At 61.2% G+C, this 111,490-nt stretch carries 114 protein-coding genes and 1 pseudogene (2 of these 115 cut by a window edge); 64 read left to right on the top strand and 51 right to left on the bottom strand.

Features of this window, described 5'->3' with window-relative positions; all coding sequences use genetic code 11:
- Nucleotides 1-266: the 5' end (the start) of a helix-turn-helix domain-containing protein gene (locus J3O30_RS13265; protein WP_207580786.1), read on the bottom strand. The gene continues 526 nt to the left of window position 1, outside the view; only the first 266 of its 792 coding nucleotides appear in the window; it begins with the start codon at nt 264-266; the stop codon falls past the left edge of the window.
- Nucleotides 267-471: 205 nt separating this feature from the next.
- On the opposite strand from J3O30_RS13265, the gene gndA reads away from it, so the two are divergent.
- From gndA to J3O30_RS13245, 4 genes are all read left to right on the top strand, one after another.
- A complete protein-coding gene (gndA, locus tag J3O30_RS13260; protein ID WP_207580785.1) occupies nt 472-1,923 on the top strand; it encodes an NADP-dependent phosphogluconate dehydrogenase in 1,452 nt (483 codons plus the stop codon).
- 219 nt (nt 1,924-2,142) lie between these two features.
- Entirely contained in the window at nt 2,143-2,637 is a 495-nt protein-coding gene (locus tag J3O30_RS13255; RefSeq protein WP_207584323.1) for an N-acetyltransferase, read from the top strand.
- 52 nt (nt 2,638-2,689) lie between these two features.
- Nucleotides 2,690-3,181 carry a GNAT family N-acetyltransferase gene (locus J3O30_RS13250; protein ID WP_207580784.1) on the top strand — a complete coding sequence of 164 codons (492 nt, stop codon included), beginning with the start codon at nt 2,690-2,692 and terminating at the stop codon, nt 3,179-3,181.
- A gap of 96 nt (nt 3,182-3,277) precedes the next feature.
- Nucleotides 3,278-3,895 (top strand): class I SAM-dependent methyltransferase, encoded by a 618-nt coding sequence (locus J3O30_RS13245; protein WP_207580783.1) that lies wholly within the window; start codon nt 3,278-3,280, stop codon nt 3,893-3,895.
- A 36-nt stretch (nt 3,896-3,931) separates the two neighbouring features.
- Here J3O30_RS13245 and J3O30_RS13240 read toward each other — a convergent pair whose 3' ends face one another.
- The 3 genes from J3O30_RS13240 to J3O30_RS13230 form a co-directional block, all read right to left on the bottom strand.
- Nucleotides 3,932-5,008 (bottom strand): D-alanine--D-alanine ligase family protein, encoded by a 1,077-nt coding sequence (locus J3O30_RS13240; protein ID WP_207580782.1) that lies wholly within the window; start codon nt 5,006-5,008, stop codon nt 3,932-3,934.
- 33 nt (nt 5,009-5,041) lie between these two features.
- A complete protein-coding gene (locus J3O30_RS13235) occupies nt 5,042-5,656 on the bottom strand; it encodes a C39 family peptidase (RefSeq protein ID WP_207580781.1) in 615 nt (204 codons plus the stop codon).
- Nucleotides 5,657-5,852: 196 nt separating this feature from the next.
- On the bottom strand, nt 5,853-6,896 hold the full coding sequence (locus J3O30_RS13230; protein WP_207580780.1) for a LacI family transcriptional regulator: 1,044 nt from the start codon (nt 6,894-6,896) through the stop codon (nt 5,853-5,855).
- A gap of 453 nt (nt 6,897-7,349) precedes the next feature.
- Here J3O30_RS13230 and J3O30_RS13225 point away from each other — a divergent pair, with 453 nt between their 5' ends.
- The 4 genes from J3O30_RS13225 (at nt 7,350) to J3O30_RS13210 (ending at nt 11,716) form a co-directional block, all read left to right on the top strand.
- Complete coding sequence (locus J3O30_RS13225) at nt 7,350-8,585, top strand: ABC transporter substrate-binding protein (RefSeq protein WP_207580779.1); 1,236 nt, start codon at nt 7,350-7,352, stop codon at nt 8,583-8,585.
- 177 nt (nt 8,586-8,762) lie between these two features.
- Nucleotides 8,763-9,668 carry a sugar ABC transporter permease gene (locus tag J3O30_RS13220; RefSeq protein ID WP_007629571.1) on the top strand — a complete coding sequence of 302 codons (906 nt, stop codon included), beginning with the start codon at nt 8,763-8,765 and terminating at the stop codon, nt 9,666-9,668.
- Nucleotides 9,661-10,605 (top strand): carbohydrate ABC transporter permease, encoded by a 945-nt coding sequence (locus J3O30_RS13215; RefSeq protein WP_207580778.1) that lies wholly within the window; start codon nt 9,661-9,663, stop codon nt 10,603-10,605. Before J3O30_RS13220 ends, J3O30_RS13215 begins: the two co-directional genes overlap by 8 nt.
- A 4-nt stretch (nt 10,606-10,609) precedes the next feature.
- Nucleotides 10,610-11,716 (top strand): ABC transporter ATP-binding protein, encoded by a 1,107-nt coding sequence (locus J3O30_RS13210; protein WP_207580777.1) that lies wholly within the window; start codon nt 10,610-10,612, stop codon nt 11,714-11,716.
- 83 nt (nt 11,717-11,799) lie between these two features.
- Here the strand turns inward: J3O30_RS13210 and J3O30_RS13205 are convergent, their stop codons facing one another.
- Nucleotides 11,800-11,952, bottom strand: coding sequence for a hypothetical protein (locus tag J3O30_RS13205; RefSeq protein ID WP_207580776.1), 153 nt, complete (start codon nt 11,950-11,952; stop codon nt 11,800-11,802).
- A gap of 69 nt (nt 11,953-12,021) precedes the next feature.
- On the opposite strand from J3O30_RS13205, the gene J3O30_RS13200 reads away from it, so the two are divergent.
- The 8 genes from J3O30_RS13200 to J3O30_RS13165 all read left to right on the top strand — a co-directional run bounded on the left by J3O30_RS13200 (nt 12,022) and on the right by J3O30_RS13165 (nt 22,562).
- A complete protein-coding gene (locus J3O30_RS13200; RefSeq protein WP_207580775.1) occupies nt 12,022-14,481 on the top strand; it encodes a glycoside hydrolase family 2 protein in 2,460 nt (819 codons plus the stop codon).
- 38 nt (nt 14,482-14,519) lie between these two features.
- Entirely contained in the window at nt 14,520-15,281 is a 762-nt protein-coding gene (locus J3O30_RS13195) for a sugar phosphate isomerase/epimerase (protein ID WP_207580774.1), read from the top strand.
- A gap of 8 nt (nt 15,282-15,289) precedes the next feature.
- The gene (locus J3O30_RS13190; RefSeq protein WP_207580773.1) at nt 15,290-16,423 is read left to right on the top strand and encodes a Gfo/Idh/MocA family oxidoreductase; all 1,134 of its coding nucleotides are present in this window, start codon (nt 15,290-15,292) and stop codon (nt 16,421-16,423) included.
- Between the two features lie 202 nt (nt 16,424-16,625).
- Nucleotides 16,626-17,657 carry an L-glyceraldehyde 3-phosphate reductase gene (gene mgrA / locus J3O30_RS13185; protein ID WP_207580772.1) on the top strand — a complete coding sequence of 344 codons (1,032 nt, stop codon included), beginning with the start codon at nt 16,626-16,628 and terminating at the stop codon, nt 17,655-17,657.
- Nucleotides 17,658-17,912: 255 nt separating this feature from the next.
- A complete protein-coding gene (locus J3O30_RS13180; protein ID WP_207580771.1) occupies nt 17,913-19,526 on the top strand; it encodes a glycoside hydrolase family 43 protein in 1,614 nt (537 codons plus the stop codon).
- 503 nt (nt 19,527-20,029) lie between these two features.
- Nucleotides 20,030-20,956 (top strand): ABC transporter ATP-binding protein, encoded by a 927-nt coding sequence (locus tag J3O30_RS13175; protein ID WP_207580770.1) that lies wholly within the window; start codon nt 20,030-20,032, stop codon nt 20,954-20,956.
- Nucleotides 20,953-21,714 (top strand): ABC transporter permease, encoded by a 762-nt coding sequence (locus J3O30_RS13170; RefSeq protein ID WP_207580769.1) that lies wholly within the window; start codon nt 20,953-20,955, stop codon nt 21,712-21,714. The genes J3O30_RS13175 and J3O30_RS13170 overlap by 4 nt, the downstream gene beginning before the upstream one ends.
- Before the next feature lie 110 nt (nt 21,715-21,824).
- Nucleotides 21,825-22,562 carry an SDR family oxidoreductase gene (locus J3O30_RS13165; RefSeq protein WP_207580768.1) on the top strand — a complete coding sequence of 246 codons (738 nt, stop codon included), beginning with the start codon at nt 21,825-21,827 and terminating at the stop codon, nt 22,560-22,562.
- Here J3O30_RS13165 and J3O30_RS13160 read toward each other — a convergent pair.
- Nucleotides 22,525-23,448 (bottom strand): LysR family transcriptional regulator, encoded by a 924-nt coding sequence (locus J3O30_RS13160; RefSeq protein WP_207580767.1) that lies wholly within the window; start codon nt 23,446-23,448, stop codon nt 22,525-22,527. The genes J3O30_RS13165 and J3O30_RS13160 overlap by 38 nt on opposite strands.
- A 140-nt stretch (nt 23,449-23,588) precedes the next feature.
- On the opposite strand from J3O30_RS13160, the gene J3O30_RS13155 reads away from it, so the two are divergent.
- Nucleotides 23,589-24,011 (top strand): hypothetical protein, encoded by a 423-nt coding sequence (locus J3O30_RS13155; protein WP_207580766.1) that lies wholly within the window; start codon nt 23,589-23,591, stop codon nt 24,009-24,011.
- Between the two features lie 24 nt (nt 24,012-24,035).
- Here the strand turns inward: J3O30_RS13155 and J3O30_RS13150 are convergent, their stop codons facing one another.
- The 4 genes from J3O30_RS13150 to J3O30_RS13135 form a co-directional block, all read right to left on the bottom strand.
- On the bottom strand, nt 24,036-24,473 hold the full coding sequence (locus J3O30_RS13150; protein ID WP_207580765.1) for an EamA family transporter: 438 nt from the start codon (nt 24,471-24,473) through the stop codon (nt 24,036-24,038).
- Nucleotides 24,474-24,662: 189 nt separating this feature from the next.
- Nucleotides 24,663-25,364: a TIGR02281 family clan AA aspartic protease gene (locus J3O30_RS13145; protein WP_207580764.1), complete on the bottom strand. Its 702-nt coding sequence runs from the start codon at nt 25,362-25,364 to the stop codon at nt 24,663-24,665.
- Nucleotides 25,361-25,579 (bottom strand): DUF1289 domain-containing protein, encoded by a 219-nt coding sequence (locus J3O30_RS13140; RefSeq protein WP_207580763.1) that lies wholly within the window; start codon nt 25,577-25,579, stop codon nt 25,361-25,363. The genes J3O30_RS13145 and J3O30_RS13140 overlap by 4 nt, the downstream gene beginning before the upstream one ends.
- Before the next feature lie 18 nt (nt 25,580-25,597).
- On the bottom strand, nt 25,598-26,380 hold the full coding sequence (locus J3O30_RS13135) for an adenosylcobinamide-GDP ribazoletransferase (protein WP_207580762.1): 783 nt from the start codon (nt 26,378-26,380) through the stop codon (nt 25,598-25,600).
- Nucleotides 26,381-26,536: 156 nt separating this feature from the next.
- Between J3O30_RS13135 and cobT the strand changes: the two genes are divergently transcribed.
- Both cobT and J3O30_RS13125 read left to right on the top strand, forming a co-directional pair.
- Nucleotides 26,537-27,553, top strand: coding sequence for a nicotinate-nucleotide--dimethylbenzimidazole phosphoribosyltransferase (cobT, locus tag J3O30_RS13130; RefSeq protein ID WP_164011876.1), 1,017 nt, complete (start codon nt 26,537-26,539; stop codon nt 27,551-27,553).
- Nucleotides 27,554-27,778: 225 nt separating this feature from the next.
- Nucleotides 27,779-28,168 (top strand): diacylglycerol kinase, encoded by a 390-nt coding sequence (locus J3O30_RS13125; RefSeq protein ID WP_207580761.1) that lies wholly within the window; start codon nt 27,779-27,781, stop codon nt 28,166-28,168.
- 50 nt (nt 28,169-28,218) lie between these two features.
- Here J3O30_RS13125 and J3O30_RS13120 read toward each other — a convergent pair whose 3' ends face one another.
- Nucleotides 28,219-29,754: a HAMP domain-containing sensor histidine kinase gene (locus J3O30_RS13120; protein ID WP_207580760.1), complete on the bottom strand. Its 1,536-nt coding sequence runs from the start codon at nt 29,752-29,754 to the stop codon at nt 28,219-28,221.
- A 106-nt stretch (nt 29,755-29,860) separates the two neighbouring features.
- Here J3O30_RS13120 and J3O30_RS13115 point away from each other — a divergent pair, with 106 nt between their 5' ends.
- The 5 genes from J3O30_RS13115 (at nt 29,861) to J3O30_RS13095 (ending at nt 34,753) form a co-directional block, all read left to right on the top strand.
- Nucleotides 29,861-30,418, top strand: coding sequence for a thermonuclease family protein (locus J3O30_RS13115; RefSeq protein ID WP_207580759.1), 558 nt, complete (start codon nt 29,861-29,863; stop codon nt 30,416-30,418).
- Between the two features lie 4 nt (nt 30,419-30,422).
- Complete coding sequence (locus tag J3O30_RS13110) at nt 30,423-31,055, top strand: uracil-DNA glycosylase family protein (RefSeq protein ID WP_207580758.1); 633 nt, start codon at nt 30,423-30,425, stop codon at nt 31,053-31,055.
- Nucleotides 31,056-31,124: 69 nt separating this feature from the next.
- Complete coding sequence (locus J3O30_RS13105; protein ID WP_007629545.1) at nt 31,125-31,613, top strand: Lrp/AsnC family transcriptional regulator; 489 nt, start codon at nt 31,125-31,127, stop codon at nt 31,611-31,613.
- Nucleotides 31,614-32,385: 772 nt separating this feature from the next.
- Nucleotides 32,386-33,408 carry a porin gene (locus J3O30_RS13100; protein WP_207580757.1) on the top strand — a complete coding sequence of 341 codons (1,023 nt, stop codon included), beginning with the start codon at nt 32,386-32,388 and terminating at the stop codon, nt 33,406-33,408.
- A gap of 448 nt (nt 33,409-33,856) precedes the next feature.
- Nucleotides 33,857-34,753 carry a LysR substrate-binding domain-containing protein gene (locus J3O30_RS13095; protein WP_207580756.1) on the top strand — a complete coding sequence of 299 codons (897 nt, stop codon included), beginning with the start codon at nt 33,857-33,859 and terminating at the stop codon, nt 34,751-34,753.
- Nucleotides 34,754-34,804: 51 nt separating this feature from the next.
- On the opposite strand, the gene J3O30_RS13090 is transcribed toward J3O30_RS13095, so the two are convergent.
- Both J3O30_RS13090 and J3O30_RS13085 read right to left on the bottom strand, forming a co-directional pair.
- A complete protein-coding gene (locus J3O30_RS13090; protein WP_207580755.1) occupies nt 34,805-35,488 on the bottom strand; it encodes a DNA alkylation repair protein in 684 nt (227 codons plus the stop codon).
- A gap of 76 nt (nt 35,489-35,564) precedes the next feature.
- Nucleotides 35,565-36,464 carry an NAD(P)-dependent oxidoreductase gene (locus J3O30_RS13085; protein ID WP_207580754.1) on the bottom strand — a complete coding sequence of 300 codons (900 nt, stop codon included), beginning with the start codon at nt 36,462-36,464 and terminating at the stop codon, nt 35,565-35,567.
- Between the two features lie 163 nt (nt 36,465-36,627).
- Between J3O30_RS13085 and J3O30_RS13080 the strand changes: the two genes are divergently transcribed.
- From J3O30_RS13080 to J3O30_RS13050, 7 genes are all read left to right on the top strand, one after another.
- On the top strand, nt 36,628-36,999 hold the full coding sequence (locus J3O30_RS13080; RefSeq protein ID WP_207580753.1) for a hypothetical protein: 372 nt from the start codon (nt 36,628-36,630) through the stop codon (nt 36,997-36,999).
- Between the two features lie 351 nt (nt 37,000-37,350).
- On the top strand, nt 37,351-38,526 hold the full coding sequence (gene ssuD, locus J3O30_RS13075; RefSeq protein ID WP_207580752.1) for an FMNH2-dependent alkanesulfonate monooxygenase: 1,176 nt from the start codon (nt 37,351-37,353) through the stop codon (nt 38,524-38,526).
- 366 nt (nt 38,527-38,892) lie between these two features.
- Nucleotides 38,893-39,216, top strand: a complete 324-nt coding sequence (locus tag J3O30_RS13070; RefSeq protein WP_207580751.1) for a metalloregulator ArsR/SmtB family transcription factor — start codon at nt 38,893-38,895, stop codon at nt 39,214-39,216.
- Complete coding sequence (locus tag J3O30_RS13065; RefSeq protein WP_207580750.1) at nt 39,213-39,623, top strand: SRPBCC domain-containing protein; 411 nt, start codon at nt 39,213-39,215, stop codon at nt 39,621-39,623. Before J3O30_RS13070 ends, J3O30_RS13065 begins: the two co-directional genes overlap by 4 nt.
- Before the next feature lie 43 nt (nt 39,624-39,666).
- Nucleotides 39,667-39,873 (top strand): hypothetical protein, encoded by a 207-nt coding sequence (locus J3O30_RS13060; RefSeq protein WP_207580749.1) that lies wholly within the window; start codon nt 39,667-39,669, stop codon nt 39,871-39,873.
- A gap of 11 nt (nt 39,874-39,884) precedes the next feature.
- Nucleotides 39,885-40,355 (top strand): DUF1801 domain-containing protein, encoded by a 471-nt coding sequence (locus J3O30_RS13055; protein ID WP_207580748.1) that lies wholly within the window; start codon nt 39,885-39,887, stop codon nt 40,353-40,355.
- A gap of 34 nt (nt 40,356-40,389) precedes the next feature.
- Nucleotides 40,390-40,845: a DUF1801 domain-containing protein gene (locus J3O30_RS13050; RefSeq protein ID WP_207580747.1), complete on the top strand. Its 456-nt coding sequence runs from the start codon at nt 40,390-40,392 to the stop codon at nt 40,843-40,845.
- Nucleotides 40,846-40,955: 110 nt separating this feature from the next.
- On the opposite strand, the gene J3O30_RS13045 is transcribed toward J3O30_RS13050, so the two are convergent.
- The 4 genes from J3O30_RS13045 to J3O30_RS13030 all read right to left on the bottom strand — a co-directional run bounded on the left by J3O30_RS13045 (nt 40,956) and on the right by J3O30_RS13030 (nt 43,373).
- Nucleotides 40,956-41,432 (bottom strand): SRPBCC family protein, encoded by a 477-nt coding sequence (locus J3O30_RS13045; RefSeq protein ID WP_207580746.1) that lies wholly within the window; start codon nt 41,430-41,432, stop codon nt 40,956-40,958.
- Entirely contained in the window at nt 41,429-41,770 is a 342-nt protein-coding gene (locus J3O30_RS13040; protein ID WP_007629523.1) for a metalloregulator ArsR/SmtB family transcription factor, read from the bottom strand. The genes J3O30_RS13045 and J3O30_RS13040 overlap by 4 nt, the downstream gene beginning before the upstream one ends.
- Nucleotides 41,767-42,453 carry a glutathione S-transferase family protein gene (locus J3O30_RS13035; RefSeq protein ID WP_207580745.1) on the bottom strand — a complete coding sequence of 229 codons (687 nt, stop codon included), beginning with the start codon at nt 42,451-42,453 and terminating at the stop codon, nt 41,767-41,769. The genes J3O30_RS13040 and J3O30_RS13035 overlap by 4 nt, the downstream gene beginning before the upstream one ends.
- Nucleotides 42,454-42,554: 101 nt before the next feature.
- Nucleotides 42,555-43,373, bottom strand: a complete 819-nt coding sequence (locus J3O30_RS13030) for a methyltransferase domain-containing protein (RefSeq protein WP_207580744.1) — start codon at nt 43,371-43,373, stop codon at nt 42,555-42,557.
- Between the two features lie 114 nt (nt 43,374-43,487).
- Between J3O30_RS13030 and J3O30_RS13025 the strand changes: the two genes are divergently transcribed.
- Nucleotides 43,488-44,213 (top strand): DUF2270 domain-containing protein, encoded by a 726-nt coding sequence (locus tag J3O30_RS13025; RefSeq protein WP_207580743.1) that lies wholly within the window; start codon nt 43,488-43,490, stop codon nt 44,211-44,213.
- Nucleotides 44,214-44,231: 18 nt separating this feature from the next.
- On the opposite strand, the gene J3O30_RS13020 is transcribed toward J3O30_RS13025, so the two are convergent.
- From J3O30_RS13020 to J3O30_RS13005, 4 genes are all read right to left on the bottom strand, one after another.
- Entirely contained in the window at nt 44,232-44,498 is a 267-nt protein-coding gene (locus J3O30_RS13020; protein WP_164015171.1) for an usg protein, read from the bottom strand.
- A 219-nt stretch (nt 44,499-44,717) separates the two neighbouring features.
- A complete protein-coding gene (locus J3O30_RS13015; RefSeq protein WP_207580742.1) occupies nt 44,718-45,548 on the bottom strand; it encodes an ABC transporter permease in 831 nt (276 codons plus the stop codon).
- Nucleotides 45,545-46,351 carry an ABC transporter permease gene (locus J3O30_RS13010; protein WP_207580741.1) on the bottom strand — a complete coding sequence of 269 codons (807 nt, stop codon included), beginning with the start codon at nt 46,349-46,351 and terminating at the stop codon, nt 45,545-45,547. The genes J3O30_RS13015 and J3O30_RS13010 overlap by 4 nt, the downstream gene beginning before the upstream one ends.
- A 113-nt stretch (nt 46,352-46,464) precedes the next feature.
- Complete coding sequence (locus J3O30_RS13005; RefSeq protein ID WP_207580740.1) at nt 46,465-47,238, bottom strand: transporter substrate-binding domain-containing protein; 774 nt, start codon at nt 47,236-47,238, stop codon at nt 46,465-46,467.
- Nucleotides 47,239-47,567: 329 nt separating this feature from the next.
- Here J3O30_RS13005 and J3O30_RS13000 point away from each other — a divergent pair, with 329 nt between their 5' ends.
- Nucleotides 47,568-49,784, top strand: a complete 2,217-nt coding sequence (locus J3O30_RS13000; protein WP_207580739.1) for an OmpA family protein — start codon at nt 47,568-47,570, stop codon at nt 49,782-49,784.
- A 101-nt stretch (nt 49,785-49,885) separates the two neighbouring features.
- Here J3O30_RS13000 and J3O30_RS12995 read toward each other — a convergent pair whose 3' ends face one another.
- Together J3O30_RS12995 and J3O30_RS12990 are read right to left on the bottom strand one after the other, a co-directional pair.
- Nucleotides 49,886-50,644 carry an alpha/beta hydrolase gene (locus J3O30_RS12995; RefSeq protein ID WP_207580738.1) on the bottom strand — a complete coding sequence of 253 codons (759 nt, stop codon included), beginning with the start codon at nt 50,642-50,644 and terminating at the stop codon, nt 49,886-49,888.
- A 35-nt stretch (nt 50,645-50,679) separates the two neighbouring features.
- Nucleotides 50,680-52,452, bottom strand: coding sequence for a cytochrome c biogenesis protein DipZ (locus tag J3O30_RS12990; protein ID WP_207580737.1), 1,773 nt, complete (start codon nt 52,450-52,452; stop codon nt 50,680-50,682).
- Between the two features lie 342 nt (nt 52,453-52,794).
- Between J3O30_RS12990 and J3O30_RS12985 the strand changes: the two genes are divergently transcribed.
- The 6 genes and pseudogenes from J3O30_RS12985 to maiA all read left to right on the top strand — a co-directional run bounded on the left by J3O30_RS12985 (nt 52,795) and on the right by maiA (nt 57,504).
- Nucleotides 52,795-53,838 carry an alpha/beta hydrolase gene (locus J3O30_RS12985; protein ID WP_207580736.1) on the top strand — a complete coding sequence of 348 codons (1,044 nt, stop codon included), beginning with the start codon at nt 52,795-52,797 and terminating at the stop codon, nt 53,836-53,838.
- 115 nt (nt 53,839-53,953) lie between these two features.
- Nucleotides 53,954-54,694, top strand: coding sequence for a response regulator (locus tag J3O30_RS12980; RefSeq protein ID WP_207580735.1), 741 nt, complete (start codon nt 53,954-53,956; stop codon nt 54,692-54,694).
- Nucleotides 54,691-56,012 (top strand): annotated as a pseudogene (locus J3O30_RS12975) (HAMP domain-containing sensor histidine kinase). Before J3O30_RS12980 ends, J3O30_RS12975 begins: the two are co-directional and overlap by 4 nt.
- A gap of 191 nt (nt 56,013-56,203) precedes the next feature.
- Nucleotides 56,204-56,620 carry an organic hydroperoxide resistance protein gene (locus J3O30_RS12970; RefSeq protein WP_207580734.1) on the top strand — a complete coding sequence of 139 codons (417 nt, stop codon included), beginning with the start codon at nt 56,204-56,206 and terminating at the stop codon, nt 56,618-56,620.
- Nucleotides 56,621-56,719: 99 nt separating this feature from the next.
- Entirely contained in the window at nt 56,720-56,872 is a 153-nt protein-coding gene (locus J3O30_RS12965; RefSeq protein WP_207580733.1) for a hypothetical protein, read from the top strand.
- On the top strand, nt 56,869-57,504 hold the full coding sequence (maiA, locus tag J3O30_RS12960) for a maleylacetoacetate isomerase (RefSeq protein ID WP_207580732.1): 636 nt from the start codon (nt 56,869-56,871) through the stop codon (nt 57,502-57,504). Before J3O30_RS12965 ends, maiA begins: the two co-directional genes overlap by 4 nt.
- Nucleotides 57,505-57,711: 207 nt before the next feature.
- Here maiA and J3O30_RS12955 read toward each other — a convergent pair whose 3' ends face one another.
- Both J3O30_RS12955 and J3O30_RS12950 read right to left on the bottom strand, forming a co-directional pair.
- A complete protein-coding gene (locus J3O30_RS12955) occupies nt 57,712-58,701 on the bottom strand; it encodes an aldo/keto reductase (protein WP_207580731.1) in 990 nt (329 codons plus the stop codon).
- A 14-nt stretch (nt 58,702-58,715) separates the two neighbouring features.
- Nucleotides 58,716-59,111, bottom strand: a complete 396-nt coding sequence (locus J3O30_RS12950; RefSeq protein ID WP_207580730.1) for a cupin domain-containing protein — start codon at nt 59,109-59,111, stop codon at nt 58,716-58,718.
- A 139-nt stretch (nt 59,112-59,250) separates the two neighbouring features.
- Between J3O30_RS12950 and J3O30_RS12945 the strand changes: the two genes are divergently transcribed.
- The 3 genes from J3O30_RS12945 (at nt 59,251) to J3O30_RS12935 (ending at nt 63,951) form a co-directional block, all read left to right on the top strand.
- A complete protein-coding gene (locus J3O30_RS12945) occupies nt 59,251-60,144 on the top strand; it encodes a LysR family transcriptional regulator (protein WP_207580729.1) in 894 nt (297 codons plus the stop codon).
- Nucleotides 60,145-60,305: 161 nt separating this feature from the next.
- Nucleotides 60,306-61,817 carry an ATPase domain-containing protein gene (locus tag J3O30_RS12940; RefSeq protein ID WP_207580728.1) on the top strand — a complete coding sequence of 504 codons (1,512 nt, stop codon included), beginning with the start codon at nt 60,306-60,308 and terminating at the stop codon, nt 61,815-61,817.
- On the top strand, nt 61,810-63,951 hold the full coding sequence (locus J3O30_RS12935; protein WP_281438264.1) for an ATP-binding protein: 2,142 nt from the start codon (nt 61,810-61,812) through the stop codon (nt 63,949-63,951). The genes J3O30_RS12940 and J3O30_RS12935 overlap by 8 nt, the downstream gene beginning before the upstream one ends.
- Here J3O30_RS12935 and mobB read toward each other — a convergent pair.
- From mobB to J3O30_RS12920, 3 genes are read right to left on the bottom strand one after another with little or no spacing between them, the layout of a single operon-like run.
- The gene (gene mobB / locus J3O30_RS12930; protein ID WP_207580727.1) at nt 63,886-64,404 is read right to left on the bottom strand and encodes a molybdopterin-guanine dinucleotide biosynthesis protein B; all 519 of its coding nucleotides are present in this window, start codon (nt 64,402-64,404) and stop codon (nt 63,886-63,888) included. The genes J3O30_RS12935 and mobB overlap by 66 nt on opposite strands.
- On the bottom strand, nt 64,401-65,030 hold the full coding sequence (gene mobA, locus J3O30_RS12925) for a molybdenum cofactor guanylyltransferase MobA (protein ID WP_207580726.1): 630 nt from the start codon (nt 65,028-65,030) through the stop codon (nt 64,401-64,403). The genes mobB and mobA overlap by 4 nt, the downstream gene beginning before the upstream one ends.
- A 21-nt stretch (nt 65,031-65,051) precedes the next feature.
- Nucleotides 65,052-65,960 carry a DMT family transporter gene (locus J3O30_RS12920; protein ID WP_207580725.1) on the bottom strand — a complete coding sequence of 303 codons (909 nt, stop codon included), beginning with the start codon at nt 65,958-65,960 and terminating at the stop codon, nt 65,052-65,054.
- A gap of 337 nt (nt 65,961-66,297) precedes the next feature.
- Between J3O30_RS12920 and J3O30_RS12915 the strand changes: the two genes are divergently transcribed.
- Nucleotides 66,298-67,065, top strand: a complete 768-nt coding sequence (locus J3O30_RS12915) for an SDR family oxidoreductase (protein WP_207580724.1) — start codon at nt 66,298-66,300, stop codon at nt 67,063-67,065.
- A gap of 330 nt (nt 67,066-67,395) precedes the next feature.
- Here J3O30_RS12915 and J3O30_RS12910 read toward each other — a convergent pair whose 3' ends face one another.
- The 6 genes from J3O30_RS12910 to J3O30_RS12885 all read right to left on the bottom strand — a co-directional run bounded on the left by J3O30_RS12910 (nt 67,396) and on the right by J3O30_RS12885 (nt 72,818).
- The gene (locus J3O30_RS12910) at nt 67,396-68,178 is read right to left on the bottom strand and encodes a glucose 1-dehydrogenase (RefSeq protein ID WP_207580723.1); all 783 of its coding nucleotides are present in this window, start codon (nt 68,176-68,178) and stop codon (nt 67,396-67,398) included.
- 74 nt (nt 68,179-68,252) lie between these two features.
- Nucleotides 68,253-68,447: a hypothetical protein gene (locus J3O30_RS12905; protein ID WP_246762668.1), complete on the bottom strand. Its 195-nt coding sequence runs from the start codon at nt 68,445-68,447 to the stop codon at nt 68,253-68,255.
- 24 nt (nt 68,448-68,471) lie between these two features.
- Nucleotides 68,472-69,260: an SDR family oxidoreductase gene (locus J3O30_RS12900; protein ID WP_207580722.1), complete on the bottom strand. Its 789-nt coding sequence runs from the start codon at nt 69,258-69,260 to the stop codon at nt 68,472-68,474.
- 22 nt (nt 69,261-69,282) lie between these two features.
- A complete protein-coding gene (locus J3O30_RS12895; RefSeq protein ID WP_207580721.1) occupies nt 69,283-70,761 on the bottom strand; it encodes a sugar ABC transporter ATP-binding protein in 1,479 nt (492 codons plus the stop codon).
- 28 nt (nt 70,762-70,789) lie between these two features.
- Complete coding sequence (locus J3O30_RS12890) at nt 70,790-71,719, bottom strand: sugar ABC transporter substrate-binding protein (protein ID WP_207580720.1); 930 nt, start codon at nt 71,717-71,719, stop codon at nt 70,790-70,792.
- Nucleotides 71,720-71,837: 118 nt separating this feature from the next.
- On the bottom strand, nt 71,838-72,818 hold the full coding sequence (locus J3O30_RS12885) for an ABC transporter permease (protein ID WP_207580719.1): 981 nt from the start codon (nt 72,816-72,818) through the stop codon (nt 71,838-71,840).
- Nucleotides 72,819-73,023: 205 nt separating this feature from the next.
- Between J3O30_RS12885 and J3O30_RS12880 the strand changes: the two genes are divergently transcribed.
- From J3O30_RS12880 to J3O30_RS12865, 4 genes are all read left to right on the top strand, one after another.
- The gene (locus tag J3O30_RS12880) at nt 73,024-73,836 is read left to right on the top strand and encodes a transketolase (protein WP_207580718.1); all 813 of its coding nucleotides are present in this window, start codon (nt 73,024-73,026) and stop codon (nt 73,834-73,836) included.
- Entirely contained in the window at nt 73,833-74,789 is a 957-nt protein-coding gene (locus J3O30_RS12875; protein WP_207580717.1) for a transketolase family protein, read from the top strand. Before J3O30_RS12880 ends, J3O30_RS12875 begins: the two co-directional genes overlap by 4 nt.
- A 67-nt stretch (nt 74,790-74,856) precedes the next feature.
- Nucleotides 74,857-76,323, top strand: coding sequence for an FGGY-family carbohydrate kinase (locus J3O30_RS12870; RefSeq protein ID WP_207580716.1), 1,467 nt, complete (start codon nt 74,857-74,859; stop codon nt 76,321-76,323).
- 21 nt (nt 76,324-76,344) lie between these two features.
- Nucleotides 76,345-77,295, top strand: a complete 951-nt coding sequence (locus tag J3O30_RS12865) for a sugar-binding transcriptional regulator (RefSeq protein ID WP_207580715.1) — start codon at nt 76,345-76,347, stop codon at nt 77,293-77,295.
- Nucleotides 77,296-77,317: 22 nt separating this feature from the next.
- Here J3O30_RS12865 and J3O30_RS12860 read toward each other — a convergent pair whose 3' ends face one another.
- From J3O30_RS12860 to J3O30_RS12850, 3 genes are read right to left on the bottom strand one after another with little or no spacing between them, the layout of a single operon-like run.
- A complete protein-coding gene (locus J3O30_RS12860; RefSeq protein ID WP_207580714.1) occupies nt 77,318-78,070 on the bottom strand; it encodes an ABC transporter ATP-binding protein in 753 nt (250 codons plus the stop codon).
- Entirely contained in the window at nt 78,064-79,134 is a 1,071-nt protein-coding gene (locus J3O30_RS12855) for an iron ABC transporter permease (RefSeq protein WP_207580713.1), read from the bottom strand. The genes J3O30_RS12860 and J3O30_RS12855 overlap by 7 nt, the downstream gene beginning before the upstream one ends.
- A 6-nt stretch (nt 79,135-79,140) precedes the next feature.
- Entirely contained in the window at nt 79,141-80,277 is a 1,137-nt protein-coding gene (locus tag J3O30_RS12850) for an ABC transporter substrate-binding protein (RefSeq protein WP_207580712.1), read from the bottom strand.
- Between the two features lie 124 nt (nt 80,278-80,401).
- Here J3O30_RS12850 and J3O30_RS12845 point away from each other — a divergent pair, with 124 nt between their 5' ends.
- Complete coding sequence (locus tag J3O30_RS12845) at nt 80,402-81,178, top strand: class I SAM-dependent methyltransferase (RefSeq protein WP_207580711.1); 777 nt, start codon at nt 80,402-80,404, stop codon at nt 81,176-81,178.
- A 48-nt stretch (nt 81,179-81,226) separates the two neighbouring features.
- Here the strand turns inward: J3O30_RS12845 and J3O30_RS12840 are convergent, their stop codons facing one another.
- Both J3O30_RS12840 and moaA read right to left on the bottom strand, forming a co-directional pair.
- Entirely contained in the window at nt 81,227-82,162 is a 936-nt protein-coding gene (locus J3O30_RS12840; RefSeq protein WP_207584240.1) for an IS110 family transposase, read from the bottom strand.
- Between the two features lie 432 nt (nt 82,163-82,594).
- The gene (moaA, locus tag J3O30_RS12835; RefSeq protein ID WP_207580710.1) at nt 82,595-83,641 is read right to left on the bottom strand and encodes a GTP 3',8-cyclase MoaA; all 1,047 of its coding nucleotides are present in this window, start codon (nt 83,639-83,641) and stop codon (nt 82,595-82,597) included.
- A 183-nt stretch (nt 83,642-83,824) separates the two neighbouring features.
- Between moaA and J3O30_RS12830 the strand changes: the two genes are divergently transcribed.
- Nucleotides 83,825-84,199, top strand: coding sequence for a DUF971 domain-containing protein (locus J3O30_RS12830; protein WP_207580709.1), 375 nt, complete (start codon nt 83,825-83,827; stop codon nt 84,197-84,199).
- Between the two features lie 23 nt (nt 84,200-84,222).
- A complete protein-coding gene (locus tag J3O30_RS12825; protein WP_207580708.1) occupies nt 84,223-85,413 on the top strand; it encodes a low temperature requirement protein A in 1,191 nt (396 codons plus the stop codon).
- 3 nt (nt 85,414-85,416) lie between these two features.
- On the opposite strand, the gene J3O30_RS12820 is transcribed toward J3O30_RS12825, so the two are convergent.
- On the bottom strand, nt 85,417-85,884 hold the full coding sequence (locus tag J3O30_RS12820; RefSeq protein WP_207580707.1) for a MarR family transcriptional regulator: 468 nt from the start codon (nt 85,882-85,884) through the stop codon (nt 85,417-85,419).
- Between the two features lie 47 nt (nt 85,885-85,931).
- Between J3O30_RS12820 and J3O30_RS12815 the strand changes: the two genes are divergently transcribed.
- Nucleotides 85,932-86,912 carry an alpha/beta fold hydrolase gene (locus J3O30_RS12815; RefSeq protein WP_207580706.1) on the top strand — a complete coding sequence of 327 codons (981 nt, stop codon included), beginning with the start codon at nt 85,932-85,934 and terminating at the stop codon, nt 86,910-86,912.
- A 36-nt stretch (nt 86,913-86,948) separates the two neighbouring features.
- Nucleotides 86,949-87,560, top strand: a complete 612-nt coding sequence (locus J3O30_RS12810; RefSeq protein ID WP_207580705.1) for a pyridoxamine 5'-phosphate oxidase family protein — start codon at nt 86,949-86,951, stop codon at nt 87,558-87,560.
- Between the two features lie 50 nt (nt 87,561-87,610).
- Here the strand turns inward: J3O30_RS12810 and J3O30_RS12805 are convergent, their stop codons facing one another.
- On the bottom strand, nt 87,611-88,678 hold the full coding sequence (locus tag J3O30_RS12805) for a GGDEF domain-containing protein (protein WP_207580704.1): 1,068 nt from the start codon (nt 88,676-88,678) through the stop codon (nt 87,611-87,613).
- A gap of 393 nt (nt 88,679-89,071) precedes the next feature.
- Complete coding sequence (locus tag J3O30_RS12800) at nt 89,072-90,679, bottom strand: fumarate hydratase (protein ID WP_207580703.1); 1,608 nt, start codon at nt 90,677-90,679, stop codon at nt 89,072-89,074.
- Nucleotides 90,680-90,862: 183 nt separating this feature from the next.
- On the opposite strand from J3O30_RS12800, the gene J3O30_RS12795 reads away from it, so the two are divergent.
- Nucleotides 90,863-91,690, top strand: a complete 828-nt coding sequence (locus tag J3O30_RS12795; protein WP_207584320.1) for an Ig-like domain-containing protein — start codon at nt 90,863-90,865, stop codon at nt 91,688-91,690.
- A 60-nt stretch (nt 91,691-91,750) separates the two neighbouring features.
- Here the strand turns inward: J3O30_RS12795 and fumC are convergent, their stop codons facing one another.
- Nucleotides 91,751-93,142 carry a class II fumarate hydratase gene (fumC, locus tag J3O30_RS12790; RefSeq protein ID WP_207580702.1) on the bottom strand — a complete coding sequence of 464 codons (1,392 nt, stop codon included), beginning with the start codon at nt 93,140-93,142 and terminating at the stop codon, nt 91,751-91,753.
- 91 nt (nt 93,143-93,233) lie between these two features.
- On the opposite strand from fumC, the gene J3O30_RS12785 reads away from it, so the two are divergent.
- Both J3O30_RS12785 and J3O30_RS12780 read left to right on the top strand, forming a co-directional pair.
- The gene (locus J3O30_RS12785; protein ID WP_207584404.1) at nt 93,234-93,470 is read left to right on the top strand and encodes a hypothetical protein; all 237 of its coding nucleotides are present in this window, start codon (nt 93,234-93,236) and stop codon (nt 93,468-93,470) included.
- A 94-nt stretch (nt 93,471-93,564) separates the two neighbouring features.
- Nucleotides 93,565-95,475 carry a murein L,D-transpeptidase gene (locus tag J3O30_RS12780; RefSeq protein ID WP_207580701.1) on the top strand — a complete coding sequence of 637 codons (1,911 nt, stop codon included), beginning with the start codon at nt 93,565-93,567 and terminating at the stop codon, nt 95,473-95,475.
- 168 nt (nt 95,476-95,643) lie between these two features.
- Here J3O30_RS12780 and J3O30_RS12775 read toward each other — a convergent pair whose 3' ends face one another.
- Entirely contained in the window at nt 95,644-96,354 is a 711-nt protein-coding gene (locus J3O30_RS12775) for an HAD family hydrolase (RefSeq protein WP_207580700.1), read from the bottom strand.
- Between the two features lie 295 nt (nt 96,355-96,649).
- Here J3O30_RS12775 and rpiA point away from each other — a divergent pair, with 295 nt between their 5' ends.
- The 3 genes from rpiA to J3O30_RS12760 all read left to right on the top strand — a co-directional run bounded on the left by rpiA (nt 96,650) and on the right by J3O30_RS12760 (nt 98,320).
- A complete protein-coding gene (gene rpiA, locus J3O30_RS12770) occupies nt 96,650-97,348 on the top strand; it encodes a ribose-5-phosphate isomerase RpiA (protein WP_164015129.1) in 699 nt (232 codons plus the stop codon).
- 15 nt (nt 97,349-97,363) lie between these two features.
- Nucleotides 97,364-97,939 carry a DUF2059 domain-containing protein gene (locus J3O30_RS12765; RefSeq protein ID WP_207580699.1) on the top strand — a complete coding sequence of 192 codons (576 nt, stop codon included), beginning with the start codon at nt 97,364-97,366 and terminating at the stop codon, nt 97,937-97,939.
- Nucleotides 97,940-98,002: 63 nt separating this feature from the next.
- Nucleotides 98,003-98,320, top strand: coding sequence for an acylphosphatase (locus J3O30_RS12760; RefSeq protein ID WP_207580698.1), 318 nt, complete (start codon nt 98,003-98,005; stop codon nt 98,318-98,320).
- A 99-nt stretch (nt 98,321-98,419) separates the two neighbouring features.
- Here the strand turns inward: J3O30_RS12760 and J3O30_RS12755 are convergent, their stop codons facing one another.
- Entirely contained in the window at nt 98,420-98,632 is a 213-nt protein-coding gene (locus J3O30_RS12755; protein WP_246762667.1) for a hypothetical protein, read from the bottom strand.
- Between the two features lie 182 nt (nt 98,633-98,814).
- On the opposite strand from J3O30_RS12755, the gene gor reads away from it, so the two are divergent.
- Entirely contained in the window at nt 98,815-100,200 is a 1,386-nt protein-coding gene (gene gor, locus J3O30_RS12750) for a glutathione-disulfide reductase (RefSeq protein WP_207580696.1), read from the top strand.
- 12 nt (nt 100,201-100,212) lie between these two features.
- Here gor and J3O30_RS12745 read toward each other — a convergent pair whose 3' ends face one another.
- Nucleotides 100,213-101,502 (bottom strand): vWA domain-containing protein, encoded by a 1,290-nt coding sequence (locus J3O30_RS12745; protein WP_207580695.1) that lies wholly within the window; start codon nt 101,500-101,502, stop codon nt 100,213-100,215.
- A 67-nt stretch (nt 101,503-101,569) separates the two neighbouring features.
- Here J3O30_RS12745 and J3O30_RS12740 point away from each other — a divergent pair, with 67 nt between their 5' ends.
- Together J3O30_RS12740 and J3O30_RS12735 are read left to right on the top strand one after the other, a co-directional pair.
- Complete coding sequence (locus J3O30_RS12740) at nt 101,570-101,743, top strand: hypothetical protein (RefSeq protein WP_246762666.1); 174 nt, start codon at nt 101,570-101,572, stop codon at nt 101,741-101,743.
- 14 nt (nt 101,744-101,757) lie between these two features.
- Nucleotides 101,758-103,131, top strand: coding sequence for a 3-deoxy-7-phosphoheptulonate synthase class II (locus J3O30_RS12735; protein ID WP_207580694.1), 1,374 nt, complete (start codon nt 101,758-101,760; stop codon nt 103,129-103,131).
- A 72-nt stretch (nt 103,132-103,203) separates the two neighbouring features.
- Here the strand turns inward: J3O30_RS12735 and J3O30_RS12730 are convergent, their stop codons facing one another.
- Nucleotides 103,204-105,036 (bottom strand): ABC transporter ATP-binding protein, encoded by a 1,833-nt coding sequence (locus tag J3O30_RS12730; protein ID WP_207580693.1) that lies wholly within the window; start codon nt 105,034-105,036, stop codon nt 103,204-103,206.
- Between the two features lie 295 nt (nt 105,037-105,331).
- On the opposite strand from J3O30_RS12730, the gene J3O30_RS12725 reads away from it, so the two are divergent.
- Nucleotides 105,332-105,730 (top strand): GFA family protein, encoded by a 399-nt coding sequence (locus J3O30_RS12725; protein WP_207580692.1) that lies wholly within the window; start codon nt 105,332-105,334, stop codon nt 105,728-105,730.
- Between the two features lie 97 nt (nt 105,731-105,827).
- On the opposite strand, the gene J3O30_RS12720 is transcribed toward J3O30_RS12725, so the two are convergent.
- Nucleotides 105,828-106,358 carry a DUF1003 domain-containing protein gene (locus J3O30_RS12720; protein ID WP_207580691.1) on the bottom strand — a complete coding sequence of 177 codons (531 nt, stop codon included), beginning with the start codon at nt 106,356-106,358 and terminating at the stop codon, nt 105,828-105,830.
- Nucleotides 106,359-106,548: 190 nt separating this feature from the next.
- Here J3O30_RS12720 and J3O30_RS12715 point away from each other — a divergent pair, with 190 nt between their 5' ends.
- Entirely contained in the window at nt 106,549-108,228 is a 1,680-nt protein-coding gene (locus tag J3O30_RS12715) for an NAD+ synthase (protein WP_207580690.1), read from the top strand.
- A 50-nt stretch (nt 108,229-108,278) separates the two neighbouring features.
- Nucleotides 108,279-109,106 (top strand): PD40 domain-containing protein, encoded by an 828-nt coding sequence (locus tag J3O30_RS12710; RefSeq protein WP_207580689.1) that lies wholly within the window; start codon nt 108,279-108,281, stop codon nt 109,104-109,106.
- On the opposite strand, the gene J3O30_RS12705 is transcribed toward J3O30_RS12710, so the two are convergent.
- From J3O30_RS12705 to J3O30_RS12695, 3 genes are all read right to left on the bottom strand, one after another.
- Nucleotides 109,103-110,164, bottom strand: coding sequence for a 3-deoxy-7-phosphoheptulonate synthase (locus J3O30_RS12705; protein WP_207580688.1), 1,062 nt, complete (start codon nt 110,162-110,164; stop codon nt 109,103-109,105). The two genes, J3O30_RS12710 and J3O30_RS12705, sit on opposite strands and share 4 nt — an antisense overlap.
- Nucleotides 110,165-110,507: 343 nt before the next feature.
- Nucleotides 110,508-111,089 (bottom strand): hypothetical protein, encoded by a 582-nt coding sequence (locus tag J3O30_RS12700; RefSeq protein WP_207580687.1) that lies wholly within the window; start codon nt 111,087-111,089, stop codon nt 110,508-110,510.
- Between the two features lie 61 nt (nt 111,090-111,150).
- Nucleotides 111,151-111,490: the final stretch of a HAMP domain-containing methyl-accepting chemotaxis protein gene (locus J3O30_RS12695; protein ID WP_207580686.1), read on the bottom strand. The gene runs 1,568 nt beyond the window's last position; the window shows 340 of its 1,908 coding nt (coding positions 1,569-1,908); the start codon falls outside the window, past its right edge; the stop codon is at nt 111,151-111,153.

Below are 111,490 nucleotides of genomic sequence, written 5' to 3'. Positions count from 1 at the left end.
CGTGCGCCGATGACCGTCGCGCCAGGCCGGAGGACGGGAAAGGCCGCTGTCCTGTCGGGACCGGCGACAACCAGCCGGCCATCGATCCAAAGGAGATCGCAATAACCGTCCGGCACGATCGCCACCATTGCCGGTGGTCCGTCATGGAACGCATGCGACCAGAGCCGGCTGAAATGGCGCCGCAGCGGCGGCGGTGGCGCACATTCGCGGTAGCGGCCGGCGCGGGCCGCGAGCAGAGCCGTATCTTTTCGTTTTTCCGAGACCAACGCGATATCTCCCGAAATGTGGATGATACCATCACATAGGGCATCAAGGGCAGGGCGCGAGAAAACTTGGTTGCCGATGAGCCGGCGCAAGCGGTTGTCGGACAAGCCGGGATATTGCAAGCTTCATTTCATTGGCTTTTGCGAACCGATTAGACCCTTGCGAGACTTGCCGTTTGACCGAGACAGTGCCACAACACCGGTCCAAATGACACATCGGAGGTTTGTCGTGGAAAAGGCAGAAATTGGACTGATCGGTCTTGCGGTCATGGGCTCCAACCTGGCGCTCAACATCGCCGAGAAAGGCAATAAAATTGCGGTCTTCAACCGTACGCCTGAGAAAACCGACGAATTCTACGAAAGCGCCGGCGATCTGAAAAAACAGATCATTCCGTGCAAGACCATCGAAGAGTTCGTCGATGCGATCCGGCCGCCGCGCCCGATCATCATCATGATCAAGGCGGGCGATCCCGTCGACCAACAGATGGAGTTGCTGCGCCCGCATCTGTCCAAGGGCGACATCATGATCGATGCCGGCAACGCCAATTTCCGCGACACCGTCGCCCGCTTCGACCGCTTGAAGAATACCGATCTGACCTTCATCGGCATGGGTGTTTCCGGCGGCGAGGAAGGTGCGCGCCACGGCCCGTCGATCATGGTCGGCGGCACGGAGGAATCCTGGACGCGCGTCGAGAAGGTGCTGACCTCGATCGCCGCCCGCTACAATGACGAGCCCTGTGTCGCCTGGCTCGGCAATGACGGCGCCGGCCATTTCGTCAAGACCATCCATAACGGTATCGAATACGCCGATATGCAGATGATCGCCGAAATCTACGGCATCCTGCGCGACGGCCTCGGCAAGACTGCCTCCGACATCTCCGGCATCTTCGGCGAGTGGAACAAGGGCCGCCTGAACTCCTACCTGATCGAGATTTCCGAGAAGGTGCTTGCCGCCACCGATCCGGTTTCCGGCGGGCCGATGGTCGACATGATCCTCGACAAGGCTGGTCAGAAGGGCACCGGCAAGTGGTCGGCGATCGAGGCGCAGAACATGGGCATTCCGGCGACGGCGATCGAAGCCGCAGTCGCTGCCCGCAGCCTCTCCTCGATGAAGTCGCAGCGCGAAGCCGCCGAAAAGATCTTCGGCAAGCAGGCGGTATCCTTCCCGATCGCTTACGGCCCCGAGCTCAACAAGGATCTGGAGCTGGCGCTGTTTGCCGCCAAGATCGGCGCCTATGCGCAGGGCTTCGCGGTAATGGCGGAAGCGTCGCGCGAGTTCAACTGGTCGCTGCCGATGCCGACGATTGCCAGGATCTGGCGCGCCGGCTGCATCATCCGCTCGCAGTTCCTCGATGAGATCACCTCGGCCTTCACCAAGGCGCCCGACGCAGCAAACCTGATCGTCACGCCGGCCTTCTCCGACATGGTCAAGGAATCGATCCCGGCGCTGCGCCGTGTCGTCACAGCTGCCATTTCGGCAGGCCTGCCGGTGCCGGCGCTGTCCTCGGCACTCACCTATTTCGACGCCTATCGCCAGGGCAGGGGAACCGCCAACCTCATCCAGGCCCAGCGCGATTTCTTCGGCGCCCACGGCTTCGACCGCCTGGATGGCAAGGATTTCCACCACGGCCCCTGGGGCAGCGGTGCCTCGACTTTCTAAGGTTTGCTGAGACGACATCAACGAAGAGCCCGGCCGTCGCGCCGGGCTTTTTCGTGGTTTGAGCCGCTCCGGCGGCGAGCCGTCCGAAAGAGGCCGACGGCGGTGCTGAACCCGGAAGGGCAGGTCTTGGCGCAACTGCCGCTGGACGAACCCGGCTTGCTGGCCTTCGACTTTCCTTGCATAGAATCTGCGAGCGATCAGGATGAGGAATTGACCGAGATGCTTATCCGATATGAAACGCTGGCGGATATCGGTGCGATCCACGATCTGACATCGATTGCCTTTAAGTCGACGCCTTACAGCGACGGCACGGAGGCGGAGATTGTTCGGAGGCTTCGCGCGGCAGGCGATCTGACGATATCGCTGGTTGCTGAAGAAGAAGGCGAGATTCTGGGGCATGTCGCGTTTTCGCCGGTGACAATCGACGGTGGGCATGCGGGATGGTTCGGACTGGGCCCGATATCGGTCAAGCCGGAGAGACAGCGGCAGGGCATCGGCAAGGCGCTGATCGCCAGAGGACTGGAATTGCTGGAGGAGATGGCCGCCAGCGGGTGCGCGCTGATCGGCAATCCCGACATCTATAGCCGCGCCGGATTCAGCAGCGACGGGCAACTACGCTATCTCGATGTCGATAGGCGGCTGGTGCAGTGGATTGTCCTTCGCGGGCCGGCGCCGTGCGGGACGCTTCAATTTTCTGCGGCGTTTGAAGGCTAGCGGCTCCGCTCCAACTTCCAGCAGACGGCGACAACATGTCTAAACGGGCGTGATGATCATCCAGACCGAGCGTCTTAGGCTCCGCATGCCCGACAGGGACGATTTCGCCGCCTATGCGCGGCTGATGGCCTCGCCGCGATCGGTTGGAATGGGCGGGCCGTTTGATCTGCGCGCGGCCTGGGGAATGTTCTGTCACGACGTGGCGCTCTGGCAGCTTTTCGGGCACGGGGCGCTGATGATCGACGTTGCCGAGCCCGGCGAATGCGTCGGGCAGGTCGGGATCAATCATGGGCCGCTCTTTCCGGAAAGGGAACTGGGATGGTTCGTCTATGAGGGCTATGAGGGCAGAGGCTATGCGACCGAAGCGGCCCTGGCGTTACGGGACTGGGCCTTTGCAAGCCTGGGTCTGCCGTCGCTCGTCAGCTATATCGCTCCCGTCAATGCCGCTTCGATTGCCGTTACGGAGCGGCTGGGCGGGCGTCTCGATCTGACGGCACCCCGGACTGATCCCGCGGACCTCGTTTATCGTCATCTCGCGTCCTGAGAAAATGGTCATAGGAACGGCGCTTGGCGGCAGACGTCTCCGTTCTTACATGTTGATCGGTTAGCAAGCGGTGCCGCAAGACAATGGGGATGCCTGATGACGGAGACGAAGCGGGAGCACTGGGACGAGGTCTACCGCACCAAAGCTGCCGACAGCGTCAGCTGGTATCAGCCGACGCCCGAGCCTTCCTTGCGGGCGCTTGACGAGTTGCGGTTGCCGGTTTCGGCCTCGCTGATCGATGTGGGCGGCGGTGCATCGAGCCTTGTCGACCGGCTTGTCGAGCGCGGATGGTCCGATCTCACCGTTCTCGATATCGCCGCGCCGGCGCTCGACCTCGCCAAGGCACGGCTGGGGGACGAGACCGCCCGCGTCGCCTGGGTGATTGATGATGTCACCGCATGGAGACCGGAGCGCCAGTACGACGTGTGGCACGACCGCGCCGTCTTTCACTTCCTCACCGAGCCCGAGCAGCGGCTGGCTTATCGCCACGCGCTCGAAATCGGCACGGCGTCGGGCAGCGCCGTGATCATCGCCACCTTCGCACCGGACGGGCCGGAACGGTGCAGTGGTTTGCCGGTCCAACGTTACGACGCGGCCGCGCTTGCGGGTGAATTCTCGTCTGCCTTCGCGCCTCAGCGCGACTGGCGCGAGGAGCACACGACACCCGGCGGCCGCTGGCAGTCGTTCCAGTGGTGCGTCTTTCGCAGGCGCTGAGCTCTGACTGGCCTATAGCTGGCGTCCGGCGCTGTGTCAGGCAGCCCGACCGGCGCGCGCCAGGCCGTGATCGATGAGCCTCTCGATGATCTCGGCGTAGCCGACGCCGCTTGCCGCCATCGCCTTGGAATACATGCTGATATTGGTAAAGCCGGGGATGGTGTTGATCTCATTGACGAGGAACTGCATGTCGTCCGTCAGGAAAAAGTCGACGCGGGCCATGCCGTCGCAGCCGACCGCCCGGAAGGCCCTTGCGGCCATGTCGCGCATGGCAGCCTCGACATCCTCAGGCAGTTCGGCCGGGACTTTCAGCGCCGCGCCCTTCTCGTCGATATATTTGGCTTCGTAGCTGAAGAAGCCGTGGCTTTCGGCCGGCACGATCTCGCCCGGCCGGGAGACGAAGAGTTCGCCTGCCGCATCCTCCAGCACGCTGAATTCGATCTCGCGGCCGGCAACGAACTCCTCGGCGAGCAGTATCCGATCGTGGCGGAAGGCCTCGGCAAGAGCGCCCGCGAATTCTTGGCTGGCATGAACCTTGGCGACGCCGACCGACGATCCCTGCCGCGCCGGCTTGATGAACAGCGGCAGGCCCAATTCGCCTTCGAGCGCGGCAAGCGATGGAGCCGCGTCCTCCCGGATCGCCACCGCGCGCGCCACCGGCAGACCCGCCGCCTTCAGCAGACGCTTGGCGATGTCCTTGTCTAGCGCTGCGGCCGAGCCGAGGATGCCGCAGCCGGCGAGTGGAACGCGCGCCACCTCCGCCAGACCCTGCACCGATCCGTCTTCGCCATGCAGGCCGTGCAGCACGGGAAACAGGATGTCGATCCCCGGCAATTCATGCGGCGCCCCATGGGCCGGGATTGCCAGCATCCGGCCCTTTCCGCCCGGAACGAGGCAGATTTCGACGCCTGATGACGGTGTCGCTAGTATGCCGCCCTCGAAATTGCTCATCAGCCATTGTCCCTCCCGGGTGATGAAAACGGGGATGGCGTCATATTTTTCGGGCTTGAGCGCGCCCATGACGTTGGTTGCCGAAAGGATGGAAACCTCATGCTCGGCCGAGCGGCCGCCGAAGAGCACGGCGATGCGCAGCCTGTTTGGGGAAGGGGTCATGCAAGCCTCCGAAGCGATCTGGTGTTGAAAAGGTCAGGCGTCGACAGATATGCCGCGATTGGCGAAGAAGCAGTCGAAGAGGGCGAGCGGCAGCGTCACATCGGCCTGGCTCGCCTCGTCATGGCCGGACGGGTTGTGGAAGCGGATCGTCTCGTCGCTTGCTGACGTCACCAGCACCAGATGGCCGCCCTTCGATGGTGGCTGACGCTCCGGCCAGCGGATGCCCGAATGCACCGAGGCGATGAAGAAGCGCCGTTTCGATAGAAGCTCCGGAATGGCCGGTGTCTCGACGCCTGTCATCGTCTCCGCACTCAGCGCGAATCGGTCAGCGGCGAAGCGGACGAAGGGTGCGTAGATCAGCCCCTTGATCGAGGCATCGATCTCGTTGACGACATAACCGCCATAGGCCGTGCAGGCGCGGGCAAGCTCGAGGGTCGGATGGATCTCGCCGCGGGCGGCAAGCATCATCTTCAGGCAGGCCATGCCGCAGACATTGACCGCCCAGCGCGCATATTCCTCGATCGTGCCGGCGCCCGAACGGCGCCAGAGCGGATCACGCAACAGGGCCTGCGATCCCTCAGCAAGCACCGGCAGCGTCATGCCAGGTGTTTCCCATTGGCTGAAATAGGGCACGCCGCTCGGCTGCATTCTGTCGATCTCCCTGACACGCTGGTGAGATGGCGGGCAATCTTGGCTTTTTTCGAGGCGATGCCGCGCTTGCGATGCGCGGTGAAGTCCGTGGGAGAGCTGAGATCATTGCGCGGCTGGAACCGATTTGGACCGCCGAAGATGAGTTTTCCGGCGTCAGCCGGGAAGTCCGACGGGTCGCGCTTCTCAATCCGTGCTATTTCCCGCTTTCCGGCCAGATCGGCTGGCTGATGCTCTGCAGCAGTTCCGGTTCGACGCCGTCGATGCGGGCGATGACGGCTTTGGCCATTTCGCGGCCAGCCTGGCGCACGTCTTCCTGTACAGTGATGATCTCGGGGCGGATCCAGTTCAGGATCGGCACCGATTGCTTCGACACCATGTCGAGATCGCGGCCGAGCGCCTTGCCGGCAGCCTCGATGCCGGCATTGACGGCAATCGCCGCGCTGCCGGCCGAACAGACGATGCCGTCAGGGGCGTTTTCCGAGCGCATCATCACTTCGACGACGTCGCGGATATCGGCAAGCGGCGCATCGCTGTTGATACGCAGCGGCACTTCCTCGGCGCCGTAATCGTGCAGGCCGGTCTGGAAGCCGATGCGGATGTGGGCGTAATAGGTGAGCTTGCTTGGCGGCTGCAACAGGGCGATGCGGCGTCGGCCGCGCTTGACGAGCCGTTCCACCGCCTGGTGGGCGAAGGCTTCGTTGTTGAAATCGTGGAAGGGGTGGGTGAGACCCGCATCGGTGCGCCCATGCGTGGCGAAGGGCATGCCGCGCTCGGTCAGCAGACGCACGCGCGGATCGTCCGGCTCGATGCGCGAGATGATGACGCCGTCGGCCGAACCGGTATCGAGGATGTAGCGCACCGGCAGCATCGGATCCTTGCTGTGGGAATGCGGCGTGACAACGATATGATAGGGTGTGCCGGACAGGACCTCGGAAATGCCGAAGACCATCTGGCTCGAAAAGCCCATGATCTCTTCATCAATGCTGAGGACGAGGGCGATGACGTTGGTCTTGCCAGTGCGCAGGCGCACACCGGCCCTGTTCGGCTGGTAGCCGAGTTGGCGGGCGACCATGCGCACCCGCTCCTTGGTCTCCGCTCCGATGTCAGGCGCATCCTTCAGGGCGCGCGATACCGTCGTCACGCCGAGACCGGTCATGAAGGCGATCGTCTTCAACGTCGGGCGCTCGCGCGCCGTCGGCGTCGATACCGCTTGCCCGAAATTTCCCTTGTTTTCCATCCCTGTAGGCCTGCCTCGCGCGAATTGGTGTCGCTTATAGAGGCTTTTTCAAGCGCCGTAAGCCCGCCGCCTGCCAAAATCGCGCCTCCCTAAGGAATGCAATCTGTAACGATACAGTAGAAATGTCGAGGGCTTTTTCTTGTGTGCTTTGCAGCATTGTACGCATAGGTTGAATCCGTCGCTCAAGCTTTGTTTTTTTGCGCTTGCGAAAGGAATAAGGCGAAAGAAAAACCGATTGGCAAAATTTTCTCTGTGTTTTCATTGTGATAATCTGACTGCTCGATTCCGAGAGCGCATGACAAGATGCCGGCTTTAAGCGAATGACCGTCCGACCAGAAACAGGCACAAGTAGCAATTCCGCCTGTCGTGGAAAAATTTGCAGGCGGACGGTTGCGTGCTGAAATCGATTGATCTAAGTTTTTCCGGCAACGTTTCAGTGAGGGAGGAAAACTCATGAAAATCCGTATTATGGCAGCAATGCTTGCCGCTTCGGTCGCGCTTCCGTTCGGAGCCGCCAACGCCACCGATCTCGAAGTCACGCATTGGTGGACATCAGGTGGCGAATCGGCCGCCGTCGCCGAGCTGGCTAAGGCATTCGACGCCACCGGCAACCACTGGGTCGACGGCGCAATCGCCGGTTCCGGCGGCACTGCCCGTCCGATCATGATCAGCCGCATCACCGGCGGCGACCCGATGGGCGCCACGCAGTTCAACCATGGCCGCCAGGCTGAGGAACTCGTCCAGGCCGGCCTGATGCGCGACCTGACCGACGTGGCGACCGCAGAGCACTGGAAGGACATCATCCGTCCGGCGAGCCTGCTCGATTCCTGCACCATCGACGGCAAGATCTATTGCGCGCCCGTCAACATCCACTCCTGGCAGTGGCTGTGGCTTTCGAATGCCGCCTTCAAGAAGGCCGGCGTCGAGGTTCCGAAGAACTGGGACGAGTTCGTCGCTTCCGCTCCGGCTCTCGAAAAGGCCGGCATCATTCCGCTCGCCGTCGGCGGTCAGCCGTGGCAGGCGACAGGCGCGTTCGACGTGCTGATGGTTGCGGTTGCCGGCAAGGATACCTTCAACAAGGTCTTCAAGGACAAGGATGCGAAAGTTGCTGCCGGTCCTGAAATCGCCAAGGTCTTCAAGGCGGCCGACGATGCGCGGCGCATGGCCAAAGGCAGCAACGTCCAGGACTGGAACCAGGCCACCAACCTCGTCATCACAGGCAAGGCCGGCGGTCAGATCATGGGCGACTGGGCGCAGGGTGAATTCGCGCTCGCCGGTCAGAAGGCCGGTACCGATTATACCTGCCTGCCGGGCCTCGGCGTCAACGAGATCATCTCGACCGGCGGCGACGCCTTCTATTTCCCGCTGCTGAAGGACGCCGAAAAGTCCAAGGCGCAGGCCGTGCTTGCCAAGACCTTGCTCGATCCCAAGACCCAGGTTGCCTTCAACCTGAAGAAGGGTTCGCTGCCGGTTCGCGGCGACGTCGATCTCGCCGCCGCCAACGATTGCATGAAGAAGGGTCTCGAAATCCTGGCCAAGGGCAACGTGATCGAGGGCACCGACCAGTTGCTTTCGGCAGACAGCCAGAAGCAGAAGGAAGACCTCTTCTCCGAATTCTTCGCCAATCCGTCGATGACGCCTGAGGACGCTCAGAAGCGTTTTGCTGGGATCATCGCTTCGGCTGATTGATCGCTAGATTCGCCGCCTTTGCGATCCGGCTTCTCAAGAGCCGGATCGTGTCCCCGGACTGATGTTCGGCTGGCGGCGTCTTTCCGGCATCCCCGGCAAATCCCGGGGGCAGGGATGGGCAGACGGGCCAGGCTTGTTCTGTCACCGGTCGCAGTTGCGATTTGAGGAGAAGTGTTCATGACAGGTCAAGCGCAAGCAGGCCGGCCAATCAAGTTACTGCGCAATCTGAATGCCAAGATTGCGTCCATTCCGATGATCCTGACAGCGCTGGTGATTTTTGTCGGCGGCACGCTCTGGACCGTCTTTTATTCCTTCACGAATTCGAAGCTCCTTCCGCGATTGAGCTTCGTCGGCATTGATCAGTATGAGCGGCTTTGGGCCGCACCGCGCTGGGTAACGGCGATCGAGAATCTGGCTCTCTACGGCGTTCTTTCGCTGATCTTCAGCCTGGTCATCGGTTTCCTGCTTGCTGCGCTGATGGATCAGAAGATCCGTTTCGAAAATACGTTCCGCACCATCTTCCTCTACCCCTTCGCGCTGTCCTTCATCGTGACGGGCCTCGTCTGGCAGTGGATTCTGAATCCCGATTTCGGCATTCAGTCGGTTGTGCGTTCGCTCGGCTGGACGAGCTTCACCTTCAATCCGCTCTATACGCCCGAAATTGTCATCTACGGCATCCTGATCGCGGCGCTATGGCAGGGAACGGGTCTGGTCATGTGCCTGATGCTTGCCGGCTTGCGCGGCATCGACGAGGACATCTGGAAAGCGGCGCGCGTCGACGGCATTCCGATGTGGAAGACCTATCTCTTCATCGTCATTCCGATGATGCGGCCGGTCTTCATCACGACGATCGTCATCATCGCTTCCGGTATCGTCAAGGTCTACGATCTTGTCGTCGCCCAGACATCTGGCGGTCCCGGCATCTCCTCGGAAGTGCCAGCGAAATATGTCTACGACTACATGTTCCAGGCACAGAACCTGGGGCAGGGCTTCGCCGCCTCGACGATGATGCTGGTGACGGTCGCGATCATTATCGTCCCGTGGGCCTATTTGGAATTCGGAGGAGGGCGCAAGCGTGGCTGATACAGGAACTCTCAATACCGTTGCCGCTGGCATCGACGCCGTTGCACCGAGACTCGGCGAAGGTCCGAGCGGCGCTAAGCCGCGCCGGGCGCTGTCGTCGCGCAACATCATGCTCTACGGCACGCTGACTGTTGCGGCACTCTATTATCTGCTGCCGCTCTACGTGATGGTCGTGACTTCGCTGAAGGGCATGCCGGAAATCCGCCTCGGCAACATTTTCTCGCCGCCGATGGAGATCACCTTCGAACCTTGGGTGAAGGCCTGGGCGGAGGCCTGCACCGGGCTCAATTGCGATGGACTGTCGCGCGGGTTCTGGAATTCGGTGCGCATCACGGTGCCGTCGGTCATCATCTCGATCGCCATCGCCTCGGTGAACGGCTATGCATTGGCAAACTGGCGCTTCAAGGGGTCCGAGCTGTTCTTCTCGATCCTCATCGTCGGGGCGTTCATTCCCTATCAGGTGATGATCTATCCGATCGTCATCATCCTTCGCGAAATCGGCCTTTACGGCACGCTGAGCGGCCTCGTCATCGTGCATTCGATCTTCGGCATGCCGATCCTGACGCTGCTGTTTCGCAATTATTTCGTGTCCTTGCCGGAAGAGCTGTTCAAGGCGGCACGCGTCGACGGCGCGGGTTTCTGGCAGATCTTCCTGAAGATCATGGTGCCGATGTCGCTGCCGATCTTCGTCGTCGCTATGATCTTGCAGGTGACCGGTATCTGGAACGACTTCCTGTTCGGTGTGGTCTTCACCCGGCCGGATACCTATCCGATGACCGTGCAGCTCAACAACATCGTCAATTCCGTCCAGGGCGTGAAGGAATACAACGTCAACATGGCCGCGACGATCCTGACGGGTCTCGTGCCGTTGATCGTCTATTTCGTGTCGGGACGGCTTTTCGTCCGTGGCATCGCCGCCGGCGCAGTGAAGGGTTGATCCCATGAACATGAATTCAAGTGTCTCCAACTCAAGTGTCTCCATCAGGGATCTGTCGCTGAATTTCGGCTCGGTCAGCGTCCTCAAGGACCTGAACCTCGACATCAACGACGGCGAATTCCTGGTGCTGCTCGGTTCGTCCGGCTGCGGCAAGTCGACCTTGCTGAACTGCATTGCCGGCCTGCTCGACGCCTCGGAAGGGCAGATCTTCATCAAAGGCAAAAACGTCACCTGGGAAGAGCCGAAGGACCGCGGCATCGGCATGGTCTTCCAGTCCTATGCGCTTTATCCGCAGATGACGGTTGAAAAGAACCTCTCCTTCGGCCTTCGCGTCGCCAAGGTGCCGCAGGCCGAGATCGACAAGCGCGTGGCGCGTGCCTCCGAGATCCTGCAGATTCAGCCGCTCTTGAAGCGCAAGCCGGCCGAGCTTTCCGGCGGCCAGCGCCAGCGCGTGGCGATCGGCCGGGCGCTGGTTCGCGATGTCGACGTCTTCCTGTTCGACGAGCCGCTGTCCAACCTCGACGCCAAGCTGCGCTCGGAATTGCGCGTCGAAATCAAGCGCCTGCACCAGTCGCTGAAGAACACGATGATCTACGTGACGCACGACCAGATCGAGGCGCTGACGCTCGCCGACCGTATCGCCATCATGAAGAGCGGTATCATCCAGCAACTCGACGATCCGACGACGATCTACAACAAACCACGCAATCTCTTCGTCGCCGGCTTCATCGGCTCGCCGTCGATGAACTTCCTGCACGGCGAGTTGGTCAGCACAGGCGACGGCATTGCCTTTTCTGCCAACGGCGTCATTTTCTCGCTCGCTGCCTACGACGCCAGCGAGACGCTGCAACCCGGCCGCAAGGTGGTGCTCGGCGTTCGCCCCGAGCACATCAAGGTCAACGAGAATGCCGGCGGCGAAGAACATGACGCCACTGTCGATATCGAGGAGCCGATGGGCGCGGACAACCTTCTGTGGCTGAAACATGCCGGTCACACGATGTCGGTACGGGTCAACGGCGCGCGCCGCTTCAACGTCGGAGCCAAGGTGAAACTGAACTTCGACATGACGGTCGCCTCGGTCTTCGATGCCGAGAACGAGTTGCGACTTTAGAGATTTTTGCGGGCGGGGCCGGATGGTGTCGCCTGCTTGCTGCAAGGCTGTTTGTATGAATTCGACCGATGCTCAACCCTTCCTCAGGCGGGGGCAAGCTTGGCAAGATGCTTGCTCCGCTCTTCGTCATTCTCGGGCTTGACCCGAGGATCCATGCCGCAACTGCCGATGGATGCCGTGTGGATGCTCGGGTCAAGCCCGAGAATGACGGAGCGCGGGGCGGATGGAAGGGTCATGACGAACGACAATTACCGGACGGCGACCATGCGCGGTCCATTTCAAAAACGTAATTCGGAAACGATATCGTGACGCAACAATCGACCACCTCCAACATCGATCTTTCCGGTTCGTGGCAGCTCGCCTCCGTCGACGGCGAAATTCGCACCGCAATCATGCTGCCGGGCGACGTGCACACAGCGCTCCACCGCGCAAGCCTGATCCCCGACCCCTATTTCGGCCGCAACGAGGAAAAGGTGCAGTGGGTTGCCGAGCGCGAATGGGCGGTCGTGCGCAGCTTCACGCTTCCGGAGGTCGACGGCGACTGGTATCTCGATATCGATTATCTCGACACGGTCGCCAGCGTCTACGTCAATGGCTTTCTGGCGCTGGAAGCCGACAACAGCTTCCGCCGCTACCGGCCCGATGTCTCCAGCATGCTGAAATCAGGCGACAACTCGATCCGCATCGTCTTTGCCTCCAACATCGCCATCGGGGCCGAGCGGCAGAAGAAGCAGCCCTTCTACATTCCCTACAGTACCGGCAATTCACCGATTCCAGACGGCAATATGCTGCGCAAGCCGCAATGCCATTTCGGCTGGGACTGGAATATCGCCATCGCGCCGTTCGGCCTCTACGGCATGATCGCGCTGAAAAAACTCGAGACCGCGCGCATCGAGCATGTGGTCACCCGCCAAACCCATAATTTCGATGGTTCAGTCGATTTGACGGTGACGGCGACGCTGTTTTCCAAGGGGCCAAGCGTTGCCCAGGTCTATTTCGATCTCGACGGCGAGCGGGTGCGGCTCGATGTCGGGGTCCATGGCGAGACCCATGTCAACCATCTCTTTCATATCGACAATCCGCGCCTATGGTGGCCATCGGGCAGCGGCGACCAGGCGCTCTACAGGCTGTCCGTCGAATTGCCGACCGATGAGGTGACGAAGCAGATCGGTCTTCGCACCATCGAGCTGATCACCACGCCGGATGCATCAGGCAGCCGCTTCGCCTTCAAGGTCAACGGCCGCGAAATCTTCTGCCGCGGCGCCAACTGGATTCCGGCAGACGCGCTGTTTTCGCTCTCTTCGCCTGGAAAGACCGAGGACCTGCTGCAATCGGCCAAGGCCGCCAACATGAACATGATCCGCGTCTGGGGTGGTGGCTTCTACGAGCAGGATCATTTCTACGATCTCTGCGACCGGCTGGGCCTGATGGTCTGGCAGGACTTCATGTTCGCCTGCAACCTTTACCCTTCGACCGAAGACTTCCTCGACAATGTGACGATCGAGGTCGGTTACCAGGTGCGGCGGCTCTCCTCGCATCCTTCGATCGTGCTTTGGTGCGGCGACAACGAGCTGGTCGGGGCACTCACCTGGTTCGAAGAGTCCCGCAAGGACCGCGACCGCTATCTCGTCTCCTACGACCGGCTCAACCGCACGATCGAGCAGGCGGTGAAAAAGGCGCTGCCCGGGGCGCTCTGGTGGCCGTCGAGCCCGGCTTCGGGTTATCTCGATTTCGGCGATGCTTGGCATGCGGACGGCTCCGGCGACATGCATTACTGGTCGGTCTGGCACGAGAACAAGTCGTTCGACAATTATCGTTCGGTGCGCCCGCGCTTCTGCTCGGAATTCGGCTTCCAGTCCTATACCTCACTGCCCGTCATCAAGACCTATGCCGAGGAGAAGGACATGAACGTCGCTTCCCCGGTCATGGAGCTGCACCAGAAGAATGCTGGCGGCAACGAGCGCATCGCCGGCACGATGTTCCGCTATTTCCGCTTCCCCAAGGATTTTCCGAACTTCGTCTATCTCTCGCAGATCCAGCAGGGGCTGGCGATCAAGACGGCGGTGGAATACTGGCGGTCGCTCAAACCCCATTGCATGGGTACGATCTACTGGCAGCTGAACGACACCTGGCCGGTCGCCTCGTGGTCGAGCCTCGACTATGGCGGCCGCTGGAAGGCGATGCATTATCTCGTCAAGCGCTTCTTCCAGCCGGTCGCGGTCGCCGCCATTCCTTCCGACGACGGAAAGACGATCCGCTTCTCGCTGGTCAACGACACGCTTGCCGATGTCAACGTCGATCTTTCGATCTCGATCCTGACGATGAAGGGCGAGCGTCGGCATCTCAAGGACGTGCAGGCCATGTGCTCGCCGGATGCGGCAGTGACGGCGGCGAGCGTCGACATCGCCGATATTCCCGAGGGCACGCTGTTGGCCTGGAATTTCACCGCGTCGAACGGCATGGGCGGCGAGGGGCACTATATCCACGGCACCTATAAGGCATTGGAATTGGAGCCTTCGGGCCTGACCGTTACCCACGAATATGTCGAGGAGAGCGGCGCGATCGATATCGATGTCACCGCGAGGGGGCTTGCGCTCTTCGTGATGATCGAGACCGAGACGGACGGCAAATATTCCGACAACGCCTTCGATCTTGCGGCCGGCGAAAGCCGCTGCATCACCTTTACTCCGGCACGGCCGCTCGATCGCGGCGCGCTTCCGGAGTTCCGGTTCTATGACCTGCATTCCTGCCAGTCGGCGGATTGATCTTTGCAAGAATGGGCACGAGGCCCAAGGAGAACATGATGACGAAACTCAGCTACCAGCTTTATAGCGCCCGCAACTTCCAGCCCTATTCGGCGATTTTCGAAAAGCTTGGCAAGGCAGGTTATGCCGAGGTCGAGGGCTTCGGCGGCATCTATGCCGATCTCGACGATGCCGGCCTGAACAGCCTTCGCGCCGATCTCGACAAGAACGGCCTGCTCATGGCGACCGGTCATTTCAGCCCTGATTTCCTGGAGAAGGACGTGCAGAAGTCGCTGAACATTGCCAAGATTCTCGGCATGGATTCGATCTATGCGCCGCATCTGGCCGCCGACCAGCGCCCCTCCGACGCCGCCGGCTGGGTCGCCTTCGGCAAGCGCCTGCATGAGATGAGCAAGCCCTATAAGGATGCCGGCTACGAATTCGGCTGGCACAATCATGACTTCGAATTCTTCAAGCTGCAGGACGGCTCGCGGCCGATCGAGCGCATCTTCGAAGGCGCGCCTGACATTTCCTGGGAAGCCGACATCGCTTGGGTCATCCGCGGCGGCGGCGATCCCTTCGCCTGGGTCGAAAAGCTCGGACCGCGCATCACCGCCGTGCACGTCAAGGACATCGCGCCGGCCGGCGAAGCGACGGATGAGGACGGCTGGGCCGATGTCGGCCACGGCAAGGTCGAGTGGGCGAAGCTGATGGCGGCGCTACGCGCCACCAAGGCCAAACACTTCGTCGTCGAACATGACAACCCTAAAGATATCGACCGCAATATCAGCCGCTCGATTGCATCCTTCCAGACTTATTGAGGCACATCATGACCAGGGAACTTGGCGTCGGCATCATCGGATGCGGCAACATCTCCACCACCTACTTTTCGCTGGCACCGCTCTTCAGAGGGCTGAAGGTGCTGGCCTGCGCCGATATCAACGTCCAGGCGGCCGAGGCGCGCGCCAAGGAATATGGCGTCAAAGCGCAGACGATCGACGCGCTTCTCGCCAATGACGAGATCGACGTCGTCGTCAACCTGACGATCCCGGATGCGCATTTCCGCGTGTCGAAGGCGATCCTCGAGGCCGGAAAACACGTCTATTCCGAAAAGCCGCTGGTGCTTTCGCTCGAAGAGGGCGAGGAGCTTCGCCGCATCGCCAAGGCAAAGAACCTTGCCGTCGGCTGCGCGCCGGACACTTTCCTCGGCGGCGCCCATCAGCTCGCCCGCAAGTTCATCGACGACGGCGGCATCGGCCGGGTGACGTCGGGCGCCTGCTACGTGATGAGCCCCGGCATGGAAATGTGGCATCCGAACCCGGATTTCTTCTTCCTGCCGGGGGGCGGCCCGATCCTCGATCTCGGCCCTTATTACATCGCCAACCTGATCAACCTGATCGGCCCGGTCAAACGTGTCGGCGGCATGACCTCGATGGCGTCGCCGACCCGGACGATCACCAGCCAGCCGCGCAACGGCGAGCTTATCCCGGTCAAGACGCCGACGACGATCCAGGCGCTGCTCGAATTCGTCAACGGCGCCACCGTGACGCTGACGGCGAGCTGGGACGTCTGGTCGCATCGTCATGCCAACATGGAGCTCTACGGCACCGACGGCTCGCTCTACGTGCCGGATCCGAACTTCTTCGGTGGTGTCGTCGAGGCAAGCGGCCGCGACAAGGAGATCAAGCCGCTCGACGCCTGGGAGCATCCGTTCGGCAAGATCAACCAGGAAAGCCCGAACGGATCGCGCGCCAATTACCGCACCGCCGGTCTTGCCGACATGGCGATGGCGCTGATCGAGGGCCGCGACGCGCGCTGCTCACTCGACCGCACCCTGCACGGCGTCGACGTCATGACCTCGATCCTGAAATCGGGCGAGGAAGGCCGTTTCATCGACCTGAGCACGACCTGCACCCAGCCGGCCGCGCTTGGCATCGAAGAGGCGCAGGCGCTGTTGAAGTGATAGGGTGATGCCCGGGGGTCTGCCCGGCACCCGTCCAACTCGTCATCCTCGGCCTTGTGCCGAGGATCTGCAAACAGCGCGGCAGATGTTCGGCACGAGGCCGAGCGTGACGAAAGTACAGGGTGTTCGCCAAAATCGCTTGTGGTGTATGAAGCAGGCACTCGCGGACCATCAAGACCGATATTTTAGCAAGGAGAGTCTCATGAGCTGGCAACCAGCCGCAGACCGTTATTCGAAAATGAAATACAACCGCACGGGCCGCTCCGGCCTGAAGCTGCCGGCCGTCTCGCTCGGCCTCTGGCACAATTTCGGCGGCGACACGTCGCATGACCGCAAGATCGACATGTGCCGCACCGCCTTCGATCTCGGCATTACCCATTTCGACCTCGCCAACAATTACGGTCCGCCTCCCGGCAGCGCCGAGACCGCCTTCGGCGAGATCCTGCGCACCGAATTTTCCGGGCTTCGCGACGAGCTGATCATCTCGTCCAAGGCCGGCTACGACATGTGGCCGGGACCCTATGGCGAGTGGGGCAGCCGAAAATACCTGATCGCCTCCTGCGACCAGAGCCTGAAGCGCATGGGCCTCGACTATGTCGATATTTTCTATTCACACCGTTTCGACCCGGACACGCCGCTCGAAGAAACCTGCGGCGCGCTCGACTATATCGTCCGTTCCGGCCGGGCGCTCTATGTCGGCATCTCCTCCTATAATTCGCAGCGGACGCGCGAAGCCGCCGCGATCCTCAAGGATCTCGGCACGCCGTGTCTGATCCATCAGCCGAGCTATTCGATGCTCAACCGCTGGGTCGAGAACGACCGGCTGCTCGATACGCTCGATGAGGTCGGCATGGGCTCGATCGTGTTCTCGCCGCTTGCCCAGGGCATGCTGACGACGAAATATCTCGGCGGCATTCCCGAAGATAGCCGTGCGGCGCAGAACCATTTTCTCAAGAGGGACTACATCCGTCCTTCGATCATCGACAATATCCGCAAGCTCAACGAGATCGCCGAAAGACGCGGCCAGACCCTGGCGCAGATGGCGATCGCCTGGGTGCTGCGCGGCGGACGCGTGACCTCAGCGCTGATCGGCGCCAGCCGCTCGTCGCAGATCGTCGATTGCGTCAAGGCGCTGGATAATCTTGAATTCGCGGCCGAGGAGCTTGCCGAGATCGACGTCTATGCCCGTGAGGCGGATATCAATCTTTGGGCGAAGTCGGCGGAACGGGAATAGGAAGGTCGAGCCGGAGTTTGCAGGACACTTCTGCCAACTCCCTCATTCCTGTGACCTCAGGGCTTTGCCCGAGGGATGTCACAGAAATCCAGCCGCCGCGCGTCGGCGCGGCGAAGAGAGTTCTTTCAGCCCAAGGACTTGGGCTGGCTGGATCTCTGTAACGAGCACAGAGATGAGGGTGGAGGACGAATTGGTGACATATCCCGGCCCACTTCTGACGTACGTACCACAACAATAACCTCGGAGGAGCCGCCCATGATCCGCAATCCCATCCTGCCGGGGTTCAACCCCGATCCGTCGATCTGCCGCGTCGGCGCGGATTACTACATCGCCACCTCGACATTCGAATGGTATCCCGGCGTGCAGATCCACCATTCGCGCGACCTGGTGAACTGGACGCTGGTGCGCCGGCCGCTGGAGCGCCGATCACAGCTCGACATGCGCGGCAATCCCGACAGCTGCGGCATCTGGGCGCCGTGTCTTTCCTATGCCGACGGGCAGTTCTGGCTGGTCTATACCGATGTCAAGCGTTTCGACGGCAGTTTCAAGGATGCGCCGAACTACATCGTGACGGCGCCCTCGATCGAGGCCGAATGGTCGGATCCCGTCTATGTCAACTCCTCCGGCTTCGATCCCTCGCTGTTCCACGACGATGACGGCCGCAAGTGGTTCCTCAACATGCAATGGAACCACCGCACCGAGAGCTATGGCGGCTCGCCAAAATCGCCGGCCTTCGATGGCATCCTGCTGCAGGAATGGGACCCGGCGACGAAGGCGCTGACGGGGCCGATCAAGAATATCTTCGCCGGCAGCCCGCTCGGCCTCGTCGAGGGCCCTCATCTCTTCAAGAAGAACGGCTGGTATTATCTGACCACCGCCGAGGGTGGCACCGGTTACGACCACGCCGTCACCATGGCGCGCTCGCGCAACATCGACGGACCCTATGAGATGCATCCGAACATGCATCTTATCACCTCCAAGGACCATCCGGGCGCGGTGCTGCAGCGGGCAGGGCACGGCCAATATGTCGAAACATCAGACGGTGAGGCCTATCACACCCATCTTTGCGGCCGGCCGCTGCCGCCGAAGCGGCGCTGCACGCTGGGGCGAGAGACATCCTTACAGAAATGCGTCTGGCGCGACGACGACTGGCTCTATCTCGAAAATGGCACCTCAGTGCCCGATGTCGATGTGCCGGGCCTTTTTAATGCCGTGCCTGCGGAAAGGCCGATGCGCAGCGAATACAGCTTCGACGGCGGCGCGCTGCCTGCCGATTTCCAATGGCTGCGCACGCCCGAGCCCGCGCGCATCTTCAACCTGACGGACCGCCCGGGCCATCTCAGGCTGATTGCGCGCGAAAGCATCGGCTCCTGGTTCGAGCAGTCGCTGGTCGCCCGTCGACAGGAACATCACAGCTTCCGCGCCGAAACCGTGGTCGAGTTCTCGCCCGACACCTATCAGCAAGTGGCAGGGCTGACGCACTACTATAACCGCCATAAATTTCACGCCGTCGCGGTAACGCTGCACGAAACACTCGGCCGTTGCGTGACAATCCTCTCCTGCAACGGCGACTATCCGAACGGCCGCTTGAGCTTTCCGGCCGAAAGCGGTGTGGCGATCGCTGCCGAGGGCCGCGTGCAGCTCGCCATGGAAATCCGCGAGAACGACCTGCAATTCTTCTGGCAGACCGAAGGCAAGGGCGCCTGGCAGCCGATCGGTCCGGTCCTCGACGCCGGCATGATTTCCGACGAAGGCGGACGCGGCGAACACGGCTCCTTCACCGGCGCCTTTGCCGGTGTGTTTGCCTTCGATACGTCGGGGCGAGGGAAGGTCGCGGATTTCGACTGGTTCAATTATGACGAGTTGTGAGGGGCACTTCCTGCCACCCGCCCTCGTCCTTCGAGGCTCCGGCCTTTGGCCTACGCCCCGCACGCAAAAAGAAAGCCGGCGCAAGGCCGGCTAAGACGAACGCGGCTGAACAGGGGATGCTGGCCGGTTCCAAGCACTTCGTGACTGAACAATAACTTTCACTACATGCCGAGGCAGCGAAAAAGGGTGCAACGAGAACACCGGAGACGGCTCCGCAAAAGGGTGGGCGGCGGGGCGGATGCCGTGCTGGCCTCGGCTTTCTTATCGGACATCAAGATCACCGGATGATGACATCCGAAACCGGCTGCTGTCTTTCTTTTCGCCGAAGGGATCAGCTCGTTTCAAAGATCCGATGCCGGCTATGTCGGCGGGCCGGCTGCGTTAACGGCCATGGTGTTAGCAGGGCGCGAATGCTGTGTTCACGTCTCCAAGGATGTCAAAGCGTCATGAAGGGCCTATATAGCGGGCCAAAAGTAACATCTGAGAATCCGCAAGAGTATCGCATGGCCCCCATCATATCCGTTCAGAATCTCACCAAGACCTACGCCAATGGGTTCGAGGCCCTGAAAGGCATCAACCTCGACGTCGAGAAGGGCGAGATCCTGGCGCTGCTCGGGCCGAACGGTGCGGGCAAGACGACGTTGATTTCGATCATCTGCGGCATCGCCAATCCGAGCGGCGGCCAGGTGCTGGTCGCCGGCCACGATGTCGTGAAGGATTTCCGCGCCACCCGCGGAATGATCGGGCTGGTGCCGCAGGAGCTGACCACCGATCAGTTCGAGACGGTGTTCAATACAGTCAGTTTCTCGCGCGGGCTGCACGGCAAGAAAGCCAATCCCGCCCATATCGAGAAGGTGCTGCGCGCACTTTCGCTCTGGGACAAGAAGGACAATATGCTGCGCCAGCTGTCGGGCGGCATGAAGCGGCGAGTGTTGATCGCCAAGGCGCTCTCGCATGAGCCGGATATCCTTTTCCTCGACGAGCCGACCGCCGGCGTCGACGTGACGCTGCGCAAGGACATGTGGAATGTCGTTCAGGAGCTTCGGGCCTCGGGCGTCACCATCATCCTGACCACCCATTATATCGAGGAGGCCGAGGAGATCGCCGACCGCGTCGGTGTGATCAATGGCGGCCAATTGCTGCTCGTCGAAGACAAGGTGGCGCTGATGGCCAAGCTCGGCCGCAAGCAGCTGATTCTCGATCTCACCGAGCCGCTCGAGCGGCTTCCGGATTGTTTTGCCGGCAACGGACTGACACTGGAAGTCGGCGGCAGCCGGCTGACTTACGATTTCGACGCCGACAACGAGCAGGAGAGCATCGCGACGCTGCTGACCCGGCTGGGTGAAAACAATATCCATTTCAAGGATCTCTCGACGCGGCAGAGCACGCTGGAAGACATCTTCGTGGCGCTGGTAGGAGCAGACAAATGAACGTCGAGGCGATCAAATCGATCTATTTCTTCGAGATGGCGCGCACGCGCCGCACGCTGCTGCAAAGCGTCATCTCGCCCGTCATTTCGACCTCGCTCTATTTCATCGTCTTTGGCGCCGCGGTCGGCTCGCGCATCCAGGAGGTGGAGGGCGTATCCTACGGCGCCTTCATCACGCCGGGCCTCATCATGCTGACGCTGCTCGGCCAATGCATCAGCAACGGCTCCTTCGGGATTTATTTCCCGAAATTCACCGGCACGATCTATGAGGTGCTGTCGGCGCCGGTGGCAATGACGGAGATTCTGCTCGGTTATGTCGGGGCGGCGGCAACCAAGGGGATGCTCATCGGCTTCATCATCCTCCTGACAGCCAATCTCTTCGTCGATGTCAGGATCGAACATCCCTTCATGATGATCCTGTTCTTCCTGCTGACGGCAATCACCTTCAGCCTGTTCGGCTTCATGATCGGCATCTGGGCCGGCAATTTTGAACAGCTGAACCTCATTCCCATGCTGGTCGTGCCGCCGCTGACCTTCCTTGGCGGCAGCTTCTATTCGGTCAATATGCTGCCGCCGTTCTGGCAGGCGGTCAGCCACCTCAATCCGGTGCTCTATCTCGTCAGCGGCTTCCGCTGGAGTTTTTACGGGATCGCCGATGTCAACCCGGCGATCAGCCTGGCGATGATCACGGTATTCCTGATGATCTGCCTGGGAACACTCGGCTGGATCTTCAAGACCGGCTACCGGCTGCGCAATTGATCGCTTCCTGAATAGCATCATCGGGAAAGCCGATGATGCTATCGGTTTCTTCCGTTTTTCTTCCGCTTCGACCCGAGGCATCTGCTCTCTCATTCAAATGGAGATGCGAGATGACTAAAATCAGGATCGAAGGTGCGAAGGTGTTGATCGTCGGCGGCAGCTCGGGCATGGGATTGGCGCTTGCTAGGCGCCTGCTCGATGAGGGGGCGTCGGTGACGATCGCCGGGCGCAATAAAGAGAGGCTTGCGGCGGCTTGCCGCCAGCTCGGCGACCATCCGAAACTCGGGGCGTGCGCTGTCGATATATCGCGGGAGGAGGAGGTCGCGGCGCTGTTTCGGGATAGCGGACCGGTCGACCATATCGTCAGCACGGCCGCCGATATTGAAGGCGCCTATCAGTTGCTGCCGTCGATCGAGCTTGCCGCAGCGCAACGGGTGGTCGAGAGCAAGTTCTACGGGCCGCTGCTGCTGGCGAAATATGGCGCCGCCCATCTGCCGCCGTCAGGATCGATCACCTTTACGTCAGGTATCGCGGCCTATCGACCGGCGGCGCGCGGATCTGTGGTCGCCGCCGTCAATGCGGCACTCGAAGGTCTGGTCAGGGCGCTCGCCGTCGAACTGGCACCGCTCCGTATCAATGCCGTGTCGCCGGGATGGGTGGATACGCCGATCTGGAGCGTCGTTGCGGGTGACGCCAAGCAGGCAACGCTCGAGGCGATGGCGCAGCGCCTGCCGGCCGGGCGTGTCGGCCAGCCGGAAGATATCGCCGATGCGATCCGCTTCCTGATCGGCAACGGTTTCACCACAGGCACTATTCTGCATGTCGAAGGCGGGCATCGGCTGGTCTGACCGGTGAAAGCTCTTCGCTGGCCGATTGCAGCAGGAGGGTGAGCGCCGGCGGCTGAACCCGCCTGCGCCGCCACATCATCACCAGCGAGGCGGCCAGCGGTTGGCCCGGCCAAGGCAGTTCGACGACATCGTCGCGCGAAGCGGACGCCCCGACCGCGAGACACGGGACTAGGCCGTAGCCGGCGCCTGATGCAACGAGGCGGATGATCGTTGCGACGCTGTCGGCTTCCGCGACAATGGCCGGCGCATTCAAGCCTGCTTCTGCAAAGGCGGTATCGAACAGGTGGCGATAGATGCAGCCGGCTGCGGTCGCGATGAACGGGGCGGTGCGCAGCGCTAAGAGGCTTGCCGGCGGCTGGGCTTGCGAGTTGCCGCCGGCGATCAACACCAGCGGCTCGCTGGAGATGCGGCGCGTCGCGAAGCGCTCGTTCTGCTGGCCGCGATCGAAGGTGAAGGCGACGTCGATCGAGCCGTGCTGCAATTGCGCATGCAATTCGCTACTGCCGCCAACCTTGAGTTTGAGAGCAAGGCCGGGGTTCTGCCTACCGAAGAGGGAGAGCCAGTGCGCCAGCCTTTCAGTGGCGATGGTTTCGAGCGTGCCCAGTATGACAGATTGTTCGGCATTGCCGGCGGCAGAGCGGACGGCGTCCTTCGCCTCGCTATTCAGCGCCAAGATCTCTTCCGCATAGGCCTTCAAGGCTGCTGCTGCCGGCGTGGGGATGACGCCTTGCCGGGATCGGAGAAAGAGCTCGGCGCCCAATTCCTCTTCCAGCGCCTGTATCTGATCGCTGAGGCTCGATTGGGCGAGATTGACCTCGGCGGCGGCGCGGGTGAGGTTTCCGTGGTGGATGACCGCAAGGAACGTCTTCAGTTGTCGTGGAGTCATGTCAGGTTCCGGCATTGCGCAGGAGCAGAATATCAGCAAAGAGGACCGGCCGGCAATGGAGCAGCGTTTGGCTAAGAAGCGCCGCAATTTTAACACGAAAAATATCCAGCGTTGCTGTCATCGGTCGCGGGGGCAAGGGGATGATCACCAGCAGCGTGTTTGAATTCTTCGCGATTGCCACGCTTCTCTGCTTAAACCCACAAGAAAGTCGGTCGCACGAGGCCGCAGCGCCCGTCAAAGTCACATATGCCGTGGTCATGGGGCAAAACGAGCCGATCTCTGCTGAGGTATCATGCGTCCCGGATGTTGCTTGCGACCTTATCGACCATGCCGATCCCGCCGTCCATCTCGCGATTACGGTGTATTCGGGCTTGAAGGGGGATGGTGAACTGCGCATCTATTGCTGGTCTCCCTGTTCCTTCATACGTTCGCGATCGCGCATCGATTTCTCCGGCCGGCGAGTTACGGCCGACATCTTTTTGGGCGAGCCTGACTTCGGTATCGCGGTTCCGCTGGTTGTAAGGCAGCGACCGATAATCGGCGAAGTCCTTGTCTCCTTTTGATCGTCTTATCGTGCTTATTTCCCCTCAGGCACTGCTGACAAGGAGAGCGCCGGACAGTATGAGGAGCGTGCCAGCGGCGAGCTTGACTGTGTTGAGCTCTGAGGCCTCGCCGAGAAACAAGGCGCCGATTGCTAGCGTTACCAGCACGTTGCAGCTCCAGATCGGCGCGAGTTTCGAGACCGGGACGCCGTAAGCGAAAAGTGCAAAGCTGATGAGGCCGGTGCCGACGGCGAAGCAGGCGCCTGCGGTGGCGGCAAAACCAAGACCTTCAGCGGTCCAGGGGGCTGGGCGCCAGAGCAGCGCGGCGATCAGGCCGGCAAGGGCGCAGGCAGCGCCGAAGGCGATGAGATAGACGGCGGAGCCGGTGGCAGCCGTGGCGCTCTGCTTCTGGAAGATGGCGGTGACGCCCCAGAAAATGGCGGGGAGAACGCCGCCGATGACGATCGGCCAGAGTGAATTCATCGCGAAACTCCTGCTTCACCCATGGATCAAGGCCTCGCCTCGGGCGAAGGCCGGTCCAGCATGCGGGGATGCCACCAGACTAGGAGTTTCTTTTTGCTCTTTGTGGTCTTGTTGTTGCGCGTGAGGGTGACAGATCCGACCGCCGCCGTAAAGCCGTAGCAGCGGATCGTGAGCGCTGCGCCCCAGACCTCAGTCGCGCATGCGCAGTTCGTCGGTCTGCATCTGCAGGGAACCCAGCGTTTCCAGAAAGCTCATGCCGAGCAGGCTCTGGTCGAGCCGGCCGTCCTCGGCGACGCTGGCTGCGACATTGTCGCGGACGATCGGGCCGATTGCCACCTGATCGAGCGTGAGGGGTGCTGCGCGGCCACGACCGTTGGCGGTCATGATGGTCATGGAATAGGTGAGGCGGGAGAGATCGATCCCGATCCGCTCGGCATCTTCGCGCGACAGCGCCACCATGCTGGCGCCGGTATCGACGAGCATCTGGATCGTTTGGCCGTTGACAGCGACATCGGCTTCGAAATGGCCGTTCAGCAGCTTGTGCAGAATGATCTCCTGGCCGCCCTCGCTGGTGGTGACGACGACGGCGCGGCCGGGAACGAGGCCGGCGAGCAGCCTGTTGCCGACGCCGAGTGCTTCCTGGCGATAGAGATAGACGGTCGCGAGCGTCAGGATGATGACCAGCCAGATCATCATCTGGCGCACTGTTTCGCCAATGCTGCGCCGGCTCGCCCAAATGCCGGCCGACAACATCAGTGCGATCGGCAGCAGATAGACGACACGGCCGAAATCATCGCTCTGCAGGCCGAGGATCCGGCTGCTGTCATTGCTGACGATCAGCACGGCAAGGCCGAGGCCGATGACGACGAGAAAGACGGTCAAACGGATCATAAAGGCCGCTCCGGCCGGCTGGAAAGGCCCGTTTTCCTGTGGTTCGATACCGCGGCGGCGCCTGCAAGCCTTGCCGGCAGCAGCGCCATGATCCCTCTTCGCTCGGTGTCGGAGTAGCTCACCCAGCTGCCGATTTCCTGAAGAGTCCGGCCGCATCCGGCGCAAAATCCGGTGGCGGGCTCCAGGGAGCAGAGGTGAATGCAGGGTGTTTGCATGAGCGATATATCGGAGTTTCAAAGAGCCGTGGCAAGGGCGCAAAGGCTGGCGATCTCGCAAATTTGCTGCGTCGCGCCCAGCGTGTCGCCGGTGTGGCCTGCAAGCTTGCGGCGGATGAATGCGGTGAAGGCAAGCCCTGCGATGCCCGTGGCAAGCAGGCTTGCGACCAGCGGCCGCAAGCCGAAGGCAGGCCAGATCAGAAGTGCTGCAACGAGGCCGGCCGAAGCGAGCGCAAACTGCATCGCCGCCTCGTCCGGCTGGCCGGTCGAGGCGGCGACGCCATCGGCCTTTGCCGGCGGCAGCCGCTGCCAGTGCCAGGCGATGGCCCCGCGGCTGAGCGCCGCGACGGCGGGAATGGCAAGGGCCGATGTGAGCGGCGAGGCGTGGCGGGCGATGGCGGCAAGTGCTGCGGCGCGGATCGCGAAGGAGAGGATCAGCGCTATCGCTCCATAGGTGCCGATCCGGCTGTCCTTCATGATGACGAGGCTGTGCTCGCGGCTCTTGCCGCCGCCAATGCCATCGGCCGTATCGGCCAGCCCGTCCTCGTGCAGCGCGCCGGTGGCGAGAACCTGGATCGAAAGCGCGATCAGGGCCGCCATCAGCGGATCGGCATGCAGCCCCAAAGCCAAGAGGAGGGCAAGCGCGGGGACGAAGCCGATGACGATGCCGGCGAAGGGAAAAGCGCGCACCAGTCTGCCGAGCCTGCCGTCATAGCCTTTGAACAGCGATTGCGGCATGGGAATGCGGCTGAGGAAGGCGACGGCGCGGGCGGTATCGACCGCAAGGTCCTTGATCTTCATTCTGCTTCGTTCTGCCGTAGGTTTCGGCGTATGGTCGCGGGCGCGCTTTTGGAGTTGTTCGCCTCGTCGGCCCGCTTTAAGAGAGTTGCGACCCGCAAAGAAGCTGATTTGCGTGAAAAAAACAAGAATACCCGGATTCATAGGAAAACCGCACAGATGAGCGTTTCAGGCCTGCCGTTCGACGATTTCCGTACCCTGCTTCGTGACCTGCCGGGGCCGGATGCCCGTGCGCTGGTGGCGGCGCGCGAACGTGACGCGCAACTGACCAAGCCGCCGGGCGCGCTCGGACGGCTCGAGGAAATCGCCTTCTGGCTTGCCGCCTGGACGGGCCGAACCCCTGCCGTCAACCGGCCGCTGGTGGCGATCTTTGCCGGTAATCACGGCGTCACCAGGCAGGGAATCACGCCGTTTCCGCCGGCAGTGACGCAGCAGATGGTCGAGAACTTTGCGGCCGGGGGTGCTGCGATCAATCAGATCTGTGTCGCCTATGATCTCGGGTTGAAAGTCTTCGACCTGGCGCTGGATTATCCCACCGGCGACATCACCGAAGAGGCAGCGCTTTCCGAGCGCGATTGCGCCGCGACGATGGCCTTCGGCATGGAGGCGATCGCCGGCGGCACCGACCTGCTGTGCATCGGCGAAATGGGCATCGGCAATACGACGATCGCGGCGGCCATCAACTATGCGCTCTACGGTGGTTCGGCGCGAGACTGGGTTGGGCCCGGCACCGGTTCCGCAGGCGAGATGCTGGAGCGCAAGATCGCGGCGGTGGAAAAGGCAGTGGCGTTGCATGGCGATCACCTCGATGATCCGCTCGAGATCATGCGGCGGCTTGGCGGCCGCGAGATCGCGGCGATGGCCGGGGCCATTCTCGCCGCCCGCATGGAACGCATTCCTGTGCTGATCGACGGTTATGTTGCGACCGCGGCGGCGGCAATCCTGAAAGCTGCCAATCCGTCCGCGCTCGATCATTGCCTGATCGGCCATGTCTCCGGCGAACCCGGACATCTGCGCTCGATCGAGATGCTCGGCAAGACGCCGCTTCTGGCGCTCGGCATGCGGCTCGGCGAAGGCACCGGGGCAGCGCTTGCCGCAGGGATCGTCAAGGCCGCTGCCGCCTGCCATTCCGGCATGGCGACCTTCGCCCAGGCGGGTGTCACGAATAAGCATTAAAGAATGTCGCGCAAAAGTGTGCCGCGGTTTTGCGATAGCGACATGCGTAAAAACAAAGACCTAAAGCGCGAGAAGCGAATCTGAAAGATCGCGACGCGCTTTGGTGCGAGTGGTCGGTCGCCGATCCGCTCTCGGGTTGGCTTGCGCCGATCAAATGGATTGGGTACCTGCGAGTCATCAAGGGAAGGCAAAGTCTTTCCCAGTCTGCAAGAGGAGAGAGGCGTCTTGACGAAGCCTGCGGTGACGAAAGAGACTGGATTTCGACATTTCACCGCCGCCGCCGGCTATTCCTGGGCGGGCTTCCTGCGCGTGATGAAAGAGGCAGCCTTCCGCCAGGAACTCGGTTTTTTCGTCGTTTCGATCGCGACGCTGGCATTGGTGGGGGCAACTGCCGGGGAGATCGTCGTTGCGGTGCTTCTGTTTCTCGGGCTCTTTTCGATGGAGGCGATGAATACCGCCGTCGAGGAGGTGATCGACCGGATTTCGCCGGAGATTTCGATCGTCGGCAAACATGCCAAGGATCTCGGTTCCTTCGCGGTGACCTGCATGATCGCCGCCTGCTGCCTCTATCTCGCCTTCGTCCTCGGCAGGCACCTGTTCTTCAGCCCGGTGTGATCAGGCCGATAATCCTACGGGGCTGAATCAGAACATCGTGCCCAGCTTGATCAGGCAAAACTCTTGCGCTTGCGCGCGACCGCCTGAGCCTCTTCCACAGCCGGCAGGCTCTGAAGCACGCGCCTGGCGGGCAGGATGGCGATCACTTCGGTTCCCTCGCGCAGCTTCGATTTCAGCAGGAACTGTCCGTCATGCTTGGCAAGGATCGCCTGGACGATCGGCAGGCCGAGGCCGGTGCCCTGTTCGGCGCTCTTAATGGCGATCGAGCCCTGACCGAAGGCCGAAAGGACAACGGGGATCTCTTCCTCCGGAATGCCGGGCCCGTTGTCCTTGATCGAGATGTACTGCCCGCCGCCGGCCGTCCAGCCGACCTTGACGTGGATTTCGCCGCCCTGTGGGGTGAACTTGACGGCGTTGGAGAGAAGGTTGAGCACCACCTGGCGCATCGACTTCTCGTCTGCCCAGATGGCTGGCAGCTGCCGTTCGAATTGATCCGAAATGGCGATGTTCTTGGCGCGGGCGCGCAGCTGGACCATGCCGATGCAATCCTCGGTGATATCGAGCAGCGAGATCGCCTCCTCGCTCAGCTCGTACTTGCCGGCTTCGATGCGGGAGAGGTCGAGAATCTCGTTGATGAGATCAAGCAGATGTTGGCCGGACCGGTGGATATCGCCGGCATATTCCTTGTAGGTCGGATTGGCGAGCGGTCCCATGACTTCGGCCGACATCACCTCGGAGAAACCAAGGATGGCATTGAGCGGGGTCCTGAGCTCGTGTGACATGGAGGCAAGGAAGCGGGACTTGGCGAGGTTTGCCTCTTCAGCTCGGCGGCGAGCCTCATCCGACATCGATTTCGCCACTTCAAGCTCGGCAATGAGGTCATCCTTCTCCGACTGGTAGGAGAGGATCCTGAGGCTCGACTTGAAGAGCCGGTCGCTGATATAGTTGAAGAAGACGAGGGTGGTGGTGAAGAGCACCGTCAGGCTGATTTCAAGGAGGTCGCGCGACAGGCCGCTCTTGGCGGCGAGCGCCAGGACCGCTGGCGCGAAGGAGACGAGCACCGTCGGCGTCAGCATAAAGTTTGACATCGCCGTGACGGAGAGTGCGATCAGCAGCGTCGCGCCCTTATAAAGAATGAAGCTGGACGGCTCGCAGATATCGCAACCCTGCAGCGCGAATATGGCCCAGCAGCAGCCGAGCAGGAATTGGCCGAACAACAGCAGGCGGTGCCATTTGCGGGCGCTCTCCGGGGTGATTTCCTGCCGGCGCGCACGTCGCGCAAGCAGGATATTGCCGGTGTGACAGATGAGCGTCAGCAGCGCCCAGAAGAGCAATTGCGTATCTTGGGTGAAATAAACGCCAAGCGCGGTGATGATGACGACGAAGAGCGGCATGATCGTCGCGCCCTGCAGCATCGACGCCACATACATCTTGAGCACGTCACGGTCGAAGGAGGAATTGGACGCATGACCGGACTGAAGACGTTCGCGCGTCTGCCGCACGGCCTTGGAAACGGCCTTGTTGCGGTGGCTGCGCGACCTGTCGACGATGATCTTGTCGGTCGATGTGCTTACGCCGGTACTCATGTGCACGTTGAAACTTCATCCCAGGGTGGATAAGAGCTTAACCGACAATTCTTAAGAAGATGTTTGCCATCTTTGCCAAGGATTTGTTTTTTAAGGAGGCAAAAGCGTGACACGGAGCCTGCGCCTGATTCGCGACGGCGTGACCGCTTTTGCCCTGCTGGCGCTCGTGGCGCTGATCGCCGCCAAACTCAACGATGCAGCAAAAATTGAGCATGCGGGCGCTTTCCATGCTGCCGACGGCGACAGTCTGACATTAGGAGACGAACGTTTGCGCCTGGAAGGCATCGATGCACCGGAACTCAACCAGAGCTGTATCCGGGCGGGCGAGTCCTGGGCCTGCGGCCGGGCGGCGCGCGAGGCGCTGCAAGGCCTGGTCCTGGCATCGGGAACGCTTTGCCAGGGCAGCCGGCGCGACCGTTATGACAGGCTGCTTGTCATCTGCCGGAGCGGGGCGGGCGGCGACATCAATGCCGCCATGGTGCGCCGGGGCATGGCCATCTCCTATGGCGGTTATGCCAGGGAAGAGACAGAGGCGAAGGCTGCGAAGGCGGGCCTCTGGGCCGGCACTTTCGAGCGGCCGCGCGATGTGCGTGATCATGCGCGCCAGAGTTCCGGTTTCGATGGCCCGCTGCGCTTTATCAGGCGGATCGTCGGATGGGAGTGAAGCCATGACCGACGAAGCCGAGCTGGAGACATTGCGGCGGGAGATAGCTTCCTGCCGCATCTGTCGTGACACGCCGGCGAAAGGCCTCGAATATCGGCTGCCGCACGAGCCGCGGCCGGTGGCGGTGATCTCATCGAGCGCGCGAATCCTGATCGCCGGGCAGGCGCCCGGGCTTCGGGTCCATGAGAGCGGCTTGCCGTTCGACGATGCTTCGGGCGACCGGTTGCGTTCATGGCTCGGCGTTGACAGGGCAAGCTTCTACGACCGAGACCGATTCGCCATCGTGCCCATGGGCTTCTGCTTTCCCGGCTATGACGACAAAGGCGGGGATCTGCCGCCGCGTCGCGAATGCGCGCCGTTCTGGCGGCGAAGGGTGATTTCGGCGATGCCGCAGATCGAACTGGTGCTGGTCATCGGCCAATATGCCCAGGCTTGGCATATGGCCGGCGAAAGACAGGGCAATATGACCGAGACGGTGCGGGCGTGGCGTAACAGTCTTCTGTCCAACCGGTTGCCGGCGGTGCTGCCGTTGCCACATCCCAGCTGGCGCAACAGCGGCTGGCTGAAGCGCAATCCGTGGTTCGAGAAAGAATTGCTCCCGATCCTACAGGATCGAACGAAAATGCTGCTTTCCTGAAACAAAATTCTTTTCGTCGCGCGGAATCGAGTTATACAAAGAAAATAATTCGAAAGGACTGTTGTGCGCATGGACCGCCTCGACCGAAAAATACTGCGTCTGCTGCAAGAAGATTCGACGCTTGCCGTGGCCGATCTCGCCAAAAAAGTCGGACTTTCGACGACCCCATGCTGGCGGCGCATTCAGAAAATGGAAGAAGACGGCGTCATCAAGCGCCGGGTCGCCATCCTTGATCCGGAGAAGGTCAACACCAAGGTCACCGTCTTCGTGTCGATTCGCACCGCCACCCATTCGATCGAATGGCTGCGGCGCTTTTCCGAGGTGGTCGCCGAGTTCCCCGAAGTAGTCGAATTCTACCGGATGAGCGGCGATGTCGACTATCTCTTGCGAGTCGTGGTGCCCGATATCGCAGCCTATGACGCTTTTTATAAGCGGATGATCGCCAAGATCGAGATTCGCGACGTCTCCTCCGCCTTCGCGATGGAGCAGATCAAGTATTCGACGCAGTTGCCGCTCGACTATATGCTTCTCGATAATGCCAAATCCAACGAGGATTGAAGCTCTCCCCGTGTGATCTGCGATCGCACGGGAGACTACCCAATAAGGTTGATTCGAGATGTGGCCTGCGGGCGCCCGAGGCAATCATCTAAACCCACTAAGATGGTTTGCAGACTGCGGCCGCACGTGAGCCCCATTCCCCTTGGATTGAGGCTGCAGAGACAATCCGACCACGAAAAGAGTGACTGAGCCGAAAGGCAAAGCTCTCAGCAGATTGTGACCCGATTGCAGAAAATCCCGAAAAATAGCGAAAAAACGCTCGAATTGCGCCAAGGTTCTCGAAATACATAGCCTGGTAAGGAATACGGGGGTATGTTGCATGGAACCAATGAGCGCCATGTCATCATTTTGTCTCATTGGAATCGAATTCAGGACACCATGTTCTAAACCGCTGCCTTGTATCTGTCCATTAGCCGGCGGTAGAGTTTGTGCGCTTCACCAGTATGTTCGACGGGGGTCGGATGGTGGAGAATTTGACAAAATGGGGCGTAGTGTTTGCGGCTTGCGATGGAGGATTTCCGTCGCGGAGCCGTTTGGCGTTTGTTTGGCCTACATAATTGAAATTGTTGTATAAAAATCACGTCGCCGGTGAAAGTTACTGTCGGGGCCCCATCCTGCATGTATCGAGAATTGCTTGATAGGGCCTTGTATGTGATGACGGTTTGGCGGTTCGATCGATCCGCACGCCGAGATGGCTGTTCAAACTGGGCCGGCTTCAAATCGACTATCCGATTGGAAGCCAGCCCCGATCGACAAAGGAATGGATTGGTAAATGAACATCAGAATGGTTTTGCTTGCATCAGCAGCAGCATTTGCTGCATCGACGCCGGTTCTTGCAGCTGACGCTATCGTTGCTGCTGAGCCGGAACCGGTTGAATACGTTCGCGTCTGCGACGCTTACGGCACCGGCTACTTCTACATCCCGGGCACCGAAACCTGCCTCAAGATCGAAGGCTACATCCGTTTCCAGGTCAACGTTGGCGAAGATGTCGGCGGCGATTCTGACTGGGATGCGGTTACCCGCGGTCAGGTTCAGTTCACGGCCAAGAGCGATACCGAGTATGGTCCGCTGACCGGCGTCATCGTCATGCAGTTCAATGCTGACAACGCCACCGATCAGGACGCTATTCTCGACTCCGCTTACCTCGACATCGCGGGCTTCCGCGCTGGTCTCTTCTACAGCTGGTGGGACGATGGCCTCTCCGGCGAAACCGACGACATCGGTTCGGTTGTAACGCTCCACAACTCCATGCGCTATCAGTATGAAAGCGGCACCTTCTACGCTGGCCTCAGCGTCGACGAACTGGAAGACGGCGTTTACAAGGGCGACGAAGAAGCAAACAACGTTGGCGTTGCCTTCGGCGTCGGCGGCACGGCTGGTGCCTTCAGCTACCAGGTCACTGGCGGCTGGGACTTCGACAACGAAGACGGCGCAATCCGCGCTATGGGTACGGTTGAAATCGGCCCCGGCACGCTCGGCCTCGCTGGCGTATACTCTTCCGGACCAAACTCCTACTACTCCTCGGCTGAATGGGCTATTGCAGCCGAATACGCCATCAAGGCAACCGACAAGCTGAAGATCACCCCGGCCGTTCAGTACTACGGCAACTACTTCGGTGGCGACAAGGCCGTTCCGGATGACTTCGACGGTCTCGGCGATGCTTGGAAAGTCGGTCTGACAGTTGATTACCAGATCGTCGACAACTTCTACGCCAAGGCTTCGGTTCAGTACCTCGATCCGGATGATGGCGACGACTCCACGACGGGCTACTTCCGTCTGCAGCGTTCGTTCTAATCAACTTAGTGAATGCTCCCGGCCTTCGGGCCGGGGGCACTTCAAATCAGTTTCTGATCCGAGTGACCTCCGATCAGCTACGGGGACGGGTCCGGTCTTCCCTGCCGGGCCGTCCTTGCAGCGTTTTTGACGTGCAGTCTTCAAGGCAGTCTTTCAGCACAGCCTTTTCAGGTGAACCGGAGCGGATGTTGCGTATTGCACGCCGGCTTCTTGCGTGGACCGTCTCTCGAGGCACTCCCTTTTTCAATTTTCAAGCGAGCTGGATTGATCGATAGCATCACCGTAAGGGAGCTATTGGTCCTTTCTCGTAGTCGGCCTCGCCAGGCTTGGCCGCAACAGGTCGTGAAAAGAAAGTCCAATGCCGACAATGTGATTACAGCTTTGTTGGAGAGACGATACAACCCCTTGCAGGGGGCTGGCATTCATTTCCTTCTCTCGGGCAGCTTGTATGGACGATCTCAACGACTACTATTATTTCGCCGCTGTCGTCTCCAGCGGCGGCTTCGCTTCTGCAAGTCGCGATCTGAAGATACCGCGATCGAAGTTGAGCAGGCGGGTCAGCCGCCTTGAGGACGGGCTTGGCGCAAGGCTTATAGAACGCTCGACTCGTCACTTCCGGGTGACAGAGATCGGCCAGGCTTTCTACGAAAGATGCCAGACCATCTTGCAGGAGGCCGACCGCGCCAAATCAATCGTCAGCGAGGCTCAATCCGACCCGCAAGGCGTGGTGCGGATGGGCTGCCCTCTCGGTCTCGTCGACATTTCGGTCGGCGGAATCCTGCCTGAATTCCTGGAGCGCTATCCGAAGATCAAGCTGCAGATCATCGGCTCCGACCGGCGCGCTGACCTCATCAACGAACGGATCGATCTTGAGGTGAGGGCGACCAACGAGCCGGAGACGCAGACGAGCCTGACGATGCGCAAGCTTGACCGGGCGCGGCGTATTCTCGTCGCAAGTCCCTCGCTGGTCGAGCGCACCGGCTGCTTGAATTGTGTGGACGAGCTCGCCGAGCTTCCGACGCTGGCAATGACGTCATGGGTGTCGTTCCACACCTGGGAATTGATCGGTCCAGATGACGCCAGACAGGTGATTCGGCATCAGCCGCGGCTGACCTGTCGGAGCATGACCGCCATCCTCGACGCGGCCCGTGCCGGCCTCGGCTTCGGGCTTTTGCTCGAAAGTGCCTGCGAGGCCGATCTCCAGGCTGGCAAGCTGGTGCGAGTGCTGCCGGAATGGCAGTCGGAGGAGAGCCAGTTCTATATCGTCTTCACGACCGCGAAGGGCATGCCGCCGGCTGTGCGGGTGCTGATCGATTTCCTGGTCGAAAAATCCCGGCAGCATTGATGAAGCAGCATTGACCAAGAAGGGGCTTCAGGTTTGAAGCCGGCATCCGCTTTATCGCAGCCGTGCCAGCAGCTTTTCGCCGGCCAGTTCCCTGTTGGCATCCTTGCCGATCCAGCGAGCGGTTTTATCAGAGCTTTCGGCCAAGGCTCTTGCGAGGGCCAGCGCCGGTGCATGGCAGGCGAGATTGCGCTTTCCGATGCTGCGAAGCGCCCAGTTGACCGCCTTGCGGACGAAGTTTCGAGGGTCGCCGGAATGAGCCTTGATCAGCGGCAGCCAGGCAAGGATGGTGGCGTCGGGCTCCTTTTTGCAATGGACGGCTGCGCCGGCAATCATGGCGAAGGCAGTGCGCTTGACAAATTCGCGCTCGTCGTCGGCGAATTCTGGGATGAGCTCGTCCAGCGCGGCCTCGATGAAGAGATCGGCGGGGCAATCGACGATCTCCCAGGAATTGAAATCATTGGCCCAATTCCGGGCTTTGTTTGCCGTCAGCCGCTTCGGCTCGGCGGTGTACAGGGCGAGCAGGCGGGCTTCACGGATATCGCTTCGCCAGAGCTGAACTGCCCGGACTTGATCCTTCTTCGCCAGTCTGGCGACCACCTTGATATCGGGATTGGATATGCCGAGGGCGCGGTTCGTGACAATGCCGAAGCGCGCCATGCCGGCGATATTTTCCTCCGAACGCAGCTTTTCGAGATGCGCGATCAGTTCGGCTGCGTCGGAGGCGGGCGTGATCATTTTTCTACAGGATGATGCCGAAAAGTGTGAGCGGTTTTCGGCATCATGCACCTGTCCCTTCAATTTAGAACGAGATTCAGATTTTAGTCCGACCGGGACTAAAATCATCCTGTTCCAGGCGGGCGAGCAACGAGGATGTATCCCAGCGATTGCCGCCCATCGCCTGTACGTCGCCGTAGAATTGGTCGACCACGGCAGTGACAGGCAGCTTGGCGCCGTTGCGGCGCGCTTCGGTGAGCACGATGCCGAGATCCTTGCGCATCCAGTCGACCGCGAAGCCGAAATCATATTTGCCTGCGTTCATGGTCTTGTGGCGGTTTTCCATCTGCCAGGAGCCGGCCGCCCCCTTGGAGATAACCTCGACGACCTTTTCAATATCAAGGCCGGCGCGCTTGCCGAAATGCAGTGCTTCGGCAAGTCCCTGGACGAGGCCGGCGATGCAGATCTGGTTGACCATCTTGGTCAGTTGGCCTGAACCTGCCGGCCCCATCAGACCGACCATGCGGGCATAGGCGTCGATGACGGGCCTGGCGCGTTCGAAGACGGCCTCGTCGCCACCGCACATGACGGTGAGGGCGCCGTTTTCAGCGCCGGCCTGGCCGCCGGAGACGGGAGCGTCGATGAAATCGACGCCTTTTTCCTTTGCCACGGCATAAAGTTCGCGAGCGACTTCGGCGCTGGCGGTGGTGTTGTCGATCAGCACCGAACCCGGCTTCATGCCGTGCAGGGCGCCGTTTTCGCCAGATGTCACCGATCGGAGATCTTCGTCATTGCCGACGCAGACGAAGACGAAATCGGCGCCTGCTGCAGCCTCAGCCGGGGTGGGAGCGGATTTGCCGGAGAATTTCTCGGCCCAGGCGACGGCCTTTTCGACTGTTCGGTTGTAGACGGTGACATCGTGGCCGCCCTTCGTCTTCAGATGCCCTGCCATGGGAAAGCCCATGACGCCGAGACCGATGAATGCGACTTTAGCCATATGTCCTGTCCTTATCGGGTGTGCGAGGCCCCGAGGATTAACCGAAACGGGGGGAGCAGAAAAGCCGTGAAGACGGAGTTCCTTCCGATAGACGCATAGGAGGCTGGTCGCCGCTCGCCTAGGCCCTAGATGGGGATCAGGCAAAATGTTCCGGGGGGGTGACATGAGCGAAATTCCGACGATCAAGCCGCGGCGCAAAGGCCGCAGTGGAATGCAGGCGACGCTGATTCCATCGCAGCAGATGGTCGCAGCGCAAATTCGGTTGGCACAGGAAGGTGTTTTCACCGAGCTTGGCGTCCTTCGCCGCCGTCTCGCTACCCAATACGGGGCGGACGCCTGTTGTCCGGTCACCGTTCAGCGGCATCTGCGCGCGATCGCCGATCTGTCTTTCCACGCGCTGCAAAAGGGCGAGGCGGTTTCGACGGTCACGCCCTATTGGCGCATGGTCGATCCGGCTAGCCTGCTGGCGACGCGCCTTGCAGGTGGGGCCGGTTTTCTCCGCGAGCGGCTGGCCGCCGAACGTCGGGAGGGGTAGCGGAAGAAGGCCGGTATCAGCAGGCCCGTGTCGACGAGCGCCTGAACGGGAAAAATTATTCCCCGAAGCGGATGACAATGCGAAATTGATATTGTCGATATAATTTGTAGTCTATGCCAGTATCCTGGCGATCGACGGCGACCATTGACGGCATCCGGCCGGCCGCCATCGATCGACAGGATATTCAGATGTTCACGCGCAGACGAAGCCCCGGAATTCTTCCCGCCGCCATGATCCTCCCAAGCATCCGTGCGGCTGCGATGCGCAGGCACGTCCGTATGTCGTCGCCTGCCAGGGCCCAGCTTGACCGCGCGAGCTGATTTTCGAATTTAGCAGCAAAGGATTGTTTCCATGACCGCCACATCCGATCCCATCAATTTCCTTTGGTTCATCCCGACATCGGGCGACGGCACCTATCTCGGTTCCTCCGATCTCAACCGCGCGCCCGAGATCGGCTATCTCACGCAGATCGCCCAGGCTGTCGACCGGCTCGGCTATTCCGGCGTGCTGCTGCCGACAGGCGTTGCCTGCGAAGAATCCTTCGTGACGGCGGCGGCTCTCGCGGCCAAGACCGAGAAGCTGCAGTTCCTGGTGGCGGTCCGCCCCGGCACGGCATCGCCCGCTTATTACGCGCGACTTGCGACGACGCTCGATCGCATCTCCAACGGCCGCCTGCTGCTCAACATCGTCGTGGGCGGCAGTCCGGCCGAGCTTGCCGGTGACGGCATCCATCTCGAACATGACGAGCGTTATGCCCATGCGGAGGAGTTCTTCACGGTCTTCGAGGAACTGCTGGATAAGGGCACGGCGAGCTTTGACGGCAAATACATTAAGGCGACAAATGCGCGCCTCGGCTTTCCCTCAGTGCAGAACCCGCGTCCGCCGCTTTATTTTGGCGGTTCATCGGATGCCGGCATCGATTTCTCGGTCGGCCGCGTCGACAAATATCTGACCTGGGGCGAGCCGCCGGCACAGGTGGCCGAAAAGATCGCCAAGGTGCGCAAGGCCGCCGCCGAGCGCGGCCGCGAGGTGACCTTCGGCATCCGCCTGCACTTCATCGTGCGCGAGACCGACGAGGAGGCATGGGAGGCGGCGGAGCGGCTGATCCGCCATCTCGACGACGATACGATCCGCGAGGCGCAGGAGCGCTTCGTTCACGAGTCCGACTCGGTCGGTCAGAAGCGTATGGCCGCCCTTCACAGCGGCCGGCGCGACAAGCTCGAGGTCTCGCCGAACCTCTGGGCCGGTGTCGGCCTGGTGCGGGCTGGTGCCGGCACCGCGCTTGTGGGGTCGCCGAAGACGGTTGCCGCGCGCCTTGCCGAATATCAGGAGATCGGCATCGATACGGTGATCGGCTCCGGTTACCCGCATCTGGAGGAAGCCTATCGTGTCGCCGAGCTGCTCTTCCCCGAGCTCGGCATCACCCGCGCGCAGCAGCGCCTGGCGTTCAATAACGAATTCGGCGGCAAGCAGGTCTTTACAGGCGGCAGCCACGGCGGCAACCTGAAGGTCGTCTCCGGTTCCTGAGTTCCGACGCGACGCCGAACAGGATATCGCCGGAAGCCGCCCCGTGGCTTTCGGCGTTTTGTTGAGTGCGGCCATGCCCGGTTCGGAGCGGCAGATCGCGTAATCCTCGGTATTGATGATTGTCATTGTTTGAGACCTTGGCGCCATCCTGCCGAAATCGTCCTGGGGCGCATAATCCAGCGAAACGCGTTGATTTATAGCCAGTGAGATATGCTTCATTTCCTCACAGTCTTCCCGAACGTCGTGTCCGCCGGCTTATCCACATCGGCTAGGCCTGCTAATTCTTTTCGCTCGTCGTTTGCCTCTTGACTCACGCATGCCTCATTGGCTATGAATGAATCCATAGCTGAATAGGTATGAATTCGAATGTCCGATGCTCAAGACGCGCTCTTCAAAACGCTCGCTGATCCGACACGGCGGGCTCTTTTCGAGCGGCTGTGCCGCGAAGGAGAGAAGACGGTCGGGGCTCTGACGGCTCGGGCCGGGGTTTCTCAGCCGGTCGTCTCAAAACATCTCGGCATACTAAAGCAGGCTGGATTGGTGCGCGACCGCCACGAAGGGCGCCAGACGCATTACAGCGCGCAGCTGGGCGCGCTGGCACCACTGGTCGACTGGACGAGTGAGATGGCCGGGTTCTGGCAAAGCCGCTTCAATGATCTCGAAGATTTGCTGAAAAGGATGGATCAATGACCGACACATCGACCGAAACACGCGCAGTCGTCATCGAAAGGGAAATCCCATTTCCCTCGGAGAAGATCTGGCGGGCGCTGACCCAGCCGCACCTGATCCAGGAATGGCTGATGAAGAGCGACTTCAAGCCGGTCGCCGACCACCGCTTCAAGTTCAGCGCAGATTGGGGTTCCGTCGACTGTAAGGTCCTGGAAGTCGAGCCGAACAAGACCCTGTCCTACAGCTGGGATGCCTATGGTCTCGAAAGCACCGTTACCTGGACTCTCACTCCGACCGGCACGGGCACGCACCTGCGCATGGAGCAGTCGGGGTTCCGGCCGGATCAGCGGCAGGCTTTTCAGGGCGCCAGGAGCGGGTGGACACAGTTCTTCGCAAATCTGGAGCAGGTGCTGGCGCGGACGGAGTAAGGCCGCTCATCGCCGGGGCTGATCTTAAACGCGGGAGGTGCCATTGAAATGGAACAACTGGTTGCGGCAGACCCACCGCTGGCTGTCCGTTGCCTTTACCATGGCGGTCATTCTCAATATCGTCGCGATGGTCCAGGAGAAATCGATCGTCTGGGTAGGCCTCTTGGCGCTGCTGCCGCTTGGCCTGCTATTGCTGACCGGTCTTTACCTGTTCATGCTGCCTTATGCTGCCAGATGGCGCGGCAGGTAGGAGTGAAGGCAATGGCCGGCAAGACTTCCAATACCGCAGCGAAGATCAGAAAGAAGACAGCCACTCAGCCGGCTGCGGCGGAGCCGAAGCTCCTCTCGGGAGGCAACCCGCAGATCGCCAAGGGTTATGGCGATGCTCCTGTGCAGGCCTATATCGCTGCCATTCCGGACTGGAAAAGCGCCGTCGGACGCCGTCTCGACGCGCTGATCACGCACACTGTGCCGGGTGTGAACAAGGCGGTCAAATGGAACTCGCCTCTCTATGGCATCGAAGAGCGGGGCTGGTTTCTCAGCGTTCACTGCTTCGCCAAATACGTCAAGGTGGCCTTTTTCCGGGGTACGTCGCTGCATCCTCTGCCGCCCGGCCATTCCAAGCAGAAGGAAGTGCGCTACCTCGATATCCGCGAGGAGGACGAAATCGACGAAGCCCAGCTTGCCGCCTGGATGGAGCAGGCCAGCCGCTTGCCCGGCGAACGGATGTAAACAAATAGCACTCGAACGACGGGTGGGAGGAACCATGAAGAAAGCGTCAGCAACCATGAAGAAAAGCGATTCCGGGGAAGCAAGCGAGGAAACGTCCCCCTCTCAGTTGATCGATGCGAGGATCGAGGAACTGGGAGACTGGCGGGGCGAGAAGCTTGCCCAGGTCCGAATGCTGATCAAGCAGGCCGTGCCCGAGGTGCTTGAGGAATGGAAGTGGCGAGGAGTTCCGGTATGGGAGCGCGCCGGGATCATCTGCACCGGCGAAACTTACAAGAGCGTGGTGAAACTGACCTTCGCCAAGGGCGCCTCGCTGGAGGATCCCACGGGACTGTTCAACTCCAGCCTCGAAGGCAACACCCGGCGCGCCATCGATTTCCATCAAGGCGACACGATCGACGAGGAGGCGCTGAAGGCGCTCGTTCGTGCCGCCGCAGCGCTGAACACGTTATCAAAGACTGCCGTGTCGCGGAAGAAATCAAGCGGAACATGAGGTTTCGCTAAAGCATTTCGCGCAAAAGTGTGCAGCAGTTTAGCGATAGCGACAGCGTAAAAACAAAGACCTAAAGCGCGAAGAGCGAATCTGAAAGATCGCGACGCGCTTTAATGGATCGGGTTCGCCTCGCGCTCGAGAAAGAGTTCGAGATTGTCGAGGCCGATCTCCGTGCCCTGGAGGCGGGCGCCGTTGTCGGCGTAGCCGTCGAGGAAGACTACCTGCTCGGTGAAGACCATTTTCGTGCCGTGGGGTTCAGCTTCGAAGGTGATTGTGGCGAGCGAGGCGGAGATGCGCCTTTCGCCGAGCTTCATCTCATAGGCATAGATGATACGGGTGTCAGGCACGATATCGATGTAATGGGCGTCAAAAGCGTGCAGGAGCCCGTCCGTATCGGCGACATGGTTTCGCTCGGTACCGCCGGGACGGAAATCGAGCCTGTAATCCAGCGGAACCCATTCGCCGTGGCAGGCGAACCATTGACGCTTTGCCTCCAGCGTCGACCAGGCGCGGAAGACACGGCCGACCGGTGCTTTCAGGCGGCGCTCGATGACGAGGGTGGCATGTTCGGCAGATCGTGTCGTCATTCGGAAAAGCTCTCCGGTTCTTCGGCGAGAAATTGATCCAGCCTATCGAAGGTAGTCGTCCAGCGGCTCTTTCGCTGTTCCACCCAGCGCTCGACGGTGGCAAGCGCATCCTGCTGCAGGCGGTAGGTTCGAACCCGGCCGGATTTCTCCGAGAGCACGAGGCCACTATGCTCCAGCACCTGCAGATGTTTCATTACCGTCGGCAAGGCCACCGCGAGCGGCGCGGCCAGCTCGGTGACCGAAGCCGGGCCACGGCCGAGGCGATCGATCATGCCGCGCCGGCTGCGGTCGGATAGCGCGTGGAACATGCGGTCGAGATCGGCCTGGCTTTCGATCATCCAGCGGCATCCCGGAAACGGGCGGGCAACCGCTCTTTATAGGGGTAGAACTTGAAGTAGGGGCGGGCCTCGTCCAGTGCCCGTGCAAAGGAGGGGCGCGTCAGCAGCCGATCGTAATAGGCGCGAAGGTTCGGCTGCTCCGCTGAAAACGGAACCAGCGTCTCGGCATAGAAGAGCGACGGGGCTGCGGCGCAATCGGCCATGGTGAAGCCGTCGCCCGCTATCCATTGTTTGTCGGCGAGCTGCTTTTCGATCATCGCATAGGCAGTGGCGAGTGTCGCCTTGGCGGCGGTCACCTCGATTTCATCAGCCGTGCCCTCGGGGCGCCGGCGATTGCTGACGAGCGCCTGCATCGGCGCCTGGACATAATGGTCGAAGAATCGATCCCAGAGGCGGACCTGCAGCGCCCGGTCGATCTCAAGCGGCAGCAGGCGAACGGGGCCAGGATAGTAGTGCTCGAGATATTCGATGATGATCGACGTCTCGGGAATGGTGCTGTCGCGCGCCTCGTCCCGCAGCAGCGGCATCTTGCCGATCGGCCAGAAGCGGAAGAGATCGGAACGCGAGCTCTCGTCGGACAGATCGACGAGACGATTTTCGAAGGGTGTGCCGTTTTCGTAAAGCGCGATCAGCACCTTGTGGCAGAAGGAGGCGAGCGGATGCCCATAGAACACGAGCGACATGCGGCGACCTTTCCTGTTGTGATAAACTTTACCGTTCGACTAAGTATCAGGTCGGCCGGTATAGCACAACAGATAGTTTGCCAATCGCGCAAGTATCGCCATCAGCCAATATATCTTGCGACCACCAAATGGCCGGGTGTCGGCTGGCCGTCTTCCATGCGCACGTTGATATCCGATATCTCGACGAGTTCGAAACCGGTGGCCGCCAGGCGTTCTTTCACATAGGCGTCGGCATGGGCGAAGCGCTGATGCGGACCGACCATGTAGGCGCGGCCAGCGAGAGTGGCGTCCGGCACGGTTTCCGAGGAGAAGATGAACAGGCCGCCCGACGTCAGGTTCTCGGCGGCGCCGAAGAACAGCGGTTCGAGTGCGCCGAGATAGGGCAGTACGTCGGTGGCTGTGATGATGTCGAAGGCGTCCTCGTCGTTGTCGTCGAGGAAATCTTCGACCTCGGCGACGAAGAGGGTTTCGTAGAGATCCTTCTCATGGGCAATCTCGACCATCTTCTCCGATAGGTCGATGCCGGTCATGTCGGCGCAGAGGTCGCGCAGTGCGCCGCCGGTCAGGCCCGTGCCGCAGCCGAGATCGAGCAGCCGCTTGAACGGTCCGAGCTTCAGCGCCTGCAGGCGCTGGCGCACCAGCATCGGCACGTGATAGCCGAGCTGCTCGACAAGTACGTCCTCGAAAACCTCGGCATGCTGGTCGAACAGGGTTTCGACATAGGCGTCAGGCGCCCTGGCAGGAGTTTCGCCGCGGCCCATGGCGGCGATGCGCACGGCGGCACCGCCGTGATCGTCGGGATCGATTGCCAGGACTTCCTCATAGGCTGCCACCGCCGCGTCGACATCGCCGGCCTTTTCCAGCGCCAGAGCGCGGTTATAGGCCTCGCCAAGGGCTTCTTCGTCGATCTTCTTTGCCATCGCGGTCCATCGTCCTTTTGTTTCAGGCATGCGTCTAAGGCGGCTTTCGAAGTTTTGCAATGGCGCTGCTGCGAGCGCAGAATGGGCGCAAAGAAGACGAAGGGAGGAATACCGATGAAATCGGAGCAAGAACGGCCGTCATTGCTACCTGAAGGGGAGGCTGCACGGGCATTGCTGCTGCCTGGCACGCCAGGCGAGATCACCAACACGCTTAGCCATTATTACCGCGGTGAACTCGGGCGGATGACGAGTTGGCGCGACCGTATCGACCGAACGTCCAACTGGGCGATCACCGTGGTCGCGGCGCTGCTTTCGGTGTCGCTGTCGACGCCGACCTCGCATCACGGCGTGCTGCTGTTCGGGATGATGCTGGTGACGCTGCTTCTGATCATCGAAGCGCGGCGCTACCGCTTCTTCGACATCTACCGAGCCCGCATTCGCCAGATCGAGCGCTGCTATTTCGCGCAGATTTTGGCGCCGGAGGCGGGGGTCGGCAGAGAATGGGCCTCGGTGATCGCCAGCAGCCTGCGCAAGCCGCGTTTCCTGCTCAGCTACTGGGACGCGATGCACCGCCGGCTCAAACGGAACTATGGTTGGATGTATTCTATCCTGTTTCTCGCCTGGTGCCTGAAGATCTCGACGCCGAAATTGCAAACGGAGGGCATGCCGGCGCTACAGGCGCAGTCCTGGACCTATGTCATCGATAATGCGGTGCTGGGGCCTATTCCCGGCCTTGCGGTCATCATCATCGTCATCGTCTTCTACCTCAGCATCCTCTGCTTTGCGCTCCGCCCGGTCCGTGACCAAGGTGAATTCGGCCATGGCGAGGCACATGTCTGATGGTGGGTAGGGGCCGGATCAGTGCAGGATGAACTCTCCTTTCAGCGCCCGCCACTCGGTTGGCGAGATCAGCTTGCGGTGGACATAGCGCACCGAATGCAGCGGTCCGTCGAGCTTTTCTTCCCAAAATTTCAGAAAGCCGCGCATTTCAGGAAAATCGGGGGCGAGATCATAATCCTGCCAGACATAAGTCTGTAGGATCGCCGGATGATCCGGCAGGTGGTAGAGGATCTGGGCGGTCGTCAGACCATAGCCCTTCAGTTGTTTTTCCATGTCCTTGTGCATCGTGTTCACTTCTTCTCGTTCCCACTCGCGCGCTTATTAGCGCTACGTGATATGGAAACATGCGAGTGGTTAACGGAAGCTTTACAGATACTTCATAAAAGGACAATTGATTTTTAATATCAATAGATTAGCAGCATATAGTGGGGAGTGCTGCCACGTCGGTTCTCATTGATGCACGCTGTTGTCTGAAAACCGTGAGACACCTTCGGGCGGCATGCATCAGCGCTTGAGATGCCGGGTCAAGCGGCGTTCGATCCAAGCCCAGAGATGGCGCAGCGCCTCGACGATGACGAGGTAGAAGATCGCTGCCCAGAGATAGGTCTGGTAGTCAAAGGTGCGGGAGAAGGCGTAGCGGGTTTCGCCCATCAGGTCGAGCACGGTGATGATGGCGACGACCGCCGAGCCCTTGATCAGCAGGATGATTTCGTTGCCATAAGGGCGGAGTGCGACGATGAGAGCCTGCGGCAGAATGATCTTGCGGAAAGCGATGAACCGGTGGATGCCGAGGGCCGCGGCCGCCTCGTGCTGGCCATGCGATACGCTTTCGATGGCGCCGCGCAGGATTTCCGCCTGGTAGGCCGCGGTATTGATGGTCATGGCAAAAAGGCCGCAATACCAAGCTTCGCGGAAGAACCACCAGATACCGACGGTTTCAAGCTGCGGCCGGAAAACGCCGAGGCCGTAATAAACCAGGAACAACTGGGCAAGCAGCGGCGTGCCGCGGAAGAAATAGATGTAGCCGTAGGCGAGCGCATTCAGCAACCGGTTCTTCGACATGCGCGCTGCGGCAAGCGGCAGCGACAGAACTGCGCCGCAGATCACGGAAATGAAAACGAGGCTGAGTGTGACCCCGAGACCGTGGAGATAGCGCGGTCCGTAGCGGGTGAATTTTTCCGGATCCCAGCCGTTGACGACGGAGATCACCAGCAGCGCGCCGAATACTGCCCAGACGGCGACAAAAATATAGCCGGCCATACGCGCCGGCGTCATCGGCTTCATCACTTCGCGAGGTGCGGGCTGCGGCGGGATCAGCGTTTCGGCGTAGCTCATCGGCGGATCTCCGAACGTCTGGCCCACCGCTCGACATAGACGAGCAGAAAGGAGGAGAGAATGGCGAGCACCAGATAGAGACAGCAGGCCAGGCCATAGAAGAAGAAGGGTTCTTTGGTCACGCGCACGGCGACACTTGTCTGGCGCAGGATATCGGCAAGACTGATGATTGAGACGTAGGAGGTGTCCTTCAGGAGCACCATCCAGAGGTTCGTCAGGCCCGGCAGCGCGATGCGCACGAGCTGCGGCAGGATGATCAGGCGCAGCGTGCGACCGCTATGCAGTCCAAGCGCATCGCCTGCCTCATACTGCCCCTTGGGAATGGCGCGAAAGGCTGAGAGCAATACTTCCGAACAGTAGGCGGAGAAGACCACCGAAAGCGCGATGACGCCGGCGAGGAAGGCGTTGATCTCGACCGGCGGCCCGTCATAACCGACGAAGGTCAGCAGAGACTGGATCAGCATCTGCATGCCGTAATAGATGATGAAGAGCGTCAGAAGCTCCGGCAGGCCTCGGAAGATCGTCGTGTAGATGCCGGCCGCCAGCCGAAGCGATTTTTCTTCCGACTGCTGGCCGAGCGCCACTAGGAAGCCGATGACGAGGCCGATCGGTAGGGTGACGATTGCCACCGAAACGGTCACCTGCAGGCCAAGCGCGATCTCGTCGCCCCAGCCGGTATCGCCACAGGCAAGAATCGTCGACTGACCTAGCCAGGTGAAGATGCCAACGGGTCCGCATAACGGATCGAAAATGTGCACAAGTGAGCTCCAGAAGGAGCCGAGCGCGGAAAATAATCCGCCCATGCGATAATTCCCCTCACGGCTTTTGCCGTTTTGATCTTGCTATCTTTGTCAAACAAAAATGGCGGAAGAGCAAGCCTTCCGCCATTACCTTGATTGGCCAGATAGCGAATTTCTTATTCGCCGTAAACGTCGAAGTCGAAGTACTTGTCCTGGATCTTCTTGTACTCACCGCTGGCGCGGATCGCAGCGATCGCCGTGTTCAGTTTTTCCTTGAGCGGATCGCCCTTGCGGATGGCAATGCCGGCGCCGTTGCCGTTGATTTCCTTGTCGACCGGCAGAGTCGTCAAGATCTTGCAGCAGGCGCCGGCGTCGGATTTGACCCATTCGGAGAGAACCACGACGTCGTCGATGACGGCGTCGACACGGCCGCTGGAGACGTCGAGCTTGTATTCGTCAGCGGTGGGGTAGAGCTTCAGTTCGGTGTCGGCCAGATGCTTCTCGGCATAGTTGGCGTGCGTCGTGGAGGTCTGCGCGCCGATCACCTTGCCCTTGAGCCCGGCAACGTCAGTAATCGTCGAATCCTTCGGCACGGCGATGGCTGGCGGGGTGTTGTAGTACTTGTTGGAGAAATCGACGAGCTTCAGACGCTCCGGGGTGATCGACATGGAGGAAACGATCATGTCGAACTTCTTGGCGTTGAGCGCCGGGATGATGCCGTCCCAGTCGGTGCTGACGAAGGAGCATTCAGCCTTCATCTCAGCGCAGAGCGCCTTGGTGATGTCGATGTCGAAGCCCTGGATCGTGCCGCTGGCATCGACGAACTCGAAGGGCGGATAGGTCGAATCGGTGCCGATCACATACTTTTCGCCATCGGCCATGGCCGAGCCAGCGAAAAGGGACATCGCCGCGATCGAGGCTGCCGCGAAAATACGGGTGGAGATATGCATGAGGATCCTCTCTGTTGGTAGCCGCCGCTGTTTTTCTCGTGGCTGACGGCCGCAATTCAACGGTACCTAGACCGCCTTGCGGCGATAATCAGACTTTTTTTGATGGAATTGCAACACAAATCCCATCGCAATTGGGCGGTGCAAATAGCAGGCGAGATGAACGCCGGCAGACTGCAACATTCACGCGAGGTTAATCCGCGGCTTCCTAGAACCGGAACAAATCGGCGGTTCGGCGATTGCCATTCCGCCGTTTCGCCTCAATGCAAAGCTAGGGGCGGAACCGGGGCCTATCGGCCTTTAAGAAGCTCAACCAGGATCGAGGAAACCCGATGGGCATGAAATCAAGATTGTTCGCAAGCGCGGCTTTTCCGTTGCTTTCCCTTTCGCTGGCGTTCCAGCCGGCATCGGCAATGGCTGCCGTGCGCGACGTCGCGACGCAGGCGCCAGCCGTGCGGCAAGTCGAACAAGGCAGCTTCGAGGTGGCGCAGGACGCGCCTTCCGAAGAGGAATTGCTGAAGAAGAAGCACAAACAGAAGGAGCAAGCTCCGGCCGAACAGGCGCCGGCCGCCGAGCAACCGAAGGAGGCGCCGGCCGAAAAGCCGAAGGCTGAGCGGAAGGAGGCGCCGGCGCCCGAACCCAAGGCAGAGCCGGAACCGCCCAAGGCCGAAGCCGCGCCGAAGGCAGAGCCCGCGCCGCAGGCCGAAAGCAAGCCAGAGCGAAAGTCCAAGCAGGAAGCCCAGCCCGAGGCAAAACCGGAGGCCGAGCCGCAGCAGGAGCAGCCGGTAACGCAGGAAAAGCCGAAGAAGCCGAAGAAGCAGGCCGAGCCGGAGGCTCAACCGCAGCCCGAACAGCAGCCGGCCGCAAAGGAAGTGCAGCCGGAGACGGAGCAGGCGCAGCCGGAAGCCAAGCCGGACGGCGGCAAGCGGGCTAAAGGACAGGACAAGGGCCAAGGCAAAGATAAAGCCAAGGGCAAGGCCGAGACGGCTGCGCCCGAAGCTGTGACGCCGACCGAGGAACAAGCCAAACCCGAAGTCAAGCCGGAGGCAAAACCTGCCGCCGAGGCGCCGGCCGAGAAGAAGCCGACAAAGGGCGAGACGGCTGCGCCCGCAGACAAGTCGAATGCAGACAAGGCGGGCCAAGAGAAAGCGCCTGGAGACAAGCCTGGCGAAGTGAAAGCGCCCGAAGACAAGGCGGCGGCTCCGGAGGCCGCACCCGCCGAAAAGCCGAAGGACGGCACCGCAGCCAAGCCTGCCGGTGAACAGCCCGCCGGCGAGCAGCCGGCCGCGCCCGCGACCGGCACTGCCCAGCCGCTGCCGGATGCCAGCGGCGGCCAGCAGGTTAAGCAGGCCATTCCGGCGCCGGAAAAGGCTTCGCCCGAAGAGCTGGAGCGCCGCAAGAAGATCGCCGCGGACCCAGCCAAAAGCAACGAAACCGTCGTGCTGCCGGTCGAGAACGGCGCGGCCGTGCTCGACAGCGACAAGGATGCCGACCGCAGCAAGGGCCGGGAAGGCCGCCGCGATCGCGACAAGCAGCGCGCCGACAGCAAGGACTTCAAGGTGCCGACCTCGGATGCCGAAGCGCAAGCCGCCACTGGCGGCGTGGCGCAGCCCTCCGTCAAGATCGAGGCGGTGACCCGCGAGAAGGGCACGAGGCTCGACGAGCGGCCGCAATTCATCCGTCCTGATGGCGCGCGCATCGACGACCGCAGCGACCAAAACCGCGTGATCATTCAATACAATAACCAGGTCATCGTGCGTAGCGACGACGACAGGCGGTTCCTGCGTGACGGCGAACGGCCGAACTACGAGGAGCTGTCTGGTGATCGCTACCGCGAGACGATCACACGGCCGGAAGGCTATCGCATCGTGACGATCCGCAACCGCTATGGCGACATCATCCAGCGGTCGCGTGTCGATGCCCGGGGACGCGAGAATGTGCTCTACTACTCCCAGGAACTCTATGACGATCCGGACCGCGATTATTTCGAGGATCCGGGCGCCGACCTGCCGCCGATGCGGCTGCGTGTGCCGCTCGACGACTATATCATCGACACCCGCAGCGATCCGAATCGGGACTATTACGAGTTCCTGAGCGAGCCGCCGGTCGAGCCGGTCGAGCGTGTCTATTCGCTCGACGAGGTGAAGTATTCGGCGCGTATCCGTGACAAGGTGCGCCGCATCGACCTCGACACGATCACCTTCGCGACCGGCAGTGCCGATATCCCGATGACCCAGGCGCGGACGTTGCGCAAGGTCGCCGACGCAATCAGCCAGGTGCTCAAGAGGGATCCGAGCGAGACCTTCCTGATCGAAGGTCATACCGATGCGGTCGGCTCCGACCAGAGCAACCTCATCCTCTCCGACCAACGGGCGGAATCGGTCGCCAACGTACTCTCCGACGTTTACGGCATCCCGCCGGAGAACCTGGCGACCCAGGGTTACGGCGAACAATATCTGAAGGTCAACACAACAGACCCTGAACAGGAAAACCGCCGCGTGACCATCCGCCGCGTCACGGCGCTGGTTCGGCCTGTCGCTGCCAAGTAAATGCTGTTGCCCCTCTCCAGAACCGGAGAGGGGCATTCAGTTGTCTGTCTTTTTTCTCCTCGGCGGACCGGGCAAGGGAAGCTGCTGCCATCCTGCCGGTTTTACTCGCCGGCTTTCCTGGCAGCCTTTTCGATGGTGTCGGCGACCTTCTCCGGCTGGGATGCGAAGACGGCGTGGCTTGCTTTGATCTCGGTCACATCGCTGCCGGCGCGTTTTGCCATGTCGCGCTCCAGCTCGGGATTGATAGAGCGATCCTGCGTGGCGACGATCGACCAACTCGGTTTCGTGCGCCATGCCGGGTCTGAGACCTTGGCGGAGAAGGCCTGCTTGGCGGCGAAGACCTGCGCCCTGGCCATGAAATCAGCCTCGGCTTGCGGAAGGTCGGCTGCGAAATCCGCAGCAAAGGCACCCGGATCGAGATAGAGATATTTGCCGTCCTTGGTTTCCCTTATATCCATGCTGCCGGCGGGCTTCGAACTGGCGAGGCTCAGCAGGCTTTCACCCTTGTCGGGCTGGAACGCTGCGACATAGACGAGGCCTGCGACACTGGGATCGTTGCCAGCTTGCGTGATGACCATGCCGCCATAGCTGTGACCGACAAGCAGGCTCGGTCCCTCCTGCAGGTCGAGAACCCGCTTCGTCGCCGCCACATCGTCTTCGAGCGAGGTGATCGGCTCCTGGACGATGGTGACGTTGAAGCCGCGTTTTTCGAGAATCTCGGTCGCCTTGCGCCATCCCGAACCGTCGGCGAGCGCGCCGTGGACGATCACGATGTTCTTGACCGCGGCAGCTTCCGCCGCGAAGGCGATGCCGGTGGTGGCGAAAGCAAGGGCGGCCGTGAAAATGAGGCGTCTATTCATGGGTGTTACTCCTTGGGTGATGTTACGTTCCGGATTCAGCCGAAGGTGAAGGCGTAGGCCTGGACGCCGGGGTCGAGGAAACGGATCTCGAAGTTGCGGGCGACGACGGGGCCGGACTGGCGGACAAGTTGGTAAAGCTTGGTCGCGCTCACCACGCCGTTGCCTTCGGCATCGATGTCGGAGCCGTGGTCCGCTCCCGGCGCCTTGCCGTCGACCGTCACCTGGAAGCGGATCGGTTTGGCGTCGGCGCCGGGCCCTAGTACGAGATGCAGGTCGCGGGCGCTGAAACGATAGGCAATGCCGCCGCCCGGCTGATCAAGCGTCGCCTGATCTTTGCCGACAGTCCAGGTTCCGGACAGGCCCCAGCCGTTGAGGCCGGGTTCGGCGATCGAATAATTTTGTGCGGCGTCGGCCTGCAGCCCTTCCGGAGAGGCGAAATTTGCTGCCTGTGCGTAGCCGATATAGGTTTCGCCGGAGCGGATATTGCCAAGGTCAGGGCCTGCTTCCGCGCCCGTGGCATCCGGCGCGACCGCAGCGCTTGCCGCCGTCTGGCTGCCGGCCTCGCGCAACAGGTCCTGAATGGCCTTCTCGGTCGTGCCATAATTGCCTTCGCCGAAATGGTGGTAGCGGATCTGACCCTTGGCATCGATCAGATAGGCGGCGGGCCAGTAGCTGTTTTCGAAGGCGCGCCAGATCTTGTAGTCATTGTCGATGGCGACGGGATAGCCGATCTTGAAGTCGGCGACCGCCTTCTTGACGTTGTCGATCTTCTTCTCGAAGGCAAATTCCGGGGCATGGACGCCGATCACCACGAGGCCCTGGTCCACATATTTTTCCGCCCAGGCCCTGACATAGGGGATGGTACGAATGCAATTGATGCAGGAATAGGTCCAAAAATCGACGAGCACGACTTTGCCCCGCAGCTGTTCGGTGGTCAGAGGCTCGGAATTCAGCCATTCGACCGCGCCGCCGAACGACGGTGCATGACCTTCGACCGGCAGATCGCTGCGGAAGGGCTTCTTCACATCGGCAGCAGGGATCGTCACGTCGTTGCTCGCCACTTCGGAGGCTGCACCAAACGGCTTTGCATGCAGCCTGTCGAGCACGGCCTGTTCCAGCGATGCGGTGCTGGCATAGGACAGCCGCGCCAGCAGGCTGGTGTCGAGGCCAAAGGCGATGACGGCGACGCCAGCGAGTACCGCAGCGCCGAGCACTTGGCGAATCCGGTCGCCGACGCCGAGCGAACGCTTCATGGCAGCGAATATCTTGCCGCCGACAAGCAGGGCGACGGCAAGCGAGCTTGCGGCGCCGGCGGCATAGGCTGCCAGCAGGAAGGTCGTTTGCAGGTTGGCGCCCTGCAAGGCGGCGCCGGTCAGAACAAGGCCGAGGATCGGGCCGGCGCAAGGCGCCCAAAGCAGACCGGTGGCGACGCCGAGGAGGAGGGCGCTCTTCACCGTCGGCGCGGTGCGGCCACTGCGGCTGGCATTCACCAGATTGTTGCCGAGATCGACGATCGGCCGGGCAAGGGTGCTGGCAAAACGCGGCGACAGCAGACTTGCGCCAAAGAGCGCCAGTAGGACGATCGCGGCCAGGCGGCCATATTCATTGGCGCGGATGGCCCAGCTGCCGCCGACGGCCGCCAGCGTGGCGACCAGCGCGAAGGTGGTGGCCATGCCGGCCAGCATCGGCAGCGTGCTCCTGACGAAAGGCTGTCCGGCACGGGCGAAGACGAAAGGGAGGACGGGGAGGATGCACGGGCTGAGGATCGTCAGCGCGCCTCCGAGATAGGCAATGATCAGAAGTGTCATCATCGTTTCCTTTGAAACCGATTGATCGGGCTCTGGACGGCGATGGGCCTGAACCAGCAACGGCTGCGATATGGCCGGGCGGAGGTATCCCGGATGTGTCCGGTTTTGCGGGGAAATGTACCGAAGTGTTGCCGACAGGTGATGGCGATACAGAGCGACACAAACTGACGTCGCGGCGACCGGTCGTCGCCGCTGCATGCTTTACCCGGAGGCTGCGATTGTATCAGATTGTATCGCGGCGGCCGGAAACTACATCAGCTTTCAAAAGCCGGCGGCTTGCGACATACCGGTGATACAAGCGGAATGTCTTTTGAGAGCATGAACATTCGACAGGAGAGACCGATGTCAGAGCAAATCAACCATCACCGCCGCCGTTTCTTCGGCATGACGGCAGTCGCCCTTGCGGCGGTCGAATTCGGCGTGGCCGGAACGGCCGCCGCGCAGTCGCCCGCCGTATCCCTACCTGCGGTGAAGGCCGGAACCAACACGTCCTTCGAAGCCCTGAAGCAGGTGAATGCCGGGGTGCTTGATATCGGTTATGCCGAGGCGGGCAAGGCGGATGGCCCGGTCGTGCTGCTGCTGCACGGCTGGCCTTACGACATCTATAGTTTTGTCGACGTCGCGCCGCTGCTGGCCTCGGCAGGCTACAGGGTGATCGTGCCTTATCTGCGCGGGTACGGCACGACAAGGTTTCTGGACCAGGCAACAGCGCGGAATGGCCAGCCGGCGGCGCTGGCTGCCGATATGATTGCGCTGCTCGATGCGCTCGATATCGAGAAGGCGGTGGTTGCCGGCTATGACTGGGGTGGGCGGACCGCCAACATTATGGCGGCATTGTGGCCGGAGCGCTGCAAGGCGATGGTGTCGGTGAGCGGCTACCTGATCGGCAGCCAGGAGGCCAACAAGAAGCCGCTGCCCCCGAAGGCCGAACTTGCATGGTGGTACCAGTTTTATTTTGCAACCGAGCGTGGTCGTGAGGGTTACGAAAGCAACACCCATGATTTCGCAAAGCTCATCTGGCAGACCGCGTCGCCGAAGTGGAATTTCGACGATGCGACCTTCGACAGATCGGCCGCCGCCTTCGACAATCCCGACCATGTCGAAATCGTCATTCACAATTACCGCTGGCGCCTCGGGCTTGTCGAAGGCGAGGCCAAGTATGATGACTACGAGACGAGGCTTGCCGCACTGCCGACGATTTCGGTGCCGACGATCACCATGGAGGGGGATGCAAACGGCGCGCCGCATCCGCAGCCTTCTGCCTATGCCGGAAAGTTTTCCGGCAAATACGAGCATCGCACGATCGCCGGCGGCATCGGCCACAACCTGCCCCAGGAAGCCCCGCAGGCCTTCGCCCAGGCGGTCATCGACGTCGACCGCTTTTGATCGACGCCGCCGTTCACTCGTTGCTCCGGCCAGCGCAATATGCGTAGGTCGCGTCAGCCGCCTCGATCATCGAGGCGGAGGGCGCGGCCGCTTGCATCGGTAAGGATAGGGAAAAATGGATCATGTCGATCACATTCTGGTCGTCGACGACGATCGTGAAATCCGCGAGCTGGTATCCGGCTATCTGCAGAAGAATGGCCTGAGGACAAGTGTGGCCGCAGACGGGCGGCAGATGCGCAGCTTTCTCGAAGGCAATGCTGTCGACCTGATCGTGCTCGACGTGATGATGCCCGGCGACGACGGGCTGGTGCTCTGCCGCGAACTGCGGGCCGGGCGGCACAAGGCGATCCCGATCCTGATGCTGACGGCGCGCACCGACGAGATGGACAGGGTTCTCGGGCTGGAAATGGGCGCCGACGACTATCTTGCCAAGCCCTTTGCCGCGCGCGAACTGCTTGCCCGCATCAAGGCGGTGCTGCGACGGACGCGGATGCTGCCGCCCAACCTGCAGATCAGCGAGGCGGGGCAACTGCTGAGCTTCGGCGACTGGCGGCTCGATACGGTCGGCCGGCATCTTCTCGACAAGGAAGGAACGGCGATTGCGCTCAGCGGCGCCGAATACCGTCTGCTTCGCGTCTTCATCGATCATCCGCAGCGGGTCCTCAATCGCGACCAGCTTCTCAGCCTGACGCAGGGCCGCGACGCCGATCTGTTCGATCGTTCGATCGATCTGCTTGTCAGCCGCCTGCGGCAGCGGCTCGGCGACGATGCACGCGAACCGATCTACATCAAGACGGTGCGCAGTGAAGGTTATGTGTTTTCGGTTCCGGTGGAAATCTCGGAGCCGCGTCAATGAGGGCGGCGATCCCTTTGATTTCGGGCTCGATGTGGCCGAGCACGTTGCGATCACGGATCTTCCTCATCCTGCTGATCGGTCTCGCTCTTGCCTACGGGCTGTCGTTCAGCGTGCTCTATATGGAGCGCACCATGTCGGCCAAAGCCGTGATGCTCGGCACGCTGGAGAACGATGTTGCGACCTCGATTGCTGTTCTCGACCGACTTCCCCCGGCGAACGCGGCGATCTGCTGGATCGGCTCGGCCGCGGCAACTACCGCTTCGTGCTCGGACCCGGGCTTCCGGGCGTGCCGGATACATCAAGCAAGGGGGCGGAGATCGCAGGCAAGATAGAGGAGGCGATCGGGCATCGCTTTCCGATCCGGATCGAACGGATTCCGGGCGAGGTCAACCGGTTGCAGGCGCATCTGACGCTGAGCGACGGAAGCCCGCTGACGATCGACGTCACGCCCAAGGGTGTCATGCCGATCGCCGCATGGCTGCCCTATGTCTTCGCCGTCCAGATGGCGCTGCTCATCCTCTGTACGTGGTTTGCAGTCCGCCAGGCGATCCGGCCGCTCGGCGAGCTGGCCGCTGCCGCCGATGCTCTCGATCCCAATAAGGATGGCCCGGCCTTGAGCGAAGCGGGGCCGAGCGAGGTAGCGTACGCAGCACGCGCCTTCAACGCGATGCGGGAGAGGATCGCCCATTACCTCGAAGAGCGGGTGCAGATATTGGCGGCCATCGCGCATGACCTGCAGACGCCGATCACCCGCATGCGGCTGCGCGCCGACATGGCGGAGGATTCGCCTGAGAAGGACAAGCTGGTGCACGATCTCGGCGAGATCCAGCGCCTTGTCCAGGACGGTATTGCCTATGCGCGCAGCGCTCACGGCAGCGGCGAGAAGAATGCCCGCATCGATCTCGCCTCGTTCATCGACAGCATCGCCTACGACTATCAGGACACCGGAAAGGCGGTGACGGTCGTCGGCCTGGTTCAGGGCGCCGCCTTCACCAAGCCGCACGCCCTTCGCCGCATCCTGTCGAACTTCATCGACAATGCGTTGAAGTTTGCCGGGGCCGCCGAGATCAGCGTCGGGCGCAGCACTGAGAACGAAATCGTCATCACCGTACTGGATCGCGGTCCCGGCATTCCCAACGATATGCTCGAAGCCGCCATGCAGCCTTTCTTCCGGCTGGAGCAATCCCGCAACCGGGAGACCGGCGGCACCGGTCTCGGTCTTGCGATCGCCCAGCAACTAACGGCGAAGATCGGCGGATCGCTGACGCTCTACAATCGCGCCGGCGGCGGGTTGGCAGCGGAAGTCACCCTCCGGTGATGACTGCAGCCGGCGGAAGTTTTTCGACGGTTTTGTACGGGAAGATGTCGTGGACAGCGGATGCTACGTTTTGTGACATTTCGACCGATTCCTGAAACATGGCGGATATATCGGCCGGTCAAACCACACTCCGTCAACCCGGTCGCGAGTAGCGACCACTCGCGTAAAGCGACGCAAACAGGAGTGTTCCCATGACCAAGTTCGACAAGGTTCTCTATACCGGCAAGACCCGCACCACCGGTGGGCGCGACGGCGCGTCGCAGAGCGACGACGGTCAGCTCGATATCAAGCTCTCGCCGCCCGGCAGCGCGCGGCCAGGCACCAATCCCGAACAGCTTTTCGCAGCCGGTTGGTCGGCCTGCTTCATCGGCGCGATCGGCATTGCTGCGGGCAAGCTGAAGGTCAGGCTTCCGGCAGAGACCGCCGTGAATGCCGAGGTCGATCTCGGGGCGACCGAGGGCGACTATTTCCTGCAGGCCCGCCTCAAGGTCAGCCTGCCTGGTATCGAAGTGGACGTCGCGAAGGCATTGGTGGATGAGGCGCACCGGACTTGCCCCTATTCGAAGGCGACGCGCGGCAATATCCATGTCGAATTGACCATTGCCTGACGGATCGATTGCCCGCCAAAAGGCTATTGGCGGCGGCGGGCAGAGGAGCCGAAAGCAAACGGGACGAGGCCGATCGGGCCTCGCCGATTGGAGGATTTGATGAGATTGATGATCATCTGCATTCTGGGAGCGGTGGTCTTCGCCGCGCCCTGCATCTACGACATAAGCTCGCAGGAGCCATCGCCGCTCACGGGCCTGGTGACGGCGGCATCCGCGGTTTCCCTTTCAGGCCACCAGGGAGAAAGACTGTGAAACTCTATCAGAATGAAATTTCCTCGGCGACATCGAGAGTCCGGATCGCGCTCGCCCTGAAGGGACTGACGGCGGAAGCGCTGCCGGTGACCATCCTTGGCGAAGAGGCAGAGAGCCGGCAGGCCGGATATCGCAGCGTCAACCCGCAGGGGCTGGTGCCGGCCTTGCTGACGGATAACGGTGTCCTCATCACCCAATCGCTGGCGATCATCGAATATCTCGACGAGCTTCAGCCGCAACCGCCGCTGCTGCCCGACACGGCGGAGGGCAGGGCGCTGGCGCGGTCGATCGCGCTGGCGATCGCAGCCGAGATCCATGCGCTGTTGCCGCCGCGGATCGGCCTCCATCTCAAATCGGCGTTCCAGGCCGACGCCGATGCGATTGCCGCCTGGAGCCGTCATTGGGTCGGCGAGGGAATGGCCGCCGTGGAGAAGATGATCGCCGGCCGCAGACAGGGGACCTTCGCGGTCGGAGATCGGCCCGGAGTTGCCGATATTTTTCTCTTCCCGCAGGCAATCAGCGCCCGGCGGATGGGCTTCGACCTCGCCCAATGGCCGCATATCGCAGAGATTGTCGCAAGGCTTGAGGCGATACCGGCTTTCCAGGAGAATGCGCCGGCGCCGAGACGATGATGCGATTGGTGAAGAAGCGGTCACAAATAACAGCAGTTGCTTTCAGTTTGTTATCTTCGCTCGTTACTCTTCGTCATCCTCGGCCTTGTGCCGAGGATCTGCTACCTATTGACCGGCTGCAGATGCTCGGGACAATCCCGAGCATGACGAAAAGGGTGGTTGGCTGTTTCTCTTACGGTGTTGAAATCCGGCGAATGACATCGCTTCTCAGCGGTTGACCCTTGCCTGCAGATGGGCGGGATAACGATCGCCTTCCACCTTGATCGTGGCGAGCGCGCGTTCGATGCTGACAAGATCGTCCGCCGTCAGTTCGACCCCGGCGGCCTGGATGTTTTCCTGGAGGCGATGCAGCTTGGTGGTGCCGGGGATCGGCACGATCCAGGGTTTTTGCGCCAGGAGCCAGGCGAGAGCCACCTGGGCGGGGCTGGCCTTTTTGTGCGCGGCGATCTCGGCGAGAAGATCGACGAGCGCTTGGTTGGCTTTGCGCGCGTCTTGAGAAAAACGCGGCACGACGTTGCGGAAATCCTTGCTATCGAAGGTGGTCGTCTCGTTGATGGAGCCGGTGAGGAAACCCTTGCCCAGCGGGCTGAATGGAACGAAACCGATGCCGAGTTCTTCGAGCGTCGGCAGGATTTCCTGCTCGGGTTCGCGCCACCACAGCGAATATTCGCTCTGTAGCGCCGTTACCGGCTGGACGGCATGGGCACGGCGGATCGTCTGGGCGCCGGCTTCAGAGAGACCGAAATGCCGGACCTTGCCTTCTGAAATCAGCATCTTGACAGTGCCCGCGACATCCTCGATCGGGACATCGGGATCGACGCGATGCTGATAGAACAGATCGATGACGTCGGTCTTCAGGCGCTTCAGCGCCTGGTCGGCCACCGCGCGGATCTGCTCCGGACGGCTGTTCATGCCGCTCTGGCCGCCATTGGCATCGAAGTTGAAACCACATTTCGTGGCGATCACGACCTCGCTCCGGAAGGGGGCGAGCGCCTCTCCCAGAAGCTCTTCGTTTTTATAGGGGCCATAGGCCTCGGCCGTGTCGAAGAAGGTCACGCCGCGTTCGACAGCCTGCCGGATCAGCGCGGTCGCCTGCTGGATATCTGTCGCTGGGCCATAACCATAACTCAATCCCATGCAGCCGAGACCGATGGCCGAGACTTGAAGTCCGCTGTTTCCGAGTTCGCGCTTCTGCATAGCCGTTTCCTTTCTTAATCTTGATATTGCGCGTCGGTGACCTGCTCCATCCAGTCGACCACCTTGCCGTCGAGCTGTTCCTGGATGGCGATATGGGTCATCGCGGTCGTCGGCGATGCGCCGTGCCAATGGCGTTCACCCGGTGAGAACCAGACGACGTCGCCGGCACGGATCTCTTCGATGAGGCCGCCTTCCCGCTGCACGCGGCCGCAGCCGGAGGTGACGATCAGCGTCTGGCCGAGCGGATGGGTGTGCCAGGCGGTGCGGGCGCCGGGTTCGAAAGTGACGCTGGCGCCGGCGGTGCGGGCGGGGCTGGTCACTGCAAACAGCGGGTCGACGCGCACGCTGCCGGTAAACCAGTCGGCCGGTCCCTTGGCCGAAGGCTGCGAACCGCTTCGTTTGATGTCCATCTCACGTTCCTTTCAACATCTGGAGTGGACAGGCCGGTGGGCCGGCCGGGCGTCCGCCTGGGATGCAAAGTATTTAACGCGTGGGCCGGATGGCGATTAGATGCTATAAACGGCATGGACCCATGAGAAAGTTTCATAAATGCCGCGCCCTGCCGTGAACGACCTGATCGCCTTCCTCGCCGTTGCGCGCGCCCAGAGCTTTACCAAGGCGGCGGGCAAGCTCGGTGTTTCGCAGTCGGCGCTCAGCCACACCATTCGCGGGCTTGAGGAGCGGCTTGGGCTGCGATTGCTAACACGGACGACGCGCAGCGTCTCGCCGACGGAGGCGGGCGAACGCCTGCTCGCCTCCATCGGTCCACGGCTCGATGAGATCGAGAGCGAGCTCGCTGCCTTGAGCGCGTTCCGCGAGAAGCCGGCAGGCACAATCCGCATCAATGCCGGCGAACATGCGGCCAATGCGGTTCTCTGGCCTGCCCTCGAAAAACTTCTGCCTGATTATCCCGATATCCATGTCGAGATCATTGTCGACTACGGACTGACCGACATCGTGGCGGAACGTTACGATGCGGGGGTGCGGCTGGGAGAACAAGTCGCGAAAGACATGATCGCGGTGCGCATCGGGCCCGATATGAGCATGGCCGTGGTCGGCGCTCCCGCCTATTTCGACAACAGGGCGACGCCGCTGACGCCGCAGGAGCTGACCGATCACAATTGCATCAATCTGCGCCTGCCGACCTATGGCGGCGTCTATGCCTGGGAGTTCGAGAAGGACGGGCACGCGCTCAGGGTTCGGGTCGAGGGACAGTTGGTCTTCAACAATATCGCGCTGCGGCTGAACGCAGTGCTGGCAGGGTTGGGGCTGGCATATCTGCCGGAGGATGCCGTGCAGGCGCATTTTGCCGATGGGCGGCTGGTGCGTGTGCTGGAGGACTGGTGCCCGCCGTTTCCCGGCTATCATCTCTATTATCCGAGCCGCCGGCATGCGTCGCCGGCATTTGCCGTTGTCGTCGATGCACTACGCTATCGCGGGTAGAGACCGATATTTTCAGGTCGCTGACAGCGAGCAGCTATCCGTGCCAGCCCCTCTTGCAACGCGCGACAAGCTCTCTGCCGGGAGCGAAAGCATGCTGCGCCGGCAATTTGACATTCCTTCACTCGCCACTAATTCACATTTGAAACTGAAGGAAACAATGAATGAATACTGCGGCACTTGCCACGAAAGCCCGGACCGGTGTGTCCGGTTTGGACACAATTCTGGCAGGCGGTCTTTCCATCGGCCACGTGTTTCTCCTTGAGGGAAATCCGGGAGCGGGCAAGACGACTATTGCGCTGCAGTTTCTGATCGAAGGGGCTCGGCTCGGCGAGCAGGGGCTCTACATCACCCTTTCGGAAACCGACAGCGAACTGCGGGCCGGTGCTGCGTCGCACGGCATGGTGATCGACGGCAAAATCGAGGTCGTCGAGCTCGTGCCTCCGGAAAGCCTGCTCGATGCCGACCAGCAGCAAAGCCTGCTTTATTCATCCGATCTTGAACTCGGCGAGTCGACACGAGAAATCTTCGCAGCTTTCGAGCGGGTCAGACCGAGCCGGGTGGTTCTCGACAGCCTGTCCGAAATAAGGCTGCTTGCGCAAAGCTCGCTGCGCTACCGCCGGCAGATCCTTGCGCTCAAACATTATTTCGCCCGACAGGGGGCGACCGTCCTTCTCCTTGACGACATGACCTCCGACACGCTCGACAAGACGGTGCATAGCGTTGTGCACGGGGTCATCCATCTCGATGAGCTGGCGCCGAATTACGGCGCTGAACGGCGACGCTTAAGGGTGACGAAATACCGCGGACAGGCTTTCCGCGGTGGCTATCACGATTTCACCATCCAGACCGGCGGTGTCGTCGTGTTTCCGCGCCTGGTCGCCGCCGAACACAGGACGAGTTATGTTCGCGATCAGCTTTCCAGCGGTATTGCCGGGCTGGACCTGCTTCTGGGCGGTGGGCTCGAACGAGGATCGAGCACGCTGATTCTCGGTCCTGCCGGCACCGGCAAGAGCACTTTCTCTTTTCAATTTGTGATGGCGGCCATAGCACGCCGCGAAAAGGTGGCTGTTTTCATTTTTGACGAGGAGTTGGGCTTGCTGTTCGCGCGCCTGAAACAGCTCGGCATGGATCTCGAGGCCCTGAGGGATGAGGGTCTGCTGCATATCGAGCAGCTCGATGCCGCGGAGTTGTCGCCCGGTGAATTCGCTCACCGCGTATGTGCTTCCGTTGACAGATCGGGAGCGAAAACCGTGGTCATCGACAGCATCAACGGCTATCAGGCCTCGATGCCGGATGAGAATTCGCTGATATTGCATATGCACGAATTGCTGCAATATCTGAACAGGCAAGGCGCAAACACCTTCCTCACCGTCGCCCAGCACGGACTGCTCGGCGACATGAAGGCACCCGTCGACGTGACCTATCTCGCCGACACCGTCATCCTGCTGCGCTACTTCGAGGCGGTGGGACGTGTGCGGCGGGCGGTCTCCGTCATCAAGAAGAGGACCGGCCACCACGAGGACACCATCCGGGAGTATCAGATCGATGCTGGCGGCCTGACATTCGGAGAGCCCATCGTCGGTTTCCAGGGAGTGCTTCGCGGCGTTCCGGAATTCGTCTCGACGTCCGCTCCGCTTTTGCCAACCGACAGCGAGGGCTGCGGCAATTCCTAATTTCCACAACCCGAAGGCCCTGATTTATGCACCGGCCGGACGCGACGCCGAGGTCGCAGCATCGTTGACCGCCGAGACTGGATTATCCTCGATAACGGTTGCCGATCTCAATCTTTTCGCGTCTTCACTCGATGACGAAATAGCGGTCGGTGTTCTGACGGAAGAGGCCGTCCGCGGAAGTGACCTGAAACCAATTGCTGCCTGGGTCGCCGCCCAGCCGAGCTGGTCTGATCTGCCGTTCATCGTCCTGACCCAACGCGGCGGGGGGCCTGAACGAAATCCCGCCGCCGCCAGGCTTTCCGAGGTTCTCGGCAATGTGACTTTTCTGGAGAGGCCGTTTCATGCCACGTCCTTCATCAGCGTTGCGCGGACCGCACTGAAAGGACGGCTGCGCCAGTATGAAGCGCGCGCTCGGCTCGAGGCTCTGGGCGAGGGAGAGCGGCGGTTGCAGACGGCGCTCGCCGCCGGCCGCCTTGGCGCGTGGGAGCTGGAACTGTCCACAATGGCTTTGTCGGCCTCGGCGACCTGCAAAGCGGTTTTCGGTCGAGGGCCGGATGATGAGGTGACGCGCGATGATCTGATCGCCAGCATCCACCCCGATGATCGCGACCTTGTGCTGGCACGCCTGCGCGAGACGGTCGATACCGGACGCGACTATTCGATCGAGCACAGGACGATCTGGCCGGATGGATCACTGCATTGGACCGAGGTCCATGCCCAGCTTTATGCAGACAGATATGGATCAGCCAGGAAGCTTGTCGGGGTCTGCTCCGATACCACCATCCGCAAGACCATCGAGGAGAATCTGAGGCGGCTCAATGAAACCCTCGAAGTGCGTGTCCGGGAACGGACCCGGGAGGTCAATGCCGCTCACCAGACACTGCTCGAAGAGGTCGCCCAGCGTGAGAGAGCCGAGGAGCAGCTTCGCCAATCCCAGAAAATGGAAGCGATCGGCCAACTCACTGGCGGTGTTGCCCATGACTTCAACAATCTGCTGATGGTCGTTCTCGGAAATCTGGAACTGCTCGGCAAACACGTGGCCGGAGATGCCAAGGCAACGCGTCTGGTCGACGGGGCGCTTCAGGGCGCGCGACGCGGAGCGGCGCTGACCCAGCGTTTGCTGGCTTTTGCCAGACAGCAGGATCTGCAGGTCAAGCCCGTCGATCTGGCCGATCTTGTCTCCGGCATGAACGACTTGCTGCGGCGCTCGGTCGGATCCTCGATCAGCATCGAGACCAATCTCCCGGCGAGACTGCCGCCGGCGCTGATCGATGCGAACCAGCTCGAATTGGCGCTGCTCAACCTTGCGGTCAATGCCCGCGATGCGATGCCGGATGGGGGGACGCTGTCCATATCGCTGCGCGAAGAACAGGTTGTCGGCGCTGGCGGCGATCTGGGCGACGGAGCCTATCTTGTGTTGGCGGTGGCTGACAGCGGCACCGGCATGGACGCGGAGACGCTGAAGAAGGCCGTCGATCCGTTTTTCTCCACCAAGGAACTCGGGAAAGGCACGGGTCTCGGCTTGTCGATGATCCACGGGCTTGCCGTTCAGCTCAATGGCGCACTGTTTCTGACAAGCGAGCCTGGGGTCGGAACGACTGCGGAGTTGTGGCTACCGGCGACCGAACGGCGGCCGGAGCGGCCGGCCGAGATGGAGCTGCCCATCCCGCAATCTGCCTCCGGACTGAAGATCCTTCTGGTCGATGACGATGCCTTGATCGCCATGAGTTCGGTCGACATGCTCGAAGATCTCGGCCATGAGGTCGTCGAGACAAATTCCGGCGCGGATGCGCTGGAGCTGATCAGGAGCGGTCAGCATTTCGATCTGATGATCACCGACTATTCGATGCCGGGTATGACCGGCGCACAGCTCACCCAGGCTGTGCGGGATATTCACCCGACGCTGCCGATCGTGCTGGCGACAGGGTATGCCGATCTTCCCGCCGGCACCGACATCGATATTCCGAGATTGGGTAAACCCTATAATCAAGCCCAGCTTGCCAAGGAAATCGCCAAGGCGCTGGCCCGCGAGACGGCTCCGGTTATCGGCTCCATCAGCGCGCGTGGTTCAGGGGCGCTGTTCAAGGCCGACGATTGCTGCGATGAAATCGGCGATGGCGCCTGTGTCGTCTAGATCGAAAACCGGCAGCGCCGAATCCGTGACGGCATGATCGGCGGCGATGGCACAGATATGGGCATCGCTCGGTGCCAGCGGTTGGCGATTGGCTGCCTCCAGGCGGCGGGCCTCGATCTTCGGGATCGGTTCGCGCTTATAGCCTTCGATCAGAACGAGATCGCAGGGGGCGAGCCGGGCGAGGATCTCCTCGAACTCAGGTTCGGGTGCTCCGCGCAGCTCGTGCATGATGGCGTAGCGGGTGCCGGAGACGATGGTGACCTCATGGGCGCCGGCCTGGCGGTGGCGGTAGCTGTCAGCCCCGACCTTGTCGATATCGAAATCATGATGAGCGTGCTTGATCGTCGAGATCCTGTAGCCGCGGCGGGTGAATTCGGTGACCAGCCGGACGGCGAGCCCGGTCTTGCCGGAATTCTTCCAGCCAGCAATGCCGAAGATCTTCGGTGCGGTCATGCGCGCAGGGCCTCCAGCCAGCGTTCCGCCTCGACGAGATCATCCGGCGTGTTGATGTTGAAGAAGGGATCGAGCAGGCTGGCGCGGGTCGGATGCAGCGGAAACGTCACTTCCGTAACGTCATGCCGCAACAGCAAGTCGCGCACGCGGCGCTTGTCGTCGGTGGCGATCCAGGCTTCGAGATCGGCGGCCAACGTCACCGGCCAGAGCCCGAAGACAGGATGGCTGCGGCCCTCGGAGGCGGCGATGGCAATCTGCGACGGGCGTTCGACCGCTGCCGCCAGCCGGGCGACGAGATCGGCTGGGAAGAACGGGCAATCGACCGAGACGGTGACGACATGGCTGATCGAGGGCAGGCCGGCGGCATAGACCATCGCTGCATGGATGCCGGCCATCGGCCCGGCCTTGCCGGGAAAACGGTCAGGGACGACGATTACGTCCTCGGCGGCGGCATCGGCATTGACGGCAACCGGGGAGACCTGCTGCGAGAGGCGGGTCAGCACATGGCGCAGCATGCTCTCGTCCCCGAGCATCACGCCCGCCTTGTCACGGCCCATGCGCTGCGAGCGGCCGCCGGCCAGCACGACGCCTGCTATATCGGACTTTTCCAGCGAGAATTCAGCCATCATCCTGCCCCAGAACCTTCGTCACACCGGTGCGCGCGGCGCAGATTCCTGCGCGATCGGCGATACGCGGCGCTTGGCCTCACGATAGAACGTATAGAGGCCGGAGGCGATGACGATCGCAGCCCCCACCAGCATCCAGCTGTCTGGCACTTCGGCGAAGAAGAAGAAGCCGAGCAGCGATGAGAAGATCAGGCTTGTATAGCGGAACGGCGCGACGAAGGAAATTTCGCCGGTGCGCATCGCGAGGATGACCGACTGGTAGCCGACGAGCACCAGCACCGAGGCGAGCAGGAGGTGCCCGAGCGAGGTGGCGCTGACCGGCTGCCAGCCGCCGAGCACGGGAATGAGCAGTGCGCCGAAGAAGGAAACAGAGATGGCGGTGATGACGGTGATCATCAGCGCGGGAATCTCCGGGTCGATCGACCGTGTCGCGAGATCACGGCTGGCCGTCGACAGCACCGAGCCGACGCAGAGGAGGGCGGCGGCGGTGAAGCCTTCGGGGCCGGGGCGGATAATGATCATCACGCCGACAAGACCGACGAGGATTGCCGACCAGCGCCGCCAGCCGACAGGCTCGCCAAAGAAGAGCGCAGCGCCGAAGGTGACAACCAGCGGCAGTGACTGCAGGATCGCCGAGGCATTGGCGATCGGCATCATGCCGAGCGCGGTAATATAGGTGACGGCGGCGATCATCTCGCAGATGATCCTGAGGATGATGATCGGCTTAAGCACGGTGCGCCAGGAGCGCAGAGCGCCCATTTTCCAGGCGATCAGATAGACCAGCAGGCTGGTGAAAAGGCCGCGCAGGAACATGATCTCACCGGCGTTCATATAGGCGATCACCGATTTGGAGAGAGCGTCGCTTGCGGAAAAGCCGGCCATCGCCATGCTCATATAGATGGCGCCCTCAGTATTGCGTGACCGCGGCATGAAGAGATTCCCGTTACCTGTGCGCCCCTTCTTAGTCGGGAAGATAGATGATGGGAATCGGATGAATGTCACACCCGGGATAAATCGATGATGCGGTGCACAATGGCGTAGACGTCAAGGCCGGGGTGTGAGCGGGATACGTGGCAGATCCTGTTTCATCGAGGAAAATCAATCCTTCCGGCGCGGCGATCAGCGCTTCAAACATGCTCCAAAGGGGCCGTCGCTCCGACTGAAATCATCGGCCTCAAGCCGTTTTCTTTTCCCGCGCGGGAAACGGGTGGCTGCATCGGCTGATCTTTGAGATCTCAGGTGTCTCGACAACTGAGGAGAAACGGACATGACACTTTTGAACGACAAGGTCGCGATCATCACCGGCGCCAGTTCCGGCATCGGCCGCGCGGCGGCGAAACTTTTTGCGCGGGAGGGTGCCAAGCTCGTGGTCACCGGACGGCGACAGGACGCACTCGGCGCCGTGGTCGCCGAGATCGAGGCGGAGGGCGGGCATGCTGTCGCCATATCGGGTGATGTCAAGGACGAGGCGTTGCAGGAAAGGCTCGTCGAGACGGCAATCTCACGCTTCGGCGGGCTCGACATCGGCTTCAACAATGCCGGTATTCTCGGCGAGATGGGACCGGTCGCCGGGCTGTCGTCGGAGGGCTGGCGCGAGACGATCGAGACCAATCTCACCGCCGCCTTCCTCGGCGCCAAATACCAGTCCGCGGCGATGGGTGAGCGTGGTGGATCGCTGATCTTCACTTCGACTTTCGTCGGCCATACCGTCGGCATGCCTGGGATGGCCGCCTATGCGGCGAGCAAAGCGGGGCTGATCGGCTTCGTGCAGGTGCTTGCCGCCGAACTCGGGCGACAAAAGATCCGCGTCAACGCCCTGCTTCCAGGCGGCACCGACACGCCTGCCAGCATCACCAACGCGCCGGATGCCACTCCCGACCTGCTCGCCTTCGTGGAGGGACTGCACGCGCTGAAACGCATGGCGCAACCGGAAGAGATCGCCAATGCGGCGCTGTTCCTGGCGTCTGATATGTCGAGCTTCGTGACGGGGACGGCGATGCTGGCCGATGGTGGGGTTTCGATTAGTCGGACGTAAGTGAGGTGAGGGGCGTACGGTGTATGTCGGAGGTCGAGCCACCCGGGCTGATCGTGGTGCTCAGTCGCTGCCCTTCGCCTTCGCGGCTTTGCCGCTCACCCCCCTCATCTGCCCGCCGGCATCTTCTCCCCGCTGGGGAGAAGGGACTCGTGGGGGCGTCCCGCCCTTCCTGAAGGCATCGTTTATGGAAACGGGAGAAGCGGCTTGCTCCCCCTTCTCCCCAGCGGGGAGAAGATGCCCGCCAGGGCAGATGAGGGGGGTGAGGAGCGTCAGCGACGAACGCTTGAGCGGCAAGCGAAAGGCATATGGCAGGTAAAGCCAGAATCTCACCTACGACATGATCAACCCGCCATCGACATTGATCGTCTGGCCGGTGATGTAAGCGGCGTCGTCGCTGGCGAGGAAGGTGACCAGGCCGGCGACGTCTTCGCCGGAGCCGGCGCGTTTCATCGGGATGCCTTCGACCCATTCCTTCATTAACTCGCCGGGGGCGTAGTTGCCGAGCAGTTTGCCCCAGGCCTGGTCGTTATAGGCCCACATGTCGGTCTCGATGATGCCGGGGCAGAAGGCGTTGACGGTGATCTTTTCGGTGGCGACTTCCTTGGCGAGGCTCTGGGTGATGCCGACGACGCCCATTTTCGAGGCGGCATAATGCGGGGTGTAGATGAAGCCGTCGCGGGCCTGGCCGGAGGCGGTGTTGATGATGCGGCCGCCGCGCTTGTGCTTGCGCATTCTGGAAAGCGCCTCCTGGGCGCAGAGAAAAACGCCCTTGGTGTTGACGGCCATGACCTTGTCCCACTCGTTTTCGGTGAGGTCCTCGACGCGGGCGATGGTGATGACACCGGCATTCTGGATCGAAACGTCGACAGAGCCGAATTCCTTCTCGGCAGCATCGTAGAGGGCGATGACGCTCGCCTTGTCTGTGACGTCGCCGATGAAGGAGATCGCCTTGCCGCCTTCGGCCCGGATTTGCTCGGCAACGCCGTGGACCAGTTCCTCATTGGCGGAGACGACGAGATTGGCGCCTTCGCGGGCAAAGCGCCTGGCGATGGCCGCGCCAATGCCGCGGCTGCCCCCGGTAATGACGACAGTCTTTTGCTCAAAGCGTTTCATGTTCTTTCCTTCCCGGTACCGTGGATACATAGCGATCTGGGGCGCACGACCCAGCCCGCGACAATTTTTGGAGTTCAAGTGGCTGTCGAGATAATCTCGGCGAATTCCGAAGCCTTCAGCGACCCGTGGAGACCCGAACCCTCCGTCCGTTCCACGGCCGTTTCGATCAGCGTGAAGGGCGGGCAGACGACGATATCGCACGCCGCCTTACCCGTTATTCCCTTCAGCGCCTCGATCTCTGCCAGGGAGGAAGCGAGATCGTTTTCCAAGTTGCTGGCAATGCGCTTTTCGTATCACCAGCAGCAGAAACCGCCGTCGACGAGAAGATCGACGCCGGTCACGAAGCTTGCTGCATTCGACAGCAAGAACACCGCCGGGCCGACCATCTCGTCCACTGCTGCCATTCGCTGCATTGGCGTTTGCTCTTCGAAGAGCCTGGTCTGATGAACCATCTCCGGACGGGTGTTCATCGGCGTTGCCGTGTATCCGGGGGAGATGGTGTTGACGCGAATGCCGCGGTCGACCCATTCCATCGCCATAGACTTCGACATATGGATCACGCCCGCCTTGGAGGCGTTATAGTGCGCTTGGCTCAGCCCCCGGTTTACGATCACACCCGACATGGAAGCGATGTTGACGATGGAGCCGCGTCCATTCTTCAGCATGGCGCGCGCCTCGGCCTGGCAGGAAAGAAAGACGCCTTTCAGGTTGATATCCATCAACGTCTGATATTGGTCCTCCTCCATCTCCTCCGCTGCGTTGGCGTTAGCGATGCCTGCAGCGTTGACTGCAAGTGTCAATGCGCCGAGATCTGTTTCGGTACGTGCTATCGCCTCTCCAAGAGAAGACTTGCTCGTGACATCCGCTGCGATCTGGATCGAACGGCGGCCGGCGGCGTGAATATGTTCGGCCGTCCTGGCCAACCCGTCGTCGGTTCGACGGTCGAGCAGCGCCACGTCGGCGCCGCACTGTGCAAGGCCGATGGCAATGCGCTGCCCGATGCCGCTCCCAGCTCCGGTAACGATGGCAACCTGGCCGCTGAGATCGAAAAGCTTCGGGGCGTTCAGAGTGATGTCGGACACCGCTCTTCCTTTCTCTGTCTGTTCAGATGGTGGCTAGCTCCATGACCGAAACGTCATTCGCCTCGTCACGGTTGAGAATGCCTGCCTGTTTGCCTTGGGCAAGCACGAGAATGCGATTGGAAACTCCGAGAACTTCCTCGAGGTCCGAGCTTACGACGATGACCGCCACGCCCCGATTGGCAAGATTGACGATGATGTCGTAGATGCCCGCTCGGGCCCCGACGTCGATGCCTCTCGTCGGTTCGTCGAGTACGACGACCTTAGGATCGCGCATCAGCCATTTCGCGATGACGACCTTCTGCTGGTTGCCGCCGGACAGGTCCGAGGCATATTGCTCCGCACGGCCCTTTACGCCGAACTTGGCAACCGCCTTCTCCGCAAACGAGCGCTTGACGCGCGGGGTAATCCAACGCCCGCCCAGCTTGTCAAGATTGGCGTAGATAATGTTCTCACCGATCCGGTGCCCGACAACCAGGCCTTGCTCCTTGCGGTCTTCCGGGACCATCACGATGCCCTTGGCGATCGCGTCCGCCGGATCGCGCAGCCTGAGTTCTTCGCCTTCCAGCTTGATCGAACCTGCACTGATCGGGTCCGCGCCTGAAATCGCGCGGACAAGTTCTGTGCGGCCCGCACCGACCAGTCCGGCGATTCCGAGAATTTCCCCGGCGCGCACATCGAAGGTAACGTCGCGGAATGAGTTGTCCGGCGAGCTCAGCCCCGACACCTGGAGTACGGGATGGTCTGTCGGCACCGGCAGCGTTGGGAACAAGCGGTCAAGCGGGCGTCCGACCATGCTCTCGACGATCGTTCGCACCGGTGTCGCGCTGTCGGAGAATTCCTGCACGCGCTCGCCATCGCGAAGAACGACGACCCGGTCGGTTATTCGCTTGATCTCTTCCATGCGGTGGGAAATGTAGACGATGCCGACACCCTCTGACCGAAGCTTTCTAACCTGTTCGAAAAGAGCTTCCGTCTCCGCGCCGCCAAGGGCCGCGGTCGGTTCGTCCAGGATCAGGAGCTTTGCATTGAGAGCCAACGCCTTGGCGATCTCGATGAGCTGTTGATTTGCGGTGGAAAGGCCGGCGACCTTCCGGGTGGCGGGTATGTGAAGGTTCAGGCGAGCGAGCTGTTCCTGAGCGCGGCGAACCATTTGGGCACGGTCGACGACGCCGTTCTTCATCGGCCAGCGCCCGATGAAGACGTTTTCCGCGATCGATAGCTGCGGCAGCAGCTGCAGCTCCTGATGGATGAGGACAAGGCCCTTGTCGATCGCCTCCCTCGGGGAGGCTGGGGCATAAGACTGCCCCAGCCAGGTCATTGATCCTTCGGACGGCGTGCGTGACCCGGCGATAATGCCGGATAGCGTCGACTTGCCGGCTCCGTTTTCACCGAGAAGTGCTACCACTTCGCCCGGATAAACGTCCAAGCTGACATTCTTCAGAACCTGGAGCGGCCCATACCACTTGGATATGCCCCTCAGGGAAAGAACTGGATCAGTCACGGCACACCTCCTCAAGACCTCGACTTCATTACGGATGGTTGGCGATGAAGCCTGCGACGTTTTCCTTGGTTGTCAGGGTGGCATCCAAAAGTTGGACCGGCGGCACCTTCTCTCCAGCAACAAGCTTGGCGGCGTTTTCAACCGCGTCGCGGCCCATCTTCTGCGTCTGCTGGGTCGCAGTTACGTTGAAGACGCCCTTGCTGAGCGCTTCGAGAGCTGCGGTGTCACCATCGAAGCCGCCAACCACGATCTTCTGGGAAGGATTGGCGACCTTGATCGCCTGTGCGGCGCCAAGGGCGAGGCCGTCGGCTTGGGCGAACACGATGGAAACGTCCGGATTTGCCTGCAGCATATTCTGCATGATCTGGAATCCTTCGTCCTGGCTCCAGATGTTCGAGAACTGCTCGGCGACAACCTTGACGTCCGGATATGACTTGAGAGATTCAGCGCAGCCCTTCGAACGATCGACTTCCGGCGTCGTGCCCTTCTGGCCGTGGATGATGACCATCTTCCCCTTGCCGCCGGCTTCCTTCAGGATGTAGTCGCACACCGCCTTGGCAGACGCGACGGAATCCGTTGCAAGGAAGGTATCGCCGGGTGCTCCCTCGGCGTTGCGGTCAACGTTCACGACCGGAATACCAGCGCTCTTTGCGAGTTTGACCGGAACGGTCGCAGCGGCCGCACCTGCCGGAATGTAGATCAGCGCGTCGATTTTCTGGGTCAGGAGGTCCTGGATCTGATTGACCTGTGTCGGCCCATCGCCCTTTGCGTCGACCGTGATGACTTCGATGCCGCGCTTCTTGGCTTCGGCTTCGACCGATTGCTTGATCTGGTTGAAGAAGTTTGCCTGAAGGTTGGCAACGGCCAAGCCGAGCTTCTTCAGTTCCGCTGCGTGTACGGGGCTGAGCGTGAGGCCGAGCAGTGCAGCAGACGCGAGCATGGTGCGCGCAATTTTCATTGTATTTCCTCCGTTGTTTGATGGAACCCTCGGGTATGTCCTCCCCCTCGGGGTATTGATCCGCCCCAAACCCTTGGCGCGGAATGTCCGGCCCGCCGACGCGGCGGACCCCGTTTCGTCAGGCGCGACGCCGACGAATAGTCTCCGCGCCGACCGCGAGTACGATGACGATGCCGATGATCACCTGCTGCAGGAACGGCGAGACGTTGAGAAGATTGAGGCCGTTGCGAAGGACGCCGATGATAAGAACACCGATCAATGTTCCCCCGATACCGCCCGCGCCGCCGGAGAGCGAAGTCCCGCCGATGACGACCGCAGCGATCGTGTCCAACTCATAGCCCAGACCACTGGACGGCTGGACTGAATCCAGCCTGGCGGCGAGTACGATGCCTGCGAGGCCCGCAAGGACTGAACTTACGACGTAGACGCCAATCGTGACGAGCGGGACGTTGATGCCCGCAAGGCGCGCGACTTCCGGATTTCCTCCTACCGCGTAGAGCATGCGACCTTCGGAGCGGAAGTGCAGGAAAAGCCACGCCGCAAGAACCACCGCAAGCATGAGAAACACGGTGGCGGTCAGCACGCCGAAATGGCGGTCGATTGCCAGCATCATGAACCAGTCGGGGAATCCGACGATCTGCTGGCCGTCCGTGATCATATTGGCGACGCCGCGAGCCGCGGACATCATCGCAAGAGTGGCAATAAAGGCCGGAACCCTGAACTGCGTCACGAGAAGTCCGACGATCAGCCCCGAAACCCCCGATGCGACCAGAGCAAAAGCGATCGCAACCGGCAGCGGCAGGCCGGCGACATTTGCAGTCCAGCCCATGACCATCATCGCAAGAGCGAGGGCCGAGCCGACGGAGAGGTCGATGCCGCCGATCAGAATGACAAAGGTCATTCCGACGGCCATGATGCCGAGGACAGTGATCTGATCGAGAATGTTGAGGCCGTTTCGAACCGAAAGAAACGTGTCGGTGCTGACGCTCAGAAAGACGCAAAGCGCGAGCAGCCCGACGAGCGGGCCGGTGGCTCCCTTGAGCTTGCTCAACCAGGCGCCGGACGAAAGCCCGTTTTCATTGATATCGAGCGCCACCATTGTTCCTCCCTATGCCCAGGCCGACAGGTAGTTCGTCTTTAGAATAAATATTCACTGATGCTGGAAAATTCATTAACAAGTTGCTTTCTGGCTGTCAACAGGATTTCTGGACTTCCATTCGCCGGTGTGCCGCTTAAAGGGCTTGACTAATCGGCTTCTTGTGCAAAAATATTGATGAATGAATATTTATGCATGAGAGGAACCCATGAATACGACAGAACTCGAGCGGGTCGCTCGCGAGATCCGATTGCGCGATCTCCAGGCGGTCTTCGAAGCGGGCGCCGGCCATATCGGTGGGGAAATGTCGGTCATCGACATTTTGACGGCCCTCTATTTTCGTGTGCTGAATGTATGGCCCGATCAGCCGAAGCACCCCGACCGCGACAGGTTCGTTCTTTCGAAGGGACATACGGCATGCGCTCTGTATGTGACGCTCGCAAAACGCGGCTTCATCCCGGAGGAGGAGATTTCGACCTTTTTGAAGCCGCATTCGAGGCTGAACGGGCATCCAAACTGCAACAAGGTTCCTGGCGTCGAAACCAATACCGGGCCGCTCGGCCACGGTCTTCCCGTCGCAGTCGGAATGGCGAAAGCCGCCAAGCTCTCGGGCGCTAGATATCACACCTATGTCGTCACCGGCGACGGTGAGATGCAGGAGGGCTCCAACTGGGAAGCGATCATGGCGGCCGCGCAGTTCAAGCTCGATAACTTGACGCTGGTCATCGACCACAACAGGTTCCAGCAGGGCGCCGCGCTTTCGGAAACCAACGATCTCGCCCCGCTTCGTCCGAAGCTTGAAGCTTTCGATTGGGAGGTCACCGAGATCAACGGGAACACGATGTGCGAAGTCGTTTCGGCCCTCGAACACCGGGGATCGAGACCGCATTGCATCGTTGCTCACACCAACAAGGGGCATGGAATCTCGTTCATGCAAGACCGAGTCGACTGGCACCACAAGGTACCGAGCAAGGAACAATACGACATCGCAGTGGCAGAATTGTCGGAGGCACTGGCATGAACGCGCCCATAAACGCAGCCAAGCTCTACGATTGCCGCGACGCATTCGCCTCCACGCTTGAACGGCTGGCAGCCGAAAACGAAACGATCGTTGCTGTCTGCAACGACTCCGTCGGTTCCTCCAAGCTCGGCGGCTTCAAGGCTAGGTTTGGAGAGCGCCTCGTCAATGTCGGTATCGCCGAGCAGAACATGGTGGGTGTTGCAGCAGGCCTCGCCAATGGCGGGCGCCTTCCGTTCGTGTGCGCCGCCGCGCCGTTTCTAACGGGACGGTCGCTGGAGCAGATCAAGGCGGATATTTCGTATTCGAATGCCAACGTCAAGCTGGTCGGCATTTCTTCCGGGATGGCATATGGCGAACTCGGTCCGACCCATCACTCGATCGAAGACTTCGCCTGGACGCGGGTTCTGCCCAATCTTCCGGTCATTGCGCCTTGTGACCGCATCGAAACAGCTGCTGCGGTCGAGTGGGCCGCGGCCTATAACGGGCCCTGTTTCCTGCGTCTGTCTCGCGTCGGTGTGCCGGATCTACTTCCGGAGGGTCACAAGTTCGAACTTGGCAAGGCAAACCTGCTTCGCCAGGGTTCCGACGTCACCCTTATCGCCAACGGCACTTTGACCCATCGAATTTTGAAGGCCGCTGAGATCCTCGCAGAACGCGGCATAAATGCCAGAGTGCTCAACCTAGCAACGGTTCGTCCGATCGACGAGGACGCCATCATCGCTGCGGCTAGGGAAACCGGAGCGATCGTCACGGCCGAAGAGCATTCGATCTTCGGCGGGCTCGGCTCCGCGGTCGCCGAAGTGGTGGTCGACAATGCTCCAGTGCCGATGAAACGTCTTGGCGTTCCCGGCGTCTACGCTCCAACCGGTTCGGCAGAGTTCCTGCTCGACGAATTCGGGATGGCGCCGTCGGCAATCGCCGACGCCGCACAGTCGCTGATCAGGCGCAAGTAATTAGGATCGCGTGGACCGGCCGGGGCGCATTTTCACCCCGGCTGCCGTCTGATCCGGGGAGGAAAGAATGCGGGCAATTCTGGCAATCGACCAGGGCACGACCAATTCAAAGGCCGTTCTCGTTTCCGAAAAGGGAGACATTGTCGGCAGGGGTTCGGCGCCGGTCGGCATCACCTATCCGAAACCAGGCTGGGTCGAACAGGACCCACGCCGGCTCTACGCATCCGTTTGCGAGGCGATCGACGCCTGCCTGAAGGCCACCCCCGACGTGGCTATCGCGGCCGTGGCGATTTCCAACCAGCGCGAGTCTGTCACTGCCTGGGACGCCGAAACGGGAGAGGCGCTTGGACCGGTGGTCAGCTGGCAGTGCCGTCGAACGGCACAGGATTGCGAACGTCTGATTGCCGAAGGCCGCCTTGACCGTGTGCAGACGCTGACAGGCCTGCCACTCGATCCGATGTTTCCGGGTTCGAAATTCCGATGGCTGCTCGACCGTATGCCGGCCGGGCGGTCGGTCCGGCTGGGAACAGTCGACAGCTGGCTGGTCCACTGCCTGACGGGCGGGCGCCGGCATGTCTGCGATGCTTCCAATGCCGCCAGGAGCCAGTTGTTCGATCTGAAGGAGCAGAGATGGAGCGAGGAACTCGGCGAGATTTTCGGCGTCGATATCGCGCTGCTGCCCGAGGTGCTCGACAGCTCTGCCGACTTCGGCAGGACGCAAGGCTTGCCAGGCGTGCCGGATGGAACGCCGATCATGGCCGCGATCGGAGACAGCCATGCGGCGCTGTTCGGTCATGGCGCCTTCAAGCCGGGTGATGGCAAGGTAACCTTTGGAACCGGCTCTTCCATCATGACGACGCTTGCGCGATTTATTCCGCCACGCAACGGCGTCACAACGACCGTCGCCTGGCGTCTCGGGGGAAAGCCGACTTTCGCTTTCGAAGGCAATATTCTCGTTTGCGCCGCCAGCCTGCCTTGGATGGCTGATATTCTCGGCCTTTCCGATGTGGCAGCCCTTGTCGAACTTGCGGCGAGCGCCGAACCCGGCGGACCGGGTTTCGTGCCCGCATTCGTGGGACTGGGCGCACCCTATTGGAACTCCGACGCCCGTGCCCTGTTTTCCCAGATCAATTTCAATACGACCCGTGCGCAAATGGCGCGGTCGGTCACCGATTCGATCGCCTTCCAGGTGCACGACGTGATCGCCGCCATGCGAGCACAAAGCGGCGGCGAACTCGGAGCGCTCTATGTCGATGGCGGCCCGAGCCAGAACCGTTTCCTGATGCAGTGTGTCTCCAACCTCATCGAACATCCCGTGATCCAATGCGAAGCACCCGAGGCGTCGGCTTTGGGGGCCGCCTATCTCGCAGGTCTCTCACTTGGTTTGTGGAGCGATCTTAATGTTATCGCAGAGCTGCCTCGGAGCTCGCAGATCATTGACCCGGAACCGGTGGATCGCGCGGTGCTTCTGGATACATGGAATGATGCACTTGCCCGCTCGACGTCACGCGATACAACCGCTAATGATGAATAAAAATTCACACTGGGATTAGCGATGACTCGCCTCAACGAACTCCGCCTCATATCAAGGGTCGCCCAGATGTACCACTTGGAGGGACGGCGACAGGCGGAGATCGCACAGCACCTTCGCCTGTCGCAGGCGACGGTGTCGCGCATGCTCAAGCGTGCCGAGGCTGAAGATATCGTGCGAACCAGCGTCACTCCCCCCGTCGGCACCTACAGCGAGCTTGAGCGCGCGCTTCGCGAGAAATATGATCTGCCGGAGGCGATCGTCGTGGAGTGCACGGAAGACCGGGACGGCGCCATCATGGCCCGTATCGGAGAGGCGGCGGCCCACCTCCTGGAGGTGACGCTTGCGCCGGGGGAGATCATCGGCGTTTCGAGTTGGAGCCAGACCATCTTCAAGATGGTGGAGAACATTCATCCGCAGAAGAGCGCTCAGGCGAAGTTCGTCGTCCAAACCCTTGGCGGCATGGGCGATCCTTCCGTACAGACGCATGCGACGCAGCTTACCACGCGGCTTGCCCGGCTGACCGGCGCTGAGCCGAAACTGCTTGCCGTGCAGGGCGTTACGACGTCCAGAGAGGCAAAACTCCTTATGCAGGCCGATCCGTACGTCCGGGAGACGATGGACCTGTTCGGCAGCATCACGCTGGCGATCGTCGGAATCGGAGCCGTCGAACCGTCCGAACTTCTCGCGCGGTCCGGCAACATCTTTTCATCGCGCGAACTGTCTGATCTCGCGGAAGCGGGAGCCGTCGGCGACATCTCGCTTCGCTTCTTCGACAAGAATGGCAAGCCGGTCAAGACGCCGCTGGACGACCGGGTCATTGGACTTCCGCTCGAGGAGCTTGAACGCGTGGACCGGGTGATTGCACTCGCCGGCGGGTCCAAAAAGACGGACGCTATCGCAGGCGCACTCCGCGTGGGGGTGATCGACATGCTTGTCACGGACAAGTTTACCGCGCAGCGATTGATCGACTGAGGCCGGCCGATTTTGGCTAAGCTCAATGAGCCTTCCCATCAACGATCACATGGTCGTGGTCCAGCGAGCATTTTTCCACCCGGGCCTCGACCTTATAAATCTCCCGCAGCATCTCGGCGGTGACGACGTCGCTTGGGGTGCCGCAGGCACGCATGCGGCCATTGGCGATGACGAGGACTTTGTCGGCGAAGCGGAGCGCCTGGTTGAGGTCGTGGATGGCGACCAGGACGATCATGCCTTTAGCACGGGCCCGGCGGCGCATGAAGTCGAGGACCTCGACCTGGCGGTGGAGGTCGAGCGCGCTTGTGGGCTCGTCCATCAGCATGATTTCGGGCTCACGCACTAGCGCCTGGGCGATCGAGACGAGCTGGCGCTGGCCGCCGGAGAGCGCGCCGAGATCGCGGAAGGCCAGGGCGCTGATATCGAGGGCTGCCATGATCTCGTCGATGAAGCGCAGGTCGCCGTCGCCGACGGCCCAGGACTCGCCCTGCTTGCGGGCGAGCAGAATGGATTCGTAGACGGTCAGCACGGCATTGGCCGAGGTATCCTGCGGCATGTAGCTGATGGCATTTTTCGTCTTCGAGCCTTCGACGACGACGTGACCCGGCCCCTTGAGCAGGCCGGTGATGCGCTTGAAGAGGGTGGATTTGCCGGCGGCGTTCGGGCCGATCACCGCAATCAACTCGCCCGATTTCATCACCGGCGTCGTGACGTCTTCGACGAAGAGGTTGCGGCCGTGATAGGCGCCGACCGACTGCAATTGAAGCGCTACCACGACCGGCTCCTGTTCGAGAGGATGAGCGAGAAGAAGAAGGGCACGCCGACCAGCGCGGTGATGATGCCGATCGGGAAGACGACGCCGGGGATGATCGACTTCGAGACGATCGAGGTCAGCGACAGGAGCAGCGCGCCGGAGAGGATCGAGCCCGGCAGGAAGAAGCGCTGATCCTCGCCGAGAATCATACGGGCGATATGCGGCCCGACGAGGCCGACGAAACCGATGGTGCCAACAAAGCTGACGGGTACGGCGGCAAGCAGCGAGACAACCAGCATGGTTTCCAGCCGGATGCGGCGGACATTGACGCCGAAGCTTGCGGCCTTGTCCTCGCCGAGGCGGATCGCCGTCAGCGCCCAGGCGTTGCGGGCAAAGAGCGGCAGGGCCAGCAGCAGCACGGCAAGTGTCACCCAGATTTTCGGCCAGGTGGCCTTGGTGAGGCTGCCCATCGTCCAAAAGACGACTGCAGACAGCGCCTGTTCGGAGGCGAGATATTGCAGGAAGGCGAGAGCCGCGTTGAAGGTGAAGACCAGGGCGATGCCGAGCAGCACCACCGTCTGCACCGAGACGCCGCGGGCCTGCGAGACGAAATGGATAAAGAGCGTGGCGATCAGCGCCATGATGAAGGCATTGACGGGCACCAGCAGGCCGGCTGCCACAGGCAGAAGCGGAACGCTGGTGACGATTGCAAGCGCGGCGCCAAAGCTTGCCGCTGCCGAGATGCCGAGTGTGAAGGGGCTGGCGAGCGGATTGGCGAGGATCGTCTGCATCTGCGCGCCGGCGACCGAAAGCGAGGCGCCGACGACGATGGCCATGACGGCGACCGGCATGCGGATATTCCAGACGACGGCCCGCACCTGATCGGAAACGGAAGACGGGTCGAGGAGGGCGGCGACGACCTCACCGAGGCTGTAGCGGGCCGGGCCCCAGGCGAGATCGACGGCAAAGGACAGGCAGAGCGCCGCCGTCATGGCGGCCAGGATCAAAAGCTTGCGCCGGGCAAGGGCGCGGTAGCGCTCTCTCCCGGCTTCGGCTTCGATCGATATGGCGGCGACCTCGGCCATCGCGGGTTACTCAGCCGCCTTGGCGTCGACCCAGTAACCCGGCTGATAGGCGACCGGCAGGAATTTTTCGTGGAATTCCTTGAAGGTGGCATCCGGATCGAGATCGGCAAAGAGGTTCGGGTGGAACCACTTCGCCAGCTGCTGGACGGCGACGAACTGGTAGGGGCTGGTATAAAATTGGTGCCAGATCGCATGGACATTGCCGCCGGCGACCGCCTTGGAGCCGGTGAAGGCCGGGTTTTCCATCAGCGTGTTCAGCGCCTTGCGGCTGTCGCCGAAGGTGGAAGCGGCGTTCGGGCCGACATTAACAAAGTCCTTGGCATTCTTGGTCTGGCTCCAGTTGGAGCCGGTGACGACGACGACATCGGGATTGGAGGCGACGACCTGCTCGGCATTGATCGAGCCGGTATAACCCGGCAGGAAATCGGAGCCGAGATTGTGGCCGCCGGCCCAATCGACCATCAGGCCGAAATTATCGGGACCGAAGGTACCGCAGCACTCGACCAAGCCCGCGGCGCGATACATGAACACGTTCGGCTTCGGCGGATTGGCCGCTTTCAGCCTGTCGGTGACGCGTGCCATCTGCTCTTTCCAGAAGCTGGCGACGGCTTCGGCGCGGTCCTCATGGCCGAAGAGCTGGCCGAGGATCTTCAGGCTCGGTTCGGTGTTGGCGAGGATGTGCTCGCGAAAATCGATATAGACGATCTTGACGCCGATGCCGGCGAGCATCTCTTCGAGTTTCACCTCGTCCGCTGCCGTCTTGTTGCCGATCGGGAGCAGCAGCACATCCGGATGAAGCTTGACCACCGTCTCGGTCTGCAGCGTGCCGTCGGTGAGATTGCCGAGGAAGGGCAGGTCTTTGCCTTTGGGGAATTTTTCGACATAGGCGTTGAAGCCGTCCTTGTCGGTGGTCCAGAGGTCGTTGCGCCAGCCGACGATCTTGGCAAAGGGATCTTCCTTCTCGATCGGCGCGACGGCGTAGAGCATGCGGCCTTCGCCGAGGATCACCCGCTCGACCGGCTTGTCGAAGCTGACTTCGCGGCCAGCGACATCCTTGATGGTGAAGGACTGCGCCCAGGCCGATAGCGGCATTAGGCCGGCAATCGCAGCTGCGGAGACTGCGAGCATTTTCACGAAATTCATCTGGAAATTCCCCTGACGTCTGAATAATGTCCGCAGCCATAAGAAATATGACTTTGTGAATCAAGTTATATGTTTTAGAGCATTTCCAAACTGATGCACTGCCGGGGCACTCAAGGTGAATTCGATGAATACAAACTACTCGATCCGCGATGAAATCCGCGATTTCTGGTCGGAAAGGGCTGAAACCTTCGACCAGAGCGTCGGCCATGAAATCTTTTCGGAAGGCGAGCGGAAGGGCTGGCAGCGGCTGGTCCGAAAACATCTCGGCGACGGGCAGGGGCGGGCAGCGCTCGATCTTGCCTGCGGCACCGCTGTCATTTCGCATCTGATGCATGATGTCGGCTTTGCGGTCACCGGGCTCGACTGGTCGGATGCGATGCTGGCGCAGGCACGCGCCAAGGCGAAGAAGCGCGGCACCGATATCCGCTTCGTTTCCGGCGACGCCGAAAACACGATGGAGCCACGGGGTAGCTACGACGTCATCACCAACCGGCATCTCATCTGGACGCTGGTGGATCCGGCTTCTGCCTTCGCAGAATGGTTCGCGGTGCTGAAGCCGGGGGGCAAAGTGCTGATCGTCGACGGCAACATGGGTCGGGAAACCTGGGTCAAGGGCCTGCAGAAGCTCTGGACGAAAATCTCCGGCAAACCTGCGGCAAGCCACATGTCGCCGGAAATGATGGCGCGGCATCAGAAGATCCGCTCACGCGTGCATTTTTCCCATGAAATGCCGGCGGAAGCGATCGTCGATCTTCTGCGCAAGGCCGGCTTCGTCGATATCGTCGTCGATCGCAAGCTTGGCGACATTCATTGGGCGCAGGCGCGCAAGATGCCGTTTCTGCGGGGGCTTGAGCGTATGGTGCAGGAGCGGTTTGCGATTTGTGCGCGTAAGCCTGGGTGATGTGATCTCCCTTCGCCCCGTTTACGGGGAGAGCGACTGTCTTATTTGTCAAGCGTTTTGCCATGGTCGTCCGTCCCTGATGATGGCATTGAGGATGGTGAGCAGCTTGCGCATAGTTGCGACGGTTGCGACGATCTTGGGCTTGCCGGCCGCGACCAGACGGTCGCGGAAGGCCTTGAGGTCGGGGTTGTACCGACTGGCGACGAGGGCGGCCATGAACAGCACAGCCCGCACCTTGCCGCGGCCGCCGCCGATGAAACTCTTGCCCTTCCACTTTCCCGATTGCCGCGTCCAGGGGGCAAGACCTGCCAGTGAGGCGATCTGGCGGCGGTCGAGGCTGCCGAGTTCGGGCAGCTCGGCCAGCAGCGTACGCGCCGTTGTCGGCCCGACACCCGGCACCGCGGTCAACAGCGCCTCGCGCACCTGCCAGACCGGCGATTTGCGGATATGGCTGTCGAGGTCGGCATCGAGGTTTTCGAGTTCGCGGCGCAAGGCTGTCAGCAAGCGCTTGATGCTTCTCTGCGCCTGTTTGGCCAGCGCCATACGCAACCGGTTCTCCTCGGCAACGGTCATCTGGACGATCTGCCGCCTCCGGGCAATGAGTTCGGACAGGGCCTGCGTCTCGGCATCGCGCAACGGCCGGATAGCCGGCTTCGTCGCCAGTACGAAGGCAGCGATGACGGCCGCATCGATCGGATCGGTCTTGGCCCTGCGGCCGAGCGCGTTGGCAAAGGCGCGCACCTGCGCCGGATTGACAACAACCACCCCAAAACCAGCTGCCGACAGGCTACCCGCCGCTAACATCTCGTAGCCGCCGGTCGCCTCCAGGCCGACGATCGTCGGCCTGGAGGCGACCAGCCCGGTGATTAATTCCTCAAGGCCGGCGTGGTCGTTGCTGACCGCGAAGTGCTCGCCTGAAGGGTGCAGCGACACGTCCAATCGGTCCTTGGAAACATCGATACCGACAACCACCCTCTCATTCATCTCCATCTGATCCCATCCTTGCCTAAGCGGGCTTTGCTTTCGCAAGCGGCCCCGGCGACTGTTCGGGTTCAATGGAACGGCGGACGGAGACCCAGGCTCTCCCACGGGCTTGGTGTCCCAAAGGTGCAACGGTCTTCCATCCGCCACCGCAACAGGCAGTACTACGCCAATAGCGGGTAAAGGGAAGTTACAAAGGTGGCCCGCAGGGTCGGATGAGGGGGCCGCACGGCATGCCGTTCATATTGCCCTTCGCTTCCACTCAGCGCATTCGCGGCTTTGCCGCTCACCCCCTCATCTGCCTGCTGGCATCTTCTCCCCGCTGGGGAGAAGGGACATGCCGCACCGTATCCCGGCCCTTCGCGTGGCTCAGGGCGTTCGGCCCTGCGATCGATTCACTGGATCGATCGCTCCCCGCTTTGCGGGAACCGAGCCTCACCCCCCCGTAACACTCATATGCCTGGCTACCGCCGGACGATTATGCGTGCGGTCGATGATGAAGTCGTGGCCCTTCGGTTTGCGGGTGATGGCCTCGTCGATGGCGGTGCGGAGGAGGGCGTCGTCTTCGCTGGCGCGCAGGGCGGCGCGTAGGTCGGCGGCGTCGTTCTGGCCGAGGCACATATAGAGCGTGCCGGTGCAGGTGAGGCGGACGCGGTTGCAGCTCTCGCAGAAATTATGGGTCATCGGGGTGATGAAGCCGAGGCGGCCGCCGGTTTCGGCGACCCTGACGTAACGCGCCGGGCCGCCGGTCTGGTAGTCGATGTCGGTCAGGGTGAACTGGTCTTCGAGATCGGCGCGCAGTTGCGAGAGCGGCAGGTATTGGTCGGTCCGGTCTTCTTCGATTTCGCCCATCGGCATGGTTTCGATGACGGTCAGGTCCATGCCGCGGCCATGGGCGAAGCGCAGGAGATCGGGCATCTCGGCGTCGTTGAAATCCTTCAGCGCCACGGCGTTGAGCTTGATCTTCAACCCGGCTTTCTCCGCCGCATCGACGCCTTCCATGACCTTGTCGAAATCGCCCCAGCGGGTGATCTTGCGGAATTTGTCGGGGTTGAGCGTGTCGAGTGAGACGTTGATGCGGCGCACGCCGCAATCATAAAGCTCTTCGGCATGGCGGGCCAGCTGCGATCCATTGGTCGTCAGCGTCAGCTCGTCGAGGCCGGAGCCGATCTTCTCACCGAGCTGGCGGACCAGATACATGATGTTCTTGCGCACCAGCGGCTCGCCGCCGGTCAGCCTGATCTTCGTCACGCCCTTGTCGATGAAGGCGGAACAGAGCCGGTCGAGCTCCTCCAGCGTCAACAGGTCCTTCTTCGGCAGGAAGGTCATATTTTCCGACATGCAATAGGTGCAGCGGAAATCGCAGCGGTCGGTGACGGAGACGCGGAGATAGGTGACCGCCCGCCCGAAGGGGTCGATCATCGGATGTGCATCCGCCACCAGCGGCGATGCGTTGCCTATCGTTCCTACTCTCGTATTCACCAATTCCTCCGCAACGGGATCTGAAGCACGCCAGACCGGATGCCGGCCTGTTTTCAAACGATATCTTTCTATTTGTGCATATGTGATTGCGCCGTCAAGGGAAACGGATTTCGCACACGTTAATTTGCTCTTGCCTCGAAAAAGGCGAACGCCTACTTCTCCAGGGGAAAGAGGGTGATAGAGATGAGCGATATCTGGCCGAGCGAACTCCGCGTTTCGAAAGATCGGCAGAGGCTGGCGATAACCTTCGACGACGGCCAGAGTTTCGACCTGTCGGCAGAGCTGTTGCGCGTGCTGTCGCCGTCTGCCGAGGTGCAGGGCCACGGGCCGGGGCAAAAGGTGACGGTGCCGGGCAAGCGCAATGTCGCGATCATCTCGATGATGCCGACCGGCAATTACGCCGTCCGGATCGGATTCGACGATATGCATGACACCGGCATCTACACCTGGACCTATCTGCGCGAGCTCGGCGAACGGGGTGCTGAGCTGTTTTCCGCCTATGAGGACGAGCTCCGGGAAAAGGGCATGGACCGCGATACGGGCCAAAAGCCGCGCTGAAATCAATGGGTATCGGGGGATACATGGCGAAAATGAACGGAAAGAACTGGCTGCGCGCCAAGGGCAGTGCCAGCGGCAGCAAGGTGACCTTCCTCGAACTGTTCTTCGATCTGGTCTTCGTTTTTTCGATCTCGCAGCTTTCGCATGCGCTCGCCGCCCATTATACGCCGCTCGGTGCCGCCGAAGCGGCGCTGATGACCTTTGCCGTCTGGTGGGTGTGGATCTTCACCGCCTGGGTGACCAACTGGCTCGACCCCGACAGGACGCCGGTGCGCGGCATGCTGGTGGCGCTGATGATGCTCGGGCTGCTGCTGTCGGCCTCCATCCCCGAGGCCTTCGGCGACAAGGGGCTGCTGTTTGCCGGCGCCTATGTGGCGATGCAGGTGGGGCGCTCGCTGTTTACGACCTATGCGATGACACGCGTCGACCGCGCCAATACGCTGAATTTCATCCGCATCACCACCTGGCTCGTCGTCGCCGCCGTCTTCTGGATTGCCGGCGGGCTGCTCGATCACGAGGCGCGGCTGATCGCCTGGGTGATCGCGCTCGCAATCGAATATGCCGGCCCGGCCGCGGGCTTTGCCGTGCCTGGCCTCGGCCGCTCGACGGCGGGCGACTGGGACGTTTCCGGCGCCCATATGGCCGAGCGCTGCGCGCTCTTCGTCATCATCTGCCTCGGCGAAGCAATCCTGGTTTCCGGCCGCACCTTTTCCGAGCTGCCGTTTTCGGGATTGACCGGCATCGTCTTCGTCACCGGTTTCATCGGCACCGTCACCATGTGGTGGCTTTATTTCCGCTTCGGCCACGGGCGCGCCGCCCACCGCATCGAGCATGAGGCGACGCCGGGGGCCTTGGCGCGGCTCGCCTTCACCTATGGGCATATCCCGATCCTGGCCGGCATCATCGTCCATGCGGTGGCAGTCGAATTCATGTTCTCGCATCCGCACGAGACCGGCGATCTCGGCATTGCTGCAGCTGTGCTCGGCGGCTCCGGCCTGTTTCTGATCGGCAATCTCTGGTTCAAGGGCGCGACCAGCGGGCAGCTGCCGCTGTCACATCTGGCCGGCCTGGTGTTGCTGATCCTGCTGGCCTTCGTTGCACCCTTCATCGAGATCTATCTGATGGGCATGCTGGCGACGCTGGTGCTGATTATCGTCGCCGCCTGGGAATACCGCTCGCTGACCGGCACGGCGGCAGCGCCGACGCTGCATTGATCCTCAATCCTCGTCGCGGAGATCGCTGAGCAGCACGGTGATGATGCGCTCCATCGAGGTGGCGGTCGCCATGCATTGCTCGATCGGCTCTTGCGAAAGCGAGCGTTCGATCAGATCCGTCTGGATCACCATCGCCGCCTCGGTCAACGTGCGGCCCTCCGGTGTGAGATAGAGGCGCAGCACGCGTTTGTCGCGCGCATCGCCGCGTCGTTCGATCAAGCCGCGCTTTTCCATCTGCGGCAGGAGCATGCTCATGTTGGAGCGGCCGACCAGCAGCTTGCGGGCCAGCTCCTGCTGCGAGATGGCTTCGAAACGATAGAGATTGACCAGGATGTCGAGGTGCGGCGGCTTGATGTCGAGATTGGCCAGCGAGCGGGTCAGCGATTGCTGCATCAGCTGGCAGGCGCGCGCCACCGCGATCCAGCTGCGAAAACGCGGATGATCCCAGGGAAGGGATTGATTTTTGTTCATCGTTGTACTTTATTGTTCAGTGTTGAACAGTCTTTTGGATTCTCACTATGGCAAATTTTGCGCGCAAGGTCACCCGCCTCGGGTTCTCCCTGCTACAGGCGGTTTCGCCGGATCTGGCGGGCAGGGCGGCGTTCCTGCTGTTCTGCAGGACGCCGTCGCCGCGGCCGAAGGGAGCAAAAGCCAAGGCGGCGCATGCGGCGGGCGCGGCCCGGCTTGACGGCGCCGAACGTTTCACCCTCAGACTTGCCGGCGGGGCGAAAACGCATGCCTATCGGCTGAACGGCGGGGCGAGAGGAAGACGCAAGCGCTATCTGGTGACGCATGGCTGGGGCTCGAGCACCGAATACATGGCCGAGCTCGTTTCGATGCTTTCGGCAACGGGCGCGGAGGTGGTGGCCCTCGATTTTCCCGGCCACGGACGTGCCAGCCGGCGCTTCCTGCACATGGGGCTTGCGGTCAAGGCGATTGCCGCGATCGAGGCACGCTTCGGCGCCTTCGATGCGGTCATCGGCCATTCCTTCGGCGGCGCGGCGCTGGTGGTATCGGTGGCGGGTCTGCTGCCCGATGTCGCTCCTGTCACGGCTGAGCGGCTGGTGCTGATCGGTGCGCCAAGCGAAATGGCCTGGCTGTTTACCGACTTCGGCCGGATGATCGGCCTTCGCCCGGCCGCGCAAGCGGCGCTGGAGAATGAGGTTCGTCACGTCACCGGACGGAGACTTGAGGATTTCGATGCTGGCGATGCGGCGAGTGCGATCGGCCGGCCGGTGCTCGTCATCCATGCCGAGGACGACAAGGAAGTGCCGCCAGCCCATGCCAAGCGCTATCAGGCAGCCGGCGAGGGCGTCCGGCTGTTCTGGGCGAACGGTTTCGGGCACCGGCGCATCCTCGCCGCCGCTCCGGTTCTTGCCGCAATCGCTGCGTTTCTCGGAGCTGTCCAAGGCGAGGAGGACATGGCCGACGAAGGCATCAAAAACGCTGCTGAGATCATTCCGTTTTTTGAGCTTCCGGTAAAGCGCGCGGCATTGTAGCGTCCGTCCCGATATCAAGCCGCGGCGGGACGCCTCATGAAAATCATCAGCAGCATCGATGAGCTCAACACGATCTACGGCGCCGGGCTTTCGCAGGCCTCGGTCGACAAGGTGACGAAGCGGTTGACGCCGCTCTATCGGCAGATGATCGCGCTTTCGCCGTTCGCAGCGCTTGCCACCGTCGGGCCCGAAGGGCTCGACTGTTCGCCGCGCGGCGATCTCGGCGGCGTGGTGCGCGTCGTCGACGACGAGACGCTGCATCTGCCGGACTGGCGCGGCAACAACCGCGTCGACTCGCTCTCCAATATCGTGCGCGATCCCCGGCTGGCGCTGATGTTCCTGATCCCCGGCTCGAACACGACGATGCGCATCAACGGCCGCGGCGTCGTCTCGGACGACGAGGCAGTGCTTTCGAGCTTCGAGATGGACGGCATACATCCCCGCACCGTCGTGGTGATTTCGATCGACGAGGTCTATTTCCAATGCGCCCGCGCCGTGATGCGGGCCGAACTCTGGAATGGCCAACATTTCGCCGATCCGGCGGGCCTGCCGACACCGGGCCAGATGCTGAAGGCCGCGGTCGGTGATTTCGACCAGGAAACCTACGACCGGGAATGGCCGGGACGCGCGGCGAAGACGATGTGGTAAAACCGCCGTCACCTGTGGGGTGACAGCGTGCCAGTGGCGCGGACTTGCCGTCAGCTCTTGTAGATCAGCCAGCTCTTGGTGAAATCCTTCTGCATGCCGTCCTGATAGAGGATGGTGCAGTTGCGGCCGGCATTCTTGGCGCCGTAAAGGGCGATGTCGGTCTTGCTGTAGAGTTCGCCGGCATCTTCGGCGCTGGAGGCCATGCAGATGCCGATCGAGACGGTGATCGGGCCGTAATTGACCCGCGTGCGGGAATTCTTGAACGAGGTGGTTTCCAGCGTGCGGCGGATGCGCTCGGCGATCGCCGTGATCTCTTCGGGCGTGTTGCCGTCGATGATCAGCGCGAACTCCTCGCCGCCGGCGCGGGCAACAAAGACATCACGCCGGACATTGCTGCGGATGACGGAGGCGACGGTGGCGAGAATCTTGTCGCCGACGGGATGGCCGTAGGTGTCGTTGATCTTCTTGAAGTTGTCGATATCGGCCAGCAGCAAGGCCGTCACCGGCCGCATGCCGGGATTGTTGAAGACGGCGGCGAGGCGCTCGTCGAAGGCGCGGCGGTTGGAAAGGCGCGTCAACGAATCGGTGTTGGCGATGCGTTTATATTCATCGAGTTCCTTGCGGACCTGATCCATCTCCTGCGAGCGCTGGACGACGTCGCCGACGGTGCGTTCGCCGTGCGCCATGGTGTCGCCGGTCGCCTGGCTCAAAAGTTCGATGGCGTTTTCGATCAGTTCGACGCTGGCATTGCTTTTGGAGGTGATGCGCTTATGGGTCTCGCCGAGTAGCCTTGTATAGCTTTCCAGCGAGTTTTGCTCCTGTCTCAGAACCCGCAGCAGTCCATCGAGTTCGCCTGAAATGCGGGTATGGGCGTCGTCGAAGACGCGGGCCGGGCTGCTGGTGAAATACTGCGCGCCTAGCTCGTCGAGCTCGGCCTGCGTCGCCTGGCCGCCGAGGGCTGCAAGGTCCCGGGTGAGCGCGGGGTTGGAGCCGATATAGGCTTCGTAGAAGAGTTCGTAGTTGCGCGGTATTGGCGCAACGCCCATCGAGCGCATGGCATAGGTGATCTGGCCCGCTACGTCGGGAACCTGCACCTTGGGCGCGACAGCCGTGTTCATCCGGCGAACTCCTCATATATTCGAAGGCAATAATCTATTTGGTAGCTTAAATTTCTTGGGAAAAGATTAAAGCGATATATACCAAAGATTACATACGATAAGTCCATGACTGGCCAATACTTCAAGTAGCCCCATGATTCTCAAAGAAAATATCTAGCTTTGGTGAGAAAGCGGATGCTCGCTAGACGGGAGCGATATCTGAAAAACTTGCAGTTCTTCTCTGCATTTCGCACGTATTCATCATATCGATAGTTGTTCGGCAGCCCGGTATTTCATTGGAAATGGGTTGGAATGATATTTCCAAGGCTGTTTGCTGGCGGCGGACTTTGCCGCAGCCCGCACATTCAAGAACGGGACGGGCGCCGATGCCTGCCCGTCCCGCATCCGAGAGCGTCACCCCAGGTTCAATTCCTGGAAGAAGTCATTGCCCTTGTCGTCGATGACGATGAAGGCCGGAAAGTCTTCGACTTCGATCTTCCAGACCGCTTCCATGCCGAGTTCGGGATATTCGTAGACTTCGACCTTGCGGATGCAGTCCTGAGCAAGACGGGCGGCGGGGCCGCCGATCGATCCGAGATAAAAGCCGCCATGTTTCTTGCAGGCCTCGCGCACGGCGCGCGAGCGGTTGCCCTTGGCAAGCATCACCATCGATCCGCCGAAGGACTGGAACTGGTCGACGTAACTGTCCATGCGCCCGGCCGTCGTCGGGCCGAAGGAGCCGGAGGCGTAACCGACAGGCGTCTTGGCCGGGCCGGCATAATAGATCGGGTGGTTTTTCAGGTATTCGGGCATGCCTTCGCCTTTCTCCAGCCGCTCGCGGATCTTGGCATGGGCAAGGTCGCGGGCGACAATGATCGTGCCCGACAGCGACAGGCGCGCCTTGACGGGATGCCTGGAGAGTTCGGCCAGCACTTCGGCCATCGGCCGGTTGAGATCGATACGGACGGTCGATTCCGACAGTTTCGCTTCGTCGATCTCGGGCATGTATTTCGACGGATCGGTTTCGAGCTGCTCGACGAAGATGCCGTCGCGGGTGATGCGGCCCTTGGCCTGACGGTCGGCGGAACAGGAGACGCCGAGGCCGATCGGCAGCGAGGCGCCGTGGCGGGGCAGGCGGATGACACGCACGTCATGACAGAAATACTTGCCGCCGAACTGGGCGCCGACACCCATCTGCTGCGTCAGTCGGTGGATTTCCTTTTCCATCTCGAGATCGCGGAAGGCGTGGCCGCTCTCGGAGCCTTCGGTCGGCAGCTCGTCGAGATAGCGGGTCGAGGCGAGCTTGACGGTTTTCAGGTTCATCTCGGCCGAAGTGCCGCCGATGACGATGGCCAGATGGTAGGGCGGACAGGCTGCCGTCCCTAACGTCAGGATCTTCTCCTTGAGGAAGTCGATCATCCGGTCGTGCGTCAAGAGCGAGGGTGTGCCCTGGTAAAGGAAGGTCTTGTTGGCCGAGCCGCCGCCCTTGGCGACGAAGAGGAATTCGTAGGCGTCGGTGCCTTCCTCGTAGATGTCGATCTGTGCCGGCAGGTTGTTCTTGGTGTTCTTCTCCTCGAACATCTTGACCGGCGCGAGCTGCGAATAACGCAGGTTCTTCTTCTCATAGGCATCCATGACGCCGCGGGCGAGTGCCGCGGTATCCCCGCCCTCGGTCCAGACCCTGCGGCCCTTCTTGCCCATGATGATTGCCGTGCCGGTATCCTGGCACATCGGCAGCACGCCGCCGGCGGCAATATTGGCGTTCTTCAAAAGGTCGTAGGCGACGAAGCGGTCGTTGTCGGTCGCCTCGGGGTCATCGAGGATCGAGGCGAGCTGCTTCAGGTGGCCGGGGCGGAGCAGATGGTTGATATCGGCGAAGGCGGTTTCGGCAAGCAGGCGGATGGCTTCCGGCTCGACGGTCAATATTTCCTGGCCTTTGAAACTGTCGACCGAGACATGGTCGCCGCTGATCTTGCGGTAGGGGGTGGTATCCTTGCCGAGCGGGAAGAGATCGTCAGCCATCGAAGTGACCTTTCTGGTGGGCGTGCGTCGCTAAATTGGAACCGGTCTAAATCCGCGGCGCTGCAAATGCAATCTGGATGGGCGAGCGGTCAAATCCGCATTCGTCGGGAAAGACGACTTCAGGTTGCCTTTCGCCGGAGGCCGGTTCATATTTCCCGCGACGTTAACTTCCGGGGGCTTCCGATGACGAACGCAAAACCGACTGCTAACGACGATCTTCTCATTTTCTTCGAGCACGACTGGATCAGAGGGGATTTGCTGTCCAATGACAGCGATCCAGAGGGATCGACCACCTATCTTCGCTCTTTCGACGGTGTCAGGGTCGATGCGAAACAGGGACTGACACAGGAAACGATCATCAAAGGCGATTATGGGACCTTCACCGTGCGGCCCGACGGTCACTTCACCTACGAGCTGGATTACTCGCTCGACGTGGTGAAGAACTTGCGGGCGCACGACCAGTTGATCGAAGAGATCCGCTACAAGATCTCCGATGGCGTGGGGGGAACGGATGTCGGGGTTCTGACGCTGGCGATCGACGGCGTCAATGAAGAGGACAAGTATCATGAAGTCCTGGATTTCGACGACCTGGGTGTCACATCGCGCGCGGATGACTTTTCTCTGCCGAATTACCGGGGCTTCGCGCTCTCCGTGAACGGCATTCACGACCTGACGTTTCTGAACGGTATTGTCTATGACACGATCCCGGGCGTCGACGCCATCACCGAGGACGGTTTCAGCGATACGGTTCTATCGCCGGGTTCGGCGCCCGTGACCCTGAAAATGGTCGATGGCGGCGACTTCACCTTTCAGGGCGTTTCGATTGCCGAATTGTCGGCCTCGCCCTTTCATTTGACGCTGACCGCGATGAACGACGGCCAGATCGTCTATCAGCAGGAACTTGAGGTCGCCGATCCCGATCTTCTGGTCGAGATTGAAGACATCGATGAAATCAGTTTCGATTTCATGGGCAATTCGGTCGTGATGGACAATTTTTCGCTGTTGGTCTGATCGCAACCGATCGCCTTCTCCGCCGCAAGCGAGGGAGAAGGCTGAAGCTTCATGGCGTTACTACTTTGGGCCGATCATCGTTTCCGGGCGGACGATCGTATCGTAGTCTTCTGCCGAGACCAGGCCGCTGGCGAGGGCTTCTTCCTTCAGCGTCGTGCCATTTTTGTGGGCGGTCTTGGCGATCTTAGCGGCTGCGTCGTAGCCGATCTTCGGGGCAAGCGCGGTCACCAGCATCAGCGAGCGTTCGAGGCCGGCCTTGATGTTGTCCTCGCGCGCCTCGATGCCGACGACACAATTATCGGTGAAGGAGACGGCGGCATCCGCCAGCAGTTGCACCGATTGCAGGAAGTTGTACGCCATCATCGGATTGTAGACGTTGAGTTCGAAATGACCCTGGCTGTCGGCAAAGGTCAGCGCGGCGTGATTGCCGAAGATGTGGATGCAGACCTGCGTCAGCGCCTCGCACTGGGTCGGATTGACCTTGCCGGGCATGATCGAGGAGCCGGGCTCGTTTTCCGGCAGCGCCAGTTCGCCGAGACCGGCGCGTGGGCCGGAGCCGAGCAGGCGGATATCGTTGGCGATCTTGAAGAGGGCGGCAGCGCCCGCATTGATGGCGCCATGGGAAAAGACCATGCCGTCATGCGAGGCGAGCGCCTCGAACTTGTTCGGCGCGGTGACGAAGGGCATGGCTGTTATGGCGGCGATCTCTTCGGCGACCTTTTCGGCGAAGCCCAGCGGCGCATTGAGGCCGGTACCGACGGCCGTCCCACCCTGGGCGAGTTCGCAGAGGCCGGGCAGGGTCATTTCGATGCGCTTGATGGCGGAGCCGACCTGGGCGGCATAACCCGAAAATTCCTGGCCGAGTGTCAGCGGTGTTGCGTCCTGGGTGTGGGTGCGGCCGATCTTGATGATGTGGCTGAATTCGGTGACCTTCATGTCGAGGGCGGCATGGAGGTGCTTCAGGGATGGCAACAGGTGATGGGCGATCCGTTCGGCGCAGGCGATGTGCATCGCCGTCGGGTAGGTGTCGTTCGACGACTGGCTCATATTGACGTGATCGTTCGGATGCACCGGCTTCTTGGAACCCATGACGCCGCCGAGCATTTCTATAGCACGATTGGAGATCACTTCATTGGCATTCATGTTGGACTGCGTGCCTGAACCGGTCTGCCAGACGACCAGCGGAAAATGGTCGTCGAGTTTGCCCTCGACCACTTCCTGGGCGGCATCGACGATGGCCTGTCCGAGGCCAGGATCAAGCTGGCCGAGCGACATGTTGGCGCGGGCCGCCGCCTGCTTGACGATGCCGAGCGCACGCACGATCGACAGCGGCTGCTTTTCCCAGCCGATCTTGAAATTGCCGAGCGAACGCTCGGCCTGGGCGCCCCAATATCGGTCGGCGGCAACGTCGATGGGCCCAAAAGTATCGGTTTCGGTACGGGTTGCGGTCATCAGCCTTGCCTTCCCTTTAAATGCTGTTTTCGGTCGTCTTCGAAAGATCAGGTCTTATAGGTGGGAACGTTCGACAAGAAAACCGGACGCCATGCGAAATATTGAAGTCGGAAGTCATGTTTGCGAGGCTTGTGCGGCGTGCCTTTTAGGCCACTTTCGAAATTTTATGCGTCTGGGCGTTTTCGCCACATTGGTCTGGCGGCAAAAATTGGGTAAAAAATTAACTAATAATTTCATAATTTTGTGTGAACTTCTGCGCGGCGCCGTGCAGGATCTCCGTCACACAAAATTGAGTCCGCCGGCGCTGGCGGCGCAGGCCGGTTTCTGATCAATGAGGCCTTACGCTGCATGAGTTTCGCGGGATAAGATATTGAGCCTTGCGCTCGTGACAAGAACAGCATGACACCGGGACTGGAAGATATATGACGTTCGTTTTGAAAAGCGCGGCATCCGCATTGGCAATTTCCTGCGGCGTAGCGGTTATGAATGCCGCACCTGCGCATGCTTATACATTGATGGAGATGCTGCGCGGCGACAGGCAGCGGAACCAGAGCACCATCTTCATGGATCAGGCGCCTGGCCGTCCGGTGCCGCGCGGCGCCGTCGGCGGCTCGCTCGGCGGGCTTGATCCGGAAGCGCCGTTGCCGAAGGTGAGCGGCCCGCGTTACTACACCTATAAAACCGAAACGCTGCAGTTGGTCGATACCGGCAAGTTTGCCGATCCTGTCGTCACCGGCGCGGTCGCCGATGTATCGGCGAGCGGCGATGCCAGCGCCGAACCCGCCGTGCAGCGCCGTTTCCTGGCGCAGGCCAAGGTGCGTGCCAATGCCGACGTCGCAAAGGCGCTCGAAGCCTATTATGGCGATAGCCGCAACCCGCTCGTCTGGGTCGATGGCAATCAGATCAACGATGGTGCCAAGTCGGCGATGCTGGTGCTTGCCGATGCGGCCTCCGTCGGCCTCGACCCGGCAGATTACGCCATCCAGACGCCTGATATCGACCCGGCCAATCCCGATCCAGCCTTCCGCGATCGGGCGCTGACGCAATTCGAGCTCGAACTCTCCGCCAAGGTGCTGGCCTTCGTGCAGGACACCGCGCGCGGTCGCATCGATCCGAACAAGATCTCCGGCTATCACGACTTCCAGCGCAAGGTGGTCAATCTGGCGCCGGTGCTGAAGCTTGCCCGCATGAGCCCCGATGTCGGCGCTTACATCGCCAACCGCTCACCCGATAGTCCACAGTTCCAGGCGTTGAAGGCGGAACTCGCCAAGCTTCGCGCAGCCGACGGCGGCAATGAGGAGCGAATCGTCGTTTCGCTCGATACGCTGCTGAAGCCCGGCGAAAGCTCGCCCGAGATCGCCAATATCGTCAAGGCGATCGGCAAGCACGGTTCCGAAACGCTGAGGACCGATCACGCGGCAACGCTTGCTGCTTACGCAGGCAGCAGCGACTATTCGCCTGAGATCGTCTCGCTGGTCGAGGATTTCCAGAAGGAGCGCGGACTGAAGGCCGATGGCGTCATCGGCCAGGCTACGGTGCGCGCCATGACCGGCGGCGATAGCAATGCCTCGAAGATCGACAAGCTCGTCGTCGCCATGGAACAGGCGCGCTGGCTGCCCGAAGATCTCGGTTCCCGTTACGTGATGATCAACCAGCCGGCCTTCATGGTCTATTACCACAATGGCGGCAAGGAACAGCTGTCGATGCGCGTTGTGGTCGGCGGCAAGAACAACCAGACCTATTTCTTCGACGACGAGATCGAGACGGTGGAGTTCAACCCTTTCTGGGGCGTGCCGCAGTCGATCATCATCAACGAGATGTTGCCGAAGCTGCGCTCGGATCCGAACTATCTCGACCAGCTCGGTTATGAGGTTGAGGTGAACGGCCACGCGGTCGCCTCGTCGAGCGTCGACTGGTACGGCTCGACCGACAACGTCTCGGTGCGCCAGCCGCCAAGCAGTGACAATGCGCTCGGCGAACTGAAGATCCTGTTCCCGAACAGCCACGCGATCTATATGCACGACACGCCGTCGAAGAGCTTCTTCAAGCGCGACATGCGGGCGCTGAGCCACGGTTGCGTGCGCCTTGCCGATCCGCGTGCCATGGCAGCTGCAGTGCTCGGAACGACGGTCGACGACGTTGCCAAGCAGATCGCCACGGGGCAGAACCATGCGGTCAAGGTGCCGCAGAGGATTCCCGTTTACGTGTCCTATTTCACAGCCTGGCCGAACAAGGACGGCGTGGTGGAATATTTCGACGACGTTTATGGCCGCGACGGCTATGTCGACAAGGCATTCGACGCGACGACCAAGGCGCGTGGGGCGCAGATCTGACGCTGATTTTATTAGATTACGGAGCGGGCGGTCTTTGGGCCGCCCGTTTTGTTTTTGTGCGGGATTCGAACGCCTTCGTTCTGGGCTTAGTCCAAGGTAGGAAATACGAAGGAGAGGGCGGCTCACACGGTACGCCGGCAAAGGAAGGATCAGAACTGGGCGAGAGCCTCAGACGGCGACCTTCGCTGCAAACTCCCGCAACAGCCTCTCCACCAGTTCCGGGGTCAGCTCATCGTAATGGGTGATGATCACATCCGGATCGAGGCTTGAGACTGGCACGTCGGAATAACCAAAGGGCACGGCGATCGACGGGACGCCGGCATTCCTGGCGACGGCGATGTCGTTGATGCTGTCGCCGATCATCACGGTGCGGGACCGGTCGCCGCCGGCGCGTTCGATGGTGCCTGTGAGGTGGCGGGCGTCGGGCTTGCGCACGTCGAAGGTGTCGCCGCCGGTGATGGCGGCGAAATAGCTGGCGAGATCGAGCTTGTCCAGCAGGCCGAGCGCCAGGCTTTCCATCTTGTTGGTGCAGACGGCGAGGCGGTAACCCTGTGATTTTAGCCGATCCATCGCGGCGACCAGGCCGGGATAGGGCTCGGTGCGGCCGGGCATGTTGCCGGCATAATGGGCGATGAAACGCTCGACCAGGGGCGGCAGGGCTTCCTGAGTAAGCGGATGGCCGCGCAGCCGGCAGGCGCGTTCGATCATCACGCGGGCGCCGTGGCCGACGAGATGGGTGAGGTCGTCATAGCTGACCGGTTCGAGGCTAAGGGCCGCAATCGTATGGTTCAGGCTCTCGACCAAGTCCGTATGGGTGTCGAGAAGGGTGCCATCGAGATCGAAGACGACGAGCGCCGGGCGGACGGAGGAGGGGATCAAGGGCTTGCCTCTTTAAGCGATGGATCGTCCTTTGAGGTGACGAGCCGCCTCCGCGAACGACAGATCGCCTCTGGGAATGACGGATCGTCCCCTGGGGACGAGGGATCGCCCCTGAGGACGATGGATCGCCTCTGAGGTAGGCGATCATGCAGCGGAAAGCAACGGCCTGAAGATCCCCGGGGGAGGCCGCAGGCATCTGTTTCGGCTTTTCATTTTCCGTGATGATTTTGACTTTCGTTTGCCAGGCGAGCCGTGTAAACAGCACATCCAACGCAATAATTGGAGCTGGCGGCGCATGGATGCCCGCGAAATGAAGATCAAGGCCGCCGCGGCCGCACTCGCCCATGTCGAAAGCGGGATGCGTCTCGGGATTGGCACCGGCAGCACGGCGGAAGAATTCGTTCGCCTGTTGGCCGAGAAGGTCGCTGGCGGCTTCAGGGTCGAAGGCGTTCCTACGTCTGAAAGAACGGCGCGGCTTTGCGTCGAACTCGGTGTGCCGCTGAAATCGCTGGACGAGCTGCCGGCACTCGATCTGACGATCGATGGCGCCGACGAACTCGATGCTGGGCTCCGGCTGATCAAGGGCGGCGGCGGTGCGCTGCTGCGCGAAAAGATCGTCGCGGCCGCCTCCGAACGAATGATCGTCATTGCAGACGAGAGCAAGCTGGTCGATATGCTCGGCGCCTTCGCGCTGCCGATCGAAGTCAATCCGTTCGGGCTCGTCTCGACACGGATCGCGATCGAGAAGGTCGCGGCCCGGCTCGGTCTTTCCGGTGAACTGGCTTTGCGCCAGTCCGGTGACGGAGAGTTTACCACGGATGGCGGTCATCACATTATCGATGCATCTTTTGGCCGCATTCCTGATGCAGAGGCGCTTTCGAGCGAGCTGAATTCCATACCCGGCGTCGTCGAACACGGGCTCTTTATCAATATGGCGGCACTTGCGATCATTGCCGGTCCTGCGGGTGTGCGAACACTGCAGACAAACAGATAACAGGAGCATACACTCATGATGAACATTGCAGGTCTTGGCCGTCTCGCCGCTGCGACCGTCGTTCTTTCCGGGCTTGCCTTCGGCTCCGCCGTCAAGGCGCAGGAGGTCTCCGAGGACCAGCTGAAGGCGTCTCGCGCCGCGATCGACGCCATCGGCGCCACTGCCCAGTTCGACAACATCCTGCCCGGTCTCGCCGAGCGCCTGAAGGCCGGCCTGATCCAGGATTCGCCAAACTACCAGGACATCATTTCGTCGACGGTCGACGCGCAGGCGCTAGCGCTGGCGCCGCGCCGCGGCGATCTCGAGAAGGAGGCGGCACTCACCTATGCCAAGACCTTCACCGCCGCGGAACTGAAGGCGATCGCCGACTTCTATAATTCCGACGTCGGCAAGAAGCTGCTGCGCGACGGCCCGGTCGCCTCTCGCGAGACGGCGAAGGCTGCCGACATCTGGGCGCAGGGCATTTCCCGCGACCTGGAAAAGCAGAGCAATACCGAGCTTTCCAAGGTCATCAAGGCGCCGCCGCCGGCAACCGAAAGCCCGGCTGCTCCGGCTGCCGCTCCCGCTCCCGCTCCGGCTACCCAGCAGTAAGGCCTCCACCATCAAATTGCGAAAGCCCGGCATCGTCCGGGCTTTTTTGTTATGATGCGGCAAATGCCGCCGGCGAGGCTTCAGGTGACTGCAGATATACCCGATCGTTACAACGCTGTCCGAGTGCGGATATCAGGCAAGGTCCAGGGTGTCGGCTTTCGCATGTGGACGCGCAATGAGGCGGTACGGCTCGGTTTGACGGGCTGGGTTCGCAATGAAAGGGACGGGGCCGTCGTCGCTTTGATCGCAGGACCCGATACCGCCATCTCGATAATGATCGAACGTTTCAGCCGCGGGCCTGCGGGGTCGTCGGTTGCGGGCGTCGAGACGGAAGCAGCCCAGCTTGAGAAAATGCCGACGGATTTCGAGATCACCCGCTGACAGCAGCAATCACTATGCATCGAACATGCGGGGAAGCTAGCTCTTCGCTTTTATGCATGTCGTTTCCTGGGACCGCTGCACACCTCCTGGTGACATGCATCAGGGGTTCGGGTTCTTTGCAAGTTGCCACACACCTTCCTCATCCGGTTCCACGCGCTTGTTGCCGCGATAGAAGATCGGCAGTCTCGTCTTCTTGTCGATCGAGAAGCGGCTCGGCGTATATTTTTCGTCCTCGTGACCCTCAGTCGCGAGGCCGAGCGCTTCCTTGAATTTGCCAGCCTTGCACAGATTGGCGAAGAGAGTTTGATCCATCTTTTGCTCCGGCATCGTTTTCTATCCCTGGATTGCCCTGCCAGCCTCAGGCGACCGGGTCAACCGTTTGCCGGGAAGATTCGGCGATGCGTACGGGATGATGCAGGAGCGGGCTTTTGTTTTCAGGGCGATCGCCCCTATATCAGCAACATCCTTCCTGCGATTCCCTTCCGGAGCTCCTCATGTCTTCCTACGACTACGACCTCTTCGTCATCGGCGGTGGTTCCGGAGGCGTGCGCGGTGCGCGTGTCGCCGCCTCGCTCGGCAAAAAGGTGGCGATCGCCGAAGAGTACCGCTATGGCGGCACCTGCGTCATCCGCGGTTGCGTGCCGAAGAAGCTTTTCGTCTATGCCTCGCAGTTCCACGAGCATTTCGAGGATGCGGCGGGTTTCGGCTGGACGGTCGGCGAAAGCAGCTTCGACTGGAAGAAGCTAGTAGCCGCCAAGGATGCCGAGATCGCCCGGCTGGAAGGCCTCTACAAGAAGGGGCTCGCAGGCGCCAATGCCGAGATCCTCGAAACGCGCGCCGAACTCGTCGATGCTCATACTGTGCGGCTCACGAAGACGGGTCAGACGGTGACGGCAAAGACGATCGTGATCGCCACCGGCGGACGGCCGAACCCGCATGCAGCCCTTCCCGGCCACGAATTATGCATTTCCTCCAACGAGGCTTTTCATCTCGAAGAGCTGCCGAAATCGATCGTGATATCAGGCGGTGGCTATATCGCCGTCGAGTTCGCCAATATCTTTCATGGCCTCGGCGTCGAGACGACGCTGATCTATCGCGGCGCCGAGATCCTGTCGCGCTTCGACGAGGATCTGCGGCGCGGGCTGCACGAGGCGATGGTCGCCAAGGGCATCCGCATCCTTTGCCACGACACGCTGCAAAAGGTTTCGAAGGGCGATGACTGCCTCGTTCTGGAAACGCTGAACAGCGGCACGCTGCAGGCCGGCGTTGTCATGCTGGCGCTCGGGCGCGATCCGAACACCGAAGGTCTCGGCCTCGAGGCTGCGGGCGTCGCCGTCGATGAGCGTGGCGCCATTATCGTCGACGATTATTCCCGCACCAATGTCGAAAACATTTATGCGCTCGGCGATGTCACCAATCGGGTACAGCTGACGCCGGCAGCGATCCACGAGGCGATGTGCTTCATCGAGACCGAATACAAGAACAATCCAACCCGGCCGGATTACGAGCTGATCCCGACCGCCGTCTTCTCGCAGCCGGAGATCGGCACCGTCGGGCTCTCGGAAGAGGAGGCGGGCAAGCGTTACTGCGAGCTCGAAGTCTACCGCGCCCAATTCCGGCCGCTGAAGGCGACGCTTTCCGGGCGGGCCGAGCGGATGATCATGAAGCTGATCGTCGATGCCGCGAGCGGCAAGGTGGTGGGCGCCCATATTCTCGGCCACGATGCCGGCGAGATGGCGCAGCTGCTCGGCATCACGCTGAAGGCCGGCTGCACCAAGGACGATTTCGACCGGACGATGGCGCTGCATCCGACAGCGGCCGAGGAGCTGGTCACCATGTATGCGCCAAGCTACCGGATCCGAGACGGCAAAAGAATCTAAGCAGCGGTATCCTCAGCTGGTGATGCGCGGCGCGCGTATGACCTTGAGGAAGAGCGCCTTCATCGCATCGGCGATACCGTCGGTCGGCGTCACCTCGAAATAGAGGCCGGGCGAGGCGCATGCCTGCATTTTCGTCGGGATTTCGCTCTGGAAGGGCTTGATCCACGTATTGTACCAGTTGTTTTTCGGCAGCGGCAGATAAGTGGTGTAGAGCACCGCGATCCTGATGCCCTTGTCCTTCAGCGGTTGGCAGAAAGAAGTATCGATCGGCTCCTGGCAGCGGTCGCCGGTCAGTTTCTTGGTGCAGCCTTTCGGTTTTGCACTGTCGCCGACGCCGTCCGAGACGAAGAACAGGATCTTTTGCGGGGTGGTAGCGGTGCCGCCGTCGCCGGGGGTGGTGATGATGGTTTTCATCTGTGTCAGCGCGCTGTCGAAGCTCGTCTGCTGGTCGTTGTTATAACCCTGATACGGGATGGTCATCAGATCGACGGCGTCGGTATAGCTGCGTACTTTATCGAGATCGTCCGTCGGGTCGGATATAGTGGTCAGATTGGCATCCTCAGCCTTGGTGCCGAAGGTATAGACGCCCATGCGGAACTGATTATCGGAAACACGCGTGGACTTCGCGGTCAGCGTCAGCTCCTTGGTCGCCTGGCGCACGACGTCGATGCGCATGCTGACGCCGAGCTTTTTGGCGAGATTGTAGTAGTTGTTGTTGTTCTGGGTTTCGTGGCAGGCGAAGGCGCAGGTATCGCTGGTGTTCTTTTCCATCGTCGCCACGTCGGTCGCGGTGGCGCCGACGCCCATCGAAGGAGTGTTGTCGAGCAGGATGTAGAAATCCATGAAGGAGGCGGTCTGATATTCGGCCGTCGCCGTGCCCGAGATTGTGATCGAATCCTTCCCCAGAACACGCATAAAGGTCGTCGGCACGGTCGCGCTGAAAGAGACTTGCGAGTTCAGTTTGTTGGCCGCTTTGGTGACGTCGATGCCGAGATCGACCTGAACGTCGGCCAGCTCCCCGGACATCTGAGACATGAAGATGCTGCGGGCATCGGTCTTGCCGAGCGAGATCGTGCCGTTGCCGCTCATCGTCATGGCGGCTGCGACTGCGCCGGATTTTTCGGCGATCGAGCCGACGGCGGCGGCATCGGCTGCCGCGTAAAGCTGCGTCCTCAGGCTGAGCGCGTGGCCGAAATCCACCGCCATGCCTGCCGTACCGAGGAGCGGCACCATCAGCAACGCCGTCATGATGCCGAAATTGCCCGAACGATCCGATATGAAGCTGAGCGGAAGGATCGCCATGCCATGTCCCCAATGTTGAAATCATCCGTGGTTCTACATTGGAAGTCTAAAATATCGGGAAATTGACATGGTATATGCCGGTTTAACGATGGAATCCGAGATTTCTGCCACCTATATGCGAGCTCTGCCCGATGGCGCCGGTACGGCATTCGAGCTTTGGGCGATTGGTCTTTGCAAGCCCGATCTAAAGGTCTATAAGCCGCCGCAATCAAAGATACGGGCATCCCAGGGATGGGTGTGAGTGAGGTGAGTGAGATGGCAGAGAACTGGACCCCGAGCAGTTGGCGGCAAAAACCGATCCTGCAGGTTCCCGATTATCCCGACGCAGCCGCTTTGGCTGCAACGGAAGCTCAGCTCGCCAGCTATCCGCCCCTCGTCTTCGCCGGCGAAGCGCGCCGTCTGAAGAAGCACCTTGCCAATGTCGCCGAAGGCAATGGCTTCCTGCTGCAGGGCGGCGACTGTGCCGAGAGCTTCGCCGAACACGGCGCCGACAATATCCGCGACTTTTTCCGCGCCTTCCTGCAGATGGCGGTCGTGCTGACTTTTGGCGCGCAGCTGCCGGTCGTTAAAGTCGGTCGCATCGCCGGCCAGTTCGCCAAGCCGCGTTCGTCGAATGTCGAGAAGCAGGGCGACGTGACGCTGCCGGCTTATCGCGGCGACATCATCAACGGCATCGAGTTCACCGAGGAGTCGCGCATTCCGAACCCGGAACGTCAGGCGATGGCCTACCGGCAGTCGGCCGCGACGCTGAACCTTCTGCGCGCCTTCGCGATGGGCGGTTACGCCAATCTCGAAAACGTGCACCAGTGGATGCTGGGCTTCGTCAAGGACAGCCCGCAAGGCGAGCGCTACCGCAAGCTGGCCGACCGCATCAGCGAAACCATGGATTTCATGAAGGCGATCGGCATCACCTCGGAAAACCAGCCGGCATTGCGGGAAACCGATTTCTTCACCAGCCATGAGGCGCTGCTGCTCGGCTACGAAGAGGCGTTGACCCGCGTCGATTCCACTTCGGGCGACTGGTATGCCACCTCAGGCCACATGATCTGGATCGGCGACCGCACGCGCCAGGTCGATCATGCGCATGTCGAATATTGCCGCGGCATCAAGAACCCGATCGGCCTGAAATGCGGCCCGTCGCTGCAGGCCGACGATCTGCTGCAGCTGATCGACATCTTGAACCCGGCCAACGAAGCCGGGCGCCTGACACTGATCTGCCGCTTCGGCCACGACAAGGTCGCAGAGAACCTGCCGCGCCTTATTCGTGCCGTCGAGCGTGAAGGCCGCAAGGTTGTCTGGTCCTGCGACCCGATGCACGGCAACACGATCACGCTCAACAACTACAAGACCCGTCCCTTCGAGCGGATCCTGTCGGAAGTCGAAAGCTTCTTCCAGATCCACCGCGCCGAAGGCACGCATCCAGGCGGCATCCATATCGAGATGACCGGCAAGGACGTGACGGAATGCACCGGCGGCGCCCGCGCCGTTACCGCCGACGACCTGCAGGATCGCTACCACACGCATTGCGACCCGCGCCTCAACTCCGACCAGGCGCTGGAGCTCGCCTTCCTGCTTGCCGAGCGCATGAAGGGCGGTCGCGACGAGAAGCGCATGGTCGTCAACGGCTGATAGCAGCCCCAGACGGATGCGGAAAAACCCGGCTTGATGCCGGGTTTTTTTGTCTCAGGATGGAGCAGGCGATCAGATGCTGGCCTGAACGCTATGCAAGTTGGCGTAGACGCCGTCTTTCGCCATGAGCGCGTCATGGGTGCCCTGTTCGACGATGCCGTCGGCCGTCAGCACCAGGATTCTGTCGGCATGGCGGACGGTCGAGAGACGATGGGCGATGACCAGGGTGGTTCGGCCATTTGCCAGGCTGAGCAACGCCTGCTGCACCGCCCGTTCGCTTTCGTTGTCGAGCGCGCTGGTTGCTTCGTCGAAGATCAGGATCTCCGGATTCTTGAGGAAGGCCCGGGCGATGGTGATGCGCTGACGCTGGCCGCCCGAGAGTTTGACGCCGCGCTGGCCGATATCGGTGTCATAACCCTGGGGCAGGGCCATGATGAAATCGTGCGCGTTGGCGGCGCGGGCGGCTGCCTCCAGCTCGGCATCGCCGGCGCCGGGCCTGCCATAGCGCAGGTTTTCCGCCACGGTGCCGGCAAAAAGATAGACGTCCTGCTGCACCACGCCCACATGGCGCCGCAGCGAGGCCAGCGTCACGTCGCGGATATCGGTGCCATCGATGCGGATCGCCCCGGCCTCAACATCGTAGAAGCGTGGTATCAGCGCACAAAGCGTGCTCTTGCCGACCCCGGAAGGACCGACCAGGGCAACGAACTCCCCGGGAGCGATGGTGAGCGACAGCCGCTCGAGCACGCGCGGGCCATCGGCCTCGTAGCCGAAGGCGACGTCGGAGAAACTGATCTCGCCCCTTGGCGCCGGCATCGGATGAGCGGCCGGCCGGTCGATGATATCGGGATCGATCTCCAGGATCTCCATGGCTCTGATGAAGCCGGTGTAGCCCTCCTGCCAGAGGCGCACGAAATTGGCCAGCCGCTGCACCGGATCGACCAGCACGGCAACGCAAAGCAGGAAGGTGAGCATATCCGGGACGGTCAGTTCCGCTGCCAGGATACGCAGGCCGCCGACGATGATCACCAATATGGTGACGAGCTGGGCGAAGGTTTCGGTGCCGACCGAAAACCACGCCTCGCTGCGGTAGCCGTCGGCGCGGCTTTCAAGGAAGCGTCGGTTCTGCTCGGCGAAACGCTCCCGTTCCAGCGCCTCGTTGGCGAAGGACTGGACGACACGGATGCCGGCCAGAGCATCCTCGACGCGCTCGTTAACCGCGGCGATCTGGTGCTTGCTGGCTTCGAGCGCGCGGTTCATGCGCCGGTTGAAATACAGCGCATAAACCAACGCCACAGGGGTGAGCAGCAGGATGAGGCCTGCCAATGGCGGATCGATGTAGAACAGCACCAGCATGGCGCCGCCAAATTTCAGCAGGGCGATGGAAAGATCCTCGGGACCGTGGTGAAAGAGTTCGCCCAGCCACAGGCTGTCATTGGTGATGCGGCTCATCAGCTGGCCGGTGCGCTGGCGGTCGTAGAAGCTGAACGAGAGTTTCTGGCAGTGCTCGAAGAGTTCCTGCCGGACCGTCGCCTCAATGCGAGCCCCCATCACATGGCCGCGATAATCGACGAAGAAGATCGCGGCGATCTGGACCGCCAGAACGGCCAGCATGACGCCGCCCATGCCGAGGATTTGAGCGAAGGCCTGCGGGGCATCGGGCAGAACCAGAAGCCGGCTGGTGACGACATTGGCGCAGAGCGGCAGGGCGAGCGCCGTGCCGGCGACGAGCATGGCGCACAACAGATCCGCCAGCAGCAAAGGCAGGTGCGGGCGATAGTAGGAAACGAATTTTCGCATGCGCGACCAGCGTCGGCCGCGGTCGGCGGGATCGTTCTGGAAAAATTTGGGGAAGCCGTTATGGCGTCGCGAGCTTTTCCTCGCGCGGGAGAACCGAATGTTCATGAGGCAGAATGTCCTTGTGGGCCATGTTTCCTTTCTGTTTGGACAGGGTCGTTCTCATGTCAGTCTCCCGGGGATTAAATGAAATTTGACCTTGAGTATCGCCGACAATAGCGGCCGATTCAATGCCGGGACGGGATGAGGTTGGCGGATGTTGTCGAGATGCAACAGCGGTAACGCGTCAGCCGAGAGCGCACAAGGCCAGGCGGCTTTCAAGATTCCTGATGGCTCATTCAGAAAACCGGATTTGACGCCGGACAAGATCGGCGGCAACGTCTCTTAGGAACAGGGGATGACCATGACTGAACGACATACAGGCGGCTGTCTTTGCGGCGCCGTGCGATTTTCAATTGCGGCGAAGCCCGGACCTGTTGTTGGCTGTCATTGCTCGCAATGCCGCCGGCAGACGGGGTTTTACTATGCGGCCGTCAACGTGCCGCGGGCGGCTCTTTCGGTGGAAGACACGGAAGCGGTCCGCTGGTACCGGTCGAGCGAACAAGCGCAGCGCGGGTTCTGTTCGACTTGCGGCTCCGCGCTGTTCTGGCAGGGCGACCAATCGCTGGAGATTTCGGTTTTGGCCGGGTCCTTCGACGAGCCGAGCGGCCTGGCCTTCGGCCATCACATTTATTGCGCCGACAAGGGCGATTTCTACGAGATATCGGATGGCCTGCCGCAATATGCGGTGAACCCTGTCTAAAGCGCGTCGCATCACATTTGATGCATGCGACGCACTTTAGCCCTTTGTTTTATGCATGTCGTTGTCCCGGAACCGCTGCACTTCCGGGCGACATGCATTAACCCTTAGCGGAAAGCTCGGCGGTGAGACGCGCCACGTCCTCGCGCAACGCCGTCAATTCGGTCAGCACGCGCATATCGATCTTCTGGTGCAGGGAGAGCACTTCGAGTTCGGCCTTGAGATTGACTTCGTAGTCTTTGGCGGCCTCGAAGCGGTCGCGCTCGGCCTGGCGGTTCTGCGACATCATGATGATCGGCGCCTGGATGGCGGCGAGCATCGACAGGATCAGGTTCAGGAAGACGAAGGGATAGGGGTCGAAGGCACCGCTCACCAGAATGATGGTGTTGATCACCGTCCAGGCGAGGAGGAAAACGAAGAAGGCGATGATGAACGACCAGGAACCGCCGATGCGGGCGATGCTGTCGGCGATGCGCTCGCCGAACGAGGCCTCGGCGGAAAGAGCGGCGTTGACATCGGTCGAGATGACCTTGCGCTCGTGCGCCTTCGCCAGCACGCGTTTTTCGATATCGCCGAGTTCGTCGGCCGGCTTGTCGAAATGATGGTGCATGAAGTTCGAAAGATTAGACATGGCCTGTTTCCGGTGCCCGTTATCGACGCTGTTGATTTGCGCGCCAGTATTCCGGTCCGCCGGCAAATTGCAATGCGTGTCTATGCCGCGAGGTCGCGGCGCGTCCGTTCACAAAAATTTCGTCACAGCAAGGTGCGGCTTTTGCTGCGGACATGTTGCGGTCCCGGAAGGTGCAGGCTAAATAAATGACATGACACAGGAAAACGCTCTTTCTGATATCTTCCGCATCGCCATCGGTCAGCTCAATCCGACAGTCGGCGATGTCGCCGGCAATCTCGCCAAGGCACGCGAAGCGCGCGCCGATGCGGCTCGGGAAGGCGCGCATCTGCTCGTCCTGACCGAACTTTTCATTTCCGGTTATCCGCCTGAAGATCTGGTATTGAAGCCGGCCTTCATTCGCGCCTGCTGGAAAGCGGTGGAGAGCCTAGCTGCCGATACCGCCGATGGCGGGCCGGGTGTCGTCATCGGTTTTCCCCGGCAGGACGAAACGGGGCGCTATAATTCCGTCGCCGTGCTCGACGGCGGCAAGGTGATTGCGGTGCGCGACAAGATCGATCTGCCAAACTATGGCGAATTCGACGAGAAGCGTGTCTTCGACCAGGGCTCCATGCCGGGTCCGGTGAATTTCCGCGGCGTGCGCATCGGCATTCCGATCTGCGAAGACATCTGGGGCGATCTTGGCGTCTGTGAGACGTTGGCCGAAAGCGGGGCCGAGATTCTACTGTCGCCGAACGGCTCGCCCTATTATCGCGGCAAGGTCGATATCCGCCATCAGGTGGTGCTGAAGCAGGTGATCGAGACCGGTCTGCCGCTGGTCTATGCCGCACAACTCGGCGGCCAGGACGAACTGGTCTTCGACGGCGCCAGCTTCGCTTTCAATGCCGACAAATCGCTCGCCTTCCAGATGAGCCAGTTCGAGACGGCGCTGGCGGTGACGACGTGGAAGCGCGGTGGGTCTGGCTGGCACTGCGCCGAAGGACCGATGGCCCATATTCCCGAAGGCGAGGAAGCCGACTACCGCGCCTGCCTGCTCGGCTTTCGCGACTACGTCAACAAGAACGGCTTCAAGACGGTGGTGCTCGGCCTTTCCGGCGGCATCGACTCGGCGATCTGCACGGCAATCGCCGTCGATGCGCTGGGCGAGGAGCGGGTGCGCACCGTCATGCTGCCCTACCGCTACACATCGGAAGATTCTTTGAAGGATGCGGCCGATTGCGCCAAGGCGCTCGGCTGCCGCTACGACATCGTGCCGATCGAGCAACCGGTGACGGGCTTCAGCAGCGCGCTGTCTGATCTCTTCGCGGGAACGAACAGTGGTATCACCGAGGAAAACCTGCAGAGCCGGGCGCGCGGCGTCATCCTGATGGCGATCTCCAACAAGTTCGGCTCAATGGTGGTGACGACGGGCAACAAGTCGGAAATGTCGGTCGGTTACGCCACGCTCTACGGCGACATGAACGGCGGCTTCAATCCGATCAAGGACCTCTACAAGATGCAGGTCTATGCGTTGGCCCGCTGGCGCAACGAGAATGTGCCGCCGGGTGCGCTGGGGCCGTCAGGCGAGGTGATCCCGAAAAATATCATCGACAAGGCGCCCTCGGCCGAACTGCGTCCCGACCAGAAGGACCAGGATTCGCTGCCGCCTTATCCCGCCCTCGACGATATTCTCGAATGCCTGGTGGAGAAGGAGATGGCGGTCGAGGAGATCGTCGCGCGCGGCCATGACGTGGCGACCGTCCATCGCATCGAGCACCTGCTCTATCTCGCCGAATATAAGCGCCGGCAATCGGCGCCGGGCGTGAAGATCACCAAGAAGAATTTCGGACGCGACCGGCGGTATCCCATCACCAACCGGTTCCGGGATCGCTAGCGCGATCGAGATCGCTGGCGCAGTTGTTATAGAAATGCGGGGGAGGAAGCATGCGCAGCTCGGTCGAGATCTATAATGTCAGGACGGGCAGGGCTCGCGAAGTCTGGCAGACGGACAGACTGGTGGAGGCTCCGAACTTCTCGCCTGACGGTTCCTACCTGCTGCTGAACGGCGACGGGCGGCTCTACCGGCTGCCGCTCGGTCGCGGTGAAGTCACCAAGCTCGATACCGGCTTTGCCGTCAACTGCAACAATGATCACGGCATCTCGCCCGACGGCACTGAGATCGTCATTTCCGACAAGACCGAATTCGGCAAGTCGACGATCTATGTCCTGCCGATCGGGGGCGGCGCGCCGCGGCTCGTCACCCAGAACGCGCCGTCCTACTGGCACGGCTGGTCGCCTGATGGCCGCGAACTCGCCTATTGCGGCATCCGCGACGACCTCTTCGACATCTATACGATCTCGGTCGAAGGCGGCGCCGAGACGCGACTGACGCATGGCGAGGGCCGCAATGACGGACCGGATTATTCCGCCGACGGGCAATGGATCTACTTCAACTCCAGCCGCACCGGGCTGATGCAGATCTGGCGCATCCATCCCGACGGCACCGGGCTGGAGCAGGTGACCTCGGACAATCAGGGCAACTGGTTCGCCCATCCGTCGCCTAAGAATGACAAGGTGTTGATCCTGTCCTACGACCCCTCGGTATTCGATCACCCACGGGATCTCGACGTGCGGCTGCGGTTGATGGACATGGATGGCGGCAATCTGAAGACGCTGTTCGAGCTCTTCGGCGGGCAGGGCACGATCAACGTGCCCTGCTGGTCTCCTGATGGCGAAGAGTTCGCCTATGTGCGTTATGTTCCGGAAGCTTAAACAGCGGCCTTGCGCCGGACGCGGGCGGATTGCGCCAGGTCTTCCAGCGTCGTCACCGACATATCCCAGTCGATGCAGCCATCGGTGATGGACTGGCCGTAGACCAGCGGCTTGCCGGGAACGAGATCCTGGCGGCCGGCGACGAGGTTGCTCTCGATCATCATGCCCTTGATGTGGCGGTTTCCGGCGGCGATCTGCGCGGCCACGGATCTGACGACGCGCGGCTGGTTCATCGGATCCTTGCCGCTATTGGCATGGCTGGCGTCGATGAGGATGCGCGGGGTCAGGCCGAGCTTGACGGCCTCGGCCGTGACCGCTTCGACATCGGTCGCTTCGTAGTTCGGCTGTTTGCCGCCGCGCAGAATGATGTGGCAGTCCTCATTGCCGGTCGTCGAGGCGATGCCAGCCTGTCCGTCCTTGGTGACGGCAGGGAAGTGATGCGGCTGCGAAGCGGCAAGGATGGCGTCGAGCGCCACACGTGCGCCGCCGTCGGTGCCGTTCTTGAAACCGATCGGACAGGAAAGGCCGGAGGCAAGCTGCCGGTGGATCTGGCTTTCGGTCGTGCGCGCGCCGATCGCGCCCCAGCTGACTAGGTCGGCAATGTATTGCGGCGTGATCGTGTCGAGGAATTCGACGCCGGCGGGAAGCCCTGTCGCATTGATATCGAGCAACAGTCGTCTGGCGATCCTCAGCCCTTCCTCGATGCGGTAGCTGCCGTCGAGATGCGGGTCGTTGATCAGGCCCTTCCAGCCGACGGTGGTGCGGGGTTTTTCGAAATAGACGCGCATGACGATCTCGAGATCGCCGGTGAAGCGCCGTCGCTGCTCCTCCAGCCGCGCGGCATATTCCCGGGCGGCAATGGGGTCGTGGATCGAGCAGGGGCCGATCACGACAATCAGGCGATCGTCGTCGCCATGTAGAATCTTATGGATCGCATCACGATTGCTGGTCACGGTTGCCGTGACGGCGGCATTGCGGTGGATTTCGGCGATGATATCGGCGGGTTTGGTCAGTGGGGTGATCTCGAGGATTCGCAGATCATCAATGGTATCAGACACGGCAAGGCTCCTGTTTGGTCATACCGTGCGGAACAAAAAAAGCCGCCAGGTAGACTAGCGGCTGTTCGGGTTGTCGTTGCGTCGATTTCAGTTACGCATGGACCCGCGTCCGCTGGGAGCAGCGGTACCAATAAAATCGCGAGGCGTAGATCGAAGTGGTCGACATAAGGCGTATGTAGCGTCGCGGCCGTGCGTTGTCACGCAGAATTTGCGGCGCAAAAGCCGGGCGCTCAGCTGTGGCACAATTGCCGCTGCAGGAGGCTTAAACAATCGCCCAACAGCGCATGCTGCTGGGCGATGTTGGGTCTGGATTACGGTGACAAATTAAATGCAGATCCCGAGATCATAGGGCGTCAACGTTCACGCCGACGGTGATGGCGCCGATCGGCGTTCCCTTGTCGTCGGAAATCGTGACGCTTGCCTGCGACTGCAGTGCCTGGGTCGATTCGTCCTTTTCGATATCGTCGACGAAAACAGCGTCCTTGCCGGCTCCGAAGGACTTCTGGAACTTGCCCTCGTCACCCTGCCAGTAATCCGACGTGGGATCGCTTTGACCGACATTCAGCCCCTTTGCATCCATGACGAAGACCTCGGCAATCTTGCCGTTTGAAGCAGCCTTCTTCTCCTGAAGGAATTTTGACAGCGCATTGCCGAGCACGCCGTCGATCATCGAATGGTCTGAGCCATCGACCTCGGCGCGCCACTTCTTGTCGAGGGCGTCGATATCGCCCTGGCCCAAACTGGCGTTTGCGGCGTTCTGCGCCTTGATAGCCTCGATGACGACCGGATCGTTCAGCCAGGGCTTTACGTCACTCGTCACGTAGTCGGAGATCGGGGCGAGCTTCGCATCCAGCGCCATGGATACGCCGGTCGACGCTGCAATTGCGGTGCAGGCCAAAAGAAATGCGGAGACGACTTTCTTCATAACTGTTCCCTTCCTGATTATGGGATGCTTTGGAATAAAAGCGCATTGAACGAAGGTGAGGTCAGAACTCTTCCCAGGCACCGGGAGCAGCGGCGACGGCGGCATTTCCTGCGTGCCGCTGCACAAAGGCCCTGGGCTCGGGGGCCCTGAGCTCGGGGGCCCTGGGCTCGGGGCGAGATTGACGAATGCTCGGCTGAGCGGTTTTGGGCGGGCTGGCGGCAGAGGTGCCAACAGTGAACCTGCCGGCTGAGTCCTGCAGAAGGCGTCCCTGGGTCAGCAGCTCCTGGCAGGCCGCGTTGGTTTCCTCGACCATCGCCGCGTTCTGCTGTGTCGCCTGATCCATCTGGTTGATCGCGCCGTTGATTTCCTGCAGACCCGTCGCCTGTTCGCGATAGGACTGA

The sequence above is a fragment of the Rhizobium sp. NZLR1 genome, assembly GCF_017357385.1.
GTDB lineage: Bacteria > Pseudomonadota > Alphaproteobacteria > Rhizobiales > Rhizobiaceae > Rhizobium.
The sequence above is the reverse complement of the archived record's forward strand: the minus strand, read 5'-3'. Positions and strand labels throughout refer to the sequence as shown.

Coding starts and splice junctions, on each gene's coding strand:
- J3O30_RS13005 (WP_207580740.1), bottom strand. CDS start 47,238: ATGCATATCTCCACCCGTATTTTCGCGGCAGCCTCGATCGCGGCGATG.
- mgrA (WP_207580772.1), top strand. CDS start 16,626: ATGAGCTGGCAACCAGCCGCAGACCGTTATTCGAAAATGAAATACAAC.
- J3O30_RS13100 (WP_207580757.1), top strand. CDS start 32,386: ATGAACATCAGAATGGTTTTGCTTGCATCAGCAGCAGCATTTGCTGCA.
- J3O30_RS12940 (WP_207580728.1), top strand. CDS start 60,306: ATGAATACTGCGGCACTTGCCACGAAAGCCCGGACCGGTGTGTCCGGT.
- J3O30_RS12730 (WP_207580693.1), bottom strand. CDS start 105,036: ATGAACATTCGGTTCTCCCGCGCGAGGAAAAGCTCGCGACGCCATAAC.
- J3O30_RS12820 (WP_207580707.1), bottom strand. CDS start 85,884: ATGAACAAAAATCAATCCCTTCCCTGGGATCATCCGCGTTTTCGCAGC.
- J3O30_RS13175 (WP_207580770.1), top strand. CDS start 20,030: ATGGCCCCCATCATATCCGTTCAGAATCTCACCAAGACCTACGCCAAT.
- J3O30_RS12965 (WP_207580733.1), top strand. CDS start 56,720: ATGAGATTGATGATCATCTGCATTCTGGGAGCGGTGGTCTTCGCCGCG.
- J3O30_RS12760 (WP_207580698.1), top strand. CDS start 98,003: ATGCCGCCGGCGAGGCTTCAGGTGACTGCAGATATACCCGATCGTTAC.
- J3O30_RS12865 (WP_207580715.1), top strand. CDS start 76,345: ATGACTCGCCTCAACGAACTCCGCCTCATATCAAGGGTCGCCCAGATG.
- J3O30_RS12880 (WP_207580718.1), top strand. CDS start 73,024: ATGAATACGACAGAACTCGAGCGGGTCGCTCGCGAGATCCGATTGCGC.
- J3O30_RS13070 (WP_207580751.1), top strand. CDS start 38,893: ATGTCCGATGCTCAAGACGCGCTCTTCAAAACGCTCGCTGATCCGACA.
- J3O30_RS13155 (WP_207580766.1), top strand. CDS start 23,589: ATGATCACCAGCAGCGTGTTTGAATTCTTCGCGATTGCCACGCTTCTC.
- J3O30_RS12995 (WP_207580738.1), bottom strand. CDS start 50,644: ATGAATAGACGCCTCATTTTCACGGCCGCCCTTGCTTTCGCCACCACC.
- J3O30_RS12970 (WP_207580734.1), top strand. CDS start 56,204: ATGACCAAGTTCGACAAGGTTCTCTATACCGGCAAGACCCGCACCACC.
- rpiA (WP_164015129.1), top strand. CDS start 96,650: ATGGATGCCCGCGAAATGAAGATCAAGGCCGCCGCGGCCGCACTCGCC.
- mobB (WP_207580727.1), bottom strand. CDS start 64,404: ATGACCGCACCGAAGATCTTCGGCATTGCTGGCTGGAAGAATTCCGGC.
- J3O30_RS13025 (WP_207580743.1), top strand. CDS start 43,488: ATGAAATCGGAGCAAGAACGGCCGTCATTGCTACCTGAAGGGGAGGCT.
- J3O30_RS13145 (WP_207580764.1), bottom strand. CDS start 25,364: ATGATCCGTTTGACCGTCTTTCTCGTCGTCATCGGCCTCGGCCTTGCC.
- J3O30_RS13255 (WP_207584323.1), top strand. CDS start 2,143: ATGCTTATCCGATATGAAACGCTGGCGGATATCGGTGCGATCCACGAT.
- J3O30_RS13085 (WP_207580754.1), bottom strand. CDS start 36,464: ATGGCTAAAGTCGCATTCATCGGTCTCGGCGTCATGGGCTTTCCCATG.
- J3O30_RS12800 (WP_207580703.1), bottom strand. CDS start 90,679: ATGGCTGACGATCTCTTCCCGCTCGGCAAGGATACCACCCCCTACCGC.
- J3O30_RS13080 (WP_207580753.1), top strand. CDS start 36,628: ATGAGCGAAATTCCGACGATCAAGCCGCGGCGCAAAGGCCGCAGTGGA.
- J3O30_RS13090 (WP_207580755.1), bottom strand. CDS start 35,488: ATGATCACGCCCGCCTCCGACGCAGCCGAACTGATCGCGCATCTCGAA.
- J3O30_RS12825 (WP_207580708.1), top strand. CDS start 84,223: ATGGCGAAAATGAACGGAAAGAACTGGCTGCGCGCCAAGGGCAGTGCC.
- J3O30_RS13220 (WP_007629571.1), top strand. CDS start 8,763: ATGACAGGTCAAGCGCAAGCAGGCCGGCCAATCAAGTTACTGCGCAAT.
- J3O30_RS13235 (WP_207580781.1), bottom strand. CDS start 5,656: ATGCAGCCGAGCGGCGTGCCCTATTTCAGCCAATGGGAAACACCTGGC.
- J3O30_RS12945 (WP_207580729.1), top strand. CDS start 59,251: ATGCCGCGCCCTGCCGTGAACGACCTGATCGCCTTCCTCGCCGTTGCG.
- J3O30_RS13120 (WP_207580760.1), bottom strand. CDS start 29,754: ATGAGTACCGGCGTAAGCACATCGACCGACAAGATCATCGTCGACAGG.
- J3O30_RS12885 (WP_207580719.1), bottom strand. CDS start 72,818: ATGGTGGCGCTCGATATCAATGAAAACGGGCTTTCGTCCGGCGCCTGG.
- J3O30_RS12795 (WP_207584320.1), top strand. CDS start 90,863: ATGACGAACGCAAAACCGACTGCTAACGACGATCTTCTCATTTTCTTC.
- J3O30_RS12735 (WP_207580694.1), top strand. CDS start 101,758: ATGGCAGAGAACTGGACCCCGAGCAGTTGGCGGCAAAAACCGATCCTG.
- J3O30_RS12980 (WP_207580735.1), top strand. CDS start 53,954: ATGGATCATGTCGATCACATTCTGGTCGTCGACGACGATCGTGAAATC.
- J3O30_RS12755 (WP_246762667.1), bottom strand. CDS start 98,632: ATGGATCAAACTCTCTTCGCCAATCTGTGCAAGGCTGGCAAATTCAAG.
- J3O30_RS12780 (WP_207580701.1), top strand. CDS start 93,565: ATGACGTTCGTTTTGAAAAGCGCGGCATCCGCATTGGCAATTTCCTGC.
- J3O30_RS13150 (WP_207580765.1), bottom strand. CDS start 24,473: ATGAATTCACTCTGGCCGATCGTCATCGGCGGCGTTCTCCCCGCCATT.
- J3O30_RS12725 (WP_207580692.1), top strand. CDS start 105,332: ATGACTGAACGACATACAGGCGGCTGTCTTTGCGGCGCCGTGCGATTT.
- fumC (WP_207580702.1), bottom strand. CDS start 93,142: ATGACCGCAACCCGTACCGAAACCGATACTTTTGGGCCCATCGACGTT.
- J3O30_RS13045 (WP_207580746.1), bottom strand. CDS start 41,432: ATGACGACACGATCTGCCGAACATGCCACCCTCGTCATCGAGCGCCGC.
- J3O30_RS12765 (WP_207580699.1), top strand. CDS start 97,364: ATGATGAACATTGCAGGTCTTGGCCGTCTCGCCGCTGCGACCGTCGTT.
- J3O30_RS12985 (WP_207580736.1), top strand. CDS start 52,795: ATGTCAGAGCAAATCAACCATCACCGCCGCCGTTTCTTCGGCATGACG.
- J3O30_RS13240 (WP_207580782.1), bottom strand. CDS start 5,008: ATGACCCCTTCCCCAAACAGGCTGCGCATCGCCGTGCTCTTCGGCGGC.
- J3O30_RS13225 (WP_207580779.1), top strand. CDS start 7,350: ATGAAAATCCGTATTATGGCAGCAATGCTTGCCGCTTCGGTCGCGCTT.
- J3O30_RS12710 (WP_207580689.1), top strand. CDS start 108,279: ATGCGCAGCTCGGTCGAGATCTATAATGTCAGGACGGGCAGGGCTCGC.
- J3O30_RS13190 (WP_207580773.1), top strand. CDS start 15,290: ATGACCAGGGAACTTGGCGTCGGCATCATCGGATGCGGCAACATCTCC.
- J3O30_RS12890 (WP_207580720.1), bottom strand. CDS start 71,719: ATGAAAATTGCGCGCACCATGCTCGCGTCTGCTGCACTGCTCGGCCTC.
- J3O30_RS12920 (WP_207580725.1), bottom strand. CDS start 65,960: ATGCCGCGGTCACGCAATACTGAGGGCGCCATCTATATGAGCATGGCG.
- J3O30_RS12720 (WP_207580691.1), bottom strand. CDS start 106,358: ATGTCTAATCTTTCGAACTTCATGCACCATCATTTCGACAAGCCGGCC.
- J3O30_RS13020 (WP_164015171.1), bottom strand. CDS start 44,498: ATGCACAAGGACATGGAAAAACAACTGAAGGGCTATGGTCTGACGACC.
- J3O30_RS13035 (WP_207580745.1), bottom strand. CDS start 42,453: ATGTCGCTCGTGTTCTATGGGCATCCGCTCGCCTCCTTCTGCCACAAG.
- J3O30_RS13180 (WP_207580771.1), top strand. CDS start 17,913: ATGATCCGCAATCCCATCCTGCCGGGGTTCAACCCCGATCCGTCGATC.
- J3O30_RS13030 (WP_207580744.1), bottom strand. CDS start 43,373: ATGGCAAAGAAGATCGACGAAGAAGCCCTTGGCGAGGCCTATAACCGC.
- J3O30_RS12915 (WP_207580724.1), top strand. CDS start 66,298: ATGACACTTTTGAACGACAAGGTCGCGATCATCACCGGCGCCAGTTCC.
- J3O30_RS12740 (WP_246762666.1), top strand. CDS start 101,570: ATGGTATATGCCGGTTTAACGATGGAATCCGAGATTTCTGCCACCTAT.
- J3O30_RS12870 (WP_207580716.1), top strand. CDS start 74,857: ATGCGGGCAATTCTGGCAATCGACCAGGGCACGACCAATTCAAAGGCC.
- J3O30_RS12745 (WP_207580695.1), bottom strand. CDS start 101,502: ATGGCGATCCTTCCGCTCAGCTTCATATCGGATCGTTCGGGCAATTTC.
- J3O30_RS13055 (WP_207580748.1), top strand. CDS start 39,885: ATGGCCGGCAAGACTTCCAATACCGCAGCGAAGATCAGAAAGAAGACA.
- J3O30_RS13210 (WP_207580777.1), top strand. CDS start 10,610: ATGAACATGAATTCAAGTGTCTCCAACTCAAGTGTCTCCATCAGGGAT.
- J3O30_RS13245 (WP_207580783.1), top strand. CDS start 3,278: ATGACGGAGACGAAGCGGGAGCACTGGGACGAGGTCTACCGCACCAAA.
- J3O30_RS12845 (WP_207580711.1), top strand. CDS start 80,402: ATGAATACAAACTACTCGATCCGCGATGAAATCCGCGATTTCTGGTCG.
- J3O30_RS12990 (WP_207580737.1), bottom strand. CDS start 52,452: ATGACACTTCTGATCATTGCCTATCTCGGAGGCGCGCTGACGATCCTC.
- mobA (WP_207580726.1), bottom strand. CDS start 65,030: ATGGCTGAATTCTCGCTGGAAAAGTCCGATATAGCAGGCGTCGTGCTG.
- J3O30_RS12715 (WP_207580690.1), top strand. CDS start 106,549: ATGACACAGGAAAACGCTCTTTCTGATATCTTCCGCATCGCCATCGGT.
- J3O30_RS13065 (WP_207580750.1), top strand. CDS start 39,213: ATGACCGACACATCGACCGAAACACGCGCAGTCGTCATCGAAAGGGAA.
- J3O30_RS12810 (WP_207580705.1), top strand. CDS start 86,949: ATGAAAATCATCAGCAGCATCGATGAGCTCAACACGATCTACGGCGCC.
- gndA (WP_207580785.1), top strand. CDS start 472: ATGACACATCGGAGGTTTGTCGTGGAAAAGGCAGAAATTGGACTGATC.
- J3O30_RS13135 (WP_207580762.1), bottom strand. CDS start 26,380: ATGAAGATCAAGGACCTTGCGGTCGATACCGCCCGCGCCGTCGCCTTC.
- J3O30_RS12950 (WP_207580730.1), bottom strand. CDS start 59,111: ATGGACATCAAACGAAGCGGTTCGCAGCCTTCGGCCAAGGGACCGGCC.
- J3O30_RS12785 (WP_207584404.1), top strand. CDS start 93,234: ATGCGAAATATTGAAGTCGGAAGTCATGTTTGCGAGGCTTGTGCGGCG.
- J3O30_RS13050 (WP_207580747.1), top strand. CDS start 40,390: ATGAAGAAAGCGTCAGCAACCATGAAGAAAAGCGATTCCGGGGAAGCA.
- J3O30_RS13165 (WP_207580768.1), top strand. CDS start 21,825: ATGACTAAAATCAGGATCGAAGGTGCGAAGGTGTTGATCGTCGGCGGC.
- J3O30_RS13195 (WP_207580774.1), top strand. CDS start 14,520: ATGACGAAACTCAGCTACCAGCTTTATAGCGCCCGCAACTTCCAGCCC.
- J3O30_RS13205 (WP_207580776.1), bottom strand. CDS start 11,952: ATGACCCTTCCATCCGCCCCGCGCTCCGTCATTCTCGGGCTTGACCCG.
- J3O30_RS12955 (WP_207580731.1), bottom strand. CDS start 58,701: ATGCAGAAGCGCGAACTCGGAAACAGCGGACTTCAAGTCTCGGCCATC.
- J3O30_RS12830 (WP_207580709.1), top strand. CDS start 83,825: ATGAGCGATATCTGGCCGAGCGAACTCCGCGTTTCGAAAGATCGGCAG.
- J3O30_RS12840 (WP_207584240.1), bottom strand. CDS start 82,162: ATGAATGAGAGGGTGGTTGTCGGTATCGATGTTTCCAAGGACCGATTG.
- J3O30_RS12805 (WP_207580704.1), bottom strand. CDS start 88,678: ATGAACACGGCTGTCGCGCCCAAGGTGCAGGTTCCCGACGTAGCGGGC.
- J3O30_RS13250 (WP_207580784.1), top strand. CDS start 2,690: ATGATCATCCAGACCGAGCGTCTTAGGCTCCGCATGCCCGACAGGGAC.
- J3O30_RS13000 (WP_207580739.1), top strand. CDS start 47,568: ATGGGCATGAAATCAAGATTGTTCGCAAGCGCGGCTTTTCCGTTGCTT.
- J3O30_RS13140 (WP_207580763.1), bottom strand. CDS start 25,579: ATGCAAACACCCTGCATTCACCTCTGCTCCCTGGAGCCCGCCACCGGA.
- J3O30_RS13230 (WP_207580780.1), bottom strand. CDS start 6,896: ATGGAAAACAAGGGAAATTTCGGGCAAGCGGTATCGACGCCGACGGCG.
- J3O30_RS12855 (WP_207580713.1), bottom strand. CDS start 79,134: ATGGCCGAGGTCGCCGCCATATCGATCGAAGCCGAAGCCGGGAGAGAG.
- J3O30_RS12875 (WP_207580717.1), top strand. CDS start 73,833: ATGAACGCGCCCATAAACGCAGCCAAGCTCTACGATTGCCGCGACGCA.
- J3O30_RS13105 (WP_007629545.1), top strand. CDS start 31,125: ATGGACCGCCTCGACCGAAAAATACTGCGTCTGCTGCAAGAAGATTCG.
- J3O30_RS13110 (WP_207580758.1), top strand. CDS start 30,423: ATGACCGACGAAGCCGAGCTGGAGACATTGCGGCGGGAGATAGCTTCC.
- J3O30_RS13170 (WP_207580769.1), top strand. CDS start 20,953: ATGAACGTCGAGGCGATCAAATCGATCTATTTCTTCGAGATGGCGCGC.
- J3O30_RS13010 (WP_207580741.1), bottom strand. CDS start 46,351: ATGGGCGGATTATTTTCCGCGCTCGGCTCCTTCTGGAGCTCACTTGTG.
- ssuD (WP_207580752.1), top strand. CDS start 37,351: ATGACCGCCACATCCGATCCCATCAATTTCCTTTGGTTCATCCCGACA.
- J3O30_RS13015 (WP_207580742.1), bottom strand. CDS start 45,548: ATGAGCTACGCCGAAACGCTGATCCCGCCGCAGCCCGCACCTCGCGAA.
- J3O30_RS13160 (WP_207580767.1), bottom strand. CDS start 23,448: ATGACTCCACGACAACTGAAGACGTTCCTTGCGGTCATCCACCACGGA.
- J3O30_RS13040 (WP_007629523.1), bottom strand. CDS start 41,770: ATGATCGAAAGCCAGGCCGATCTCGACCGCATGTTCCACGCGCTATCC.
- cobT (WP_164011876.1), top strand. CDS start 26,537: ATGAGCGTTTCAGGCCTGCCGTTCGACGATTTCCGTACCCTGCTTCGT.
- J3O30_RS13095 (WP_207580756.1), top strand. CDS start 33,857: ATGGACGATCTCAACGACTACTATTATTTCGCCGCTGTCGTCTCCAGC.
- gor (WP_207580696.1), top strand. CDS start 98,815: ATGTCTTCCTACGACTACGACCTCTTCGTCATCGGCGGTGGTTCCGGA.
- J3O30_RS12700 (WP_207580687.1), bottom strand. CDS start 111,089: ATGAAGAAAGTCGTCTCCGCATTTCTTTTGGCCTGCACCGCAATTGCA.
- J3O30_RS12815 (WP_207580706.1), top strand. CDS start 85,932: ATGGCAAATTTTGCGCGCAAGGTCACCCGCCTCGGGTTCTCCCTGCTA.
- J3O30_RS12910 (WP_207580723.1), bottom strand. CDS start 68,178: ATGAAACGCTTTGAGCAAAAGACTGTCGTCATTACCGGGGGCAGCCGC.
- J3O30_RS12850 (WP_207580712.1), bottom strand. CDS start 80,277: ATGAATTTCGTGAAAATGCTCGCAGTCTCCGCAGCTGCGATTGCCGGC.